The following is a 100619-nucleotide window of genomic DNA, read 5'->3' on the forward strand; positions in this document are numbered from 1 at the left end:
CCAGGCCGACGACCGTGGCCACGGCGCCCGGGAACAGCGAGCGCCAGCGGATCTGGGCGCCGAGCAGGAACCACTGTCCCCACCAGAAGAACAGCACGCCGCTCATCGTGGACAGGGCGATCCGCTGGCCGCCGTGCAGGCCGTTCTTGGTCGCCACCTCCTGGTAGAGGTAGGCGGTGAGCACCACGAGCCAGGTCGCCTGCCGCCAGACCCGGTGCCAGGGGCCGGAGGCCAGGCCCCAGATCCGCTCGTAGGCGTTCTGCACGCTGCCGCCGAAGGACACACCGAAGACGGCCAGCAGGACACCGCCCCAGACGCTGGTGGTGCCGATGACGTTGCGCGGCGGGCTGATGACGTCGGTGATCACATGGGCGGAGCGGCCGGACAGGCCCATGCCGTCGGTGAGCCACGAGGCGAAGCCGCCCCGCACCAGGGGATCGGCGGCGGCGACCACGATCAGCAGCGGTGCCAGCGTCACCAGGGCCAGGGTGGCGAACCCCATGGCCCGGTGCATCAGTTCCAGCTCACGGCCGTGTTCGAACAGGGCCCCGGCCCTGAGCCACTCCCAAGCACGGTGCAGGCCGCGCCGCAACCGCCTCACGGCTCCTCCCGTGCTCGCCGCCCACTCGCTCTCCAGTGCCGATTCATCCACCCCGGCGCGCTCCGGGCAACTCACGCCGGTGCCGTGTCGCGGGCCCGTCCCGGCGGTGACACGGTGGCGGTGTGAGCGGTTTGCGGGCGGTGCCCACCGGAGAATCGGAACCCGTGCGTACTCCTGCCGAGGTGCCCTCCCCGGAAGAGGCCATGCCGAGCGTGCGGCGGCGCCCGCTGATCCTGAGCGCGGGCATGGGGGCCGGTCACGACACCGTGGCCGCCGAACTGGCGCGCCGGGCCGCGGCGTACGGCCACGAGCCGCATGTGGCGGACGTGCTGCGGCTGCTGCCGTACGGCCTGGGCGGCGGGCTGCGCCGCTCGTACCAGGCGTCGGTACGGCACTTTCCCTGGGTGTACGCCGGTGTGTACGGCGCGTTCCTGCGCGGCGGCGGGGGGCCGCGCCCGAGCGGGGTGCCGCTGGCCCGGCTCGCCGCCGAACGTCTGACGGACCTGGTGCGGCGGCTGGACGCCGACGTGGTGGTGTCCGTCTTCCACCTGGCGGCACAGCTCACCGGTCATCTCCGGGCCCGGGGCGCGCTGCGGGTGCCGAGCGCCGTCTTCCTCGTCGACTTCGCCGTGCACCGGCAGTGGCTGCATCCCGGCAACGACCGGTACCTGTGCCTCACGGACGGGGCGGCGGCCGAGGTGCGCCGGGCGCTGGGCAGGCCCGCCGTGACGACCGGTCCGGCGGTCGCGCCGCAGTTCCACGCGTCGGCGCCCGGTGCGGCCGGGTGGCATGAGCGGTTCGCCGGGCGGGCGCCGGGCCGGCCGCCGGTGCTGCTGTCCGCCGGCGCCTGGGGCGCGGCGTCCCGGGCACAGGCCACCGCCCGGCTGCTGACGGGGGCCGGCTATCTGCCGGTGGTGCTGTGCGGGCGCAACGCGCGGCTGCGGGCGCGGGTGGCCAGGGTGCCGGGGGTGCTCGCCCTGGACTGGGTGGACGACATGCCCGGGCTGCTGTGTGCCGCGTACGCCCTGCTGGACAACGCGGCCGGTCAGACCGCCGTCCAGGCCCTGGCCGCCGGGCTGCCCGTGATCGGTTACCGGCCGCTGCCCGGCCACGGGGTCGACGGGGTCCGCCGCATGGCCGAGCTCGGCCTCGCGGAACTGGCCCCGGACGGGCCCACCCTGCTGTCGGCCCTGGACCGGCTCACGGAGGACGGCCGGGAACGCGCGGAACGGGTGACCCGGGGGCACGCGCTGTTCCGGGACGACCCGATGGCGTGGGCCGCCGGGTTGTGACGCGGAGACACACGGCCTCCCGGCACCGTCCGCCGGTGTACCGGGCCGATGGTGGGGGGTGACACGAGGACGCGACCGCTGGCCCGGCCCGCGGCGAACCTGACCGGAGATCGCGCGGTGGTGTCGGGCGTGCCCGGGCCGCCGCCGACGGCGGGTCGGTCACTGCGGTGAAGCGGACGGGCCGTCGGACACCACGCGAGGCCGGCCACCCCGGGGCCGTACTCCTGCGCCGCCCGCGCCGGGACGTCCACGGGCGGCCCGCCGTTCCGGCCGGGTGCCGGGCGTCCGCGCCGCGGGCGCCGCCCGGCCGTCCCGGGAAGGCCGGCGGACCGGATGCGGAGGCGGGCTGTCACCGGCGCGTCGGCCGGACCACGGGTGGACACGCCGAGCAGGGACGCCGGGGCCGGTGGCGGCCGGGCGCCCGGGATCGCGGTGGCGGACCGGATCACTCCGTCACGGGCACGCACTCGGCGAGCAGGTCGACGATGTCGCGCCAGGCTCGCCGCGCGTGCTGCGGGTGGTAGCCGACGCCGGGGCGCACGGTGTGGTCGACCGTTGGGTGGTGGAAGGCGTGCACGGCTCCGCCGTAGACCACGAGGCGCCAGTCGACGCCCGCGGCCTGCATCTCGGCGGTGAACGCGTCCCGTTGCGCGGGCGGCATGATCGGGTCTTCCGACCCGACCCCGGCCCACACCGGGCAGCGAATGCGCGCCGCCTCGCCCGGTCGGCCCGTGGTCAGTGCGTTGACCGTCCCGATCGCGCGCAGGTCGACGCCGTCGCGCCCGAGTTCCAACCCGATGGCGCCCCCGGTGCCGTAGCCGACGGCGGCGATCCGGTCGGGGTCGGTCCGCGGTTCGGCACGCAACACGTCAAGCGCCGCGTGGCCGATGCCCCGCATCCGGTCCGGGTCGGCGAGCAGCGGCATGCAACGGGCCAGCATCTCCTCGGGGTCGCCCAGATACCGCCCGCCGTGGAGGTCGAAGGCCAGCGCCACGTATCCCAGCTCGGCGAGCGCCTCGGCCCGGCGGCGCTCGACGTCACTGAGCCCTGGGCCCTCAGGTCCGACCAGCACCGCGGGCCGGCGGCCGACGCCGGCCGGGAGCGCGAGGTGCCCGCTCATCGTCAGGCCGTCGGCCGGGTACTCCACCGTGCGCGTGGTGACCATCGTCATGGGACGGGACCGTAGTGACCGTCGAGCCCGGTCGGACCGGTGTTTCACCAGGGGCAGAACAGCGCCGGCCCATCGTGATCATTTACTTGGTCCGGAAAAGGTCGGTGGTCGCGGAGCGGGCCGACCGCCAGTCCCGCCTCCCGGCAGCCCTCCACGAGGGCCGGCAGGGCGCCGAGCGCCGAGCGCCAGCAGCCGGGGGCCGCGAGCCGGTCGGAGTCGTGCAGCAGGACGGTGCCGCCACCCCGCAGGTCCGCCGCGACCAGGGTCCGCACGGACTCGGGGGTGGCGTCGGCCGTCCAGTCCCTGCCCCAGGCCGACCACAGCACCGGTCGCAGCCCGGCCCGCCGGGCGGCCAGCCAGCGTCCGGACGTGAGGATCCCGTACGGCGGCCGGTACCACTGGGGCCGGTGCCCACAGATGTCGTGCACCGCGCGGACGGTGCGGGCCACCTGCTCGGCGTCCCGGACGGGGGCGGGGCGCCATGGGCGGTCGTGCGTCCAGCCGTGCACCGCGAGTTCGTGTCCGCGCCGGGCGGTCTCCCGGGCCAGCGCGGGATGGCGCACCACGTTCTCGCCGAGCACGAAGAACGTCGCCCGCACACCGACTTCGTCCAGCGTGTCGAGGAAGTACGGCGTGGCCTCCGGGTCCGGGCCGTCGTCGAAGGTCAGCGCGACGTGCCGGCCGCGGCCGGTGCCGGACAGCCCGGGGAACAGCAGCAGCCGTACGCCGGGGAGCCAGGTGGCCGCCGGTCCGATGTGGGCGGCCGCGACCCCGACCGGCAGCAGCAGGGCCGCCCTGCGCCAGGTACGGCCGGAGGTCAGGGGCATCGCTGCACCGCCTTCCTGGTGGGTGGGCGCCTGCTCACGGTGGTGTGGCGTCCTGCCGGTGCGCACGGTGCGGGCGACGTCTCTTGCGGTCCCCGTGGCCTTCGCGGTCCCCGTGGTCCCGCACGTGCGTGTCCCATTCCTGTCCGTCGTCCGAGGCGCGGGCGAGTCCGATGCTGCCCGCCCCGATCAGTCCGATGCCGAGCACTTCGGGGATCACACGCAGCCCGAGCTGGATCACCTCGTCGAACAGCACCCAGCCGAGGATGACGCTGGTCACCGCGTCGCCGAGGGTGAGGGCGGGCTGGGAGGCCGTCAGGGACCCGGCGCCCAGCGCGCTCTGCAGCAGCAGGAAGGCGACCAGTCCGGCGGCGCCGGTGGCGTACAGCGCCCAGTGGCCGAACATCGCGCCCGGCCCTCGGCCGAGCTGTCCCACGGCCTCCTTCAGCAGGGCCGCGGTGGTCGCGAAGGACACGGCCGAGGCGAGGCCGAACAGCGCGGCCCGGGAGGCACCCGTCGTCGGACGGGCGGCCACCGCGAGCAGCACCACGGCACCGAGCGCGCCGCTGCCGCCCACCAGCCAGGACCCGGGCGATGCCGTGGGCCGGCCGGCGGACGGCGAGGCCGCCACGAGGAAGAGGGCCAGTCCCACGGCGAGGGCGGCGAAGGCCAGCCAGGTCCGGCGGTCGGGCGCACGCCGGAAGACGACACTGCCCACGACCAGCGTGAACAGCAGCTCGGCCGCGAGCAGGGGCTGGACGAGGGACAGGCTGCCCGTGGCCAGCGCCCCGCCCTGCAGCACGCTGGACAGCGCCAGCAGCCCGGTGCCCGCCAGCCAGTTCGGACGTCGCAGCAGATGGGTCAGCCGCCGCAGCGCGGCCCCCGCTCCGCCGCCCTGGTCGGGCTCCTGCACGGCGGCCCGGCGCTGCAGCACCGAGGCGGACGCGTTGGAGAGCGCCGCGAGCAGGGCGAGCAGCACGGTGACGGCGGTCATGGCGGTTCATCCGAAGCGGGCGGCGAGCCGCCGGTAGAGCCCGGGCGCCGCGCCGCGTACCCGGGCGGGGAAGCGCAGCCAGCCGGGGACGTACACCTCGTCCGTGCCGTGCAGGACGGCGTTCCAGACGGCGTCGGCCACCCGTTCGGGTGACACCGGCCGCGGCCACGCCCGGGTGTAGGGGGCGCCCCGCCGCTCGAAGAACGGCGTGTCGACGGCGCCGGGGATCACATGGGTGACCCCCACCCCGGTGCGGCGCAGCTCGTAGCGCAGGGCGTCGGCGAAGGCGGCCAGGGCGGCCTTGGCGGCGGAGTACACGGCCTCGCCGCGCACGCCGAAGCTGCCGGCGACGGACCCGATGAGCACGATGCGCCCCGAGCCGGCCGCGACCATGTGGGGCAGCAGAGCGCGTACGAGGTGCAACGTGGCCAGCAGGTCGACGCCGACGATCTCGTCGATGCGGGCGTGCGGCATCCCGGTGAAGTCGCCGGCCCAGCCCACACCGGCGCTGGCCACCAGCAGGTCGAGGCGGCCCGCGTGGTCCAGGACGAGCTCGGTGAGCAGACGGCCGGCGCCCGGCCGGGTGAGGTCCGCGGGCAGGGCCAGCGCGCCGGCCTGCGCGGCCACCTGCTCCAGACGGGTGGCGTCGCGTCCGTTCAGCACCAGCCGCCAGCCTCCCTCGGCGGCCAGCCGGCGGGCGACGACTGCGCCGATGCCCGAGGAGGCGCCGGTCACCAGGGCGGTACGGGCCCGGCCGGCCGGAGTCCCGGATCCGAGGGCGGAACCCTCCTGAACGGCGGAGGTCGCGACCGGCCCGGTGCGGTTCGACGGTCCTGCGGGGGGCGGGGGATGGGACATGGTGACGACCTCACTGCGACGTGTGTGCACGGGCTCGCGTACTCCGGGGCCGAACCCTCGCGGTGTATCCAGGGCGCCACACACTGAAACTCCGCGCACGGCGGGACCCCGCCGAACGCCCGCGGCAAGCGACCGGAGCGCGGCCGAAATCGCCGGGCGACGAGCCCGGGGCGGGGACGGATCCGGGGAGTGCCGGGGCGCGGGCCCGGCTTGGTGGTGCCATGCCGGGGCCAGGGCGGGAGCAGGGCACGCACACCGAGGTACCGATCGCCGATGCGGGCTCGGTCGGTCCGGCGGTGGCCCCTCGACCTGCGCAGACGGGTGTGGAGTGCCGGTCGGCGGACCGGCTCCGGGTCCGGCCGCCGTACGCGGGGCCCTCGGCATCCAGCAGGCCGAGGGCCTTCGGCCTCCGGGAGCGGCTGTGGTGGCGCGCGGCGCTCGACGCGGGCCTGCCCCCGCACCGACGGTTGATCCAGGTGAGACACGGAGCAGTCACGGGTCGGGCACCTGTCCGGGCTCCCTGTCGTGGGGCCCGGCCCGCCTCGCGTTGCGGAACCGGCCCGGCCCGCCTCGCGTTCCGGAACCGGCCGCGGGCGAGCGGGCACCGGACTGCGGCGGGCCGCACGATCCGATCGCGGCCTTCTCCGTCCGCCGGTACGACGGGCCGCGCGACCACGACCGCGCCTGCCGCTGCACGCCGACGTCGCGGACGGGAGACGTGGCTGCGCGGACCGCGCCGCGGAGGCGGCACGGCGGGCCCGTGGGCGGCCGCGGCTGAGCCGGACGGGGACGACCCCGGTGTCCCGCCAGGACCGGTGCTCAGGGACCCGGCGGGCTGGTTCCGCGCCGGGCACGCGTGCGGGGGAAGCACCGCGTTCCTCGTGCGTCCGGACGGCATCCGGGCGTGCGGGTGACCCCGGCGGGCCCGGCGCGCTGTCCGCGGCCCTGGCCCCGGGGTCCGCGAGCTGAGCGGTGCGGCCGCCGTCGCTGGGCGGGGATGCGCGGTGGTGCGCTCCGGCGCCGGTCAGTCCAGGCCGGGCACGGGCGCGCCGGAGGGCACACCGGCGCCGAGGTAGCCGTCGTAGAACGCCTTCCAGGACGCGCTCGGCCCGGCGTGCGGGCCCTCGAAACGCCCGCCGTGGGCCTTGGCGTCGAGCGCGGCGAGGCACACCTCCCAGCCGGCGCCGTTGCGGGCGGCGGTGTCGGCGGCGCCGAGGACGTCGGTCAGCGTGAACCGGGTGCGTTGTGCGCCGACGGCCTCCAGGTCGAAGTGGAGTTCGTCGCCGCCCCAGGCGAAGGACAGGTGCCGGGGCGGGTCGACGGCGAGTACCCGGCCGGCGGACTCGGGCATGTTGGGGTCGCCGGTGAAGCGGATGGTGCCGCCGGGACGCAGCTCCATCTCGGCGCGGGAGGGGAACCACTGGGCGAGTTCGCCGGGGTCGGTGACGAACCGCCAGACGCGGTCCACGGGGTGGTCGTAGGTGCGGCTGAACCGGACGGCGGGGCGGCCGTCGTCCAGGGTCAGGTAGGTGCCGGTGAGGTCGACGGGCATGGTGGTTCAGTCCTTCGGGGGCGGGGGGTGCGGGGGGTCGTCCGGCGCTTCGTCCAGGCGCCGGCCCAGGGCGTCCAGGCTGCGGTTCCACAGCCTGCGGTAGGGCTCCAGCCAGGCGTCGAGCGCGGCGATCGGCGCCGGGTCGAGGGCGTAGACGCGGCGCTGCGCGTCCTGGCTGACCCGGACCAGGCCCGCCTCGCGGAGCACCTTCAGGTGCTTGGACGTGCTGGGCTGGCTCAGTCCGCAGGCTTCGACGATCTCCCCGACGGACCGGGGGCGGTCCCGCAGGAGCGCGACGATGGCCCGCCGGTGCGGGTCGGCGAGGGCGGACCAGAGCGCTGCGTCGGACATACAGCGAATATGCCGTGACAGTTATATACCTGTCAAGGAATACACGCCCGCGGGGAACCCGAAGCAAGCGAAACGTTGCCGTTTCGCTGGAGGTGTTCTAGGCTCGACGTGTACGAAACAGTTTCGTTTATCGACTGTTTGCGAACGACTTCCCCTGGAGTGGTTCTCCATGTCCCAGAAGACCCTGGCCGAGGGCTCCCGAGCCGAGGCCGGCGCGATCGAGCACGGCGCGGCCTCGCCGAGGCGGTGGTGGATCCTCGCGGTCATCGCCGTCGCCCAGCTGATGGTCGTCCTCGACGCCACGATCGTGAACATCGCGCTGCCGTCCGCCCAGACCGACCTCGGCTTCTCCGACGGGAACCGGCAGTGGATCGTGACGGCGTACGCCCTCGCCTTCGCCTCCCTGCTGCTGCTCGGCGGGCGCATAGCCGACCTCTTCGGCCGCAAGCCCGCCTTCCTCGTCGGCGTCGTCGGCTTCGCCGCGGCCTCCGCGCTCGGCGGTGCCGCGAACGGCTTCACCATGCTGGTCGCCGCCCGCGCCCTGCAGGGTGCCTTCGGCGCACTGCTCGCCCCCGCCGCGCTGTCGCTGCTCAACACCACCTTCACCGACGCCCGGGAACGGGCCCGCGCCTTCAGCGTGTACGGCGCGATCGCCGGCGCCGGCGGTGCCGTGGGCCTGCTGCTCGGCGGTGTGCTGACCGACGCCCTCGACTGGCGCTGGACCCTGTACGTGAACGTGGCCATCGCGGTCGTCGCCTTCGCCGGCGGCTGGATCCTGCTGGGCAACCACCGCGACGCGGCGAACGCCAGGCTGGACGTGCCGGGCACGGTGCTCGTGGCCGCCGGCCTGTTCTCCCTGGTCTACGGCTTCTCCAATGCCGAGACCCACGACTGGGGTTCGCCGCTGACCTGGGGCTTCCTGAGCGCGGGTGGAGTGCTGCTGGCGGCCTTCGCCTGGTGGCAGACCCGGGCCGCGCACCCGCTGCTGCCGCTGCGCATCCTGCTCGACCGGGACCGGGCGGCCTCCTTCCTCGCGGTGCTGATCACCGGCGCGGGCATGTTCGGCGTGTTCCTCTTCCTGACCTACTACCTCCAGCTCAACCTCGGCTTCAGCCCCACGAAGACCGGCGTCGCGTTCCTGCCGATGGTCGGCGCCCTGATGGTGACCGCGCAGGTGGGCACCACGCTCCTGCTGCCCCGGCTCGGCCCGAAGACGGTCATCCCGCTGGGCTTCGCGGTCGCCACGGCAGGCATGGCCTGGCTGACCGGCATCGGCCTCGGCTCGCACTACCTCAGCGCGGTGCTGCCCCAGCTGATCGTGATCGGCGTGGGTCTCGGCCTGGTCATGCCGCCGGCCATGCAGCTGGCCACCGGCGGGGTCGCCGCCGAGGACGCGGGCGTGGCCTCGGCGACCGTCAACGCCATGCAGCAGGTGGGCGGTTCGATCGGCACAGCCCTGCTGAACACCCTGGCCGCGAGCGCCGCCACCGACTACCTGTCCGGCCGGGACGCCACCAGCAAGCTGGTGCGCGCGCAGGCGACGATCGAGAGCTACACGACCGCCTTCTGGTGGTCCGCGGGCTTCTTCGCCGCCGGCGCGCTGCTGACCTTCCTGTTCTACCGGCGGGGGGTGCCGCGGCAGGACGCGAGCGCCACGCCGGTCGTCCACATGTGACCGCCCGACCCGCCCGGACCCGAGGGGCCGCCGCCAGCAGGGAGACGGCGGCCCCTCGCCCTGCCATGGTGGGGCGTGCGGGCGGTCATGCGGTCCCGTCGCGGCCGTCGCCGCACTCACCGGCCGGGGCCTTGCGCCGCACGGCCGGTGCTGTTCGGTCGTGCCGCCGGTGCCTGCGTGCTGACCTGGACCTCCGGCTCCCGGTACGAGGAGCCGGGAGGCCGCGCCGGTTCGGCTCCGGCCACGGGCACCACCGGCGGGCGGTACCGGACAGGTGGCCCGGGCGGACCCCAGGCGGGACGCTTGAGACGGCACGGGCGGGTAACCCGTGACGGATCAAGAAGTCGGCGACGACGGGAGGAGACGTCATGCCCGGTGGCAACGAGCACGAGGACCGGCCCGAGTCGGCCCTGGAAGAGGTGCTCCGGGAGGTCGAGGAGGCCGAGAAACGCGACGAGGCCAAGGCCCCGGGCGGCAAGGCCGGGGACGCCGTCACACCGAACACCGGAGCGCAGGAGCAGGCGGACGGGGACTGAGCCGGGCCGCCGCGGCCGGCCGCCGGCCCTGCGGGCCCCGAGCCTCCGCGCCTGCGCCCATGTGAGGGTGCCCGGGTGTCTTGCGGAGGCGGGGGGTACCCGAGCCCCATGAACAGCCAGCCACGAGGACCCCGGCTGCCCCTGCCCCGAGGCCCGCTGTCCGCCGCGGTCGCCGCGTACCTGCGCGGCACGGGGCCCCTCCCCCGCCCCGCCGAGGCCGAGGCGGCGGATCCCTACGGCGACGACGCACCACTCGCCCTGTACCTGTGCTACGAGCTGCATTACCGGGGCTTCGCCGGCGTCGGCCCGCGGCATGAGTGGGACCCCGGGTTGCTGCGGGTCCGCGCCGCACTGGAGCGGCGTTTCCTGTCCGCGCTGCGTGCGGATGCGCCGGGCCACGACAGCCTCGACGACGCGCTCGCCGCGCTCCTGGTCGAACCGGCCGAGGGCAAGGGCGTCACCCATTTCCTGTACACGGAGGGCGAGTTGTGGCACCTGCGCGAATACGCCGCCCAGCGCTCCCTGTACCACCTGAAGGAGGCCGACCCGCACGCCTGGGTGCTGCCGCGGCTGTGGGGCCGGGCCAAGGCGGCGATGGCGGCGGTCGAGTTCGACGAGTTCGGCGGCGGCCGGGCCGACCGGGTGCACGCGCGTCTGTTCGCCGCGCTGATGGCGGACCTGGGCCTGGACACCGCCTACGGCCACTATGTGGACGCGGCCCGCGCGGAGATGCTGGCCGTCGTCAACCTGATGTCCCTGTTCGGCCTGCACCGCGAGCTGCGCGCCGCGCTGGTGGGCCACTTCGCCGAGGTGGAGATCACCTCCTCACCGGGTTCCCGCCGGCTCGCCGAGGCCATGCGCCGCACCGGCGCCGGAGCCGCCGCGGAGTTCTTCTACGACGAGCATGTGGAGGCGGACGCGGTCCACGAACAGGTCGTACGCCACGACGTGATCGGCGGACTGCTCGCCGAGGAGCCGGAACTCGCGGCGGACGTGACCTTCGGGATCGACGCCACCGAGTACCTGGAGGACCGTCTGGCCCGTCGGCTGCTCGCCGACTGGCGAGCCGGGCGCTCCTCACTGCGCACGCCCCTTGAGCCAGACATGACCCGTACGCCGTGAATATCGGGGTACTCGTGCGAGGTGATCGCTGTGGTGCTCCCGGGCGTGTACGCCCCGCAGGACGACACGGAGTTGCCGGCGGAGGCCCTCCGCGAGGAGGCGCCGACGGCCGGTGCGTATGTGCTCGACCTCGGCACCGGCAGCGGGGCACTCGCTCTGGCCCGGAGCCGCATGTACGACCTGATTCCGGGCCTGGGACGCGGGCCGGGACGGGCGGCTGCTGGACCGCATCCGCCGGGACGCACCCGCGCTGCTGCGCGCCGGAGGGGTGCTGCTGACCGTGCACTCCGCGCTCAGCGATCCCGGCCGGGCGCTGGAACTGAAGGCCGCGGTGGTACGGCGCCGGTGGGTCGCCCTCGGGCCCGTGCTGCGCTCCCGGGAGGACTGGCTGCGCCGGCGCGGCCTGCTCGCGCCGGACGAGGAGAGGGAGGAGCTGGTGGTCATCCGTGCCGAACGAATCCGCTGACCGGGCCCGCCGGATCACCATGCGGCGCGGGGGGCCGCTGCTGGTCGAGGGGCCGGTGGAGATCGAGCTGGAGGACGGCACCACGGTCTCCTCGGACCGTTTCCGTGTCGCTCTGTGTACTTGCCGGCGCAGTCGCCGTTACCCCTGGTGCGACACGAGTCACCGGCACAAGGGCAAGGACACCGACTGAAACCGCCTGTTTTTCGCCGCTCCCCGGGAAAGGCCCCCCACGGGCCCGCCCGGGGAGCGGCTGTGTGCCCGGAAACCGGCGGGCGGCCCCACTCCGCCCGTCGGTTCCGGTACGAGATCGCAGGTTCCCCGCTCCAGGGGCCGCACTCCCCAGTTGCGGACCTGATCCGGTGTGTGCGGGGACACGTGCGATCCCGGCCCCTAGAAGGCGAAGACGCCGCCGCCGACGGAGTCCCGCATACAGGTGTTGCCGAAGGTGTGCTCGTACGAGACGCGCTTGCCCTGCCAGACGCCCTGGACGGTGACGACGACCGGGTCGTACAGCTTGGTGCACCACACGTCGCCGGTCTTGAGGGCACCGAAGTCGCCGCCGGCGCCGCGCAGCTCCGCGCAGGCCTGGGACGCGGCCGGGTGGGTGCCGGACGCCGTGGGGGCGCATGTCAGGGTGACGGCGCGCTCCGGAGTGGCCGTGGCCGCGTCGCTGCCGTGGCCCGTGGTGAGGACCAGCGCCGAGGGGGCGTAGAGCGACGACGGGGCGGCGCCCGGTGCAGCGACGGCGGCCCCGGTCAGGGGTCCGCAGACGGCGGCGGCCGTCAGGCCGATGGCCGCTGCCCAGCGCGCGGTGTTCCGCATTGTGTGCATCCTTCCGCTCGAACAGACGAGGTGCCGGCCCAGGCCCGGTCGGGCACCGGGGCGGCGAGCGCCACTCTGCCGAGTCCGGCCACGAAACACACATCGAACGCATGGGTTTCGGTAACCTTTCGTGTTGAAGCAGTGGCGTGAAGTCACGGAATCCGCACACCGTGACCCAGGCACGGAGCGGGTTCCGCGCCGCACGGCCTTCCGAATGGCTGAAAATCAGCGCGTCGTTAATCGTCCTGAAACATTCCGGCTCTGCCCTCGGCGAACCCCTTCGTGACCCCTTGTGTTCATGAAATGATCGACGTAATGCTGATTACATGATTACGACAGAGCAGAGAGAGAAGCTGCGGGGGTGGTTCGCCGGCCGGTTGCCCGACGATCTGTTCGAGGAACTGGTGGAGGTGACCGCCGACCGCGAGGAGATCACCGTGATCGGGCGCGTTCCCGAACCGCGGCTCGCCGAGGGCGTCTCGGCCACGGAGCGGGAGGCCGCCCTGCGGGCCCGGATCCAGGAGTTCCGGGAGCGCACCCGCGAGGACCGGATGGAGGTGGCCCGGGAGGCCGAGCAGCTGTTCCGCCGGAAGGTCTCCTGGGGGGTGGTGTGCGGCGCGGAGCGCGCCCTGTTCACGCATGTGGCCGCGCCGGTGATGACCCGGCTGCGCCAGCCGGAACGGCAGGTCCTGGACACCCTCATCGCGGGGGGTGTCGCACGCAGCCGCAGCGAGGCCCTCGCCTGGTGCGTGCGCCTGGTCCAGCGCCACACCGACGACTGGCTGACCGAGCTGCGCGAGTCACTGGAACACGTCCAGCGGGTCCGGGCCCAGGGACCGGACGTCGAGGAGGTGGCCGATTCCTCCACCGAGGACGGCGAAGAAGGATGATTCATCCTCTGGCAGGGGTCTTCGCCGGCGCCGTACCGTCGGCAGACCCCTCCGGACGGCCCCTGCCCGCGCCGCACACCCCCGCGGCACCGACGGCCGTTCGTCACCGTCGCGCCACCAAGCGCTCCATCGCCGTGTCCCCGCTGGAGCCCCCGTGACCCCTCAGTCCCCCGACTCGCCCACCGCGCCGCCGCCGTCCCTCACCGAGGTCGAGCCCTACGGCGTCGAGCGCATCCCCGACGCCGACCGCACCGCGACCCCGCTCGACCTGTTCCGGGTCGCCTTCGGCGGCGCCAACACCTTCTCCACCTGCGTCCTCGGCGCGTTCCCGATCCTGTTCGGACTCTCCTTCTGGCAGGGGCTCGCGGCCACCGTCCTCGGTGTCGTCGCGGGAGCGCTGATCCTGTGCCCGATGGCCGTGTTCGGTCCGGTCAACGGCACCAACAACGCGGTCGCGTCCTCCGCGCACCTGGGTGTGCACGGCCGGGTGGTCGGCTCGTTCCTGTCCCTGCTGACGGCCGTCGCGTTCTTCTCCATCTCGGTGTGGAGCTCGGGCGACGCCCTGGTCGGCGGCGCGCACCGGCTGTTCGGACTGGAGCGCGGCACAGCGTCGTACGTCGTCGCGTACGCCCTGTTCGCCGGGCTGGTCCTCGCCGTGTGCGTCTACGGCTTCCGGTTCATGCTGTTCGTCAACAAGATCGCCGTCACCTCGGCGACCGTGCTCTTCCTGCTCGGCGCGATCGCCTTCGCCGGTGACTTCGACCCGTCGTACGCCGGTGTGTTCACGGCCTCGGCCAGCGCCTCGACCCAGTCCCTCTTCTGGCCGTCGTTCATAGGTGCGGCCCTGATCGTGCTCTCCAACCCGGTGTCGTTCGGCGCGTTCCTCGGCGACTGGTCGCGCTACATCCCGGCGGACACACCCCGCCGCAAGGTGGTCGGCGCCGCGTTCCTCTCCCAGATCGCGACGCTGCTGCCGTTCGTCTTCGGTCTGGCGACCGCCAGCATCATCGCGACGAAGGCGCCGAAGTACGTCGACCCGGCCGCGCCCGACTTCGTGGGCGGGCTGCTGGCGATCTCGCCGAGCTGGTTCTTCCTGCCGGTCTGTCTGCTCGCCCTGATCGGGGGCATGTCGACGGGCACCACCTCGCTGTACGGCACCGGCCTGGACTTCTCGTCGGTGTTCCCGAAGCTGTCCCGCGTCCAGGCGACGCTGCTGGTCGGCGTGCTGTCCATCGCGTTCATCTTCGTCGGCCGGTTCGGCCTGGACCTCGTGCAGTCGATCTCGACGTTCGCCACGATGATCATCACCTGCACCACGCCGTGGATGGTCGTGATGATGCTCGGCTTCCACACCCGGCGCGGCTGGTACGACCCCGACGCGCTGCAGGTCTTCAACCGCCGTCAGCGCGGCGGCCGTTACTGGTTCACGCACGGCTGGAACTGGCGCGGCATGACGGCCTGGTGGGTGGCCGCGGTGGTCGGCGTGCTGTTCACGAACATCCCGGGCCAGTTCGTCGGTCCGCTGGGGAACGTGGCGAACGGCGTCGACATCAGTCTGCCCCTGTCGCTCGCGGTGGCCGCCGTACTGTTCCTGACGCTGTTGCGGGTGTTCCCCGAGCCCCGGGCGGTGTACGGACCCGAGGGCGCCCGGCTGGCCCGTACGGCCGAGACGGCGGTGCCGCCGATCACCGGTCCCGGCGCCCCGGCGGAGGACGCCTCCCCCGCGCTCGCGGCCGAGGGCGGCCGATGAGCGACTGGCTCGACCTGTCGGTTCCCGTGGTCACCGGGATGCCCGTGTATCCCGGTGATCCGGAGGTGACGGTCTCGCACGCGCTGCGGGCCCCGGCCGACGGCGTCAACGTCCTGGCCCTGCACCTGGGTTCGCAGTCCGGCACGCACGTCGACGCGCCCTACCACGTGGACGACGCCTGGCCCCGCCTGGACGAGCTGCCGCTGAGCCGGTTCGCGGGACCCGCGGTCGTGGCCGACGTGCGGGGGCTGCCCGCCCGCTCACCCCTCACCGAGGGCCTGCTGTCCCCCGCGCTCGACGCCCTCACGGCGGCACCCGGCGCACTGCTGCTGCTCGCCACGGGCTGGTCGGCGCACTGGGGCACCGACGCGTACCTCGACCACCCGTGGCTGACTCCGGGAGCCGCGGAGGCCGTGGTGGCGGCCGGCGCGCGCACCGTGGCCGTGGACGCGCTCAGCGTGGACCCCACGCCCCGGCCCGGCGATCCCCCCGCGGACCACGGCCTGCCGGCCCATCGGGTGCTGTGCGGCGCGGGCGGGGTGATCGCCGAGAACCTCACCGGCCTCGACCGCCTGGTGGGCGCGGAGACGGTCGAGGTGTTCCTCTTCCCGCTGAGACTCCCCGGGGCGGACGGCGCTCCGGTCCGGGCGGTGGCCCGGGTCGGCTGAACGCCCCGCGGGCCGCCCCTGGCCGACCGGCCCGGCGCCCATGCGCCGGGCCGGTCCGGAATGGTCAACTCCGCACACATTGCCGGGAGTTGACCCAGGCATCCGGTACGTTGACGCCCATGACCGATTTCATACTGGTGCCGGGTGCCTGGCTGGGGGCGTGGGCGTGGGACGAGGTGGCCGCCGACCTGCGCGCCGCCGGCCACGCGGCGCAGGCCCTCACCCTGTCCGGGCTGGCCGAGAAGAAGCAGTTGCCCGCGGGGCAGCAGATCCACGTCCAGGACATCGTCGAGGAGGTCGAGCGGCGAGAGCTGCGGGACGTCGTCCTGGTCGGGCACAGCTACTCGGGCGTGCCGGTCGGGCAGGCGGCCGAGCGGATCGGCGACCGGCTGCGCCGAGTGGTGTTCGTCGACTCCAACCTGCCGGAGGACGGGGTGTCGTTCCTCGACGGCTTCCCCAGCGATCACATCCGTGCCGCTCTCGACGAACGGGAGGGAGTGTGGCCGCTCCTTCCGGCGGCGGCCTACGCGCACCAGGACCTCACGGACGAGCAGATCGCCCGTCTCATCGCCGAGGGCACGCCGCACCCCGCCGCCACGCTGACCGAACCCGCCGTGCTGGGGCGTCCGCTGGCCGAGCTGCCGGCGACCTACGTCAAGTGCGGCCTGGACGGCCGTGACCCGCTGCCGGCGGTGACGGAGGCGCTGCGGGGCGGACGCTGGGAGCTGGTCGAGCTGAAGACCGGTCACTGGCCGATGTTCTCCACGCCCCGGGAGCTCGCCCGCATCCTGGACGCGGCGGCCGCCCGCCGCTGAGCCGCCCTCGCCGGTGGCGGGCGGGCCGCCACCGGCGGTGCCTCAGGTGTTCCTCACCGGCTGGCGCGCGGGCCGGGCCGACGGACCGCCCGTGCCGGCGACCGAGAGGGAGCCGGGGGTCGCCGAGGGCGTGTCGGTCAGCCAGCGCTGGCCGGCGGAGCGGTCCCGGACCTTGACGACGAGGTCGGCGCCCGCGTTCTGGGCGGAGGTCGCGAGGGCGAGGGTCCGGTCCCAGTGGGGCACCAACTCGCCCTGCGCGGTGAGGTCGTAGCGCACGTCGTCGCCGCGTTGCGAGCCGGCGTCGGCGCAGCTGCCGAGGATCACCACACCGGCGTCGGCGTGCGAGTCCAGGCACAGCCCCGCGTCGGCCGCGCTGCGCAGCAGTCCGTCGGCGTCGTGGACCCACTGCTGGCCGGGTGCCGACGAGCAGACGGCGAGGACCGTGCTCGCCCCGGCCTTCGGCGTGCCGTCGATGTCCAGGCACAGGCCGGCGGCGGCGTTGCGCAGCCGGGTGGGGCGGCCGGCGGCGGGCAGTTCCGCGGTGCCCGGTGCGGCGGCGGAGGAGGGCGGGGTGTGGCCGGCGGCGCTGCCGGGGACGGCGCTGGTGGAGGCCACCGGATCGGTGCCGTCGGCGCCGTCCGGCCACACGCTGATCGCGAGGACGGTCGCCAGCAGCCCGGCCGAGGCGACACCGACCCCGGTGAGCAGCGCCTTGGAGGACCAGGCGGGGCCGGCGACCCGGGCGAGCGTCCCGGGCTCGCCGCCGCGGCGCCGGCCGCGCGAGCCCGGGGTCTTGTCCGGGGCCGCACCGTCGCCGCGCCGCCGGGCGCCGGGCAGGGCGGCGCGGGCGAGCAGGCCGGGTCCGCCGCCACCGCGCCGGCGTCCGCCGGATCGCCGGGAACCACCGCGGCCGCGGGCGGGACCGGGACGGCGGCCGGGACGGGAGTCGAGGTAGCGGCGGGCGCCCCAGCCGAGCACGGCCTCGGCGAGCAGCACGCCCGGGGCGGCGTCCGCGTGGCCCAGCTGCTCGGCGGCGTGCCGGCAGTAGGAGCAGGCGGACAGGTGCTCCTGGACGTCGGGCAGCAGGGCACCGGCACCGCCCCGGCGGATCGGCGCGTCCAGCAGGCGGTTGTAGTAGCGGCAATCCTTGCCGGGCGCGAGTTCCCGGTGGGCGCGCACCAGGCCCTCGCGGAATTTGTCCCGTGCCTGCTCCAGTGCGGCCGCCGCGCTCTCGACGTCCACGCCCAGCAGTCCGGCGGGAACGGTTATCGGCTCGGCCTCGACCTCGGTGTGCCACAACAGCGTCTGCTCAAGCCGGGGAAGGGCGTGAAAGGAGCGGTCGGAGAGGGCACGGTTTTCCGGTATCAGGGTCTTCGCGGCGCGCATCCCGCGGCCCCCGGCGGGTTTCCCGAGGCCGGGCAGTGCGACGGTGATCCGGTCGGTGCCGGACCAGTTGACGACCGTGTCCCGGACCGCCACCAGCAGCCGGGGCCGCAGCGCCTCGGCGGGTTCGCCGAGCGCGAGCCGGCCGAGGACCTGGTGGAAGGCGGTGGCGGTGACCATGTGGGCGAGCGGCCCGGACAGCGCCAGGCAGACCACGGCGTAGTCGTGGGCCGGCTGCCAGTGCCGGGCCATCAGCAGGGCGGCGGACCGTGAGCCCTCCGCGTCGGAGCCGGCCCGCAGCGGACCGGCAAGCAATTCGTCGGACTCCCCGGGGTCGCCGCCGGGCGGCGGAAAAGGAGGGCGAGGGGGGTGGGGGGTGGGCACTGAGCGGGTTCCTTTGGTGCGTGCTGCGTTGGTGCTTATCTCTGCGGCGTGCGAGAAGAGGCAATTGGCCGGATTTCTACCGGTGATGTTCCGCAAGTGCCGGAAGAACCCCGGACTTTACCCCCCGCACGGGCGTTTCAACCCTTGCACAACTTCCACACGAACAACAGGGCGCCCGCACAACCGCGGCAGTTTTGAAAGAAAGTCAGAATGCCGCCGGCTCGCCGCTCGCGCGCATCGCCTTTCGTCAGGTCACGCGCCCCGTGTGAAGCGTGCACACGCACCGGGCGGTCCGCGCACGCTTCCGGGGTGTGCGGCCCGGTAGTGCACTGGGGTCGGCCCCGAGAGACCGGCCGCCGGCCCCGTTCCTCCCGCCCTCGGCCGGCGGCCCCTCTCATCCTGCTCCGGCCGGCGGCCCCGGCGGCTTCCCCCGCCGGCCGGGGCGGGCTGGGCGCTCAGATCTGCCAGGACCGCAGCCGGTCCGCCGCGCCGTAGACATCGGACTTGCCGGACATCAGATCGCGGGCGAGATCGACGAGGGCGCCGTAGGGCGGGTCGATGCCGACGCCGCTGACGAACATGTAGGACACGGCGGTCGCGCAGGCGAAGCGGGCGTTGGCCGCGGGCAGGGGCTTGAGCACGGCGAGGGTGTGCAGCAGGGCGGCGGCCCGCCAGGCGGGGTCGGAGTCCACGCCGAGCCGCGGGGGATCCACGCGGTGCCGGGCGACGGCGGCGACCAGCGCGGAGAAGTCGTCGACCGCGGGCTGGTCGGGCAGGACCTCCTCGTGGCGCTGGAGCAGCCAGGGGACGTCGATATGGATGACGGAAGGCATGCGTCAGGCGGCCTCGTCCTTCACGGCGGGTTCATCGTCGGGGAAGGCCGCCGCGAACTCCTCGGCATGGGCGGCGAAGAACTGCCGGAAAGCCGCGGCGCCCTCCTGCAGGGCCCGGTGCCGGGCTATGTCGGCGGCCGCGGCCTCGCGCACGAGGGCCTTCATCGACGTACCGCGCTCCTTGGCGATCTGCCGCAGGTCCTCGAGTTCCCGTTCGCTGAACTCCACGTTGAGAGCAGGCATGCCCCTCACCGTACCGCGCGGGTACTTGCGCGTAAATATCGGCAGGTCAAGTGCACTTTCCCGCGGTACCCGAGGGATGCGAAAGCCATGTCCGGTTCCCGCCGGTCACCGGGCGCCCGGCGCAGCAGACTCGGCAGCACCGAAAGAAAGCACAGCGGGACACGAGGAGCACTGCGATGACCGCACGCACCATCAGCACCGTCCATCCGAGCCCGCTGGGCGACCTGCTGCTGACCGGCTCGGTGGCGTCGTCCGGCCTGACGCTCACCTCGCTCGGCATGCCCGCACAGCGCGGCGCGCCCGCCGTCCGCGCGAAGGCCCGCGAGGACGGGCCGTTCGCCGAGGCGCACCGGCAGCTGGACGCCTACTTCGCGGGGCGTCGCACCCGGTTCGAGCTGCCGCTCACCACCGGCGGCACCCCGTTCCAGCGGGCGGTGTGGCAGGCCCTGGACGACATCCCCTGCGGCACGACGGCCTCGTACGGCGAGCTGGGCGCCCGGCTGGGCGTGCCGCGCGCCGGACTCCGCGCGGTGGGCCGGGCGCTGGGCGCCAACCCCCTGCTGCTCGTCCGCCCCTGCCACCGGGTGATCGGTGCGGACGGTGCGCTGCGCGGGTACGCGGGCGGAGTCGAGCGCAAGCGGTGGCTGCTCACGCACGAGGGCGCGCTGCAGCGGGTCCTGGTGTGAGGGAGCCGGGCCCGTGACCGCAGCACTAGACGTCGAGCCGGCTGATGCGGATCGCCCCCTTCGCCTCGCCCGGGTGGGCGCTGGTGAGTGTCAGCCGCAGGCGGGAGCCCCGCACCGGGTCGAAGGTGATCACGGTCGGGGTGTCGGAGGCGGTGGCCCAGTCCACCTTGGCGCCCGTCACCGGCACATGGGTACGGCCGTCCCAGACCGCGACCTCCGCCGTGGCGGGCAGCGCGTGGGTGGCGTCCACGGTGAACGAGGCCTCCACCCGGTCGAGGGTCCGGCCGCGTCCGAAGTCGACCGACACCCAGTCCCCGGCGCGGGCCCCGTCGAACGCGGGCAGCAGCGCGGTGGCCGGCTTGACGAAGGCGTTGGACCAGCCGGTGGCCGGGTCGCCGTCCAGCATCGCGGCGGGCAGCGTGTCCCGGCGCCCCGAGTAACTGGCGTCCGCACAGGGGTGGTCGGCGGGCGCGGGATGGTCGGGCCCGAAGACGGGCGCGGGGGTGGCGGCGGTCTCGCGCGCCGGGGTGGTGTGCACGCCGACCGTGCCCGTGCGCAGGCCGTCGGCCCGCGCGGTGACCTTCAGCGGGCCCGGCTCCGTACCGGACCGGACGATGGCGAGGGCCTTGCCGTGGAAGGCGGTGCGGGTGCTCGCCTGGTAGCGCTCGGCACTCTCCTCGCGGCCGTTGTCGACCCCGGCCAAGGAGCCTCCGCCGACGTCGAAGGTGATGAGGTGCCCGGCGCCGGGCACCACCACCCCCTGCGCGTCGACGACCTCGGCGGTGACGAAGAGCAGCGAACGGCCGTCGGCGGCGAGGGAGGTGCGGTCTGCGGTGAGCCGCAGGGCGTGCGCCGGGCCGGCCGTGCGCAGCACGTCGGTGGCGACCACCTTGCCGTCCCGCCGGGCCACGGCCTTCAGCTCCCCCGGCTGGAACGGCACCTTCCAGGTCAGGTGCAGCTTGCCCGCGCTGCCGTTGGGACTGGTGTAACTGCCCGGGTAGGGACCGTCGGTGACGGTCCTGTCGTCGCCGGTGGCCTCGGTGGTCTCCAGGTAGGCGCGCCCGTCGGTGGTCTTCTTGACGTCGAACTCCCGGACGCCGAGGGACTTCCCGTTGAGGAACAGCTCCACGGACGGCACGTTGGCGTACGCCCAGACCTCGACCGTGGCCCCCTCCCCGAGGTTCTCGTGGTTCCAGCTCATCGGCAGCAGATGGACCATCGGCTCGGCCGTCCACTGGCTCTTGAACAGGTGGTACATGTCCTTCGGGAACCCGGCCGTGTCGACGGCGCCGAAGAAGGACGCCTTGACCGGGAAGACGTCGTACGGGGTGGGTTCGCCGATGTAGTCGATGCCGGACCACAGGAACTGTCCCGCGAACCACTTCCGGTCCCGGTCCTTCTTGTGCCCGTACTCGCCGCTCATGGTCCAGGAGGCGAGGTTGTTGTCGTAGGAGGAGACCTCCCGCCTGCCCGGCGTGTGGTTCTCGCCCGTGTTGAGGTGTTCCGGTTCCTGGTACGTGCCCCGGGTGGAGGTCTCCGAGGAGGACTCGGACTCGAAGAGGAACAGGTGCGGGTACTTCGCGTGCAGGGCGTCGACGGACCCGGCCGTGTTGTAGTTCAGGCCGAGACCGTCGAGCTTGGCGAGCATGCGGTCGGCCGGGGAGCCGGTGGCGGGCACACCGTGGTACTTGTCCGAGCCGATGACCACGGGGCGGGTGCCGTCGGCGGCCTTGACGGCACCGATGATCCGGTCGGCCATGGCGAGCCCGGCGGTGGAGGTGGAGTCGGGTATCTCGTTGCCTATGGACCACAGGACGACGGCCGGTGAGTTCCGCGCGGCCAGCACCATCTCGGTGGCGTCCTTCTCGCACCACTCGTCGAAGAACCGGCCGTAGTCGTACGTCGTCTTGCCGGTCCGCCAGCAGTCGAAGGCCTCCACCATCATCACGATGCCGAGTTCCTCGCACACCTGGATCATCTGCGGAGAGGGCGGGTTGTGGGAGGTGCGGAAGGCGTTGACGCCCATCGACTTCATGATCCGCATCTGTCTGCGGACCGCGTCGATGTTGATCGCGGCGCCGAGCGCGCCCTGGTCGTGGTGGAGGTCGACGCCCTTGATCTTGGTGGGGGTGCCGTTGAGGGAGAAGCCCTCGTCGGGGTCGAAGCGGTAGTCGCGGATGCCGAAGCCGGTCCGGTGGGTGTCCGTGGTGCGGCCCGCGACACGCAGCTCGGTGTGCAGGGTGTAGCGGTGCTGCGGGGTGGCGAAGTCCCACAACAGGGGGTTGTCGACGGTCAGTTCCTGGGTCTCCGTGGCCCGGTCGGAGACGGCGGCCGTGCTGGACGTGCGGGCGACCGTGCGGCCGTCGGGCCCGGTGATCCTGGACAGGACCTGGACGTCCGTGCCGGTGCCGGACTCGTTCAGCACGGTCGTCGCGACCCGGACGACGGCACCGGCGGCCGAGACCTCGGGGGTCGTGACGTAGGTGCCCCAGCGCGCCACGTGCACCGGTTCGGTGAGCACGAGCCGGGCCTCGCGGTAGATGCCGCTGCCGGAGTACCAGCGGCTGCTGGGCAGCTGGTTCTGCACCTTCACCGCGAGCACGTTGGGCGTGCTTCCATCGGTGTGCACGAGGCCGGTGAGGTCTAGGGCGAAGCCGGTGTAGCCGTAGGGGTGGCGGCCGGCTTCCGTGCCGTTGCAGTAGACGTAGGAGTCCATGTAGACGCCGTCGAACTCCACCGAGATCCGCTTGCCCGCGCAGGCCGGCGGCAGGGTGAAGGCGAGCCGGTACCAGCCGAGGCCGCCCGGGAAGAAGCCGGTGCCGCTGGTGGTGCCGTGGTCGGTGGTGGGGGTCTGCTCGATGCTCCAGTCGTGCGGGACCGCGACCTCGCGCCAGGTCGAGTCGTCGAAGCCGGGATCGGCGGCCTGTGCGTGGGCGCCGGTGGGGTCGGTGACGCCGCCCGGGTCGACCAGGGCGAAGCGCCAGCCGTCCCGCAGCGGCACGGTGTGGCGCCCGCCTGCCCCGGCGGATGCCTCGGCGGCGTCGGCGGACGGTGCCGCCGGGATGCTCGGCAGCGCTCCGGCCGCGGATGTCGCGGTGGCGGCGACCAGAACCGATCGGCGCGTGACCGTCATGGCGGCTTCCCCCTCATCGGGACCCAGAAGTACTCACAACTGATCGGGAACAAACAGATTCTGACGGTCTGGCACACGCGATCGTCAAGGGTCCGGGAGCCCGTGACCGCCCTCGGCCGCAGATCGGCCGGATCTTCCCTGCGACCGCGTTCGACCGACCGGCCGGGCGGCCGCAGGTTGTGGTCCACGGGAGCCCCCGAAGCACTACGCTGGAACACGAGAGGTGCCACCTGTTCACTGTGAGTGTGCGCTTGGGAGCGGCGACGATGAGCCGGGTCTATCCGTTCGACGACGCGGCGACGGCCCGGGCTGTCATCGACGACGACGGAACGCTGGTCGAGTGGAACGAGGGCGCCCGACGCCTGCTCGGCCACCCGGCGGACGCCGTCCTGGGCCGCCCCGCGGCCCGCCTGCTCGCGGGGCAGGACCGCCTGGCCCTGCCCCGAGGCACCCGCTGGCAGGGGACGGTCGGATTGCGCCACCGGGACGGCCGTACCGTCGCGGTCTGGTTGCTCGCCCACCGCCGGCCGCCGCACGACGGCCACGGCGGCGACTGGCTCGTCGTCACCCCGCTGGCCGGCGCGGAACCCCCCGCCGAGGACGACCCGCTCGCCGCGGCGAGCCTGATCCAGTCACCGTGCGCGGTCGCCGTGTACGACACGCAGCTGCGGCTGCGCCGGATGAACGAGTCGATGGCCGAGGTCGTCGGCCTGCCGCGGGAACGCCTGCGCGGGCTGCGGCTCACGGAGATCGGCGGCCGGCCGCAGAGCGACGACCTGGAGCAGGGCATGCTCCAGGTGCTGACCACGGGCCGGCCGCTGGACGTGCAGACCTTCATGCGCGCCGGCGGCGAGGACCGCGCCCACGCCTGGCTCGCCCGGATGGCACCGGTCAGGGACGCCCAGGGCCGGGTGCGCGGGGTGTGCCTGGCCGCGCACGACATCACCGACAGCCACCGCGCCCGGCAGCGCCTGCAGCTGGTGAACGAGGCGAGCGTGCGCGTCGGCAGCACGCTGGACGTCACCCGCACCGCTCAGGAGCTCGCGGACGTGTGCGTGCCCGCGCTCGCCGACTTCGTCACCATCGACCTGCTGGACCCGCAGGACTACGGCGGCGAGCCCCCGGCCCGGCTCTCCGCGCCGGTCACCCTGCGCCGGGCCGCCCACCGGTCGGTCCTCGACGGCGTGCCGGAGGCGGTGCGGGAAGCCGGGCAGACCGAGGAGTACCCGGCCGGCTCCCCCCAGGCGGACTCGCTGACCGCGGGCCACACGATCACCGTCTCGGGCACCGTCGAAGACCTGCTGCCCTGGCTGACGTGGAACAGCGCGCGGGGCGAGCGGGTGCGCAGATTCGGCATGCACTCCTCGATGTCGGTGCCCATCCAGGCCCGCGGGCTCACCCTCGGCGTCGCGGTCCTCGCACGTCACCGGCGTCCGGACCCGTTCACCGCGGACGACCGGCTGCTCGCCGAGGAGATCACCACCCGGGCCGCCGTCTGCATCGACAACGCCCGCCGCTACTCCCGGGAACGCGAGACCGCGCTCGCGCTCCAGCGCAGCCTGCTGCCCCGCACCCTGCCGCGCACGGCCGCGCTGGAGGCATCCTCCCGCTATCTGCCGGCCGCGCGGGCCGGCGTGGGCGGGGACTGGTTCGATGTGATCCCGCTGTCCGGGATGCGGGTCGCGATGGTCGTCGGGGACGTCGTCGGACACGGCGTCGAGGCCTCGGCCACCATGGGCCGGCTGCGGACCGCCGTGCGCACCCTCGCCGACATCGACCTGGCCCCGGACGAGTTGCTCACCCATCTGGACGACCTGGTGATCCGGCTGTCCGAGGAGACCGGCGGCGACGGCAGCCCCGGCGAGGTCGGCGCGACCTGCCTGTACGCGGTCTACGACCCGGTGTCCCGGCGCTGCACCCTGGCGCGCGCCGGGCACCCGCCGCCCGTGCTGCTGCGGCCGGGCGGCCGGCCGCGCCTGCTGGACCTGCCCGCCGGTCCCCCGCTGGGCCTGGGCGGGCTGCCCTTCGAGTCCGCCGAGGTCGCCCTGCCCGAGGGCACCGTCCTCGCGCTGTACACCGACGGGCTCGTGACGTCCCGGGAACGGGACGGGGACGCCGGCCGTGAGCTGCTGTACGAGGCGCTCGCGGGGCACACGGACTCCCTCGACACGACCTGCGACCGCGTGCTGCACGCCCTGCTGCCGCCGGGCGGCGCCCCCGACGACGTGGCGCTGCTGCTCGCCCGCACCCAGGGCCTGCCCGCCGCACAGGTGGCGACCTGGGACACCCCGGCCGACCCGGCGCTGGTCGCGCCGATCCGCAAGCAGGTCGTGGAGCAGCTGGACGCCTGGGCGCTGAGCGAGGCGGCGTTCACGGCGGAACTGGTGGTCAGCGAGCTGGTCACCAACGCCATCCGGTACGGCTCCCATCCCATCCGGCTGCGGCTCATCCACGACGCGACCACGCTGATCGTCGAGGTCTCCGACACCAGCCACACCGCCCCGCACCTGCGCCGGGCCAAGACCTTCGACGAGGGCGGCCGGGGCCTGCTGCTGGTGGCCCAGCTCACCCAGCGCTGGGGCAGCCGGCACACCCCGGAGGGCAAGACCATCTGGGCGGAACTGTCCCTTTTCGAGGAGGACCGGTAGGTCCGCGTCCGCGGACGGCCTCAGCCGCCCGCCAGCCAGGGCCGTACCTGTTTGCGGGCCTCGTGCAGGCGGGACTTGAGGGTGCCGAGCGGGATGCCGACGCGCTCGGCGACCTCGGCGTAGTCCAGCTGGCAGATGTCCCGGTACACCAGCGGCGCGACCAGGTGCGGATGCGTCCGCTCCAGCCGGTCCAGCGCCTCCAGCAGGTCCACCCGGGACCCGGCGATGACGCTGGTGGTCCGCGGGTCGACGGCGTACGAGGGCTCGATCGCGGCCGGCTGCTCGGCGGCCCGCCGCTTCAGCTCCCGGTACTTCTGGCGGCAGCAGTTGGCGACCACCGTGTACAGCCAGGTGCTGAAGCGGCTGCGGCCCTCGAAGCGGGAGATGTACCGGGCCACCTGGAGCAGCACGTCCTGCGCGGCCTCCTCGGCGTCCTCCCGGCAGGGCAGGAAGCGCCCGCAGCGGCGCAGGACCTCCGGCCGGATCTCGGTGAGCAGCCGGTCCAGGGCCGCACTGTCGCCGGCGGCGGCCCGCCGGGCGAGGTCTTCCACAGGCACCTGGTCCAGCACGGACGGGCCCTCCTCCAAGTCGATCTCAGGCCAGGCATGATAGTCGTATGCACTCCCTGGAGCGGATCGGCCGCTACCGCCTCGAACGGCCGCTGGGCACCGGCGCCTTCGCCACGGTGTGGCTCGCCCACGACGACGAGCTCGAGGCTCCGGTCGCGGTGAAGGTCCTCGCCGAGAACTGGGCCCACCGGCTCGACATCAGGGACCGCTTCCTGTCCGAGGCGCGGCTGCTGCGCCGGGCCGGCTCCAGCCGCGTGGTCCAGGTCTACGACATCGGTGAACTCCCCGACGGCCGGCCGTACTTCGTGATGGAGTACGCCGACGGCGGCACCCTCGCCGGCCTGCTGACGGGCGGCCCGCTCCCGGTGGGCCACGCGCTCGCGCTGACGGCGGAGGCCGCCCGGGCCGCCGCCGCGCTGCACGAGGCGGGCATCGTGCACCGCGACATCAAGCCGACCAACGTGCTGCTGCACACCGCCCCGGACGGCACCCGGCGGGTGCTGCTGGCCGACCTGGGACTCGCCAAGAGCCTCGCACAGGCCTCCGTGCTCACGCTGGCCGCGGGCTCGGCGGGCTACCAGCCGCCGGAGCAGGCCGAGCCCGGCGAGGGCATAGACGAGCGTGCCGACGTCTACAGCCTGGGCGCGGTCGGCTACGAGCTGGTCACCGGGAGCGTCCCGGGGCCGCCGGGGCGGGTCGTCCCGCCCGGGCGGCTGCGGCCGGACCTCGGCGAGGACGTGGCGCGGGCGCTGCTGCGCGCCCTGGAGCCGGACCGGGCGCGGCGCTGGCCGAGCGCGCAGGCGTTCGCGCACGAGCTGGACCGGCTGGCGACGGCCGCGCCGGCGCTCCGGGCCGCCCGGCGGCTGGACGGTGTCCGCGGCCGGCTGAACACGGTGACGCTGTCCGTCGCCGCGGTGCTCACCGCGGCGGCGGCCGCGGCCGCGGTGACCGTGCTGATCCACCGCGGCGGCTCCTCGGACGCGGTGCGGGTCACGGACGCGACCGGGCGGGTGGTCGCCGAGGTCCCGGCGGGCTGGAGCCGCGAGCTGCGCGACTCCGGCTGGAACCCGGGCGCGCTGGGGCTCGGCACGGGGCATGAACCGGGGCTGGTGGTCGCCGACGACCTGAACCGGTGGTCCGATCTGGGGGAGTCGGTGAACGGCGTGTTCGTCGGGATGAGCGAGCACGGCGACGTGACCGCGAAGGTGAAGGCCCTCGCCCACGCCGGCTGCCGGTACTCGGGCAGCCGCACCTTCGCCGACGGGGACTGGCGCGGCCTGGTGCGGGCCTGGAGCGGCTGCCCGGACGGCGGCTCGGTCACGGAATCCGCGCTGCACCCGGCGGACGGCGCCGCCCAGCCCCAGGTGTACGTGCAGGTGCGCGAGCGGGGCGACAGGGACGCGACCGACGCGGTACTCCGTTCGCTGAGTGTGACCTGACGCGCGGCTGGCGGCGGTCGCGGCGGGGAAGAGATCCCTGCGTGCCGAACTTTTCCGGCGTTCGGCGCATCGGAGTGTGCGGGACGGCGCACTCGGCGCCGTCAGGCACGCGATCCCTCGCGTGCCGTGACCATCCAGGAGTGTTGAGCGACATGGTGTACACCTCCCGGTCCGCGCGGCACGGGGCCCTGCTCGTGGGCACGGTCGCCGTGCTGGGCCTCCTGACCGCCTGCGGCAACGGCCAGGACGTCCACGGCAACCCACCGATCACGGCCTCCGGTACGGCCGCCCCGGCGACCGGCGACTCCAAGAGCCAGGCGTCCCCGCCGTCCGCCCCGGCCGCCACGCCCTCCGACTCCGCCTCCGCCTCCGCCCCGAGGACGACCTCCTCGGCGGGCGGCGGCGCTACGACGGCCACGGCCGCGGCGAGCACCCGCTGCCACACCTCCGAGCTGCGCGCCGCGGTGGGCCGCGACGACCCGGGCGCCGGCCAGGAGAACTTCCCGGTCGTCCTCACCAACAGGTCCGGCCGGACCTGCACCCTGCACGGCTATCCGGGCGCCGCGTTCGTGAACGCCTCCGGCACCCAGATCGGCCCGGACCCCAGGCGCGAGCCGGGCTCCCCCACCACGATCACCCTCCGGCCCGGGCAGAGCGCCTGGGCCGGGCTGACCTTCTCCAACCCCGGTGTCAGCGGCGCCAGGACGGCCACCCCGGTCGCGCTGCTGATCACGCCGCCGGACGAGCGTGACGCGCTGAAGGCCGCGTGGACGGGCGGGGCGGTGCCCGTCTCCGGCTCCTCCTCGTCGGTCTTCCTGTCGGTGCTGAGCCCCGGCACCGCTCCCTGACCCGCACCGACACCCCGGGACGAACCCCGCTGCCCGCCCCCGGCAGCGGGGTTCGTCATGAGCGCGCCACAACTGTCACAGGACGGCAACAGGCCCCGCAGGCCGCGATCTTTCCGCAGAGCCCCGTCATCGAACCCCTCGACCCACACCGGCGAGCAGGCCCCCTGGGCCATGACGAGGAAATCGGGGAGAAGATGAGCGGGATCTCACGCAGGCAGGTGCTGACGGCGGGCGCGGCGGCGGGCGCCCTGGGCACGCTGGCCGCGTGCTCCTCCGGGACCGGCCTCTCGGTCGACGGCCCCGACCCGGCGGACGGCAAGGGCACCGCCCAGGCCCGGCCGGCGAAGCCGATCGGCGACGGCTCCACCGCCGACACCGGCGCCCAGCCGCACCAGCCGAAGCCCGAGCGGCTGAAGCCGGGCCAGAAGCCGCCGCAGTTCGTGGTGTTCTCCTGGGACGGCGCGGGCGAGCTGAGCAACAACCTGTTCTCCCGGTTCCGCAAGGTGGCCACCGACCACGGCGCCAAGATGACGTTCTTCCTCAGCGGCATCTACACGCTACCCGAGTCCAAGAAGCACCTGTACCGTCCGCCGCAGCACCCGGTCGGCGCCTCCGCCATCGGCTACCTCGCCGACCGGCACATCCACGCCACCCTCCAGCAGGTCCGCGCGGCCTGGCTGGACGGCCACGAGATCGGCACCCACTTCAACGGGCACTTCTGCGGCACGAGCGGCGTGCGCAACTGGTCCCCGGCCGAGTGGCGCAGCGAGATAGACCAGGCGGTCGACTTCGTGACCAGGTGGAAGACCAACACCGGCTTCACCGACCTGGAGCCGCTGCCCTTCGACTACCGCAAGGAACTGGCGGGCGGCCGCACCCCGTGCCTGGAGGGCCAGTCCAACCTGCTGCCCACGGCCGCGGCCCTCGGCTGGAAGTACGACGCCAGCTCCCCCGGCGGACTCCAGATCTGGCCGGGCAAGGTGCAGGGCGGGAAGATCTGGGACTTCCCGCTGCAGTCCATACCCTTCCCCGGGCACAACTTCCAGGTGCTGTCGATGGACTACAACATGATGTTCAACCAGTCCGGCGGCAACCCGAACGGCGACCGCGCCCAGTACGACGCCTGGCGCGCCCAGGCCCGCGACGCCTATGTCGCCGGCTTCCAGCGGGCGTACACGACGAACCGCGCCCCCTTCTTCATCGGCAACCACTTCGAGCGCTGGAACGGCGGCATCTACATGGACGCCGTCGAGGAGGCGATCGGGAAGATGGCCGCCTACGGCGACGACGTGCGCTTCGTGTCCTTCAAGCAGCTCGTGGCGTGGCTGGAGGCGCAGGACCCGGCGGTGCTGCGCAAGCTGCGCACCCTGGTGCCCGGGCAGGCTCCGGCGGGCGGCTGGGCGGAGTTCCTGGGTCCGGCGGGCAGCACGTCCTCGTAGCTCGTCCGGCATCGTCTGTTTTCATGGGCGGGCACCTCTTGATCGCCTCCGGAAGGACCCGCCCTGAACGCCCCGCTCGCCGAAGCGCTGTCCGCCGTGCTGCTCGTCGCCGTGCTCGCCTGGGCCGTCGTACGGCCCTTCGGGTGGCCGGAGGCGGTCATGGCCGTACCCGCCGCCGGCATCGCGATCGCCACCGGCGCGATCTCGCTGGACCACGCGCGGGCCGAGGCGGAGCGCCTCGGCCCGGTGGTCGGGTTCCTCGCGGCGGTGCTGGTGCTCGCCCACTTCTGTGATGTGGAGGGCCTGTTCCAGGCGTGCGGGGCGTGGATGGGCCGGTGGGCGCGGGGCCGCCCGGTGCGGCTGCTGGCGGCGGTCTTCGCGCTGGCGTCCGCCATCACCGCCGTGCTCAGCCTGGACGCCACGATCGTGCTGCTGACACCGGTGGTGTTCGCCACGGCCACGCGGACCGGCGTACGGCCGAAACCGCATGTGTACGCCTGCACGCATCTGTCGAACACGGCGTCGCTGCTGCTGCCGGTGTCCAATCTGACGAACCTGCTGGCGTTCGCGGCGAGCGGGCTGAGCTTCACCCGGTTCGCGGCGCTGATGGCCCTGCCGTGGCTGGTGGCGATCGGCGCCGAATACCTGGTGTTCCGCCGGTTCTTCGCCCGTGACCTCGCGGCGGCGGCACCAGCGGGCCGGGACACCGGCGAGGCGCCGCGTCCGCCGCTGTTCGCGCTGGTGACCGTCGCCTGCACGCTGGCGGGGTTCGTGGTGGCGTCGGCGTTCGGCGTGGAGCCGGCCTGGGTGGCGGCGGCGGGCGCGCTGGTGCTCGCGGGACGGGCGCTGGTACGGCGGAAGGCGACCCCGTCGGCCGTCGTACGGGCGGCGGCTCCGGCCTTTCTGGCGTTCGTCCTGGCCCTGGGCATCGTGGTGCGGGCGGTCGTCGACAACGGGCTCGCGGACGTGCTCGGGCATGTCCTGCCGGGCGGCACCGGACTGCCCGCGCTGCTCGGGATCGCCGCGCTGGCCGCCGTCCTGGCGAACCTCATCAACAACCTGCCCGCGGTGCTGGTGCTGCTGCCGCTGGCCGCGCCGGCCGGGCCGGGCGCGGTGCTGGCGGTGCTGCTCGGCGTGAACATCGGCCCCAATCTGACGTACGCCGGGTCGCTGGCGACGCTGCTGTGGCGGCGGATCGTGCACCAGCACGAGCACGAGGTGGACCTCGGGGAGTTCACCCGGCTGGGCCTGCTCGCCGTGCCGTGCTGCCTCGCCGTCGCGGTGGTGGCACTGTGGGGATCGCTGCAGGTTCTCTGAGGTTCGGGCACGCCGAGGGAGGCCGACCGGATGCGTGTGATCGCCTGGCTCGTCGAGGGCACCTGGCCCGCCTGTGTGGACGCCGTGCGCGGCCATGCGCCGGATTCCGCCGAGGTGGTGCTGCTGCACATCAGCGGGCCCGAGGTGCCGGGGCTGGCGCACGGCGCCTTCGCCGGGCTCCTCGGGCGCGGGCATCCGGAGCGGGACCCGGGTGATCTCGTCGAGACGCTCGGCGGGAGTTCGGCGGCCGAGCTGCTGGACGCGGCGGCGGAGCGGCTGGGCCGGCCCTGTGCGCGCGAGGAGCGGGCGGGCCGGGTCGAACGGGAGGTGGTGGCCGCCGCCGAGGGCGCCGATCTGCTGGTGCTGGCCCGGGACGGGGACCGGTCCCGGCTGGGGCCGAGGAGCCTCGGCCCGGCCGTCCGGTTCGCCGTCGACCACGCGCCCTGCCCGGTGCTGCTGGTGTGGCCGGAACCGGCCCCAGGACTGGGCACGATCCCGCCGCCACCGCACCACCACCCCTGAGTCAGCGGTGGTGGTGCCCGCCGGGGTAGCCCCCGTGGCCCCCGCCGCAGTAGTACGGGTACGGGTAGGCGGAGCAGGGATCGACCGTGGCGGACGGCGTGGGCGACGAGGCGGAACCGGTCGCCGTGGGGGTCGGGCTCGGGGGCGACGGGGTGGCCCGGGAGGCCGTGGGCGTGGGCGTCGCCGGGGGAACGGACCGGTGCGAGGTGGCGGCGGGCGACGGGCTGCTCTCACTGTCCCAGTTGACGTTCTGCATCTGCAGATCCGGCTTGGCGGTGTCGACGGCCCAGCGCTGCGCGGTGCCGGCGGCACGGGTCTTGAGGACCAGGGCGCCGGAGCCGTCGGTGGCGGCGGGGGTGAGGGCCAGGTCCTGGTTCCAGCGGGGGATCAGGGCGCCCTGGAGGGTGAAGTCGTAGCGGATGTTCCGGCCGGCGGCGGCGGTGGCCGAGCAGGGGGCGAGGCGGACCGAGTAGCCGAGGTGGGAGTCCAGACACAGATCGGGAGCCGCGGAGCTGCGCAGCCGTCCGTCGGTCTCGTACGTCCACTGCTGGCTCGCTGTCCCGGAGCAGGTGGCGAGCTCGGCCTCGGCGCCCTTGACGGGCCTCTTCCCCACGACGCCGACACACAGGCCGGAGGCGAGGTTGCGCAGCCGCCCGTGCAGGGCGCCCTGGCCGGACGCGTGGGCCCCGGCCCAGGACACGCCGGGACGGGGGGCGTCCTTGCCCGGCGCCTTGGAGGCGGTGCCCTCGCCTGCGGGTGCCGGGCCGTCGCCGGAGCCGAGCACCGACCACAGCACCAGGGGCAGCACGACCAGCCCGCTCACGGTGCCGACGGCCACGGCCAGATGGCGACGCCGGGCACGGCGCACCCGGGCGGCTCGCTGCGCCGAACGCCCGGAGACGACACCCTCCCCGGCGCCGGCCGACGCTGCGCCGCGAGGTCGCACGTCATCAGTGCCAAGGCCGCCCACCGGCTCACCGGCCCCATCCGCCGCCCCGGCGGAGCCACGCCGCCGCCGGGACCCGGAAGAGACCTCCCGCCGCGGGGACTCCCCCGGACCACCCCGGCGCGAGGGCTCGGCGAAACCGTCCCAGCCCCCGCCCGGCGACTCGGCGGCACCGGGTCCGCCCGTCTCCTCGGTCAAGCCACGCCGCCGCGAGGGACCGGCGGAGCCACCCCGGCCCACGGACTCCGCCGTACCGCCACGGCGCATGAACTCGGCAACGGCCTCCCAGCCCCTGGCCCCTGCGGAAGCGAAGGACGCGGGAGAGGCGTCCCGGCGCGGGGACTCCCCCGGACCACCCTCGCGCGCGGGCTCCGCGAAACCGTCCCAGCCCCCGGCCCCTTCGGAAGCACGCCCCCGTGCGGACCCCGGAGACACGTCCCGACGCCGGGACTCCCCCGAACCACCCCCACGCGCGGGCTCCGCGAAACCGTCCCAGCCCCCGGCCCCGGCCGGACCGGCCCCGGCCGGCGACTCGGCGGAGCCGGTGCCCCCGGGCGGGGTGGCGGGCCAGAAGGCCTCTCCCGGTGGGGGTGCGACCGTCGACGGCGGTGGGGCCGGTTCGGTCGGGGTCTCGGGGCGGTCGGCCCGGGACTCCAGGTAGGCGTCGGCGCCCCAGCCGAGGACCGCCTCGGCGAGGGCGAGCCCGAGTCCGGAGTTGAACGCGGCGAGTTGGTCGGCGGTCCGGCGGCAGTGGCCGCACCGGCCCATGTGTTCGCGCAGATCCGGGTCGACGTCGACGCCGCCGCGCCGGAACGTCACGTCGAGCATGCGCAGATACCGCTGGCAGTCGTCCTCGGCAGCGAGTTCACGGTGGACCTGGAGACACTCCTCGCGCAGCCGTTCCCGGGCCCGGCGCAGTTCGACGCGGGCGTCCTCCTCGTCCAGGCCGAGCAGGGCCGCGGGGACGGTGAGCGGTTCGGACTCGACCTCCGTGTGCCACAGCACGGCCCGGGAGATCTGGGGTACCCGCTGGAACGCGCGGGACAGCTGCCGCCGGCCGGGCGGTGGCAGCAGCCGGGCGGCGGCACTCTCACCCGCGGGGCCGGACCGCAGTGCCGGGTGGAGGAGTTCCTGACGGCCGTCGGCGTCCCACTCGGCGGCGATCCGGCGGACGGCGATCAGCACATGGGGCCGCCAGGCGGCGGTCGGGCCCACCTGCCGGAGCGACTCCCCGAACAGCCGGGTGAAGGCGGCGGTGGTGAGCATGCCGGCGGCCCGCGTCCCGTCCGTGCACAACCGGGCGTAGGCGAACGCCGCTTCCCAGTGCCGGTCGAGGAGTTCACCGACGGGGTGGAGCGCGGGCGTCCCTCCCGTCCACTTCTTCAGCTCGGCGCTCAGTTGCTCGTCCGACAGGCCGGCCTCATTCACGACTGCATTCCTCCCAGACGTGATACGGAAATTAGTCCATACCAATCGGTATGGGAAGGCGGTGGGGCTGCTCGAACGTGCACCTGAGGCGGCTCTTTTGAAGCGTGGGGGGTGTACGGGGAGCGACCTGGCGCTTACCGCGGAATTGCGATGTACCTGCGCGCCGACGGTGCACACCTTTACACAGTCGCACAGGCACGAACAAGAGATCTTTCGACTATCGACAATAATTCGAGAAGGCCGTTCCTTATTGACGCGCGGTCAAATGAATCCCGTCCCTTTTCCCGCCTTTACCGCCGTTCGCCCCCGGTAGGCGCCGTGAGGGGGGCTGGTCCGTGCGGCACGGAGTTCACGCCGCACGGACCGCACTGAGTCCTTCGCGGCGCCTTTCAGTGCCCGCTGATCGCCCTGGGGGTGTAGGGCTGTTCCAGCTCCTCGGTCTCCTTCTCGGTCAGCTCCAGCTCCACGGCCCCCACCGCGTCCTCGATGTGGTGGGGCTTGGCGGCGCCGACGATCGGGGCGGCCACCGTGTCCTGGTGCAGCAGCCAGGCGAGGGCCACCCGGGCGCGGGGCACGCCCCGGTCGTCCGCGATGCGGGTGACCGCCTCCACGATCGAGCGGTCGCTCTCCAGGTACAGGCGGCTGCCGAAGTTGTCGTTCGCGCTGCGCTCGGTGACCGTGCCCCAGTCGCGGGTGAGCCGGCCGCGGGCGAGCGGGCTCCACGGCAGCACGCCGACGCCCTGGTCCGCGCAGAGCGGCAGCATCTCCCGCTCCTCCTCGCGGTAGAGCAGGTTGTAGTGGTTCTGCATGGACACGAACTTCGTCCAGCCGTGCCGCTCGGCGGTGTACTGCAGCTTGGCGAACTCCCAGGCGTACATCGAACTGGCCCCGATGTAGCGGACCTTGCCCGCCCTGACCAGGTCGTGCAGCGCCTCCATCGTCTCCTCGACGGGGGTGGCGTGGTCGTAGCGGTGGATCTGGTAGAGGTCGACGTAGTCGGTGCCGAGCCGGCGCAGGCTGTGGTCGATCTCGGCCATGATGGCCTTGCGGGACAGCCCGGCCCCGTTGGGGCCCGGCCGCGTGCGGCCGTTCACCTTGGTGGCCAGCACGATCTCGTCGCGCTGGGCGAAGTCGCGCAGGGCCTTGCCGACGATCTCCTCGCTGGTGCCGTCCGAGTAGATGTTGGCGGTGTCGAAGAAGTTGATGCCCGCCTCCAGCGCCTGCCGGATGAGCGGGCGGGAAGCCTCCTCGTCGAGGGTCCACTCGTGGACACCGCGGTCGGGCAGGCCGTAGGTCATGCAGCCCAGACAGATCCGCGACACGTCCAGGCCCGTCGAACCGAGCTTCACGTACTGCATCGTTGCTGCTCCTGCCTTCGGGTCGATGGTCACCGACGAGCGTACGGCGTGGCCCGGCACCGGCTTGACGACCGAAGCGTGCGGACGATTGGATCATGGCCGGTACCGCGCCGCCCGGCGTGGGCAGGACGGAGCGGACGTGGCCCCCACGGGTGCTGTGCGCGCCGCGGGCGCCTCGGCCGTGGCCCTGACCGTCACCCTGTCGGTGCTGGCCGGCTGCGGTTCCGGCGCTTTGGACGGCACCGGCGGTTCCGGTGACAGGGACGCGCCTTCCCCGCGTGCCGTGGTGCGGCTGCCCCCGCGGGGTGCGGGGTTCGACTACCAGATCGGCGGCGCCTATCCCCCGCCGAAGGGCGTGCGGATCGTCAGCCGGGACCGCTCCGACTCCCCCGCGCCCGGGCTGTACAACATCTGCTACGTCAACGCCTTCCAGGCCCAGCCCGACGAGCGCTCCTCCTGGCCGGCCGACCTGCTGCTGCGCGACCGGCGCGGCAGGGCCGTCATCGACGAGGACTGGAACGAGGTCCTGCTCGACCTCCGCACCCCGGCCAAGCGGGAACGGGTGGCGCGGCGCGTGGACCGGTGGATCGACGGCTGCGCGAAGAAGGGCTACGACGCCGTCGAGCCGGACAACTACGACAGCTACACCCGCTCCCGCCACCTGCTCACCGCGGCCGACGCGACCGCCTTCATGACCCTGCTGTCCCGGCACGCGCACTCCCGGCGCCTGGCCGTCGCACAGAAGAACACCGCCGAGCTGGCCGGCGTACGCGGGCGCGCCGGGCTGGACTTCGCGGTGGCGGAGGAGTGCGGGCAGTACGACGAGTGCGGGGTGTACGCGAAGGCTTTCGACGAGCGGGTCGTGGACATCGAGTACACCGACTCCGGTCTGCGCGCGGCACTCGCCCGCTGGGGTGGCCGGCTGAGCATCGTGCGACGGGACCGGGACGTGTCCACGCCGGGGAGCAAGGGGTACGTCCGGCGCTCGGCCGGGGGCAGCGTGCGCCGGCCGTGAGTGCCCGGTGCCTGCTGCGGGCCGCCGCGTTGGTACCCCCAGGTGACCGTCCGGCGTGGGAGCCGGGGATCGTCGTACCGTCGGCTCATCCTCGGCCCAGACGACCGGCATCCGGCCGGTCTCGGCCGCCGGGAGGAAACGCGGTGCCGACTCGTCCCACCACCCTGAGAACCCTGGCCGGAGCGGCCCTGCTGCCCCTGGCTCTCGTCACCCCGGCCTGGGGGCGGCCCGCCCCCGCACCGGCACCGGCGCCCGAGAGTCCGGCCACGCTGTGCGCCGCCGCCGGCACTCTGCGCGGCGCGCACGGTGAGCAGGCGCAGATCAGCCTGTGCGCGGACACCGGCTCCCCGCGCCTGACCATCTCGGCCCCGGCCAGCTGCCGGCGCGCCGGGGTCCGGGTGCGCTACGCCTGCCGCAGCGAGGGCACCTGGACGGTCCGCCACGCCGGCAAGACGCTCGACACCGGCACGCTGCCCGGCTCGCGCCTCTACCCCGGTCCCGGCACCTACGACATCACCGCCACCGTACGGGTGCGGTCGACGCCCTCCGGTGTCGACCTCAAGGGCACGGTGCAGACCACGCTCTCGCTGACCACGCCCAAGGCGAAGGCCACGCACTCCGTCACCGCCGACCGGGCCACGCTGCGCCGCAACGCCACGACGACGCTGACCTTCACCGTCCGCCGGGACAGCGACCAGGGCGACGGCAACGCCCGGCTGGGGCTGATCGGCGAGGAGGGCACCGGTGTGCGGATCGCCACGGCCGACCGGCGCTGTGTCAACCCGCTGGTCGGCCGGTACCCGGCGCAGACCCGGCTGGCGCACTCCCTGGACTGCTCGCTGACCGAACTGCAGCCCGGCCACCCGGAGAAGGTGACGGTCCGCGTCACCGTCGGGGCGAAGTGTTCCACGGTGGTGTCGAAGCTCGGCTACTGGCTGCCGCAGGGCCAGGCCCTGGAGACCGGAGGCATGCTGGCGGGACCGCTGCTGACCTGCCGTTAGCGGGGCGGGAGCAGGTCCAGGGCCCGCTCCCAGGCGAAGTCCGCCCGGCCGCCGTCCGGCCGGGGCGCGCCGTCGTACGCGTCGCCGAAGCGGACGCCCATCCCGCGCAGCCGCCGCAGGCTGTCCCGGTAGGCGGGGTGGGCGGCCAGCGCGTCGGCGACGCAGGGCAGGACGGCGATCGGTACGCCCAGGCCGGCGGCTTCGCTCAGAGTGCCGAGCGCCAGCGTGTCGGCGATGCCGGCCGCCCACTTGTTGACGGTGTTGAAGGTGGCGGGTGCCACCACCACGGCGTCCGGCGGCGGGAAGGGGCGGGGGTCGGCCGGTGAGCGCCAGGCGGATCTGACCGGGCGGCCCGTCTGCGCCTGCACGGCCCCGCTGTCGAAGAAGCCGCCCATCGCGACCGGGGTGGCGATGACACCGATCTCCCAGCCACGTTCCTGGGCGCAGGTGATCAGCTTGCTGACGCCGGCGGCGACGCCGGCCGCGCACACGACGACGTAGAGGAAGGGCTTCTCGGCCTGTTCGGTCATCCGGGCACCCTACTGAAGCGGGAAGGACACGCCTCGCTCGGCGTCGGGGCGGGGTCCGTGGATGCGGCGCCGGTCCTCCTCGATGCGTACGTCGTTGATGCTCGCCTCCCGCCGGGTCATCAGGCCGTGCTCGTCGAACTCCCACAGTTCGTTGCCGTAGGAGCGCCACCACTGGCCGTCGGCGTCGTGGGACTCGTACTGGAAGCGGACGGCGATGCGGTTGCCGTCGAAGGCCCACAGGTCCTTGCGCAGCGCGTAGTCGAGCTCGCGCCGCCACTTGGCGGTGAGGAACGCGACGATCTCGGCGCGGCCGGTGACGAAGGTGTCGCGGTTGCGCCAGACGGAGTCCTCGGAGTAGGCGAGCGCCACCTTGTGCGGATCGCGGGTGTTCCAGGCGTCCTCGGCGGCCTGGACCTTCTGCGCGGCGGTCTCGCGGGTGAACGGCGGCAGGGGCGGGCGGTCGGCCATGGTCTCCTCCTGGGCTCGGACGACATCGGAGAACGAGCGTTCTCCGGACGGCTACTACCGTAGGAGAACGCTCGTTCTTTCGTCAAGGAACGCAGCGGCCCGCCGAGGAACCCAACGTCGCCGAGGAGTGATGGTGTCGCCGATGGACAGCGCGGTCGCCCGGGAGAAGGCGCTGGACGCCGCCGAGGAACTGTTCTACGCCCGCGGTGTCCAGTCCGTGGGCATGGACGAGCTGCGCGGCGCGTCGGGCGTCTCCCTCAAGCGCCTCTACCAGCTCTTCCCCGCCAAGGAGCAGCTCGTCGCGGCCTACCTGGCGCGGCGGGACGAGCGCTGGCGCGGGCGGCTCGCCGCGCACGTGGGCCGGCAGCGGGAGCCGCGGGAGCGGATCCCGGCCGTGTTCGACTGGCTGGAGGGGTGGTTCGGCGAGGCGGGCTTCCGGGGGTGCGCCTGGATCAACGCCCACGGCGAACTGGGCGCCACGTCGGACCTGGTGGCCGAGCAGGTACGCGCCCACAAGGAGGCGTTCCGGAGCTACCTCACCTCCCTCGTGGACGACGCCGGGCTGCCCGCCGCACTGGCCGGGCCGCTGTTCCTGCTGGCCGAGGGAGCCATGGTGACGGCGGGCATCACCGGGAGCACCGAACCGGCGGCCGAGGCCCGCGAGGCGGCGCGGGCGCTGGTGACGGCCGCCGGCCGGGGCGGACTCAGCCGGCCGTCTCCGACACCGTGATGGCACCCACCGGGCAGGCGCGGGCCGCCTCGCGGACCATCGGGTCGCCCGCGCCGTCCTCGCGTCCGGGCATCAGGGTGCTGTAGCCGTCGTCGTCCTGGCTGAAGACGCCCGGTGCGGTCAGCGCGCACTGGCCGGCTCCGATACAGACGTCCTTGTCGATGTCGATGCGCATGAGCAGAGCCTCTTACCAGGTCACGGGGAGTTCCAGCATCCCCTGGATCGTGTCGCCGGGTTTGAAGCGGACGTCCTCGGCCGGGACGGCCAGCCGCAGCCCGGGCAGCCGGGTCAGCAGGCTGCCCAGGGCGATCTCCAGCTCCGCCCGCGCCAGGTTCTGGCCCAGGCACTGGTGGATCCCGAAACCGAACGCCACGTGGTGGCGGGCGGGGCGATGGAAGTCCAGGGTGTCGGGGTCCTCGTACTGGGACGGGTCGCGGTTGATCACCGAGGTCGAGAAGAGCACACCGTCGCCGGCCCGGATGGTGGTACCGGCGACCTCGATGTCCTCCAGCGCCACCCGGAACAGCCCGTCCGCGATGGACAGCATCCGCATCAGCTCCTCCACCGCGGCGGGCAGCAGCGCCGGGTCGGCGCGCAGCTCGGCCAGCCGCGCGGGATGCCGCAGCAGGGTGTAGGTGCCGAGGGAGATCATGTTGGCGGTCGTCTCGTGGCCCGCGACCAGCAGGATGACGGCCAGCGAGACGAGTTCGTCGCGGCTGAGGGCGCCCTCGCGCAGCCGGCCGTGGACGGTGTCGTCGAGGACGCCGTCGCCGGGTTCGGACTGCTTCGCCTTGTCGTCGATCAGTCGTCCCAGGTAGGTCTCCAGGCGGGCGCGGGCGTCCAGGGAGTCGGCCGCCGCGGGGCCGCGCAGCAGCCGGCGGGACTGCTCCTCGAAGAACTCGTGGTCGGCGTACGGCACTCCGAGCAGGCGGCAGATCACCATCGAGGGCACGGGCAGCGCGAAGGCGGAGACCAGCTCGGCGGGCGGCCCCTGGGCGATCATCACGTCCAGCAGCCCGTCCACGGTCCGCTGGATCCAGGGCCGCAGCTCTGCCGCGCGTTTGAGGGTGAACGACGGGATCATCATCCGGCGCTGCCGCTGGTGTTCGGGATCGTCCACCCCGAGCAGGGCCACCCGGCGGTCGCGGACGCCCGCGAAACGCTCGGTGGGGACGGGGAAGTCGGGATGGCGGCGGTCGCTGGACAGGCGGGGGTCGGCGAGCAGGGCGCGGGCGGTGGCGTGCGCGGTGACGGCCCACACCTCGCGGCCGTCGAACAGGGTGACGCGGGACAGGTCGTGCCCGTCGCGCAGCGGTGCGTATCCGGTGGGCGGGTGGTAGGGGCAGGTGCGGTCCTGCGGGAAGGCGACGGGGTCGGCCGGGGTCGCCGGGCCGGTGGTGTCCGTCAGTTCCGTCATGGAAAGACCTCGCAGACGAAGAAGTGCGTCGTGCCGATCTTCATTAGATGCCTCAGGCACCTATGGGTCGACGGCAAGTTCGGCCACTTCGGTGATGTTCGTGATCCGGCCGAAGAACAGCGGTGGGAGGGGCGGAATCCGGCCGGGCCGGGTGGAGTGCGGACCTCACCCCCTCGGCCCAATCGGTCCGCGGTGCGGATGAATCGTGGGGTCGCCGGTGTTGAATGCCGGTGGCAGACAGCTGTTGGACCGACGAAGGGGACGGATCCCATGCCTCTTGAGGGCGAGTACGAGCCCAGCCCGACGCAGTGGGTGCGCGAGCAGGTCGAGCTGTACGAGAGCTCGGGCGGGACGAAGGGCACGACGCTCATGGACACCGGGCTGCCGGTCGTCGTGCTGACCTCCCGGGGTGCGAAGAGCGGAAAGATCCGCAAGACGCCGCTGATGCGGGTGGAGCACGCGGGGACGTACGCGGTGGTCGCCTCGCAGGGCGGCGCGCCCAAGCACCCGGTCTGGTACTTCAACATCACGTCCGATCCGCGTGTGGAACTGCAGGACGGGCCGGTCAAGCGGGACATGAGGGCCCGTGAGGTCACCGGCGAGGAGAAGGCCCGGTGGTGGGAGCGGGCCGTCGCCGCGTACCCGCCCTACGCCGACTACCAGCAGAAGACCTCGCGCGAGATCCCCGTCTTCGTGCTGGAGCCCGCCGAGGAGAGCTGACCGCGGCGCGCCGGCGGATGCGGATTCGCGCCGGGCACCGGCCGGTTTCGGAAAAATCCGTGCCGCGCAGGTGTGAACACGCCCCGGGGCGGGCACTCGTGCGTCAGGCCCCGCCGCGTTCCCCCGTCGCGGCGGGGCTCTCCGCTGCCTCGTCCGCCGGCCGGTCGGTCACGTCCAGGAAGATCTGGTCCGCCTCCGGGAACGTCGTGGCCAGGGACCGCTTGATGCGTACGGCGACCTCCTCGACCCGCTCGCTGTCCAGGCCCGGCACCAGGTCGATGCGCGCGGCCACCAGAGTGGAGTCCAGGCCCATCTTCATCGTCAACAGCGCCTCCACGCTGTCGATCTCCGGCTGCGCGCGCAGCAGCGCGCGGATACGGCCGCTCAGCTCCGGGTCGGCGGCCTCGCCGATGAGCTGGTCGCGGGCGTCGCGGCCCAGCCGGTAGGCGACGTACACCAGCAGGACACCGATCGCCAGCGAGGCGGACGCCTCCCAGGCGACCTGCCCGGTGACCATGTGCAGGGCCATCCCGGCGATGGCGAGCGTCACGCCCAGCACCGCCGTGCCGTCCTCGGCGACCACGGTGCGCAGCGCCGGATCGCTGAGCGCGCGGAGCCCGCCGCCCTGCCGGCGCACCTGGTGCAGGGCCCGGAGCAGCGAGACGCCCTCGGCGACGAGGGCCACACCGAGCACGATCAGGCCCGCCACATAGCCGCTGAACGTCTCCTCGGTGCCCTGGCTCAGCGCCTCGGCGCCCTGGAAGAAGGAGAAGCAGCCGCCCATGACGAAGATGCCGACGGCGGCGAGGAGGGACCAGAAGAAGCGTTCCTTGCCGTAGCCGAAGGGGTGGCGGGTGTCCGCGGGGCGGCGGCTGCGGCGCAGCGCGGCCAGCAGGAACACCTCGTTGAGGCTGTCGGCGACGGAGTGCGCGGCCTCGGACAGCAGCGCGGGCGAGCCCGCGAGGACACCGCCCACGGCCTTGGCGACGGCGATCACCAGGTTGGCGGCGAGCGCCACGAGGACGGTGACCCTGGTGTGCCGGTCGGACGTGGCCTTCGCACCCCGGGCCCCGCGGCTCGGCTCGTCGTTCTGTACGGCGGCGGGCTCGGCGGCCCTGGCGTCGTCCTCGGCCGTCCGCACGGCCCGCTCCCGTTCCGGCGATGTCCCGCTCACCTGACGACGACTGCCCCCGAGCGGGCGGATCACACCGTGCGGGCGGCGGAAAACGGGGAATGCGGATCCGAGAAGCACCCGGCGGCGAGGAGGAGACATGGACGGCGACGGCAACCGGGCCTACGGCCACAAGACGTTCAGCCGGTCCAGGAGCCACTTCACGGACCGGATCACCGCCGACGGCCGGGACGGCTGGCCGGTCCGGGCGGGCCGCTACCGGCTGGTGGTCTCCCGTGCCTGTCCGTGGGCCAGCCGGGCGGTGATCTCACGGCGGCTGCTCGGACTGGAGGACGCGCTGCCGATGGCCGTCGCGGACCCGCTCCAGGACGACCGCAGCTGGCGGTTCACCCTGGACCCGGACGGCCGGGACCCGGTGCTCGGCATCAGGTTCCTGAGCGAGGCCTACGACCGGCGTGAAACCGGGTACCCCGGCGGGGTCAGCGTGCCCGCGGTCGTGGACGTGCCCAGCGGGAAGCTGGTCACCAACGACTACCAGCGGCTCACCCTGGACCTGGCCACCGAGTGGACGGCCCTGCACCGCTCCGGCGCGCCCGACCTCTACCCGGCCGGCCGGCGCGAGGAGATCGACCAGGTGATGGCAGAGGTATACACGGACGTGAACAACGGTGTGTACCGGGCCGGGTTCGCCACCCACCAGAAGGAGTACGAGGAGGCGTGCGCGGGCGTCTTCCGGCGGCTGGAACTGCTCGCCGAGCGGCTGGCGGAACAGCGGTATCTGGTCGGCGACACCCTCACGGAAGCGGACATCCGGCTGTTCACCACGCTGGTCCGGTTCGACGCCGTCTACCACGGCCACTTCAAGTGCAACCGCTGGAAGCTCGCGGAGAACCCGGTGCTGTGGGCGTACGCCCGGGACCTGTTCCAGACCCCGGGGTTCGGGGACACGGTCGACTTCGACCACATCAAGCGGCACTACTACCAGGTGCACACCGGTATCAACCCCACCGGCATCGTGCCCCTGGGACCGGACCTCGCCGGCTGGCTGGGTCCGCACCACCGCGAGAAGCTGGGCGGCCGGCCGTTCGGGGACGGCACACCGCCGGGACCGGTGCCCCCGGGCGAACGGGTGGCCCCCGCGGGACGTGCCGGTTGAGGGCCGGTCCGTCCGACAAGGAAGGAGTCACACATGGCCAGGACAAAGAAGAAAAAGCTTCCCTTCGTCTACCAGCCGATCGGTTTCGTACTGAGCTGGGCGGGTGGGGCGTTGGCCGGAATGGCCTTCCGGCAGGCGTGGAAAGCGATCCGGCACGAGGACGACGCGCCCGACGCCCTGGACCCGGACCGCGGCTGGGGCGAGATCCTGCTGGCCGCGGCGGTCCAGGGGGCGATCTTCGCGGTGGTGCGCAGCGCGGTGGACCGCACGGGGGCGAAGGCCATCGCGCGGTCGACGGGGCAGTGGCCGGCGGCGGAGAAGGGCGGCCGGGACTGAGGTGCCGTCCGGGGCAGCGCCGCGGGGCGCGGGCCGCGCCCGGCTGCGACGGCGTCGGGGCCCGACCGGGGTGGCGCCGCAGGGGCGCCGGGTCCGCGGCCGGCTGCGGGATCGTCGTGGCTGGTCGCGCGGTTCCCCGCGCCCCTTTCGGGGCGCTGGCGCTCAGCCCTGTTTCGGGGCCGCCGTAGGCACCAGACGCAGGGTGAAGGAGTGGCCGGCGGGGTCGGCGTAGCCGCGTTGCTCGTACGGCCCCGCCGGGTCCTTCGTGTCGAGTGGCCGGCCGCCGAGTCCCACCACCCGCCGCTCGGCCTCGTCCAGGTCCTCGACCAGGAAGTCGAGATGGACCTGGAGGGAGTTCTCCGGGCGCGGCCAGCTGGGCGGGGTGGCGTTCACATCGCGGCGGAAGGCCAGCCGGATGCCGTCGGTCCCCCGGATCTCCACCAGGTTGGCCGACGCGTCCGTCTGCTCACCCGCCAGCAACTCCCTGTAGAACTCGGCGAGTTTCTCGGGTTCGGCGCAGTCCAGCACCACGAGGCCCGCTTTCACCACTGCCATGCTTCCTCCCGGGGATGTCCTCTTCCTGCGGATATCCCCGGTCGCCGCGTTCAGTCGGCGAGCAGCCACCTTCCGTCCCGCATCAACTCCCGGCCGCTCAGCTCGTTCTCCTCGCGCCAGGCCTGGACGCGCTGCGGGAGGATCTTGAAGTACAGGTAGCGCGTGGACAGTTGGCGGGGGTCGAAGCCGGTCTTGCCGGCGAACACCTCGGCGTCCTCCTCGGGCAGGTCCTCCGGAGTCACCACCTGGACCGTGCCCTCGATCATGACGACGTCCCGCGTCGGGCCGAGGCCGAGTCGGGCCCGGCCGCCGGCCACGAGGTTGCGTCCGGTGGGGCTCTCGGCCGGAGTGGCGATGAGCAGGGTGGCGCCGTCCCACACGAAGGACAGCGGCACGAGATAGGGGGCGGAGCCGTCGGATCCGGCGGTGGCGACCCAGACGTCGACGTCGTGCTCCAGCCGGTGCAGCGTGTCCTTCTTGCGCTCCGCGGGGGTGCGGGCGGGCGGTGGGGTCATTCGTACTGCCTCCTCACGATATGGATCCCGTCCAGTGTGGCCGTCACTCCCCCGTCCCCGCACGAATGTGATCAAGGCGTGTCCGTGCGGCCGTCAGGAGCAGTTCGAGGGCGGCCGGGTAGGAACTGGAGCGCATGGTGGCGACGAGGCGGGACGCGGTGGCCGCGATGTGCGGGTGGGTGTCGGCGGGCAGCCGGCCGTAGATGCTGCGCCACACGTCCGCCTCGGCCTCGCGCGCGGCCCGGGGCAGGGCGGTGCCCGCGGAGTCCAGGGCGCCGAAGGCGAGGGCCTGGTCGGCGAAGGCGTGGTAGATCCGCACCGCCTCCGAGTCCGGGAACCCCGCCCGGCGCAGCACGCCGAGGATGCTCTCCACGGCCTGGATCTCATGGGCGCGCCCGGTGACGCGGTGGGCGCTGAGCATCGCCGCCCGGGGGTGCGCGAGGGCGCCGGCGTGCATCCGCAGGCCGAGGTCGCGCAGGTCGGCGAGCCAGTCGCCGGTGGGCCGCCAGGTGCGCAGGGTTCGGCCGATCAGCTCGTCGGCGACGGCCAGCATCAGATCGTCGGTATGCCGGAAGTACCGGTACAGGGAGCTGGGGTCGGCGCCGAGGGCACGGCCGAGGCGGCGCACGGAGAGCGCGTCGGCGCCGTGCTCCTCGATCAGCCGCAGGGCGGTCTCCACGATCAGTTCCGGGGAGAGGACGACGCCCTGTCTGGTGGGGCGGCGGCGCTGCCGGGCGGCGGGCGGGACGACACGGTCGGTCATGGGGGCCTCCCTCGGGACGATGCCCCCGCACCTTATGACAACACCGTTGACCTGTGGAGTGCCCGGGCAGTTTCATGTCCGGTCACCGGGGCCGCCCAGGGCCCCGCGGTGCGAGCGGAGAGCCGGCCATGAGCGAGAGCCCCTTCGGAGCGGATCACCCCGCGCGGCCCGAGCTGCGCAGATCCCTGAGCGTGGTGGACGGCGTCGCCGTCGCCGCCTCCAGTACGGCCGCCACGACCAGCATCGGCATCGGGCTCGGTGTGACCGCGGGCGTGGTCGGCCCGCACCTGCCGGCGATCATGCTGCTGGCGTTCCTGCCCGTCCTCGGCATCGCCGGAGCGTACGCGCGGCTGAACCGGGTGGAGCCGAACGCGGGCAACGGCTATGTGTGGGTGGGCCGTTCCCTCAGTCCCTGGCTCGGCTTCCTGGTCGGCTGGGTGAACGTGGTGGCCAGCGTGGCGTTCCTCGCCTACACCACGGCGGTCACCGGTTCGGCGCTGCTGCAGCTGGCCGGGGAGGCAGGCCTGCACCGGGTCGGCTCGCTCGGTCTCGACCCGGACTCCACCGCGCAGACGACGGCGGTGGGCATCGTGGTGCTGGCCGCCGTCACCCTGACCGCCGTGACCGGTGTGCGCACGGCGGCCCGGCTGCAGTCCGGTCTGCTGGTCTTCGAGTACGTCGTCCTGCTCGGGTTCTGCGGCTACGGCATCGTCACCGGACCGCATTCCTTCCGCCTCTCCTGGTTCGACCCGTTCGCGATCCCCTCGCCGACCGCGCTGGCGCAGGGCCTGTTGCTGTCGGTGTTCTGCTACTGGGGATTCGAGGCCGCGTTCACGGTCAACGAGGAGGTGCGGGACCCCGAGGACGCCTCCCGGGCCGGGACCATCACCCTGGTCACGATGCTCGGCCTGTTCCTGCTCGGCTCCCTCGCCTTCCAACGGGTGCTGTCGCCACGGGAGTTGGCCGGTCACGGGGCGCAGGGGCTCGCGTACTACGGGGACCGGCTGGCCGGCCAGCCGCTGGCCGCGCTGCCGCTCGTGGCGCTGATGTTCTCGGCGGTGGCCTCGCTCCAGGCCGGGGTCATCCCGACGGCGCGCGGCATGTTCGCGATGAGCCGGGACCGTACCCTCGGACCGGTGTGGTCCAAGGTCAGTGCCCGGTACGGGACTCCAGCGGCCGGAACGCTGCTGATCGGGGCGCTGGCCGTCGCGGTGGCGGCGGGCGCGCTGGTCATCCCGCGGCTCGCCGACATGATCGACGCGATCGTGAACGCCGTCGGCATCGTCGTCGCCCTGTCCTACGCGCTGACCGCGCTGGCGGCCGCCGCGCGCTTTAGCGCTCTGCTGCGGGCCGACTGGCGCCAGGGCGTGCGGGCGGTGCTGCTGCCCGCGCTCAGCGCGCTGGCCCTGCTGGGCCTCGGCGGCTACCTCGGCTGGTCCTTCTACGCCTCCGCCGACCACCTCGAACCGCACGCGGACAACGGCTGGTTCCTGCTGCTCATGCCGGTCGCGATGATCGTGTCCGGGTTCGCGGTGGCCGCGTATGCCAAGTGGGTGCGCAGGTCACCGTACTTCCGCACCGGCGCGGGCACCGACGCCGACGCGCCCGAGCTGCTCACCACCTCCCACTGACACCTTCCAGGAAAGGCATCATGCACGCTGATCTGCTGTTCACCGGCGGCGCCGTCCTCACCCCCGAGGCGCCCGAGGCCCGTACCGCGACCGCCGTCGCCGTCACCGGGGGCCGTATCACCGCCGTCGGCGGCGAGGAGCTGCGCGAGCTGGCCGGGCCGCGCACCGAGGTGGTCGATCTCGCCGGACGGCTGCTGCTGCCCGGCTTCCAGGACGCGCACGTCCATCCGGTGCCGGCGGGGCTGGAGCTGGCCCAGTGCGACCTGAGCGGCGCCACGACCGCCGAGGACACCGTGGCCGCCGTACGCGCCTACGCCGAGGCGCATCCCGGGCGGGAGTGGATCCTCGGCGGCGGCTGGTCGATGGAGGCGTTCGCGGGCGGGACGCCGACGAAGGAGCTGCTGGACGCGGTCGTGCCGGACCGGCCGGTGTATCTGCCCAACCGGGACCACCACGGCGCCTGGGTCAACAGCCGCGCCCTGAAGCTGGCCGGCATCGACCGCGACACCCCCGACCCGGCCGACGGGCGGATCGAGCGGGACGCCTCCGGAGATCCGAGCGGCACGCTCCAGGAGGGGGCGATGCAGCTGGTGGGCCGGCTCACCCCGCCCGCCACACCGGCCGACCGGCTGGCCGCGCTGCTGCACGCCCAGCGGCATCTGCACGCGCTCGGCATCACCGCCTGGCAGGACGCCCTGGTCGGTGACTTCCTGGGCATGGACGACCCGGCCGAGGCCTACCGCACGGCGGCACGGGACGGCTCGCTCACCGCGCGGGTGGTGGGCGCGCTGTGGTGGGACCGGGAGCGCGGGGCCGAGCAGATCCCCGAACTGGCCGAGAAGCGAGCGGCGTTGAGCCACGGCCGGTTCCGGGCGGGAACGGTGAAGCTGATGCTGGACGGGGTCGCGGAGAACCACACGGCCGCGCTGCTCGACCCCTATCTGGACCGGTGCGGCTGCGCCACCGCCAACCGCGGCAAGAGCTTCATCGACCCCGGCCGCCTGCCCGAGTACGTCACGGAGCTGGACGCCCTCGGCTTCCAGTGCCACTTCCACGCGCTGGGCGACCGGGCCGTGCGGGACGCGCTGGACGCGGTCGAGGCGGCCCGCGCCGCCAACGGGCCGAGCGACACCCGGCCGCACCTCGCGCACCTGCAGGTCGTGCACCCCGACGACGTACCGCGCTTCGCCCGGCTCGGCGCCACCGCGAACATCCAGCCGCTGTGGGCTGCGCACGAGCCGCAGATGGACGAGCTGACCATCCCCTTCCTCGGGCCCGAACGGGCCGCCTGGCAGTACCCGTTCGGCGCGCTGCTGCGCTCGGGCGCGCGCCTCGCGGCGGGCAGCGACTGGCCGGTGAGCAGCCCCGATCCGCTGCAGGGCATCCATGTCGCGGTCAACCGGGTGGAGCCGGGCGGCACCGGGCCGGTGTTCCTGCCCGGGGAACGGCTCGGCCTCGCTGAGGCGCTGACGGCGTACACGGCGGGATCGGCGTACGTGAACCATCTGGACGACTCCGGCCGGGTGGCCGTCGGGGCGCTCGCCGATCTGGTGGTCCTGGACCGCGACCCGTTCGCCGGGCCGCCGGAGGAGATCGCGCAGACCGCGGTGGCGCTCACCTACGTGGGGGGTGAGCGGGTGTACGCGGCCGGGTGAGCGTGCGGGCGGCCGTCCGTCGCCCGCCGCACGCGGCCGGAGCGGTTCAGCGGGCCTGCTGGAAGGTACGGCGGTACGTCTGCGGGGACACGCCGATCGCCGCGTGCAGGTGCTGGCGCAGTGAGGCGCCGGTGGCGAAGCCGACCTCGGCGGCGATCCGGTCCACCGGCAGGTCGCTGGCCTCCAGCAGGTGCCGGGCGCGGGCGACGCGCTGCTGGATCAGCCAGCGGCCGGGGCTGAGGCCGACCTCGTCGCCGAAGCGGCGGGCGAAGGTGCGCAGGCTCATCCGGGCGTGGCCGGCCAGGTCGGACAGGGTGAGCGGCTCGTCCAGGCGCTCCAGGGCCCAGGCCCGGGTCGCGGCCGTGCTCGCCGCGCCGCTGACGGGGACCGGCTGCTCGATGTACTGGGCCTGGCCGCCGTCCCGGAACGGCGGGACGACACAGCGGCGGGCGACCGAGTTGGCCAGCTCGCTGCCGTGGTCGGTGCGCACGATGTGCAGGCAGACGTCGACGCCCGAGGCGGCTCCGGCCGAGGTGAGGATCCGGCCGTCGTCGACGAAGAGGACGTCCGGGTCGAGGTCGACCCGGGGAAAGCGACGGCGGAACAGCTCGGCGACCTGCCAGTGCGTGGTCGCCCGGCGGCCGTCGAGCAGACCGGCCTCGGCGAGGACGAAGGCGGCGGTGCAGATGGATACGATCCGGGCGTCCGGGCGGATGCGGGCCAGGGCCGCGGCGACCTCGTCCGGCAGCTGAGCGGGGATGTACGCGGGCGGCATGGAGGTGACCACCACCGTGTCCGCCGTCTCCAGGAGCTCCGGGCCGTGGGCGACGCCGATCGTGAAGTCGGCGCTGGTGCGCACCGGCCGGCCGTCGACCGTGCAGGTCAGCACCTCGTAGTGGCCGTCGGCGGCACCGAGGATCCGACTGGGGATGCCCAGCTCGAAGGGGTAGACGCCGTCCAGCGCCAGGACGACCACCCGCTCCGGCGGCCGGGTGCGCAGCTCCATGTCATGCATGGCACGATCCTAGCGAAGCTTGGCAATCATGCCATTTCCCGGAGGCGCGAATCCGGGCAGGCTGGGTGACCATGAGCGATGTGAACACGATGCGAGCCATCAGCCAGGATGTCCTCGGCGGTCCCGAGGTCCTGAAGGAAGTACAGGTGGAGCGGCCGAAGCCGGGTCCGAACGAGGTGCTGGTCCGGGTGCGGGCCGCCGGGGTCAACCCCACCGACTGGAAGCACCGGGCGACCGGCGGGTTCCTGGGCGAGCCGCCGTTCGTACTCGGCTGGGACCTCTCCGGAGAGGTGGCCGAGACCGGGATCGGCGTGGCCGCCTTCCAGCCCGGCGACGAGGTCTTCGGCATGCTGCCCTACCCCTTCGGCCACGGCTCGCACGCCGAGTACGCGATCGCCCCGGTCCGCGCCCTGACGCACAAGCCGGCCGCGATCGACCACACCCAGGCCGGCGCGCTGCCGCTGGTGTCCCTGACCGCCTGGCAGGCGCTGACCGAGCACGCGGACGTGCGGCCCGGGCAGCGGGTGCTCATCCACGCGGCGGCGGGCGGGGTCGGCCACGTGGCCGTGCAGATCGCCAAGGCGCGCGGCGCGTATGTGATCGGCACGGCCAGCGCGGCCAAGCACGACTTCCTGCGGGAGATCGGCGTGGACGAGCCGGTCGACTACCGGTCCACCGATGTCACGGAGGCGGTGCGGGACGTGGACGTCGTCCTGGACACGCTCGGCGGGGACACCTCCGTCGACTCGCTGAAGGTGCTGCGGCCGGGCGGTGTCGTGGTGTCGATCCTGCCGGTGGGCTCGCAGGAGTTCCACGACGAGGCCGCGCGGCTCGGGGTGCGGGCGGTGCGCATGCTGGTGGACGCCGACCGGGCCGGGATGCGGGCGGTCGCGGAGCTGGCGGAGTCGGGGAAGCTGAAGGCGACGATCGCCGGGACGTTCCCGCTGGCGGACGCGGCGAAGGCGCACGAAGTGGGCGACACCGGACGGACCACGGGGAAGCTGGTCCTTCTGGTCGACTGACGGGCAGCTCGGCGCGGTCGACGATCGACTAGCGCCAAACTCCAAGACATATGTCAATCGAACATGCTCAAATTCCTTCCATCGAGGGTAACTTGACGATCGGGAGACCGACGTCCGGGCACGGGTGGGAGGTGATGCCGTCGTGCGAGACGAGCCCGCACCGTTCACCCGTCACCTGCGTGTGTACGAACACCGGGAGCACACGGTCCTGGAGCTGCGGGGCGAGATCGACCTCGTCGCGGCGACGGAGATCGGCCCGTCGCTGGACCGGGTCACCGGCCGGCCCGGTGCCCGGGTCGTCGTCGACCTGCGGTCGGTGGAGTTCTTCGACTGTTCGGGGCTGCGGCTGCTGTACCGGGCCCGCTCCCGGGTCCTGGGCGGCGGCGGGCAGCTGCACCTGGTGTGCACGCACCCGCTGACCCTGCGCGTCTTCCGGGTCACCGGGCTGTCCCGGCTGCTGCCCCCGCATCCCACGCTGGACGCGGCCCTGGCCCGGTCCGGGGCCGCGTCCGGCTCGCTGTGAGCGCTACGACTGCTCGAACAGGGCGCTCACGGACTCGCCGTTGTGAATGCGCCGTACCGCCTCGGCGAGGGCCGGGGCGATGGAGAGCACCCGCAGTTTGTCCGTGCGCTCGCCGTCCGCGGGGAGCGGCACGGTGTTGGTGCAGACGATCTCCAGCACGTCCGGCTGCTCGCTCAGCCGCTTCAGCGCGCCGGCCGCGAACAGCCCGTGCGTGCAGGCCACCCGGACCGACCGCACGCCCGACTCGCGTAGTCTGCAGAGGAGTTCCAGCACGGTGCTGCCCTTGGCGATCTCGTCGTCCAGCACGATGACGTCCCGCCCGGTGACATCGCCGATGACCGAGCTGATGCGCACCTGGTCGTCCGCGAACCGCTGTTTGGCGCCGGCCGCCACCCGGGCCCCGACGAGCCGGGCGAAGGCGGCGGCCTCCTTGGCGTTGCCGAGGTCCGGTGAGACCACCGTGGTGCGCGTCAGGTCGTACTTCTGGAAGTGGGCGGCGAGTTCGCGCAGCGCGTTCAGATGGTCGACCGGCACCGAGAAGAAGCCGTGCACCTGCGGGGAGTGCAGGGTCATGGCCAGCACCCGGCCCGCGCCCGCCGCCACGAGCAGATCGGCGACCAGCCGGCCGCCGATGGAGATCCGCGGGGCGTCCTTCTTGTCGGAGCGGGCGTAGGAGTAGTGCGGCATGACGACGGTGATCCGGGCGGCGGAGGCGCCGCGGGCGGCGTCGCACATCAGCAGCAGCTCCACCAGGTGCTCCTGCACCGGCCGGACCAGCGGCTGGATCAGGAACACGTCCCGTTCCCGGCAGTTGGCCTGAAGCTGCACCCCCAGACAGTCGTTGGCGAACCGGCTGACCCGGGTCGGACTGAGCGGCACCCCGAGGTGGGCGCAGACCTCATGGGCCAGGTCGGGGTGGGCGCTGCCGCTGAAGACGGCGATGTCTCGCACGATCCGCTCCTCGCAGAACCGTCACGGGCTGGGCCGTCATGGTACTGGCGCCGTCCTCCGTCCCGGCGCGTACGTCAGGCGTGCGATTGCGTCGACGCACGGGTCTGGGGGGCGTTGTCGGCGGGCATCCGGACAGCAGGAAGGAGGACCGTCGCGATGACGACTTCCGTCAGGCGCCTGCCCGGCTGGGCCCAGGCCCTCGCCGCGCTCGTCCTGGTGCTCGCCGTGCTGTTCGCCGGGATCCGGCTGGCCGTACTGCCCGGCGTCAAGGACCTGTTCGGCACCGAGACGCACGACCGTTCCGGACCCGCGCTCCTCACATCCATCCGGGACATGAGCCGTTACGACGCCACCTCGGGCAACTTCCAGGTGGTGGTCGATCTGGAGAAGGACGCGAAGTTCCTGCCCGACGCGATCCGCGGCACCCGCACCCTGTACGTCGGCGCGGGCACGGTGGACGCGTACGTCGACCTCGGCCAGGTCGGCGAGAAGGACGTGTCGGTCGACGCCGACCGTACGTCCGCCACCCTCCGGCTGCCGCACGCGCGGCTCGGCAGGCCGGCCCTCGACCCCGACCGCTCCTACGCCGTGTCCAAGCAGCGCGGGCTGCTGGACCGGCTCGGCGACCTGTTCTCGGACAACCCGAACAGCGAGCAGGCCGTGCAGAAACTCGCCGTCCGGCACATCGGCGCCGCGGCCAGGGACAGCGGGCTGACCGCCCGGGCCGAGAGCAACACCACCGCCATGCTCCAGGGACTGCTGCGCTCCCTCGGCTTCACGCGGGTGCACATCTCCTACGGCACCCCGGCGCGCTGATCAGCCGCCCAGCACCCCCGGCAGGGCCAGCACCCCCAGCACCGTGGCGCCCATCAGCAGCCAGGCCACGTAGTCGCCGACGTGGCCGGACTGCAGGCGCCTGAGGGGCCTGGCCCAGCCGGGGGCGGCGGTCCAGTGCGGGCGGGTCACGGCGAGCCCGGCGAGGGCCACGGCCAGCGCGGTGGAGGCGAGGCCCAGCAGGACGCCGGGGAGCGTCCAGTGGACCGAGGCGTGGGCGCCGCCCGATCCCGCCTCGTTGACGGAGCGGGCGACCAGGTCGCCGAAGCCGGGACCCACGCCGACGGCGAAGGCGGCGGCGAGCAGCAGGGCGGGCACCGTCGTCATGGTGTCCGGGATCCGGCTCAGCAGGCCGGCCGTCTCGGGTTCCTCACCGGATCCGCTGGTCTCGACGTCGGAGTCGGCGTCCTGCGGGCACGGCCCGAGGCCGAGGAACACACGGGCGGTGACCCGCAGCACGGCACCGGCGGTGATCGCGGAGGCGGCCACGTACACCACGGTGAGCGGGCCGCCGACCGCCTCCTCGGTGACCGCCTTGCCGAGCGCGATGCCGAACGGGGGCAGGCCGGCGAGGCCGAGGGCGCCCACGGCGAACAGCACCGCGGTGGTCCGCAGTTCGCGGGCCCGGCCGTGCAGGGTGTGCTCGTCGACGCTGCCGTACCGGTCGAGCAGGACGCCGGCGCAGGCGAACAGCGCGGCCTTCACCCCCGCGTGCCCGATGATGTACAGGGCGACCCCGTCGTCGCCCTCCGGGGTCAGGACGCCGATCCCCACCAGGAACAGACCGGTGTGGGCGACGGTGGAGTAGGCCAGGAGCCGTTTGATGTGCCGCTGGTACCAGCACATGACGGCTGCCGTCGCGGCCGTGAGGGTGCCGAGGGTCACCAGGGCCCGGGTCAGGTCGGCGGCGGGGATGCCGCCGGGCCCGGCGAAGACGGTGCCGTACACCCGCCAGACGCCGTAGACGCCGAGTTCGACCATCACCCCGGACAGCAGCATGCAGACCGGGGTGGGGGCGACGGCGTGCGCGTCCGGGAGCCAGAAGTGGAAGGGCACCGCTGCCGCCTTCACCAGCAGTCCGGTCAGGACCAGCACGAAGGAGGCGAGGACCAGCGCGTCCGGTCCGCCGTGCCCGGCCGCGGTGTCGAGGCCGCGGCCGATCTTCGCCATGGACAGCTCGCCGGTACGGGCGTACAGCAGGCCGATGCCCAGCAGCATGGCGTAGGCGCCCAGGGAGTTGACGACGCCGAAGGTCAGGGCGCCCTGTACGGCCTTCGGGTCGTCGATGCGGTAGCCGGTGAGCGCGTATGCGGTGACGCTCATCAGCTCGAAGAACACGAACGCGTTGAACAGGTCGCCGGCGATGGCGAACCCGCACATCGCGCCCTGGAAGGCGAGCATCAGCGCGGTGAAGGCGCCGCGGTGGCCGCGCGGGGGCTCTTCGAAGTAGCGCCAGGAGTAGGCGAGGGCCGCCAGCGTCAGCAGGGAGACCAGCGCGGCCATGCCGAGCGCCGGGCCGTCGCCGACCACGACGATGCCGACGCTCTCGCCACCGACGGGCAGCCAGCCGCCGACCCACTCGACCATCGGGGGCGAGGAGTTCAGCAGCAGGACGAGCGCGAGGGCGGCCGTGGCACCGCAGACCACGAAGCCGGTGATCTCGGCGGCGACCCTCGGCAGACGGCGTCCGACGGCCACCAGCAGGGCGGCGCCGAGCAGCGGGACCGCGACGAGCAGGGGAAGCAGGTGGTGCATCAGCCGCGCAGCTCCCGCAGTTCGTCGGGGTCGACCGTGCCGTGCCGTTTGGCGATCTGCAGGACGAGGGCGAGCAGCAGCGCGGTGACGGTGGCGCCGACGACGATGTCGGTGAGGGTGAGCGCCTGCACCACCGGGTCGACCACCGGCCGGGAGCCGGGCCGCAGGTCGGAGAAGACCGGTGCGGTGGCGCCGTCCTGGTAGCCGACGGCCAGCAGGAGCACATAGGTGGAGGACTGGCACACCGCGAGGCAGCCGATGGCGTGGATGAGGTTGCGGCTGGTGGCGAGGCCGTAGCAGCCGGTCAGGAAGATGTAGGCGGCGACCAGGTAGGGAAAGACGTGCATCATGGTGTTCTCAACTCCCCTGCTCCTCCTCGATCTCGACGGCCTGGTCGAGGAAGTTCGCGAGCAGGACGACGACCGCGCTCGCCACCTCCATGCCGATGGCCGCGTTCAGCAGGGGGACGGTGCCGCCGGACGACAGCGTGTTGAAGGTGCCGTACGGCAGCAGTGTGTTGGCGAGGAACGAGGTGCCCGCCAGGACTCCGGCGGCGCCCAGCACGAGGTACGAGGAGACGGCGAGCGCGTCGCAGGTCTCGAAGACGGCGAGCGGGCGGACGCGTTCCAGCGCGCGGTAGTCGGCGCCGAGGTAGAGCAGGTGCAGGGCGGTCGCGGCGACGACGCCGCCCTGGAAGCCGCCGCCGGGGCTGAGCTGGCCGTGGGCGACGACGTAGAGGCCGGTGACCAGGGCGACGGGCAGCACGATCAGGGCGTAGCGGCGGACCGGCCGGGCCACCTCGGCGGGTTGTGGCCGGGCCCGGTGCTCGTCGCGGGCCTGGCGCAGCAGCACCACGCAGCCGAGGACGGCGGCGAACAGGATGCTCATCTCGCCGAGGGTGTCGTAGGCGCGCTGGTCGAAGTTGACCGAGGCGATGGTGTTGGCGGTGTGCCGGGTGAGGGAGGCGTGCACGGCCCGGGCGCCGTAGGGGTGGCTCCGGCCGCCGAAGCCGGGCAGGCCGAGGCAGGCGGCGACGAGCAGGGCGGCGAGGCCGGTGCCGCCGACGGCCAGCACGACGAGCCGCAGCCGGTTCACCGGGCACCGCCCTTCGCGGCAGCCTCGTGCGTACGGCCGCGGCGCCTGACCTTGCGCACGCTCAGCATGATCAGCAGCGGGGTCAGGGCGGCCCCGACGGCCAGCTGGGACAGGCCGACGTCCGGGGCCTGGAGCACGGTGAACAGCACGGCCAGCACGGACCCGAGCACGGACAGCACCAGTGCCTGGCGGGCGGGGTCGCGCTGGGCCACGGCCGCGGTGGCGGACGCGGCCGTCAGCAGCAGGGCTACGACGATCACGGCATCGCTCACGCCGCACCTCCCGGGAACGTCTCAGCCACCCCGCACCCCCCGGAACCCGCCCGCCAGCGCCCGGGAGGCGATCACGTTGCCGGCGATCAGCAGGGCGCCGACGACCAGGAGCTTCACCAGCGCCCGGCCGGGGCCGGTGGCGGCGCAGACGGCGGCCACGACCACCGCGCTCAGGCCGGCGGCGGTCCAGGTCAGCCCCCAGGCGCTCGGCCGCCCGCCTTCCAGGTCGTCGCTGAGGAGCCGGGCGAAGACGAGTGTCCCGACCGGGCCGAGCAGAGCGAGCAGCAGGGCGAGGTCGACGTAGGCCGGGCGGCCGTAGCCCTGGGAGAGCAGCAGCAGGGCCGGGCACAGGGCCGAGGTGGTCATGTTCTGGGCGACGACGCGGCGGGCCGGCGGGCCGGTGGTGACGCCCCACAGGGCGGCCGCCCCTCCCCCGCCCAGGCAGACGGTCGCCGCGAGGATCCAGCCGTTCACCGCCAGGTCACCGCCCGCCGGCCGGCCCGGGCCAGCAGCGCCCCGACGGCCGCGGCGCCTGCCCCGACGATCCGTTCCAGGGTGTCGACCGATGTGATGAGCACCAGCCACAGCAGTGCCAGCGCGCCCCACCAGGCCAGGAGTTCGGCGAGGGCGAGGAGGGCCGTGCGCGGGGCCGTACGCGGGGTCATCGGCCACCTCCTCGGTCCGCTCCGTACGCGTGTGCGGCGATATGTCCGAGATGCCGCTCGGGGCATCCAAGCACCGCCGGGCCCGCGGCGGGGCGGCGGCACGCGGGTCCGCAGCCGGAGTGCCCCGGGAGCGTGAACGGAAACGCCGCCGTGCGCCAGGAGCGGTCCGGGCGGTGGCATTCCGGACCGATTGCCGGGTAACCGCCCTACGACCCAGGGAAGTTGAGGACCGGAGGACCACATGGCCCGTACCGTCCGGCATCTGCCCGCCGTACTGCGCCTGCATGGAAAACGGCAGCCGGACCCCCGGCCGCCGAAAGACCGCACGAGCCGTATCACCTCCCGGCTGCCCGCCACCCTGCGCCCGGCCCGGGAGCAGGAGCGGGACGGTCGAGACCGTCCGCCGGTCACGCGGCACGCGCTCGCCCTGCCCCTGCGGCTGCTGGCGATGCTGGTCGCCTTCGTGTGCATGGTGGCGTTCGCCGTCGCCCTGGCCCGGATCACGCTGGAACCGTCGCCGGCCTCGGTGCATCTGACGCACAGCAACCTGCACCCCGGCCGCTCCCTGCGGGCCTATGTGGAGCAGGCGCGGACGGCGGACGCGATGCGGCAGATCGGCGGGAACGTGCTCCTCGGCGTTCCGTTCGGGGTGCTGGTACCGGTCCTCGCGCCGCGGGCCCGAGGGGTGCTCCCGGTGCTGGCGCTCACGGCGCTCGTGATGCTGATGGTGGAGCTGACGCAGGGTGCGCTGATCACCGGGCGGGCCTTCGACATCGACGACGTCCTGCTCAACACGGCCGGGGCGCTGCTCGGCTGGCTGCTGCTGGGACGGCGGCTCGGGCGGGCGGTGCACCGGCGCGTGCGCCACCCGGAGAACTGACGGGCAGTCAGCGAAAGGTCCGTACCAGAGTATTGACGCCCGCTTATCTCACTCCTTAAATCAAGAGGCATCTCATCGCCCCCCACGCCGAACGGAGAGCCATGGCCCCCTCACGCCTGCTCCGCAGATGCCTTCTCGCCGCCCTGTCCGCCGCGCTGGTCGGCTCCGCCGCCGTCGGCCCGGCGCGGGCCCGGACCACCGCCCCGGCGGCGGCCACCGTGACCGCCTTCTCCGACACCTTCGACGGGCCCGCGGGCGCCGCGGCCGACTCCTCGAAGTGGACGCCGGAGACCGGTGACAACGTCAACAACCACGAGCGGCAGTACTACACGTCCGGGACGAGGAACGCGGCCCTGGACGGCCAGGGCCATCTGGTGATCACGGCCCGCAAGGAGAACCCGGCCGGCTACCAGTGCTGGTACGGCAGCTGCCAGTACACCTCCGCCCGGCTGAACACGGCCGGGAAGTTCACCGCCCGGTACGGCCATGTCGAGGCACGGATGAAGATCCCGCGCGGCCAGGGCATGTGGCCCGCGTTCTGGATGCTCGGCACGCCCGTGAACTGGCCCGACTCGGGCGAGATCGACGTGATGGAGAACGTCGGCTTCGAACCCTCGACCGTGCACGGCACCCTCCACGGCCCCGGCTACTCCGGCTCCGGCGGCCTCGGCGCCGCCTACACGCTGCCGAACGGACAGGCCTTCGCCGACGCCTTCCACACCTTCGCCGTGGACTGGGCGCCCGGCTCGGTCACCTGGTCCGTGGACGGGAACGTCTACGAACGGCGCACGCCCGCCGACCTGGGCGGGAAGACATGGGTCTTCGACGACAAGCCGTTCTTCCTGATCCTGAACCTGGCCGTCGGCGGCTACTGGCCCGGCGACCCCGACGCCGGCACCGCGTTCCCGCAGCAGCTGGTGGTGGACTCGGTGTCGGTGACGACGAGCGACAGCGCGGCCGGGGCCCCGATACGCGGCCTGGCCGGCAAGTGCGTGGACGTGGCCGGCGCGAACCCCGCGAACGGCACACCGGTCCAGCTCTACGGCTGCAACGGCACCGCCGCACAGACGTGGACGGTCGGCGCGGACGGCACAGTCCGGGCGCTCGGCAAGTGCCTGGACGTCACCGGCAACGGCACGGCGGACGGCACGGCCGTCCAGCTGTGGGACTGCACCGGCGGCCCCAACCAGAAGTGGACCGTCACCGGGGCGCACGACATCGTCAACCCGCAGGCGAACAAGTGCCTCGACGTCACCGGGAACAACGCGGCCGACGGGACCCGGCTGCAGATCTGGAGCTGCACGGGCGGCGCCAACCAGAAGTGGACGGTCGGCTGAGCCGGCGGCTCAGCGGCGCGGTGTCCAGGTGTACTTGTCACCGCCCACGAAGCGGACCACATCGGGGTCGTCCAGGTCGTGGATGGTGATGCCGTAGGACGCGGCCGCCTCCAGCACGTCGGTGACGGTCCTGGCCTCACCGACCACCTGACCGTCGATCTCCATGATCCGGAACGGCGGCTCGCCCGGCCTGCCCGGGCACACACCGAGAACCAGAACCCGCGGATGGGAGATGTGGGGAGCTGCTTGTTCGGTCATGCCATCGAGGGTAGAACGCAACGCGCGCCGACGGGTCATCCACCGGAGCCGTCCCGGTGCCGCCCTTGACCGGGTGGCTGAACGTGATCTCGTCGCGGCGGGGGGTGACGTGCTCACGGAGCATGGTCGCCGGACCGCAGGTCCCGCTGTTCCGGGTGTGCCGGTCGCCGTGGTCCGCGGCCGCACCCGCTCAGGGACGCCGCCAGTCGTCGCCGGTCAGGTGCGATCCGGCCTGCGGGCCCATCCGGAGCATTCCGCCGTCGACGCTCCAGGAGGCCCCGGTGACGTACGAGGCGTCCGGGCTCGCCAGGAAGGCGATCACCGCGGCGACCTCCCGGGCGTCGCCGGGCCGCCCGAGCGGCACGCCCGGCCGGCGCTCGGCGTGCACGTCGATGTCCTCCTGGCCGGTCATCGGCGTGGCGATCTCACCCGGTGCCACCGCGTTCACGGTGATGCCGTACTCGGCCAGCTCCAGCGCCATCACCTGCGTGAGCAGACCGAGTCCGCCCTTGGCCGCGCAGTACGGGGCCGCACCGACGCGGGGCTGGTGTTCGTGCACGGAGGTGACGTTGACGATCCGGCCGCCGTCGCCCTGCCGGATCATCCGCCGGGCCGCCCGCTGCCCGCACAGGAACGGGCCGACGAGGTCGACGTCCAGGACGTGGCGCACGTCCGCCAGGGTCAGGTCCAGGTAGGGCGTCATGGTGCCGGTGCCGGCGTTGTTGACGAGGACGTCGATACGGCCGAGCGCGCCGCAGAGCTCGTCGATCGTGTCGGCGGCCTCGGGCAGGCGGGTGAGGTCCAGCCGGGCCACGGCCGCGCGCCGGCCGGTGCGGCGCACTTCCTCCGCCGTCCCTTCGGCGCCCTTCTCGTCGGTGTGCCAGGTGATCCCGACGTCCAGGCCGGCTTCGGCCAGGCGTACGGCGGTGGCCCGGCCGATTCCGCTGTCTGCGCCGGTGACGATCGCTGCGCCTGGCATGGCCGACCTCCTCAGCCGCGGTGGGCATCGCAGTACCCCGGGGCGGGGTGGGCAAACGGGCTTCGTCCGCGGGTTCGAGGAGCGTCGCGGGCCGCGGGTGCGTCGCGGCCCGTCGCGCAGTTCCGCGTGCCCCGTCGGGGCGTCTCGTGCCACCTTGGTTGCATGGATCCCGTCGCCGCTCTCGACCGGATCGCCTTTCTGCTGGAGCGGGCCATGGCGCCCACGTACCGGGTGAAGGCCTTCCGTCACGCCTCCCGGGCTCTGGCTGCGCTGCCCGAGGGTGAGATCGCCGAGCGGGCGGGTGCCGGGACGCTGGAGGCGCTCAAGGGGGTGGGCCCCAAGACCGCGCAGGTGGTGCGGGAGGCGCTGGCCGGGGAGGTGCCCGGGTATCTGCGCAAGCTGGAGGAGGAGGCCGGTGCGGCGCCCGCGTCCGGACCCGGGGCGGGGCTGCGGGCGCTGATCCGGGGCGACTGTCACACCCACTCGGACTGGTCCGACGGGGGCAGCCCGATCGACGAGATGGGGCGGGCCGCGGCCGCGCTGGGCCATGAGTGGACGGTCCTCACCGACCACTCCCCCCGGTTGACCGTGGCGCGCGGCCTGTCGCCGCAGCGGTTGCGCGAGCAGCTGGAGGTGGTGGCGGAACTGAACGCGCGGTGGGCGCCGTTCCGGCTGCTGACCGGCATCGAGTGCGACATCCTCGACGACGGCTCGCTGGACCAGGAGCCGGAGCTGCTGCGGCGGCTGGACGTGGTCGTGGTGTCCGTGCACTCCAAGCTGCGGATGGACGCCCGCTCGATGACCCGCCGGATGGTGGCCGCCGTGCGCAGTCCGCACGCCGACGTGCTCGGGCACTGCACCGGGCGGCTGGTGACCGGACGGGGGCGGCCGGAGTCGGAGTTCGACGCGGACGCGGTGTTCGCCGCCTGCGCCGAGTCCGGTACGGCCGTGGAGATCAACAGCCGCCCCGAACGGCTGGACCCGCCCCGCCGGCTGCTGCGCCGGGCCGTGGCCGCGGGGGTGCTGTTCGCCGTGGACACCGACGCGCACGCGCCCGGCCAGCTGGACTGGCAGATCCTCGGCTGCGCCCGGGCGGAGGAGTGCGGGGTGCCGCCCGAGCGGGTGGTGACCACCTGGTCCGCCGAGGAGCTGCTGGCCTGGACCCGGGAGGGGCGGGTGCCGGAGCGGATGACGGGTTCCTGACCCGGCCCGGCGTGGTACCCGGCTGCGAGCGGGCGCCAGGAAAGGAGCCGGGATGCAGCGAGCCGCCGTCTTCGATGTCGACGGGACCCTCGTCGACACCAACCACCTGCACGTCGTCACCTGGTGGGAGGCCTTCCGCCAGGCCGGTCACGACGTGCCCATGCACGCGGTGCACCGGGCCGTCGGCCTCGGCTCCGCGGACCTGATCGCCCACCTGCTGGGCGACGACCGCGACACGGACCGGGACGCGGAGCTCAGCGCCGCGCACAAGGCCCTGTACGGCCAGTACATGGACCGGCTGCCCGCGCTGCCGGGGGCCGGGGAACTGCTGCGCCGGCTGCACCACGGCGGCTGGACGGTCGTCCTCGCCACCTCGGCGAGCGGCGCCGAGCTGGGCGCGCTGCGCCGCGCGATCGACGCCGACGACGCCATCACGGACACCGCCGGCTCGGAGGACGTGCGGGAGGGCAAGCCCTCCCCAGAGCCCGTGCAACTCGCCCTGGAGCTGGCCGGGGCCCCGGCCTCGCAGGCGGTGTTCGTCGGGGACACCGTGTGGGACATGCGGGCCGGCAGCAAGGCCGGGGTGCGCTGCCTGGGCGTGTTGTGCGGCGGGATCCCCCGCGCCGACCTGGAGGAGGCCGGGGCCGAGGCGGTCTACGCCGACCCCGCCGACCTGCTCGGACGACTCGAAGGGAGTCCGCTGGCCTGAGCATCACCGAGGGTGGGGCGGGTCACAGGGCACACCGGAACACCCCGAGGTGGTTGCCCGTTGAACCAATCGCGGGTACGGATGGGACGGTGTCCCCGGGCCTCACCCTCTGCCCACAGGGACGATCGTTCGGCTGAAGCCCTGTGGGGCCATTCGCCGAGAGGCGACCGCCGTCCGTGCCCACCACCGGACCGCCCCGGCCGTGATTCCCCCGTCACGGCCGGGGCTCTTTCGTGCTCAGTGGCCGGCCGCGGCGGCACCGACCGTGTCCGCGGCCCGTACGGCCCCGGCGTCGAGGAACTCCCGCAGGTCGGCGGTGAGCCGGGCGGCGTGCGTGGCGAACAGGCCGTGCCCGCCGTTCTCGTACACCTTCAGGACGCCGTCGGGCACCAGCCGGGCCACGCGCTCGCCGGTGAGCGCGAGCGGCGCGGAGGTGTCATGGGTGCCGTGCACCACCAGCACCGGGAGTTCCATGGCGGGCAGCTCGTCGGTCAGGTCGAGCGCGGCCACCACGGCCCGGACGCCGTTCGCGGCACGCGGGGTGGCGCTCAGACAGCGGTCGACCAGATAGCGGACGTACGGCGGGGACATCTGGTTGCCGGGCAGGTGGGCGGCGAAGAAGTCGTCGGCCAGAGCGGTGAAGTACGCGGCCCGGTCCCGCCGGAACACCTCGTCGTCGGCCCGCACGGCCTCCGGGTCCACGCCGTCCGGGGTGCCCGGCGAGCGGACGACGCCGGGGCTGACTCCCGCGACGAGGGCGACACGGGCCACGCGGGCGAGACCGTGCCGGGTCACACAGCGGACCACCTCGCCCGTGCCGACCGAGTGGCCGATCAGAGTGACTTCGCGCAGGTCGAGGTGGTCGAGCAGACCGTTCAGGTCGTCGGCGAGGGTGTCGAGGTCGTAGCCGGACCAGGCGTCGTCGGAACGGCCGTGGCCGCGCCGGTCCAGCGCGACGCAACGGTGACCGGCCTCCGCGAGGGGCAGCATCTGGTACTCCCACATCTCGTGGCCCACGTACGCGCTGGCGACGAAGACGGCGACGGGCCCGGTCGCGGGACCGTGGTCGACGTAGTGCAGACGGGTACCGTCGACGGGGCTCTCGAAGTACGGCATGGGGTGCCTCCTCGGGCGGTGGACCAGGTGCGACACGGCTCGGTCGCTGACGTCCTCGATACTCCCCGCGGTGCGCGCACGGGTCGATTACCTGTGGCGTCATGCCGGGGTGTGCACGCGCCCGGCCCCGGGTACCCGGCCGTCCGCCGAAGCGTCGGCCGAGAGGAGCCGAAGGTGAGCAGCGCAGCGGGCAGCAGGGTCGTCGTGACGGGCGCCACCGGCAACGTCGGCACGAGTGTGGTGCGGCTGCTCTCGGAGGATCCGGGGGTCAAGTCGGTGCGCGGACTGGCCCGGCGCACCCCCGGGTGGTCGCCGCCCAGGACCGAGTGGGCCGCGGTCGACATCGGCTCCGCGCAGGCCAACCTCGCGGAGCGGTTCGAGGGCGCGGACGCGGTGGTCCATCTGGCCTGGGCCTTCCAGCCGACGCACGATCCGGCGGCCACCTGGCGCACCAATGTGCTGGGCGGGATCCGGGTGTTCGAGGCGGTCGCCGCGGCGCGCGTGCCGGTGCTGGTGCACGCCTCCTCCGTGGGCGCGTACTCGCCCGGTCCGAAGGACCACGCGGTGGACGAGTCCTGGCCGACGCACGGCTGGCCCGACGCCGCGTACTGCCGGGAGAAGGCCTATCTGGAGCGCACACTGGACGTGTTCGAGCGCGACCACCCCGAGGTGCGGGTGGTACGGATGCGCCCGGCGTTCCTGTTCAAGTGGCAGTCGGCGAGCGAACAGCGGCGGATCTTCGGCGGGCGCTTCCTGCCGGGTCCGCTGGCCCGGCCGGAGCTGCTGCCGTTCCTGCCGGACGTCCCGGGGCTCAGGGTGCAGGCGCTGCACACGGACGACGCCGCGGAGGCCTACCGGCTCGCGGTGGCCTCGGACAGCGCGCGGGGCGCCTTCAACCTCGCGGCGGACCCACCGCTCGACGCCGGTGTGCTCGGCGAGCTGCTGGGCAGCCGCCCGGTACGGCTGCCCCGCGCGGCGGCCCGGTCGGCGCTCGCCGCGGCCTGGGGGCTGCACCTGCTGCCGGCCTCGCCCCATCTGTTCGACGCGGTGCTCCGGCTGCCGCTGATGGACTGCGGCCGGGCACACACCGAGCTGGGCTGGCAGCCGCGGCGCTCGGCGACCGAGGTGCTGCGGGAGTTCCTCGACGGCCTGCAGAAGGGCGCGGGGATGGACACCGAGCCGATGCGCGGGCACAAGGTCGGCTGAGCGGGGAGAGGGGAGCACATCATGACGGCACCACGGGAACCCGAGCCGGGCCGCGACAACGGTCCGGTCCCGAGGGACATGCCCGACCAGCAGGCGGGCGCCGGCGCGGACCCGTGGGAGGTCACGCCGGACGAGCAGCCGGAGGACGACGCGGTCCCGGCGGCCGACGCGCCGGACGCGGACGAACCGACGGCCTGAGACAGCGGTGGCCGGATCGTGCCGCTGCGCCCGGATGCCCGCGCCCACGGCGGCTCGACGGCCGACGACGCGGCAGCTCCCGGGGACGCGGGCACGACCCGTCACGGACGGCCGACGACGCGGCACCTCGGCTCAGCGCGGCGCCCGCTGCCGAAGTGCCGCTCGCCACGCGGGTACGTGGTCCTGCGTGACCCGTTCGGGGCGGCGCCCCCCGCCGGCGAAGAACTCGGCCAGCGGCAGGATCGCCGCGCCGACGGTGACCGCGTCGGAGCCGAGCCGGCCGAGGTCGATGGTGACCCTGTCGGCCGGATGGCGCAGCGCGTACGTCGCCGCGTGGCGCCGTACGGCGGGCAGGAAGCGGCTGCCGAGCTGCAGCCCGGCCCAGCCGCCGATGAGGATCCGCTCGGGCTGGAAGAGGTTGATCAGGTCCGACAGACCGGCGCCGAGGTACTCGGCGGTCTCCTCCAGGACGGCCAGCGCGACCGGGTCGGGCTCGGTGCCCGGGGGCGGGTAGGCGGCGGCGAGCATCGCGGTGAGCGCCGTCTCCTCGTCGGTGTCCTCGGGCGGCCGTCCGCCCTCCTCCCGCCAGCGGGCGAGCAGCGACTCGGCGCCCGCGTAGGCCTCCAGACAGCCGGGCGCGCCGCAGCGGCAGCGGCGTCCGCGCACCCGTACCGTCAGATGGCCCCATTCGACGGCCCGCCCGTGCTCCACCTCGGGGGTGACCACACAGGCGCCGACGCCGGAGCCGAAGAGCACGACCACGGCGTTGCGGGCGCCGCGTCCGGCCCCGAACCACATCTCGGCCTGGCCCAGGGTCTTGGCGCCGTTGTCGATGAAGTACGGGATCTCGTCGGGCAGCCGGGACGCCGAGCGGAGCAGCCGTTCCAGCGGGACCGCGTCCCAGCCGATGGTCTGGCCGTGCACGACGGCGCCCCGGTCCGGGGTGTGCTCGACGATGCCGGGAACGCCGACGCCGACGCCGAGCAGCCGCTCGGGCACGGCCTGTCGGGCGCCGAGGACCTCGGCGATGCCGTCGCGGATATGGCCGGTGATCACCTCGACGTCGTAGCACCCCTGGGGGGTCAGCCGGCGTTCGGTGCGGGCGAGTTCGGTCAGGGCCAGGTCGAACAGCTCGACGCGGACGCGGGTTTCGCCGACGTCGACGCCGATCATCTGTCCGCTGTCCGGGGCGACGCGCAGCAGGGTGCGGGGCCGGCCGCCGTCGGAGTCGACGCTGCCGGCCTCCTCGACCAGGCCGTCCGCGATCAGGTCGGCGACCACGTTGCTGACCGAGCCGCTGCTCAGTGCGGTGGCCGGGCCCAGCTCGAACCGGCTGAGGGGACCGTCGAAGTACAGCTTCTGCAGCACGGCCGTGCGGTTGCCCCGCCTGAGGTCGCGTACCGTGCGCCCGTTGCGCCCCGCCATGCGGCTCCCTTCACGAACCGTGTCCGACCTGCAACATACCCCTTCGGGCGGATGGAAGGCGACATTCCTCCAGGGCTTAGTTCATGATTTGAGCTAAGCGGCCGCCCCCGGCTCAGCCTGCCGCGTAGACGTCCTCCACATAACGCCCGTCCGCCACCAGCGAGTCGAGCCACCGCTCGGCCGCCGCCTCGTCGCCGCCGGGCGTGCGCTCCCGGTACAGCGTGCGGAACGCCTCCCGGACGCCCGGCGCCATCCGGGCACCGTCACCGCAGACGTACACCCGCGCACCCGAGCCCAGCAGCTGCCAGACCTCGTCTGCCTCGGCGGCGATGCGGTGCTGCACGAAGGCGGCGCCGTTCACCGGGGCGGCACTGAAGGCCGCACGCAGCGAGACCGCTCCGGCCGCCTCCGCGTCCCGCAGTTCCGCCGCGTGCAGGAAGTCGGCGTCGGGGGCGTCGCAGCCGAAGTACAGCAGCGCCGGCGGGAGTTCGGTGCCGGCGGTGCGGGCCGCGGCGCGGTCGGCGACGGCGCCGCGGAACGGGGCCAGTCCGGTTCCGGCGGCGACCATCACCACCGGTGCCGAGCCGTCGACGCGGAAGGCCTCGCGGCACGGCTGGACGCGGGCATACACCGTGTCGCCGGGCCGCAGGGCGGCGAGGTGGCCTGAGCCGGTGCCCCGGTAGCGGCCCCTGCCGGAGCGGGCGGGTGCGTCGAGCACGGAGACCATGAGGTCCACGTGGCCCGCGTCGACGGCCGGCGAGGAGGAGACCGAGTAGGTGCGGGGCCGCAGCGGGGTGAGCAGGTCCAGCAGCTGCGGCCAGCCCAGGGCGCCGCGCAGGGCGGGGTGGTCCTCGGCGAGCTCCACCAGGGTGCGTGGATCGTCGCCGGTCAGGGCGGCGAGCGCGGCCCGCTCGGGCGGGCAGGGGTTGGCCTCGGCGAGCAGGGCCAGCTGCCGCGCGGTGGGCCGTTCCTGCACCTCGACGTGGTGGGTGAGGAGTTCCCGTACGGTCAGCGGGCGGTCCACGGCGAGGCCGTCGCGGCGCGGCCGGGTGGCCCGGATGTCCAGGACCGCGTCGGGGTCGAGGCCGAACGCGGCGACGGCGCGGTCCACCAGGGCGGGGGCGTTGGCCGGCAGGACGGTCAGGTGGTCGGCGGTGCGGTAGGTGGTGCCGTCGGGCAGCGCGACGCGCAGGAACCGCTTGGTGCGCGGGTGGTCCGGCGCGGTGAGGTCGTACGCCTCGGTCACGGTCATCGGGACCAGCTCGTGCCGCTCGGCGAGGGCGTCCAGCGGGCCGCCGGCGAGCGTGCGGACCTCGTAGGCGTGGGCGGGCTCGTCGGCCGGGGCGCCCTGCGTGGTGTCGGGGTCGCCGAACTCCGTCAGGAGTGCCGTGCGCAGCCGGGCCGTGAACTCCCGGACGGTGCCGGACAGATCGCCGGAGGCGTCGGCGGCGGCCCGGGCGGTCAGGCGGGTGGCGCCGAGTTCGGCGAGGCGGGCGTCGACGCGGGTGGGGACCTGCTGGTAGGTGGCGGCCCAGTTGCGGTCGCCGACGCCGAGGACGGCGTAGGTCACGCCGGTCAGGTCGGGGTTGCCGTCGAGCCATGCGGTGAAGGCGCCGGCGTCGTCGGTGGGGCGGCCGTTGTAGGAGGCGGCGGTGATGACGACGGGCCGGCCGGTGGGCAGTCCGTCCGCGTACGCGTCCAGCGCGGCGACCTCGGTGGCGCAGCCGACGGCGGCGGCCTCGTCGGCGAGCTGGGCGGCGAAGGCGCGGCAGGTGCCGTAGTTGCTGCCGTGCAGGAAGAGGACGCCGGTACCGGGGCGAACCCGGGCGGGGAGCGGGTCCGGGGCGGGCGTCCGGCCGGTCTGCGCGGGGAGGGCGCCGGGGAGCGGGGCGTGGACCCGGTCGGCGGGGGTGCGCGGGGTGAGCGCGAGGGTGAAGCCCTCGGGCTTCAGGGTGAGGGTCTCCTTCACGGAGAGCCGGTAGTGGGCGTGGTCGTGCAGGCGGTAGCGGTGCACCAGCATGGCGAGCAGCATGGTCGCCTCGTGGAGCGCGAACTGCCGTCCGATGCAGGCGCGTTCGCCGGTGCCGAAGGGCTTGAAGGCGTGCACCGGGCGGGCGGCCTCGGCCTCCGCGGTGAACCGCTCGGGGTCGAACAGCTCCGGGTTGTCGCCCCACACGGGCTGCCGGTGCAGCATCGGGGTGAGCACGGTGACGGCCTGGCCGGCGGCGAGCGGGATCCGGCCGCCGAGGAGGGTGTCCTCGCGGGCGTGGCGGCTGAAGGCGGCGGCCGTGGGCCACAGCCGGAGCGCCTCGTTGAGGACCTGGCGGGTGTAGGTGAGCCGGCCGATGTCGTCGTACGACGGCTCGGGGTCGGCGGTGTCGCCCCAGAGCGCGTCGGCCTCGCGCTGCACCAGCCGGAGTACGGCGGGGTGCCTGGCGAGGTGGTACAGGGCGAAGGACATCGCGCCGGAGGTCGTCTCGTGGCCGGCGATCAGGAAGGTGATGACCTGGTTGCGGATGTTGGCGGCGTCCAGGGGGGTGCCGTCGGCGGGGTGCGGCGCGCTGAGCATCAGCCCGAGCAGGTCCTCGGCGCCGCTCTGGTCGGTGCCGGTGCGGGAGGCGATGACGTCGTCCACGACCCGGGCGAGATAGCCGGCGTCCGCGCGGAACGCCGCGTCGGCCGCGGAGTGGTCCTCGCCGGGGGTGCGGGCCAGCTGGGTCATGCTCCACTCCAGGCAGCGGACCATCGACTCCACGAAGGGGTGCGGCTCCTCGCGCTCGAAGGAGCCGAAGTCGTAGCCGAACCCGGCCAGCCCGATGGTGTCGAGCGTCATACGGGTCATGTCGTCGGGCACGTCGACGGGCCGCCCGGCGCGCGCCGCCCGGTCCCAGGACTCGATGAGCCGGCGGGCCACCTTGAGCATGACGGGGTGGTAGGTGCGCATGGAGCCGAGTGCGAAGGCGGGCATCAGGATGTCGTGCGCCTTGGCCCAGTTGGGCTCGTCGTTGTACGCGGTGAACAGGCCGTCGGCGGCGAAGGAGCGGACGTTCTCCAGCGCGGGGCCGATGTGCTTGGCGAACCGCTCCTCGTCGGCGAGGTCCGCGACCAGTCCGGCGTCGGCGACGAACAGCGCGTCCCGGCCGTGCAGCCGGCGAACGAGCACCGGGCCGTGGGTGCGCATCAGGCCCATGATCTGCTGCAGGGGGGTACGGCCGGGACCGGTGGCGGTGATGTCGACGACGGGGACGCCGGGCAGGGTGGCGGCCGGGTCGGGGTGCACTGCGGTGGGGGGCATGGCGCGACAACTGCCTTTCGCGGTAACGGAGTACTCGCGGTAACCGAGTACTGCGTCCCAGGGTGCTCGACCGGTGGGACGTACTCGTGCCACCGCACTACACGATCGCGCAGTCAAAAATCGGTCACGGGGCTTGCGCGGGCCCGGGCCGGGCGTCGGGCGACGCGGGCTCGCGGTCCGTGGGGTTTGCCGCTGACCTGCCTCTTCGTCTTGGATGAGGGGGCTGGGTCGGCAACTTCGGGAGGCAGGTGTGGATGCGGGGCAGGCCGACGGAGTCGTGTGGCGCAACCGGGCTCTGATGCTCTTCGACCGGGTGTCGGTGCCGGTCGCGGTGTGCGATGTCCACGGCCGGGTGGTGCTGGCCAACCCGTCGATGGCGGCGGAGTGCGGGACGGCGCCGGGACGGCTGCGCGGCCGGGGCGTGCTGGAGCTGTTCCGCCCGCAGGAGGCCACCCAGGTGGAGCGGATCGCGCAGGCACTGCGGCTGCGGCACCGCTCGCGCTACCAGGTGTCGGTGCGCTGGCGGGCGCCCGGTGGGGCCGAGCGGTTCGGGGAGCTGACGGCGGACCCGGTCAGCGACACCGTGGACGAGACACCGGCCCTGCTGGTGATGCTGCGGGTGCGGGGCGAGTGCGGGCCGGCCGAGCCCGAGCCGGCGCGGGTCACTTCGGTGGAGGGCCGGGTGCTGGCCCTGCTGGCGGGCGGCGCCACCACGACGGGCGCCGCCCGCGAACTGGGCCTCAGCAAGGACGGCGTCACCTACCACCTGCGCCGTCTGTCGGCCCGCTGGAACGCCTCCAACCGCACCGAACTGGTGGCGCGGGCCTACGCCTTGGGCGTCCTGGCGCCCGGGGTGTGGCCGCCGGAGCCGAGACCGGCGGACGCGGGGTGAGGCACGCCGGCCCCGGAGCGGGCCGGCCCGGAGCGGCACCGGAAATCCACTGGCCCACCTCCCCCTCGCCTACTTACGCTAGCCATGAACCTAGGGATATTAGGTTATGGCCGCGCATCCGAAAGGACCCCCTGCATGAGACCGCTCACCGAGCAGGACATCCGCAACTCCTTCGTCAACTGCTCCAAGGGTGAGGCCCAGCGGCTGACGGTGCCCCGGGACCTTCACCAACACCCCTGGGACGACCTGGACTTCCTCGGCTGGCGGGAACCGGGGGCGCCCGACCGCAGTTACCTGGTGACCGAACGGGACGACCGGCTCGTCGGCGTCGCCCTGCGCCTGACGACCTCACGGCGCGGGTTCCTGCACCGCAGCATGTGCTCGGTGTGTCTCACCACGCACCCCGGTGGCGGAGTCTCGCTCATGGCGGCGCGGAAAGCGGGCGCGGCGGGCCGCGAGGGCAACTCGGTCGGCCTGTACATGTGCACCGACCTCGCGTGCTCCCTGTACGTGCGGGGCAGGAAGCTGCCGGAGTCCGGCGCCCGGTTCGAGGAGAGCCTGACGGCGGAGGAGCAGATCGCCCGCGCGACGGGCAACCTGTCCGCCTTCATCGACAAGCTGTACGTCTGACCGCCCGGCAGGCCACACGCGGAGCGCCGCTGTTCACTCCGCGCTCAGCACGATCTTGCCCCGGTTGTCCCGGCTCTCCAGCCGCTCGTGCGCGACCCGTGCCCGCTCCAGCGGCACGACGGTCTCGACCGGCACCCGGTACTCGCCCGCGGCCACCCGCTCGGCGAGTTCGCGCAGGTCGGAGCGCGGGTCGTAGCCGTGGATCTGCAGGTTGGTGAGCTGGAAGCCGAGGATCGCGATGTTCTTCGGGTAGTAGTCACGGGTGTCGAGGGTGCTCGGCTGCAGGGCCACGTTGGCGAGTGAGACGACCCGGCCGCCGTGCGCGGTCTCGCGCAGGCTCCGGCGCAGGGCCGGGCCGCCCACGGTGTCGAGGACGACGCCGGCACCGTGCCCGCCGGTGAGCCGCAGCACCTCCTCGACCTCGTCATCGTCGGCGTACCGGGAGGTGTCGACGACGACGTCGGCCCCGAACTCCCCGGCCCAGGCGGCCTTCTCCGCCGATCCGGCCAGCGCGATGACCCGGGCGCCGGCCCGGGCCGCGATCTGGACGGCCGCCGTGCCGACCCCGCTCGCCGCGGCCTTGACCACGACCGTCTCACCCTCGGTGACCCGGGCCAGGCGGCGCAGGCAGTACCAGGCGGAGAGCCAGGCGACGGGCAGGGCCGCCGCCGTCGTCAGGTCCAGGCCCTCGGGCAGCGCGGTCACCTGCGCGGCGGACACCGCGGCCGACTCCGCGTAGAAGCCGGGCGCGTCGATGCCGTCGAGGGCCATCACCCGCTGCCCCACCCGGAATCCGGTCACCCCCTCCCCCAGCGCGGCCACGGTGCCGGCCGCCTCCGCGCCGGGGATGAGCGGGGGCCGCCCCGCCCGGTGGTAGGAACCGGCGCGCAGCAGCGCGTCCGCGCGGTTCACGCCCGCCGCCGCGATCCGCAGCAGCACCTGGCCGGGTCCGGGCACCGGGTCCGGCACCTCCACCGGCACCAGCACCTCGGGCCCGCCGAACTCCTCGATCCGCACCGCACGCATGACACACCGTCCTGTTCCACGACGCCGGCACCGCCGTACGAAGACCGGCACCCCTCTTGGACACCGGTTGAAGTGGTGTCACCATGCGACACCGGTCCAACCGGTGTCAAGACACCGCATGAAACGGTGTCGCGAGGTAGGCTCGCCCCATGACCACACCGACGGACCCCGCCCTCGCCTTCCCCTTCCTCGGCGGCCGTCCCTGCCTCGATTTCGTCGCCACGCTCGGCAAGCGGCACGCCACGCCCGTGGAGCGGATCCCCGACCCCGCGGCCCTGGCCCGCTGGATCACCGAGGCCGGGCTGGCGGCCGGGGAGGGTCCGGTCGCGGTCGCCGTACGGGACCTCGCCGAGGCACGCACCCTGCGCGAGGCGGTGTACCGCGTGCTGCGGGCGGCGATGACCGGGCGGGACGCGGACCCGGCGGACGTCGCGCTGGTCAACGAGGTCGCGGCCGGTCCCGACCTCGCCCCCCAGCTGGGCCCGCGACGCTGGACGGCCCGCCATCCGGCGCGTGCCGCGCTGGCGACCGTGGCCCGGGACGCCGTCCTGCTGGTGGGCGGCCCGCTGCTGGAGCGCGTCAAGGAGTGCGGGAACCCGGACTGCTCGCTGCTGTTCCTCGACGACTCCCAGGCCCGGCGGCGCCGCTGGTGCTCCATGGAGCGGTGCGGCAACCTCGCGAAGGTCGCCGGCTACCGGTCACGCAACCGGGCGGCCTCGACGCGGTGAAGGTGGATCAGCACGTCGTGGCTGCGGGCCGGCGCGATGTCCCAGGGGCCGTCGGGATAGGCGGTGCCGATGCTGCGGGTCGGCCGGGCCCGGTCCAGCCAGTCACGGGCGGGTGAGCGGAGCGTGCGCAGGTCCACCAGGTAGTCGCGAAGACGCACGCGGTCCAGGGTGGCCTCGTTGGTGCCCGGCCCCGCCGGTCCGAGCGTGAAGCGGTGGATGGCGTCGTCCGTGCCGGTGGCGTTGAACGAGCCCCGGTCGAAGGTCAGGCCCACGCTCACATAGCCGGCCCCGAGGCGGTCCCGCAGGAAGGCACCCTGCATCTTCGGGTACTGGGCGGGCTGCTGCGACACGTACCCGACATGGGCGTCGTGCGCGGACAGCAGCACCTTGCCGCCGGTCCGCCGCCGCCACTCGGCCACGTTCGCGGCCATGGTCGCGTCGCGGTAGCGCATGCTCGCGGCCAGCTGCGCGGGGGCGTCGAAGTCGTAGGCGTACTGGCGGGCGACCTGGTCCACCGCCGTGGCGTTGCGCACGGCGTCGTCGTACGCCGCCCGGTCGCCCCCCGGCCCCAGCCGCTTCAGCAACGTCAGCGCGCGGCCCGCCCGGCCGGCCATCTCCGCGCGTTCGGGATACGGCGTGTGCAGGTAGTGCTCGATGTACGGTCCGGTGGCCACGGCCGGCCGCAGCCCGCGGTACAGCCCGGCGAGCCGGGCGGAGGCCTCGGGGTGGGTGCGGGCCACATAGCCGGTGACCGTGTCGTAGACCTCGGGTCCGGCCCAGCCGATGTCGTCGCCCAGGAAGCGGACGGGGTCGCCTGGGTGGCGCACGTCGTAGGCCCGCATCCACTCCAGGAGCCGCAGGTAGTCGGTGTTGTCCCACCACAGGTAGTCCCGCTGGAACTCCTCGCGCATGATCCGGCGGGGGTCGCCCTTGCCGTGCACCACGTAGTCGTCCAGGCGCCGCCCCGTGCTCCAGGGAGCCTCCAGGGCGAAGGTCCGGAAGCCCTTCTTCTCGACCAGATGGCGGAACACCCGGTCCTTGAGGGCGAAGAACTCGTGCGAACTGTGCGTGGCCTCGCCGAGCCCGACCACTCCGGCGCCGCCGATCATCCGGTCCAGGGGGCGCAGGTCGCCGTCGGGGCCCCCGGGTTCGACGGTCCGCAACGGGTGGGCGGCTCGGTCGAGGGCGGCGACGACCGGGCCGTCGGTGCGCGCCGGGACGCTCGTGCGGGCCGCCGCGGGGGCGGGCTGCGCGGCGGCCGCCGGTAAGGCCGTGGCACCGGTGGCGCAGAGGCCGGTGAGCAGGGCGAGGACGGCGGTGATCCGATGTCGTGTCATGCCTCAAGGCTGGTGGCCCGGCACGGGGCGGAACCATACGGTTGTCCACCGCTGCACCGCTGCGGACAACCCCCTGCCGACGCGGGGGACGGCCGGTGGCCACGGTCTGCCCACGAAGGCCCGAGGCCCGCCCGGTCAGGGCCCGGGAGGCGCCCCTCCACGTCGGCGCGGAGGGCCGCCCCGTGGCCCGCGCGGGTCAGTGCGCCGCGGGCGCCCATTCCGGGTCCCGGCCGAGGAAGGCGAGCAGGGCCGCCGCCTCGTCCAGGGGTCCCTCGGACACCAGGGCGGGTGCGAACACGCCGTACGTGCGCAGACGCGGCACCAGATGACCGGCGGCCGGCCGCAGCCCCGCGGCCAGTTCCGGTGCGAGCGGCCGGTCCTGACCGGTGGCGACGGCGATGTCCCAGGCGTGCACGGCGGCGTCGAGCGCGCCCGCGCCGGCGGCCAGCGGCAGGGACAGCGGGCCCAGCGGGGTCGGCACGCGCTCGGAGTCGGCGGGCAGCTGCGCGTAGCCGTCGGCCACCGCGTCGAGGACCTTGTCCAGCTCGGCCACCGGATCGCCGTGGAGGGCGTCGTCCGGCTGGAACGGGTCCTCGCCTGGCCGGTCGGCGACCAGTGTGAGCGCGTAGGCGTGCTGGTCGATCCGCGCGTGGTTGAGGACCTGCCGCACGGTCCACCCGGAGCACGGCGTCGGCCTCCCCCAGGCCTCCTCCGGCACCGCGGCGACCACTTCGCGCAGGTAGGCGTGCGCCTGCTCCAGCACCTTGACGCCCTCGGCCTGCCCGACGCCCTTGCTCTGCCCCATGTCCGAACCCTTCCGTGACCTCGCGGCGACCTCTCCACCGCTGAGACCACCGTAGAAGCACTTGCGGACAGGAACGGTCCTCGATCAGGCACGTTCGACCCGGCGGAGGAACGGGAACAGGCCAAGGGATGCACGACGTACGGAAGTGGACCGCGGGACCGCTGCGCCTGCTGGAGCGCCGCCGGCAGCCGGTGGTCGTCCAGACCCTGCGGTCGGCGGCGGCGGCGACGATCGCCTACGTCGTCGCGCTGCGGCTCAGCCCCGAGCCGGCCCCGCTGACCGCGCCCCTGACCGCGCTGCTGGTCGTCCAGGTGACCTTCTACGCCACCCTCACCAACGGCATCCGCCGGGTGAACTCGGTGGTGGCCGGGGTGCTGGTGGCGATCGCGTTCAGTGTGCTGGTGGGGCTCACCTGGTGGAGCCTCGCCCTGCTGATCGTGGCCTCGCTGGCCGTCGGGCACCTGGTGCGGGTCGACGAGTACGTGGCCGAGGTGGCGATCAGCGCCATGCTGGTCCTCGGCGTGACCACCGTCGGGTTCACCGCGTGGGCCCGGATCGTGGAGACGCTGATCGGCGCGGTCGTCGGGACGGCCTGCAACCTGCTGCTGCCACCCCCGGTGTGGGTGGACGAGGCGGGCCGCTCGATGGAGGACCTGGCGCGCCGGGTACGGCAGCTGATGCTGCGGATGGGCGAGGAGGCCGCGGGCCGGATCCCCTGGGAGCGGGCGGCCGAACGGCTGCACGAGGCCCGCCGGCTGGACCAGCACATCGCTCATGTGGACGCCTCGCTGCGGCAGGCCGAGGACAGCCTGCGGCTCAATCCGCGCGTCAAGGAGGGGCTGCTGCACCGGGTGGTGATGCGCACCGGCCTGGACACCCTGGAGATCTGCACGGTGGTCCTGCGGGTGCTGGCCCGTTCCTTCACGGACCTGGCGAAGGCCCGCGGGGCCGACGACCTGTTCCCGCCCCGGGTGGGGGCGACCGTGGAGCAGCTTCTGTCGGAGATCGCGGACGCGGTGGTCAGCTTCGCGGTCCTGGTCACCACCCATCTCAGCGAGAACGCCGAGTCGGCGGAGTCCCGTCTGTCGGCCGAGCTGCACACGGCGGCCGGCACCCGGGACCGGCTGGCCGAGCTGCTGCGGGAGGAGGTCGCCAGGGACTGGGCGAACTGGCAGCTGCTCGGGGCGGTGCTGACGGAGACGACCCGGATCATCGACGAGCTGAACACCGAGCACCGCACCCGCCGTCTGCTGGAGGAACTGGACCGGGTCTCCCGTGAGCAGCGGGCGAAGCTGCCCCGGATGACCCGGCTGCGTGAGCGGCTCGGGGTGCAGGAGGAGCTGTGGCGGAACCGTACGGGGTTCGGCGAGCGTTCCTTTTGAGGAAGACACCGGCCCGAGCCGGTGCGGACGCTGCCGGGCGGGCCGGCGCGAGGCGAGGGGGACGGGATGGCCGGTTCCGGGGTGCGGATCGACGGGAACACGCTGCGGTTGCCGGGCGGGGTGGCGGTGCGGTTCGTCCGCACACTGCGGCTGCCGGAGAAGGGCACGCATCCGCTGCCGCCGGGCCTGGGCGAGTTCCCCGTCCGGCGGGTCGAGGACCACGCCGGCACCGTGCCGGCCGAATGGCGGGCGCGCGGCGGGGTGATGCTCCCGGTGTATCTGCGCGAGGCGATGTGGCTGAGCTTCTCCGGCACCAGGGAGCCGGCGGCGCTCCAGGTCGGCGTCGGCAAGGTGTGCGCGGTGTCCGGCGGGCCCTGGAGCGACCGTCTCGCCCGCGATCCGCAGAACTACGTGGTACTGCCCCGCCAGCCCTGGCTGGACGGCATCAACTCCGGCAAGGGGACCGTCCGCCAGTTCGTCGCCGTGCCGCTGGGTCTGGGTGCGACGGTGGAGGGGCAGGTCACCGGCGAGGAGGTGTGGGGCGGGGTGCAGCTCCAGTCGTTCCCGCTGAAGGAGCCGGTGCTCGCCGAGTGGCGGCGCCTTGAGCGGGAGCGGGAGGAGGCGCGCCGCAGGACGCTGTCGGCCGGGCCGGCGGGCGGCTTCGGCGCGGCGATGCCGATGATGGCGTCCGCCCCGGGCGGCGCCATGATGCCGGCCGCTCCGGGCGCGGCCCCGCCGCCCGCCGGTGCGGCCCCCCGGCGCGCCGCGGCCATGGGCCTGGGCGTCGGCGGCTCGATGCGCCAGGAGGTGTACCGCGACGACCGGCCGCTGACGGACTGGTCCGAGGAGGCCGCCGGACGGGTGTTCGTGCACCTGGTCACGCCGCCGGAATGGCGCCGCATCACCGGAGAGGCACCCCCGCCGTCGCCGGTGGACCGGGCGGCGTACACACGCGCGGGCCTGCCCTGGTACGACTACTACGACGCCGACGCCGAGGATCTGGCCCCCGCGGACACCCTGGAGGCGGTCAAGCCGGTCGGCGACTGGCTGGGCGACGACCTGGACCCCTGGCAGCCGCCGGCCGCGGACCAGGTGACCCCGCTGAAGGACGCGCAGGGCAAGCCGGTCGTCGACGGGGACTGGTAGACCGGCCAGCCGTTGCATGGTATGCAACGGCTGTTGCCCGTCTTGCCCTTGACGGTGGGTTCAGGCCAAGGTTGCTGTCACGACCGGGGCAACCGACGACCTGAGGTGCGGCATGGACAGGGAGGCACCGGCGGCGCGAAGGGGAACTCCCCTGACCGGGCCGCGGTCCGGGGGCGGCTGGAGCCGGCGCCGGTTCGTCGGGGCCGTGGCGGGCGCGGCGGCCGTGGTCGCGGTGCCGTCCCCGGCGGCCCCGCCGGCCGGCCCGCCGGCCGTGGCGGACGAGCCCGGGGCCGACCCTCCTGCCCGGAAGGTGTCCGGGCCGCGTCCGCTGTACGTGGGCAGCTACACCTCCGTCGACGGCGGCGGCACCGGCATCGGGCTGGCCGCCTACGACCCGGCGAGCGGCCGGATCACCGGTTCCGGCACGCTCAACGGCGTCCCCGACCCGTCGTATCTCGCCGTCCACCCGGACGGCCGCACCCTGTACGCGGTGGACGAGCGCGAGGACGGCGCCGTGACGGCGGTACGCCTCGCGGACCGACGGGTGCTCGGTGCCCGCGGCACGGGCGGCGCGGGTCCCTGCCATCTGTCGGTGCATCCCTCGGGGCGCTGGCTGCTGAGCGCCGCCTACGGGTCGGGGAGTGTCGCCGTGCATCCGATCGACGCCTCAGGGGCCCTCGGCGAGCGCACCCACCTGGTCACGCACACCGCTCCGCCACCCGGTCCCGGGCAGCAGGGACCGCACGCGCACCAGTTCCTCACCAGCCCGGACGGCGGCCATGTCCTCGCGGTCGACCTCGGCACGGACACCGTCTACAGCTACCGCCTCGACCAGGCGACGGGCACCCTGACGGAGGTGGCGCAGGCGCACACGCGGCCCGGGGCGGGGCCGCGTCATCTGACCTTCCATCCGGGCGGCCGGTCGGCGTATCTGGCCAACGAGGTGGACGACACGGTCGCCGTCTGCGGCTACGACCCCGCGTCGGGCCGGCTGACGATCGGCGAGCCGCAGCCGACCGGCTCGGACGGGGGCACCAACTATCCGGCGCAGTTCGTGGTGACGGCGGACGGCCGGTTCGCGTTCCTGGCCAACCGGGGCCACAACAGCCTCGCGCGGTACGCGATCGAGGCCGACGGCGCCCGGCTGCGGCTGCTCGGCACGGTGCCGGTGGGCGGGGACTTCCCGCGGCAGATCGCCCTCTCGCCGGACGGCGGGCTGCTGTTCGCGGCGAACCAGCGCTCGGGTACGGTCACCGTCTTCCACGTGGACCGGGACAGCGGCGGGCTCCGGTCGGCCGGCGAGCCGTTCGCCTCACCCGTCGCCGTCTGCGCGCTGCCGCTGTAGCGCGCGGGGGCAGGCCGCGGCACCGGCCTGCGCCAGCAGGGCGTGCATCCGCTCGGTGAGCTGGGCGACGTCGTCGGCGGGCGTGTGGAAGGGCAGCCGTACGTCGCCGTGGGCGCGGGTGCGCTCGATGCGCAGGGTCAGGCCGTGCCGGTCGACGGCGAGGGGCAGCACGCGGGTCGCGGCGTGCAGGCTCTCCGGGCGCACGAGGCGGGTCAGCCGCTCGACGGCGTCCGGGTGGGCGTCGGCGAGGTGGGTGAGGAGCCGGGCCTCGGCCTCGGCGAGCGGGTCGGGCCGGGCGGCGGAGAACTCGTCGAGGCCGACGACCACGGCCCCGGAGGACTGCCGCAACACCACCCGCGTGGGCCTCAGCACCAGGGCGCCGCGGTCCGGGGCCAACCAGCCGGCGAGGTAGAGCCGGGCCCGGATCCGGCCCCGGACCGGTACGGGCGCCACGTCGGCGAACTCCAGCACGGCGGAGGGTTCCTGGCGCGGGGCGCACAGGGCCGCCGCGAACAGGGCGCTGTCGTCGGGCACCGTCAGCCGTACCGCGCCGTCGCCGGTCACGGTGTGCGCGCCGACGTGCTCCTCGCGGGCACCGTCCGCGGTCACCGCGCACGACCAGGCGGCGGCCAGCACCGACCGCGCCCGTTCCGCCGCGCCGGGTGCGGCCGTCCAGTCCTGCGTGTCACCCATCCCGAGACCTCCTTAGGTAAGCCTTGCCTAACCTATCGGAGATCGGGGCGCACGCCAACCACACCCCCACCGGCGTGCGGGATCAGGCGATGACGCCCAACAGCGCCCGGGCGCACAGGTCGCGCACCTGCTCCAGGGTCAACTCGCCGTCGCGCAGCCACTCCAGGCACACGGCCGTGGTGAAGGCGAGCCAGCCGCGCACGGCCAGGCGCACCCGCGGAGCCTCCCCGAAGGCGGGTCCGAACTCGGGGTCGGCGGCGAGGGCGGCGAGGATCTGCCGCTCCTGGGCGGCCAGGGCCCGCCGGTAGACCCGGCGTACGGCCTGGTCGCCGGCCGCGTCGGCGCGGTGGAAGGCGCGGAAGCCGTGCGCGTGGGCCTGGACGTAGGCGAGGTAGGCGTCGAGGCCCACGGTGAGCTGCTCGCGCACCGGCACGCCGGGCACACCCGCCGTCATGCGCAGCATCCGCTCGCTCTCGCGCTCCACGACCGCCGCGAAGAAGTCCCGCTTGGTCGGGAAGTAGTGGTAGAGCAGCCCCCGGGAGACCCCGGCGATCTCGGCGACCTGCTCGATCCACACGTCGTCGTAGGGGCTCTCCGAGAAGAGCTTCGCGCCGACCGACAGCAGCTGCTCACGGCGCTCCTCGGTGCTGAGGCGGCGCCGGACGCGCTCCCCCTGGTTCGCGGGCATGGCGTCACTTTACTTGACGTGAGTTCAACAAGCGGCCCACACTGAACGCGTTGTTGAACCCACGTACAACACGCGCGTTCAGGGATCAACGTCCGCTGGATCAAAGGAGATCGGCGTCATGGCGGGGACAGCGGGGACGAAACAGACGGCGGCGAGGGAACCGGGCCGGGCGAAGGGCTTCCGGAGCGCCGAACAGGGCTGGCCCGAGCTGCACCGCATCCCGCATCCGCCGCGCCGGGTGCCGCTGCTCGGCGATGTGCTCGGGGCCGACCGGCGCAGGCCGTTGCAGGACTCCATGCGCTTCGCGCGCGAGCTGGGGCCGGTGTTCCGGCGGCGTGCCTTCGGCAAGGAGTTCGTGTTCGTGTGGGGCGCGTCGCTGGTCGCGGACCTGGCCGACGAGTCCCGGTTCGCCAAGCACGTCGGGCTGGGCGTGGCCAATCTGCGGCCGGTCGCCGGGGACGGCCTGTTCACCGCCTACAACCACGAGCCCAACTGGCAGCTGGCGCACGACGTCCTGGCGCCCGGGTTCAGCCGGGAGGCCATGGAGGGGTACCACGGCATGATGCTGGCGGCCGCACAGCGGCTGACCGATCACTGGGACCGTGAGGCGGCGGCCGGGCGCGGGGTGGACGTGCCCGGCGACATGACGAAACTGACCCTGGAGACCATCGCACGCACCGGCTTCGGGCATGACTTCGGCTCCTTCGAGCGGGACCGGCCGCACCCCTTCGTGACCGCGATGGTCGGCACCCTCACCTACGCCCAGCGCCTGAACAGCGTGCCCGCGCCGCTGGCCCCGCTGCTGCTGCGCGCCGCCGCCCGGCGCAACGCCGCCGACATGGCGTACCTCGACCGCACGGTCGACGGCCTCGTCGCGGCCCGCCGCCGCTCCGGACGCGGGGAAGGCGACCTGCTGGACCGGATGCTCGAGACGGCGCATCCGGAGACCGGCGAGAAGCTGTCGGCGGAGAACGTCCGCAAGCAGGTGATCACGTTCCTGGTCGCGGGCCACGAGACCACCTCGGGCGCGCTCTCCTTCGCCCTGTACTACCTCGCCCGGCATCCCGAGGTCGCCGCCCGCGCCCGCGCCGAGGTGGACCGGGTCTGGGGCGACACCGAACGGCCCGCCTACGACCAGATCGCCAGGCTGCGCCATGTGCGCCGGGTGCTGGACGAGTCGCTGCGGCTGTGGCCGACCGCGCCCGCCTTCGCCCGCGAGGCCCGCCAGGACACGGTTCTCGCCGGCGAGCATCCGATGCTCAAGGGCGCCTGGGCGCTCGTCCTCACCCCGATGCTGCACCGCGACCCGCAGGTGTGGGGCGAGGACGCCGAACGCTTCGACCCCGACCGCTTCGAGGCGGCGGCCGTACGGGCCCGTCCCCCGCACACCTTCAAGCCCTTCGGCACCGGCGCACGGGCCTGCATCGGCCGCCAGTTCGCCCTGCACGAGGCGACCCTGGTCCTGGGCCTGCTGCTGCGCCGCTACGACCTGTCGGCCGACCCCGCCTACCGGCTGAGCGTGACGGAACGGCTGACGGTGATGCCGGACGGCCTGCGGCTGCGCCTGGAGCGGCGCCCGGCGCCGACGCGGGCCCCGGCGCCCATCTCGGCGCTGCATGAGGCACCCAGTACGCCGCAGGCCTGTCCCGCGCACGGTGTGGACGCGCCCGCAGGCACGGGGGAACTCGCGGGGCGGGCGACGGAAACCGGCGAAGCCGCGCCGGTCACCGTCCCGGCCGACGGTTGTCCGGTGCGCCGGCCTGCGCGCTGATCCCGGCAGCCGCGCCGGGCCGCTGTCGACGCCTCCTGCGGCTCAGGCGCCCGCCGTCCAGTGCGCCGGGCGCGTCACCGACGCCGGCAGTCGGGTGCCGGCGCTGCCGCGGGCGGCGTTGAGCTGGGGCTGGGTCAGGAAGAACGCGCCGGTGAGGTCCGCGTCGGTCAGGTCGGCGTCGCGCAGGTCGGCACCGATCATGTCCGCGTCGCGCAGATCGGCACCGGTGAGGTCGGCGGCGATCAGGTAGGCGCCGCGCAGGCTCGCCCCGCGCAGATCGGCGCCCCGCAGCCGGGCGCCGATCAGGTCCGCGCCCCGGCGGTCCTTCGCCTTGCCCCTGCCCTTCTTGCCGCTCCGGGCGTCGGCGGCCCCGGAGCGCGCCAGCTCGCTGGTGCGCAGGAGCAGCAGGTTGACCTCATGGCGGTGCGCGGGCACGTCCAGCGCGGCCAGTTCCTCGGGGGTCAGCAGGGTCAGCCGCTCGGTCTCCTCCAGCGCCCGCCGCAGTTCGGGACGGACCGGGCGGGCGGCGGGCAGCCCGAGCGCCTCAGTCAGGTACCACAGCAGTTCGTGCAGCTGCCGTACGACCGGGAACACGTCGAGCATCCGGCGGGCGTGCTCCTTCGACCCCGTACGCCAGTCCTGGCCGCCGAAGGTGACCTGCGAGACCTTCTGGCCCGCGCCGAAGCAGTCGTAGACCGTGCAGCCGGTGAACCCCTTCGTCCGCAGGTCGGCGTGGATGCCGCAGCGGTGGTCGCCCTGCAGGTTCGGGCACGGCTTCCCGGCGGGCTTGTTCAGCGCGAAGTCGGCGGACGCGGCGAAGGGCAGGGCTACGCAGCACAGCCCGAAGCAGCGCGCGCAGTCCCCACGCAGCTCCGAGAGGTCCGCTGTCTGATCTGGCATACGGGACAGCCTACTGGGTCGCCTCGTCCCGGAACCGGCAGGATCGTGCAGGTCAGCGGTATGCCAGCGGTTCGATCGCCTTCACCACCCGGGCCGCGCCGTCCTCCCCGGCCAGGTGCGCCGCGGCGGTCGCGGCGGCCCGGCTGTACGACTGCTGACGCACCACCCGTTCGAGCGCCTCGGCGAGCCGGCCGGCGCTCAGGCCGGCGAACGGGACCGGCTCGCAGGCGGCGCCGATCGCGGCGAGGCGCGCCGCCCAGAACGGCTGATCCGCCATGACCGGCACGGGAACGGACGGGATCCCGGCGCGCAGCGCGGCGGCCGCGGTGCCCGCTCCCGCGTGGTGGACGACGGCGGCGAGCCGTGGCATGAGCAGGGCGTGCGGCGTCTCGCCGATGGTCAGCACGTCGTCGCCGTCGGCGGCGAGCCCGGCGGCGCCCGACTGCAGGATGCCGCGCAGCCCCGCGCGCCGCAGGGCTTGGACGGCGATCTCGCTCAGTCGTTCGCCCTGACCGTTCGCCATGGACCCGAAGCCGACCAGGACCGGCCGGGGCCCGGCCCGCAGGAAGTCCTCCACGGCACCGGGCAGGTGCTCACCGGGACCGACGTGGGGCCAGAAGGGGCCGGCGACCTCCAGTCCGGGCCGCCAGTCGGCGGGCCGTGCCACGAGGGCCGTGCTGAAGCCGTGCAGCACGGGCCAGTTCTCCCGCTCCCGGCGCCGGCGCATCGCCACCGCGGACAGCGGCGACAGCCCGAGGTCGCGCCGCAGCTCGGTGACCGCCGGCGCGAAGACACGGTCGGCCATGCGCAGGGCGAACCGGCCGGCCGCCCGGTTACCGGCCCGGCCCAGCGACCGCATGGTCGTGATGACCGGCGGGAAGTCGCCGGTGGGTGCCGCGGGCTGGAGGTAGACGCCGAGGCTCGGGGTTCCGGTGGCCTCGGTGAGATGCCAGCCGAGCGGGGCCGTCGTGGCCGACAGCAGCAGCAGATCCGTGCCCTCGGCGACCGCGTCGGCGAACCCCCGGCCGAGTTCCGTGACGAACGCGGCGGCAGTGCGCATCAGTTCCCGTCCGCTGCCGCCCCGGCCGTGCCCCCGCGGGTCGGCCGGCAGCCGCCGGAAGCCGAGTCCGGCGCCCTGTGCGAGCGGGGCGAAGGCGTCGGTGGTGGCCAGCGTGACCTCGTGCCCGGCGGCGGCCAGCGCCGCGCCGAGACCGGTGTAGGGCGCGACGTCGCCGCGTGATCCGGCCGTGGCGATCAGGATTCTCATGGGTGCTCCTCGGAATCGGTGCGGGAGCCGTCGTGGCGGGCGGCGTTGGCGTGGATCGCCTTGCCGGTGTAGGCGGCGAGGCCGGGCCGGCCGTGGGACGGCGGGACGAGGAGGGCGAAGGCGCGCGGGTCGGCGATGAGGTCGTCCGCGATGCGCCGGTGCATGTCCGGCGGGCACGGGGCGAACCAGCGGGAGAGATGGCGGCGGTGCTCCTCGGCGAGGTCCATCGCCCGCTCCTCGTCGGCGGGTTCGCCCGCGTCGAAGGCGGCGATCAGCTCGCCCCGCCAGGCGGCGGCCTCGCTCATGAGCTGCCGCCAGTCCTCCTTGGTGTGGGCCCCGGCCCGTGCCATCGCCTCGCGGTACGCCGCCGAGTTCTGCCACTTCTGCCGTGCGTGGGTGGCGTAGCTGAGGTCGAAGGAGATCTCGCCGAAGACCTCGAAGCGCTCCTCGGGGGTGAGCGCCACCCCCGTGCGCTGCACCTCGATGGCCTGTTCGGCCACCTCGGCCAGGCGCTCCAGCCGATCGATCTCCGTGCGCAACTGCCGCTGCCGCGCGCGCAGCTGGTGCAGGGCGTTGGCCTGCGGGTCGCGCAGGATGAGGGCGATCTCGTCGAGCGGGAAGCCCAGTTCGCGGTAGAAGAGGATCTGCTGGAGCCGGGCCAGGTCGGCGTCGCCGTAGGAGCGGTAGCCGGCGCGGCTGCGTTCGCCGGGTGAGAGCAGGCCATGCTTGTCGTAGTGGTGCAGCGTCCGCACGGTCACCCCCGCGAACGCCGCCACCTCCCCCACCGAGTAGCCCATGTGTCCGCCCTTTCGTCCGCCCACAGCCTCAAGCCTGACGTAAGGGGAGGGTCAACCCGGCGCGGCCCCGCGCGGTTTCGCGGGGCGTTGCCTCAGACGTCGTCGCGCGCCAGTGCCAGCAGGCGGTCCAGGACCCGCGGTGCGCCCACGCGGAGACCGTCGTGTTCGAACTCGTCGGTGACCCAGGTGCGCAGGCCCCGGACCGCGCGGGCGGTCTGCAGGGAGTGGGTGGCGTCGACGTACATGTCGTCGTGGAAGACCGCTGCGGCGACCGGGACGTCGTTGACGGCGAGGCGGGCGGGGTCGTAGAGGGGCTGCCAGTCGGTGCGGGCGGCGAGCAGGCCGGCCGTCTCGCGCAGCGGGCGCAGCGCCGGGTCGGTCTCGAACATCCACGGGTGGACGGTCTCGCCGGTGAAGAGGACCGGTGTGTCTCCGGCGAGCGCCTTGGCCGCGTCGAACTGCGGGAACTCGGCGCGGATCCGCTCAGCGGCCCAGGCCGTCGGGCGGGCGTCCTGGCCGTAGATCGACTCGTGGACGAGCGCGTAGAGGGGGTGCGCGGCGTGCGACAGCAGGGACTGGGCCTGCTCCTGGAAGGCGTCCGACAGCTCGTGGCCGCCCGGTGTGCGCACGAAGGCGTCCTCCAGGAGGTGGTGCAGCCGGTGGCTGCCGTCGCTCATGCCGAGCATCAGCCCGAGGGACTGGAAGGCCTCGACGGTGAACCGGTAGCCGTTCGGGAGGACCACGTCGCGGCTGAGGAGGTGGTCGGCGATCCGGCGGGCGCGTTCCACGTCCTGCGGGTAGCGGGCGTAGTGCGCGGTGACCTTGCGCTCGGTGCGCGGGTAGGCGGCGCGGTAGACGTCGTCGGCGTGGGCGTGCAGTGAGGGCAGGCCGCCGGTGATGACGGCGGTGGCGAGGCCCTCGGGGGCGTGGGAGAGGTACGACACCGTGCAGAAGCCGCCGAAGCTCTGGCCCAGCACGGTCCACGGGGCGCCGCCGGTGACCTCGGGGCGGATGGTCTCGCAGTCCCGGACGATGGAGTCGGCGCGGAACCGGGTGAGGTAGTCGGCCTGCGCGGCGGGGCCGCCGCGCAGCGGGAGCGTCTGCCGGTTGGCGGGCGTGGAGCTGCCGGTGCCGCGCTGGTCGAGCAGCAGGACGCGGTAGTCCTGCAAGGCCCGGTCGAGCCACGCCTGACGTCCGACGAAACGATTCGCCCCGAAGCCTGGGCCGCCCTGGAGGTACAGCAGCCAGGGCAGTTCCTGTCCTGCCTTGTCGCTCGCCACGGCCTCGCGGGCGTACAGCTCGATCCTCTCCCCTCCCGGGTCGGCGTGGTCGAGGGGCACGGTGAAGCGGCGGTCGGTGAGGATGACGCCGGGCTGGCGGTAGCTGAGGCTCAACGGGTCTCTCCGGACGGGTGGGACGGACGCATCCCAGTTCAGCACATGACCGGCCGCGCGCCGACCCCTGGGATCATGGATTGTTACTGAACTTCCGGTCAGCGCCGGCCGGGATACGGCTCAGCGTGCGACGAGGCTGGAACGGCGCACCAGGCCCTGGGCAACGTCCTGGTCGAGGCCCGGACCCATGGGCCGGCCGGCGACCTGGCCGCGATGCGCCGGCTGCTCACCCGGACCCAGCCGCTGACCCGGTACGCGCCCCGCGGCGACGGCGCCCGCTGGCGGGAGGCCGAGGCGCGGCTCGCCACGCGGTGAGGCCGTCTCCCCCCGGAGGTGTCCGCCCACTACCCTGCACTCGTCCGATGACCGACCCGAAGGAGCCGCGATGCGTGTCGCCCTGTTCCTGACCTGTGTCAACGACACGCTCTATCCGGACACCGGCCGTGCCGTGGTGAAGCTGCTGACCAGGCTGGGTGTCGAGGTCGACTTCCCGATGGGCCAGAGCTGCTGCGGACAGGCGCACTACAACACCGGATACCGGCACGAGGCCGAGCCGCTGGCCCGGCACTTCTCCGATGTCTTCCGGGAGTACGAGGCGATCGTGACCCCGTCCGGCTCCTGCGGGGCGATGGTGCGGGAGCTGTATCCGCGGATGGGCGAGCGGGCCAGGGCCGAGGGGCGCGGGGACTCGCTGGCACGGACCCTGGCACCGGTGGTGCACAAGACGTACGAGCTGACGGAGTTCCTGGTGGATGTGCTGGGCGTGACGGATGTGGGCGCCTCCTACCCGCACACGGTCACCTACCACCCGACCTGCCACGGACTGCGCGGCCTGGGCCTCGCGGACCGGCCGCGCCGGCTCCTGCAGGCCGTCAAGGGGCTGGAGCTGGTCGAGTTGCCGGGTGCCGAGGAGTGCTGCGGGTTCGGTGGCACGTTCGCGCTGAAGAACGCCGAGGTGTCGGCGGCGATGGGCGCGGACAAGGTGCGCGCCGCCGAGTCGACGGGTGCTCAGGTGCTGTGCGCGGCCGACAACTCCTGTCTGATGCACATCGGCGGCACGATGAGCCGGCTGCGGACGGACATGCGGCCGGTGCACATCGCGGAGATCCTGGCGAGCACGGAGGAGGAACCGGCGGCATGAGCGGAACGTTCGTCGGCATGCCGGCCTTTCCCGAGGCGGCGCGCGCAGCGGTCCACGACGCCACCCTGCGGGGCAACCTGCGGCACGCCACGCACACCATTCGTGCCAAACGGGCCCGCGCGGTGGCCGAGTTGGACGACTGGGCGGCGCTGCGCGAGGCGGGCCGCCGGATCAAGGACCACACCCTGCGCCATCTCGACCGGTATCTGGAGCAGTTGGAGGAGTCGGTCACCGCGGCGGGCGGCACGGTCCACTGGGCCGCCGACGCCGAGGAGGCGAACCGGATCGTCGCGGACCTGGTGAAGGCGACCGGCGAGTCGGAGGTCGTCAAGGTCAAGTCGATGGCCACGCAGGAGATCGGGCTCAACGAGGCCCTTCTCACAGAGGGCGTCCACGCCTACGAGACCGATCTCGCCGAACTGATCGTGCAGTTGGGCAGGGACCGGCCCTCGCACATCCTGGTGCCGGCCATCCACCGCAACCGGGGGGAGATCCGGGACATCTTCCGCTCCGAGATGGGCGCGTGGGGCCGCCCGGCTCCCGAGGACCTGACCGACACGCCCGCCGAGCTCGCCGAGGCGGCCCGGCTGCACCTGCGCGAGAAGTTCCTGCGGGCCAGGGTCGGCATCTCCGGCGCCAACTTCATGGTCGCCGAGACCGGCACCCTGGTGGTCGTCGAGTCCGAGGGCAACGGCCGGATGTGTCTGACCCTCCCCGAGACGCTGATCTCGGTCGTCGGCATCGAGAAGATCGTGCCCACCTGGCGGGACCTTGAGGTCTTCCTGCAGACCCTGCCGCGCTCCTCCACCGCCGAGCGCATGAACCCGTACACGAGCATGTGGACCGGCACGACGGACGAGGACGGGCCCCGGGCCTTCCACCTGGTCCTGCTCGACAACGGCCGCACCGACGCCCTCGCCGACCAGGTGGGGCGCCAGGCCCTGCGCTGCATCCGCTGCTCGGCCTGCCTGAACGTCTGCCCCGTCTACGAGCGGGCCGGCGGGCACGCCTACGGCTCGGTCTACCCGGGCCCGATCGGCGCGATCCTCAGCCCCCAGCTGCGGGGCACGGCGAGCGAGATCGACGCCTCGCTGCCGTACGCGTCGAGTCTGTGCGGCGCCTGCTACGAGGTGTGCCCGGTCGCCATCGACATCCCCGAGGTGCTGGTGCATCTGCGGGAGCGGGTCGTCGAGGGCGGCCCGGCGGTGCGGCAGGGCAACAAGGTGGTGCTGAAGCCCGCCCGGGGGCACGCGGCCGAGCGGGCGGCCATGCGCGCGGCACGCTGGGCGTTCACCCACCCCGGCGCCTTGCGCGCCGGTCAGCGGCTCGCCTCCCGCACCCGCCGGCTGCACCCCCGTACGCTGCCCGGCCCGGGCCGGGCATGGAGCGGCACCCGGGATCTGCCGGCCGTGCCGGCGGAGCCGTTCCGGGACTGGTGGCAGCGCACCCGCGCTGGAAAGGACGGCGCCGAGTGAGCAGCAGGGACAGGATCCTGGGACGGGTGCGGCGGGCGCTCGCCGATGTGACACCGGACGAGCGGCCGTACGGGGAAGCGGTCCCCCGGGACTACCTGCGCGTGCACGGGGAGCGGACGCCGGAGCAGACGGTGGAGCTGCTGGCCGCGAACCTGGCGGACTACCGGGCGGTCGTGCACCGCGCCGACGCGGAGGGACTGCCGCTGCTCATCATGCGGCTGCTGGCCGAGCGCGGCGCGCAGCAGGTGCTGGTGCCGCCCGGGCTGCCGACGCAGTGGACGGCCGCCGCGGACGCGGTGCGGATCCACGACCGGGCGGAGCACACACCGCAGCGACTGGACCGGGTGGACAGCGTGGTGACGGGGTGCGCGGTGGCGATCGCCGAGACCGGCACCATCGTCCTGGACGGCTCCCCCGACCAGGGCCGGCGCCGCATCTCGCTCGTCCCGGACCATCACATCTGTGTGGTGCGCGTGCCCGGCCAGGTCGTCTCCTCGGTCCCGCAGGCCCTCGAACGCCTCGACCCGGCACGCCCGTTGACCTGGATCTCCGGCCCGTCGGCCACCAGCGACATCGAGCTGGACCGGGTGGAGGGGGTGCACGGTCCGCGCACGCTGGAAGTGATCCTGCTGAGCTGACCGGGCGCCCGCCACGCCGCCATCCCTTCGGCCGTCCGGAGCTGGATCGATTCAGAGCGGCGCTGTGTATGTTTCCACGGGCACGCCAGGGCTGACCTGATTCGTTTCACTCCACCCGGAGGGCGTGCCGCGGACGGCACCGTTAGCGTGAGGGAATGATCCGGTTCGAGCACGTCACCAAGCGGTATCCGGACGGTACGACGGCCGTGGACGACCTCTCCTTCGAGGTGGCCGAGGGGGAGCTGGTCACGCTCGTCGGCCCGTCGGGCTGCGGCAAGACGACGACCATGATGATGGTGAACCGGCTGATCGAGCCGACCTGCGGCCGGATCCTGGTCGACGGCGAGGACATCGCCGGCGTCGATCCGGTGCGGCTGCGCCGCCGTATCGGGTACGTCATCCAGCAGGTGGGCCTCTTCCCGCACCGCACCGTCCTGGACAACACCGCGACCGTGCCCGCCCTGCTCGGCTGGAAGCGCGCCAGGGCACGGGCGCGGGCCGCCGAACTGCTCGATCTGGTGGGGCTCGACCCACAGACGTACGGACCCCGCTACCCGGAACAGCTGTCCGGCGGGCAGCGGCAGCGGGTCGGCGTGGCGCGGGCGCTCGCGGCGGATCCGCCGGTGCTGCTGATGGACGAGCCGTTCGGCGCGGTCGATCCGGTGGTGCGCGAGCAGCTGCAGGACGAGTTCCTGCGCATGCAGGCCGCCGTGCGCAAGACGGTGCTGCTGGTCACGCACGACATCGAGGAGGCCGTCCGGCTCGGGGACCGCATCGCCGTCTACGGACAGGGCCGGATCGAGCAGTTCGACACGCCGGGCGCGGTGCTCGGGGCGCCCGCGACCGCGTACGTGGCCGGTTTCGTGGGCGCGGACCGGGGGCTGAAGCGGCTGTCGGTCACCCCGATCGAGCCGGACGACCTGGAGCAGCCGCCCGTGGCCCGCCTGGACGAGCCCGCCGGACGGGCCGTCGAGCGGCTGCGGGCCGAGGGCGCGCGGTGGGCGGTCGTGCTCGACACACACGGGGATCTGCACGGCTGGGCCGGCATCGAGGAACTGTCGGCGGGCGGCCGGGTCGGGGACCTGGCCCACCGGATGACCGCCTGGGTGCCGGTGGGCGCACCGCTGAAGCAGGCGTTCGGGGTGATGCTCCAGTACGACGCCGGATGGGTCGCGGTACTGGACGGCGCCCGCTTCCTCGGTGTGCTCACCCCGGCGAAGCTGCACGAGGCGCTGCGCCGTTCGGTGGACGCGGACGCGCGGGGTGTGACGCGGGGACAGGTACCGTTCGACTCGGTGGCGGACGCCTGACGCCGCCCGGCCCGGGGTTCCGTTCTCCGCTACGTCAGCAGGCCCTTGTCCTTCAGGTAGGTGCGGGCCACGTCGGCGGGCAGCCGCCGCCAGCTGTCGACCTGCTGGTTCATCCCGGCCAGGTCGCGCGTGGTGAGGACGTCGTTGAGCCTGCCGAGCGCCTTGGCCACGCGGTCGCTGCCGGCCCGGGAGCGGTTGACGACCGGGACCAGGTAGTCGGCGTTCTGCAGGTGCCTGTCGTCGGCGAGCAGGACCAGGCCGAAGGAGTCGAGCGTGGCGTCCGTGGTGGTGGTCAGCACCATCTGGTCCCGGCCGTCCTGCACGGCCCGCTTCGCCTGGGTGGTGCCGACGCCCTTGGGGTCGACGCCGGTGATGTCGATGCCGTACACCTTCCTCAGTCCCGGTTCGCAGTACGGCCGTTGCACGCACTCGTCCCCTGCGGCGAGCCGTACCTCCAGCTTGGCGGCGCCCAGGTCGCTGAGGGTCGTGAGGCCGTGCGCGCGGGCGTAGGCGGCGCTGACCGCGAAGGCGTTCTGGTCGACCGCCCGGCCGGGCGGAAGGACGGTGAGCCCGCGGGGCGTGGCGAGCGTGCGCAGGGCCTTCATGGTGGTGGCGAGGTCGGGTGAGCCGACCGGTTTCGCGTCGGCGCCGTGGGTCTTGGCGTTCAGCCAGTCGGCGAAGGTGGCCGCGTACTCGGGCACGACGTCGATCTGGCCGGACTCCAGCGCCGGTTCGTACAGCTCCCGGTTGGCGACCGTGAGGATGGAGGTCTTGTAGCCGGCCTGGTTCAGCAGCTGGGCGTACATCTGGGCGAGCAGATCGCTCTCCGTGAAGCCGGCCGAGCCGATGGTCAGGTGGTGACTGTCACCGGGCGGCGCGGTGACCTGCCCGCGGTCCTCCAGGGAGGGGCCCGTGGCGCAGGCGGTGGCCGTGAGGAGGGCGACCACCGCGAAGATCCGTCTCACCGGCGCCCCCGGTCCGACAGAGGCTCTCCGCACCGGCCACCCCGGGCCGGCGGGAACTCTCCGCATCGGCCGGCCCGGAGCAGCAGCCGCTCTGCTCGTCGGCCGCCCCGCGCCGGCGGGAGCTCCTCTCATCGGCCGGCCCTCGTCCAGGTCGGTGCCAGCCTCTCGGCGAGTTCGAAGACGCCCTCGACGACGAGTGCGAACGCGGCGACGAGCAGGGCGCCCGCGACGACCTGGGGTGTGCTGGCGAGGTTGAAGCCGGCGGTGATGATCCGGCCGAGGCCGCCGCCGCCCGCGAGCGCGGCGATGGTGGCGGTGGCGACGAGCTGGACGGCGGCGATCCGCACCCCGTTCAGGACCATCGGCAGCGCGAGGGGCAGCTCCACGCGCAGCAGCATCTGCCGTCCGGTCATCCCCATGCCCCGGGCCGCCCCCACGACGCCGCGGTCGACCTCGCGCATCCCGACGTAGGCGTTGGTGAGCAGCGGTGGGACGGCGAACAGCACCAGGGCCACCACCGTGGGCCCCTCGCCCCATCTGCCGACCGGCGTCAGGAGCAGCAGGACCAGGACGGCGAAGGTGGGCACGGCCCGGCCGACGTTGGAGATGTTGACGGCGAGCGCGCCGCCCCTGCCGAGGTGGCCGAGGACCAGGGCGACGGGCAGCGCGACCAGACAGCTGAGGACCAGGCAGACCACGGTGAGCACCAGGTGCTGGAACAGCCGGTGCCGGACGCCGTCGTCGCCCGACCAGTGCGCGGGGTCGGCGAGCCAGTGCCAGGTGGCCGTGAGCGTGTTCATGCGCGGTCTGCCTTCGCCCCGGCGGCTCTCACATGGGCGCGCCCTCGCCGGGGAGCCGCTCGGGCACGGCCCGCCCTGGTCCAGGGCGCGATCAGCCACTGCACCCCCAGCAGGAGCAGGTCGGCGGCGACGGCGATCAGTACGCACAGCACGGACGCGGTGAGGACCTGGGCCTTGAAGTAGGTGTTCATGCCCGCGTAGATGAGGTTGCCGAGGCCGCCGAAACCGACGATCGCGCCGACCGTGACCAGGGACACCGCCGAGACGGTGGCGATACGCAGGCCGGCCATGGCGGCGGGCACGGCGAGGGGCAGCTCCACGGTGAGCAGCAGGCGGATCGGGCCGTAGCCGAGGCCGCGCGCGGCCTGCCGGGTCTCCTCGGGGACCGCGCGCAGGCCCGCGAGGATGTTCCGGACGAGCAGGGTCAGCGAGTACAGCACGAGCCCGGCGACGACGAGGGTGGCCGAGAGGCCGTACAGGGGCAGGAGCAGGGAGAACATGGCGAGGGACGGGATGGTGTAGAGGATCGTCGTCACGGCGAGGACGGGACCGGCCGCCCAGCCCCAGCGACGGGCCAGCACCGCGAGGGGCAGGGCGATGACCAGGCCGACGAGGACCGACAGGGCGGTCAGCTGAAGGTGCTGGACGACCGCGTCGAGGAGGATCTGGCGGCGGGTGCTCAGATAGGCGCCGCAGATCCATTCGTTGCGCGCGAGGCAGTCGTCCGGGGGCGCGGTCACGGTTTCATTGGACCGGGTGGGCGAGGCGGGCGGCGCGTTGGGCTGCCCCGTACGGGTGCGCTGCGCCTACGGCCCCGGGCCCTCCTTGGCGGTGCCCTCCCCCGGGGCGCTAGTCCATCCCCGCCGCGTCCAGCAGTGCCGTCACCGTCGTCGTGGCCAGGCCGTCGCGCAGGTCCTCCACCTTCGCCCCGGCCCGGGCGCTGGCCCCGTCGAAGACCAGCAGGAGCTGGCGGGCGAGCAGGTCGGGATCGCGGGCGCCGCCGCGCTCGGCCTCGGCGCGGAAGGTCGCCGCCAGCCGGTCCTTGACCGTGCGGGCCACCACACTCGCCGGGTGCTCCGGATTCTTCAGCTCCACCAGGACGGCCAGATAGGGACAGCCGTGGTAGCCGGCGTCCCGGGAGGACCGCTCCAAGCGTGCGAAGACGTACAGGATGCGCTCGCGCGGGGTGGCGGCCTCCGGATCGGGGTGCGCGAGCTGGGCGTCGTACCAGGGGCCTCGCCGTTCCAGGCTCGCGGCCAGCATCGCGTCCTTGCTGTCGAAGAGCTGGTACATGGACCGCTTCGAGACGCCCGCCTCCCGGCACAGCGCCTCGATGCCGACGGAGACGCCGTCGCGGTACGACAGCCGGGCGGCCGCGTCGAGCAGCCGGTCACGCGGGGACAGCTTGTCCGTGGAGGCCATGCGGCGAGGTTAACCGGACGGCGGACGAAAGGAAACCGATCGGTGTGTACCGCGCGGCGTCCAGGGCGGTCTCCGCCGGATCCACGTGACAGATCGACTGAACAAGCGCTTAGATAGGAGCCTGGACACCCTTTCCGACACCGCCGGAGGCCCCGTTGTTCACGTCCGTCGACGACGTCTCCGCCCGCCTCGCCGAGACCGGTTACCTCGCCTCACCCGCCGTCGCCACGACCGTGTTCCTCGCCGACCGGCTGGGCAAGCCGCTGCTGGTGGAGGGCCCCGCCGGGGTCGGCAAGACCGAGCTGGCCAAGGCCGTCGCCCAGGTGGCCGGCGCACGGCTCGTCCGGCTCCAGTGCTACGAGGGCGTGGACGAGTCCCGGGCGCTGTACGAGTGGAACCACGCCAAGCAGCTGCTGCGCATCAGCGCCGGCCGCGACGAGAGCTGGGACGAGACCCGCACCGACATCTTCAGCGAGGAGTTCCTGCTCCCCCGCCCGCTGCTCACCGCCATCCGGGGCGAGGAGCCGACGGTCCTGCTGATCGACGAGACCGACAAGGCCGACGTCGAGATGGAGGGGCTGCTCCTGGAGGTGCTCAGCGACTTCCAGATCACGGTCCCGGAGCTGGGCACGGTCACCGCGACCCGCCGCCCGTTCGTCGTGCTCACCTCCAACGCCGGCCGGGAGCTGTCCGAGGCGCTGCGCCGCCGCTGCCTGTTCCTGCACATCGGCTTCCCCGAGGAGGAGCTGGAGCGGCGGATCGTAGGGCTGAAGGTGCCGGGCCTCGGCGCTGCGCTGACCGAGTCGGTGGTGCGGGTCGTGGGGGCGCTGCGGGCCATGGACCTGCGCAAGGCGCCGTCCGTCGCCGAGACCGTCGACTGGGCGCGCACCCTGCTGGCCCTGGGCGCCGACACGCTGGACGAGACGGTCGTACGGGACAGCCTCGGGGTGATCCTCAAGCATCAGGACGACATCCAGAAGGCGGCGGCGAAACTCGACCTGGACGCGCTGTGACCGCGCTCGCCGAGCGGATCACCGGGCTGGTCGGGGCGCTGCGCGCGCACGGGGTGCGGATCGGCACGGGCGAGACCGTGGACGCGGCCCGTGCGCTGGAGGCGCTGGGGCTCGCGGACCGGGAGCGGCTGCGCGAGGGGCTGGCCGCCACGCTGCTGCACGGACCGGGGCAGCGGGCGGTGTTCGACCCCGTCTTCGACCTGTACTTCCCGCGCGGGGTCGGCGGCCCGGACGGCGCCGCCACGGACCGCGAGGCACTGCGCGACCGCCTGGCCCAGGCCCTCGCGGCCGACGACCGGGCGCTGATGGCCCGGTTGGCGGCGGAGGCCGTCGACGGCCTCGGCGGATACGGCAGTTCACCCGGCTCGGACGGCTGGTCGGCGTACCAGACCCTGGACCGGCTGCGCCCGCAGACCCTTCTGGCCCGGGTGCGGGCCGATGTCCGGGGCCGCGAGGGGAGCGGCGGCGGCTTCGCGGACCGGCTGCTGGACGACGAGATCCGGCGCCGGATCGAGGCCTTCCGGCGGATGGTAGGGGCGGACGCGCGGCGCCGTGTCGCCGAGCGGCGCGGGCCGGACGAGATCGCCCGGCGCGGTGTCGTCCCGACCGCGGACCGGGTGGACTTCCTGTTCGCGAATCGGGACCAACTGGCCGAACTGCGCAGGGCGGTTCAGCCGCTCGCGCGCAAGCTCGCCACCCGGCTGGCCGCGCGCCGCCGCCGTGCCGCGCGCGGTACCGTCGACCTGCGCCGCACCCTGCGTTCCTCGCTGTCCACGGGCGGGGTGCCGATGCGGCCGGTGCTGCGCCGGCGCCGCCCGGTCCGCCCCGAACTGGTGCTGCTGTGCGATGTGTCCGGCTCGGTGTCCGGCTTCTCGGACTTCACGATGCTGCTGGTGCAGGCGCTGCACGACCAGTTCAGCAAGGTCCGGGTGTTCGCCTTCGTCAACCGGCTGGACGAGGTGACCGGGCTGCTCGACCACGGCCGCGCCGACCCCGGCGGGCTCGGCGCCCGGATCCGCGCCGAGGCCACGCTCACCGGCTGGCACGGCAGCAGCGACTACGGCGTGGCGCTGGGCGAGTTCGCCGAGCGGTACGGCGAGGCGGTGGGCCCGCGCACGACCGTGTTCGTCCTCGGCGACGCCCGGACGAACATGGGCGACCCGAACCTGGCCGCCGTGCGCGATCTCGCCCGGCGGGCCCGCCGCCTGTACTGGCTGAACCCCGAGCCGCGCGCCCAGTGGGGTACCGGCGACTCGGCCGCGCCCGCCTACGCCGAGCTGGCCGAGATGCACGAGTGCCGTACGGCCCGTCAGCTCGGCGCGCTGATCGCCCGGCTGCTGCCGGTGTGATCGACTGGCCCGAACGACCGCGATCCGCACCCGGTCGGCACTGATGGGCACCTGATCGGCACCTGCCCGGCGCCTGATCCGCATCGAAGGACGTACGCCATGAGCCACTCCCCCGTACCGCTCGGTACCTTTCCCACCCCCCTCGAACCGGCGCCACGGCTGGCCGCCGCGCTCGGGCTGGGAGCGGAGGACCTGTGGATCAAGCGGGACGACCTGACCGGCCTGGGCGGCGGCGGAAACAAGATCCGCAAGCTGGAGTGGACGGTGGGCGCGGCTCTCGCCGAGGGCGCGGACACGCTCGTGACCACGGGGGCGCCGCAGAGCAACCACGCCCGGCTGACCGCCGCGGCGGCCGCCCGGCTGGGGCTGACCGCGGTCCTCGTGCTGCGCGGCACGCCGGGCGCCTCGCACTCCGGGAACCTCGCGCTGGACGGGCTGTTCGGGGCACGGCTCGCCTGGGCGGGCCAGGTGGACCAGGCGGGACTGGACGCGGCGGCGGCCGAGGTGTGCGCGCGGCTGCGGGCCGGCGGGGCCCGGCCCGCGCTGATCCCGTTCGGCGGGTCGGGTGTGCGGGGCGCGCGGGGCTATGTGCGCTGTGGCGAGGAGCTGGACGAGCAGCTGCCGGAGCTGCGGACGGTGGTGGTCGCGCTCGGCTCGGGCGGCACCATGGCCGGACTGGTCGCGGCCCTGGGCGCCGGTTCGGTGCTCGGCGTCGACGTGGGCGCCCTGGCCGACCCGGCGGCTGCCGTGGTGGCCTTCGCGGCGCCGCTCACCACGGAGAAGGTCACGGCCGGGGGGCTGCGGGTGCGCCGGGACCAGGTGGGAGCCGGGTACGCGACGCTGACCGGCCCGGCGGGCGAGGCGCTTCGGCTCGCGGCGCGTACCGAGGGCCTGGTCCTCGACCCGGTCTACACGGGCCGGGCCCTCGCCGGACTCCACGCGGCCGTCCGCGACGGTGCCGTCCGGCCGGGTGAGAAGACGGTGTTCTTGCACACCGGCGGCCTCCCCGGCCTGTTCGGCCACCCGGAGGCGGTCGCCTTCGCACAGGAGGGGGCGGGGGACTTCGAGGGGTGAGGGCGGCCTTCGAGGGGGCGCTGCGGGTCGAGGCGAGGCGGTGACGGGCGGCGGCGCTTCCCCGGGCGACGCAGGGGTACGCCACCGGGTACGGACACGGAGACCGGGCCGCACCGCGGGCGGCCCGGTCCCGGGGCGGGCGCGCTGCCCGTCCTGTCAGCCCTTCGCGTACTCGTTTGCCATGGTCCCGGCGAAGTCGAAGACCACCACCTGTTCGTCGCCCACCACCCAGGCGTCGTGCCCGGGCGGGCACACGAAGACGTCGCCGGGGCCGACCTCGGACTCGCCGCCGTCGTCCATGCGCAGGTGCATCCGCCCCCGCAGCACATAGCCGTTGTGGTGGACCATGCAGCTCTCGGTGCCCGCGATCGGCGCCACGGACTCCGACCAGCGCCACCCCGGTTCGAACGTGCCCACCGCGAAGTCGAGCCCGGTCAGGTGCAGCGCTTCGAGGTGGCCACGGGGGAAGTCACGCCGTTCGTCCGGCTTCTCGACCGTCTTCACTTCCAGCATGACGGTGTCCTCCCTTCCAGCCGCTGACCGCGGCCGGGGCCGGCCACCGTCCCCCGGCGGCCTCCGACGGCACCGGCGCTGCGGCGGCGGCCTTGACCCACGCCACCATCGTCGGCCCCACACGGGTACGCCGCCATTCGGGCCGGACAACGATGTCTGCCGAGGAGCGGGCGCGACGGCGCCCGCCGCCGAGGGGGGCCCTCCCCCGGGCGGGACACGCCCTCACGCCGGGGCGGTGACAGGGGCCGTGCGCTCGGCGCGGCGGACGGCGAACAGGGCGGCGGCGTAGGCGAGGTCGAGCAGGAAGCAGCCGACGTACAGATAGCGCATGAGGGCGGTTTCATGGCGGGGCACCGCGTCGGGGTCGGTGAGCAGCGCCAGGGAGGCGCAGGCCGTGCCGACGAGCTTGGTCACCGCGATGCCCGGGGACTGGCCGCGCGTGCCCCGGCGGCCAGCGAGCATCGCGAGGAACATCCCGGACATCGCCAGGTTGCTGCCGAACGCCGTGATGGCGCCACCGCCCGCGTCGAACTGCTCCGAGGCGTAGTTCATGCCCGGATAGGCGAAAGCGAGCAGCGTGACGAGCGCGGGGAGGTACAACCGGCGGGGAAGACAGGGGAATTCGGACCGGCCGAAGCGTACGAGCGTGTAGCCGACGGCCAGGTCGAAGCAGAACCACACGACGTTGACGACGTGCATGAGCCCGGCCGGGGGCCGCACGAACGCGAACATGAACTCCCAGCTGATGTTGGTGGCGAAGGCGACGACGGGCATCCCGAACGTGCGCTCCCGCAGCCCTGTCCTGATCAGCAGCACATACGCCGCCGTCCAGAACACCCCCGTGCCGAACAGGAACGCCGTGTGCATGGGACCCCCCGCCAGTCGGCCACCCGGTGTGCGGCGATGACCACTCTGGCACGGTGACCGCCGCGAACACAGCGGAGATCGCGCCGGACGGCACCGGCGAGCCGTCCGCGGCCGGCGCCCGACGCGTGGAAGCGGGGCGGCACTTGCTTGCGGGTGCCGACCGTAGGCTGGCGTGCCAGGTGTCCCATCCGACCACCCGAAGGTGACCATGTTCGCGACCTCCCTCGGCACCGACGGCGCCGAACTGTGCCCCCTCCAGCCCTGGCACGCCGGGGAGTTCCTCGCCCATGTGGACCGGGGCCGGGAGTTCATCGGGCGGTTCAACGGACTGCCGGACGTGGTGACGGATCTGGCGGCCGCCCGGTCGTTCCTGACGGCGTACGCCGACAAGGAGACGGCCGACGCGGGGCTCATCCGGGGGATCCGGCTCGACGGAACCCTGGTCGGCGCGGTGATCCTGCGCCGGATGGACGTCCCGCAGGGAACGGCGGAGGCGGGCTGCTGGCTGGAACCGGCCGCGGTGGGCCGGGGGCTGGTGACCCGCTCGGCGCGGCTGCTCATCGACTGGGCGATCCGGGAGCGGGGCATCCACCGAGTGGAGTGGTGGGTGTCGGCGGGGAACGCCCCCAGCATCGCGGTCGCCCGGCGTCTCGGCATGCGCAGGGAGGCCGTGCTGCGGGAGAGTTACCGGTACCGGGGCGAGTGGCACGACGAGGAGATCTGGTCGGTGCTGGCGCCGGAGTGGAGAGGCGGGTCCGGGACGCGGACCGATGAGGGGACGGGCGAGGCCGCGGCACGGACCGACGCGGGGACAGACGAAACCGCCGCGTGGACCGACGCAGGGACGGGCGAGCGGGTGCCCCGCGCCGGGGCGTGAGATCGGCCCGAGCACGGCCTGGTCACCGGCCCACGGGAAATTCCCGGTCGTCGCCTGCAACCTCGGCCGGGGTCGGACGTCTGTCCGGGTGGAGGCCTCCACTTCGACCCGATGTCCGATCCCGAACGACCGAAGGAATCCATGTCCGCACACCGTGCATCCCGCCCCGGCCGTGCCCGCACCCTGCGTTCCGCCTTGGGGGTCTCCGCCGTGGGCGCGGCACTGGCCGTCGCCGGCACCCTGACCGCCCAGGCGGCCCAGGGCGGCAGCCATGCCGCGGCCCACACCGCCACCGCCACACCGGAACCGGCGAAGGGCCACGCGACCCCGTCCCCCGTCCCCTCCCCGGTCCGCACCGCAACCCCCTCCCCCGTACCGTCACCGGTCCACACGGCCACCCCCCCCCCCCTACCCTCCCCGGTGGGCACCGCGGCCCCCTCCCCCCTACC

General features: G+C 73.9%; 99 protein-coding genes and 3 pseudogenes (1 of these 102 only partly in view). 51 read left to right on the forward strand and 51 right to left on the reverse strand.

All coding sequences use genetic code 11. The features are described from left to right. On the reverse strand, positions 1 to 601 hold the 5' portion of the coding sequence (locus IO33_RS0134130; protein ID WP_031172291.1) for a hypothetical protein. 218 nt of this gene lie to the left of the window's left edge; only the first 601 of its 819 coding nucleotides appear in the window; it begins with the start codon at positions 599 to 601; the stop codon falls past the left edge of the window. A gap of 203 nt (positions 602 to 804) precedes the next feature. On the opposite strand from IO33_RS0134130, the gene IO33_RS0134135 reads away from it, so the two are divergent. Then, positions 805 to 1893, forward strand: a complete 1089-nt coding sequence (locus tag IO33_RS0134135; RefSeq protein WP_245235948.1) for an MGDG synthase family glycosyltransferase — start codon at positions 805 to 807, stop codon at positions 1891 to 1893. A 445-nt stretch (positions 1894 to 2338) separates the two neighbouring features. On the opposite strand, the gene IO33_RS0134140 is transcribed toward IO33_RS0134135, so the two are convergent. The 6 genes from IO33_RS0134140 to IO33_RS0134165 form a co-directional block, all read right to left on the reverse strand. Continuing rightward, positions 2339 to 3064, reverse strand: a complete 726-nt coding sequence (locus IO33_RS0134140; protein WP_031172293.1) for a dienelactone hydrolase family protein — start codon at positions 3062 to 3064, stop codon at positions 2339 to 2341. A 44-nt stretch (positions 3065 to 3108) separates the two neighbouring features. Next, positions 3109 to 3891, reverse strand: coding sequence for a polysaccharide deacetylase family protein (locus tag IO33_RS0134145; protein WP_051927125.1), 783 nt, complete (start codon positions 3889 to 3891; stop codon positions 3109 to 3111). Between the two features lie 34 nt (positions 3892 to 3925). Further along, entirely contained in the window at positions 3926 to 4882 is a 957-nt protein-coding gene (locus IO33_RS0134150) for a DMT family transporter (protein WP_167349491.1), read from the reverse strand. Positions 4883 to 4888: 6 nt separating this feature from the next. After that, entirely contained in the window at positions 4889 to 5740 is an 852-nt protein-coding gene (locus tag IO33_RS0134155) for an SDR family NAD(P)-dependent oxidoreductase (RefSeq protein ID WP_031172296.1), read from the reverse strand. 1024 nt (positions 5741 to 6764) lie between these two features. After that, entirely contained in the window at positions 6765 to 7292 is a 528-nt protein-coding gene (locus IO33_RS0134160) for an SRPBCC family protein (RefSeq protein WP_031172297.1), read from the reverse strand. A gap of 6 nt (positions 7293 to 7298) precedes the next feature. Continuing rightward, positions 7299 to 7643, reverse strand: a complete 345-nt coding sequence (locus IO33_RS0134165; protein ID WP_031172298.1) for an ArsR/SmtB family transcription factor — start codon at positions 7641 to 7643, stop codon at positions 7299 to 7301. Between the two features lie 169 nt (positions 7644 to 7812). Between IO33_RS0134165 and IO33_RS0134170 the strand changes: the two genes are divergently transcribed. The 5 genes and pseudogenes from IO33_RS0134170 to IO33_RS0134190 all read left to right on the forward strand — a co-directional run bounded on the left by IO33_RS0134170 (position 7813) and on the right by IO33_RS0134190 (position 11632). Then, positions 7813 to 9318, forward strand: a complete 1506-nt coding sequence (locus IO33_RS0134170) for an MFS transporter (protein WP_031172299.1) — start codon at positions 7813 to 7815, stop codon at positions 9316 to 9318. 368 nt (positions 9319 to 9686) lie between these two features. Then, entirely contained in the window at positions 9687 to 9854 is a 168-nt protein-coding gene (locus IO33_RS51405; RefSeq protein ID WP_167349492.1) for a hypothetical protein, read from the forward strand. Between the two features lie 108 nt (positions 9855 to 9962). Next, a complete protein-coding gene (locus tag IO33_RS0134180; RefSeq protein WP_031172302.1) occupies positions 9963 to 10976 on the forward strand; it encodes an iron-containing redox enzyme family protein in 1014 nt (337 codons plus the stop codon). After that, positions 10977 to 11442, forward strand: a pseudogene (locus IO33_RS44700) (class I SAM-dependent methyltransferase). Next, positions 11423 to 11632, forward strand: a complete 210-nt coding sequence (locus tag IO33_RS0134190; protein WP_031172304.1) for a CDGSH iron-sulfur domain-containing protein — start codon at positions 11423 to 11425, stop codon at positions 11630 to 11632. Before IO33_RS44700 ends, IO33_RS0134190 begins: the two are co-directional and overlap by 20 nt. A gap of 200 nt (positions 11633 to 11832) precedes the next feature. On the opposite strand, the gene IO33_RS0134195 is transcribed toward IO33_RS0134190, so the two are convergent. Next, entirely contained in the window at positions 11833 to 12264 is a 432-nt protein-coding gene (locus IO33_RS0134195) for a subtilase-type protease inhibitor (RefSeq protein ID WP_031172306.1), read from the reverse strand. A 326-nt stretch (positions 12265 to 12590) separates the two neighbouring features. Here IO33_RS0134195 and IO33_RS0134200 point away from each other — a divergent pair, with 326 nt between their 5' ends. The 4 genes from IO33_RS0134200 to IO33_RS0134215 all read left to right on the forward strand — a co-directional run bounded on the left by IO33_RS0134200 (position 12591) and on the right by IO33_RS0134215 (position 16387). Next, positions 12591 to 13154, forward strand: coding sequence for a hypothetical protein (locus IO33_RS0134200; protein ID WP_031172309.1), 564 nt, complete (start codon positions 12591 to 12593; stop codon positions 13152 to 13154). A gap of 154 nt (positions 13155 to 13308) precedes the next feature. Continuing rightward, positions 13309 to 14904: a purine-cytosine permease family protein gene (locus IO33_RS0134205; RefSeq protein ID WP_031172311.1), complete on the forward strand. Its 1596-nt coding sequence runs from the start codon at positions 13309 to 13311 to the stop codon at positions 14902 to 14904. Continuing rightward, a complete protein-coding gene (locus IO33_RS0134210; RefSeq protein WP_031172312.1) occupies positions 14901 to 15572 on the forward strand; it encodes a cyclase family protein in 672 nt (223 codons plus the stop codon). Before IO33_RS0134205 ends, IO33_RS0134210 begins: the two co-directional genes overlap by 4 nt. Before the next feature lie 119 nt (positions 15573 to 15691). Further along, a complete protein-coding gene (locus IO33_RS0134215; protein WP_031172313.1) occupies positions 15692 to 16387 on the forward strand; it encodes an alpha/beta fold hydrolase in 696 nt (231 codons plus the stop codon). Between the two features lie 42 nt (positions 16388 to 16429). On the opposite strand, the gene IO33_RS0134220 is transcribed toward IO33_RS0134215, so the two are convergent. The 3 genes from IO33_RS0134220 to IO33_RS0134230 form a co-directional block, all read right to left on the reverse strand. Continuing rightward, the gene (locus IO33_RS0134220) at positions 16430 to 18154 is read right to left on the reverse strand and encodes an RICIN domain-containing protein (RefSeq protein WP_031172317.1); all 1725 of its coding nucleotides are present in this window, start codon (positions 18152 to 18154) and stop codon (positions 16430 to 16432) included. A gap of 455 nt (positions 18155 to 18609) precedes the next feature. After that, positions 18610 to 18987, reverse strand: coding sequence for a hypothetical protein (locus IO33_RS0134225; protein WP_031172319.1), 378 nt, complete (start codon positions 18985 to 18987; stop codon positions 18610 to 18612). Positions 18988 to 18990: 3 nt separating this feature from the next. Next, complete coding sequence (locus IO33_RS0134230) at positions 18991 to 19230, reverse strand: hypothetical protein (RefSeq protein WP_031172321.1); 240 nt, start codon at positions 19228 to 19230, stop codon at positions 18991 to 18993. Between the two features lie 176 nt (positions 19231 to 19406). On the opposite strand from IO33_RS0134230, the gene IO33_RS0134235 reads away from it, so the two are divergent. Continuing rightward, on the forward strand, positions 19407 to 19916 hold the full coding sequence (locus tag IO33_RS0134235) for a methylated-DNA--[protein]-cysteine S-methyltransferase (protein ID WP_031172323.1): 510 nt from the start codon (positions 19407 to 19409) through the stop codon (positions 19914 to 19916). Between the two features lie 25 nt (positions 19917 to 19941). Here the strand turns inward: IO33_RS0134235 and IO33_RS0134240 are convergent, their stop codons facing one another. Further along, entirely contained in the window at positions 19942 to 23049 is a 3108-nt protein-coding gene (locus IO33_RS0134240) for a glycoside hydrolase family 2 TIM barrel-domain containing protein (protein WP_031172325.1), read from the reverse strand. 266 nt (positions 23050 to 23315) lie between these two features. Here IO33_RS0134240 and IO33_RS0134245 point away from each other — a divergent pair, with 266 nt between their 5' ends. After that, positions 23316 to 25697: a SpoIIE family protein phosphatase gene (locus tag IO33_RS0134245; RefSeq protein WP_031172327.1), complete on the forward strand. Its 2382-nt coding sequence runs from the start codon at positions 23316 to 23318 to the stop codon at positions 25695 to 25697. 20 nt (positions 25698 to 25717) lie between these two features. Here IO33_RS0134245 and IO33_RS0134250 read toward each other — a convergent pair whose 3' ends face one another. Further along, positions 25718 to 26266 (reverse strand): RNA polymerase sigma factor, encoded by a 549-nt coding sequence (locus IO33_RS0134250; RefSeq protein WP_031172330.1) that lies wholly within the window; start codon positions 26264 to 26266, stop codon positions 25718 to 25720. A 47-nt stretch (positions 26267 to 26313) separates the two neighbouring features. Between IO33_RS0134250 and IO33_RS0134255 the strand changes: the two genes are divergently transcribed. The 5 genes from IO33_RS0134255 to IO33_RS0134275 all read left to right on the forward strand — a co-directional run bounded on the left by IO33_RS0134255 (position 26314) and on the right by IO33_RS0134275 (position 31831). Beyond that, positions 26314 to 27705 carry a serine/threonine-protein kinase gene (locus IO33_RS0134255; protein ID WP_031172332.1) on the forward strand — a complete coding sequence of 464 codons (1392 nt, stop codon included), beginning with the start codon at positions 26314 to 26316 and terminating at the stop codon, positions 27703 to 27705. 152 nt (positions 27706 to 27857) lie between these two features. After that, entirely contained in the window at positions 27858 to 28553 is a 696-nt protein-coding gene (locus tag IO33_RS0134260) for a DUF4232 domain-containing protein (protein ID WP_031172334.1), read from the forward strand. A gap of 194 nt (positions 28554 to 28747) precedes the next feature. After that, entirely contained in the window at positions 28748 to 29992 is a 1245-nt protein-coding gene (locus IO33_RS0134265; RefSeq protein WP_209438960.1) for a polysaccharide deacetylase family protein, read from the forward strand. Positions 29993 to 30055: 63 nt separating this feature from the next. Then, entirely contained in the window at positions 30056 to 31309 is a 1254-nt protein-coding gene (locus IO33_RS0134270) for an SLC13 family permease (protein WP_051927126.1), read from the forward strand. A 30-nt stretch (positions 31310 to 31339) separates the two neighbouring features. After that, on the forward strand, positions 31340 to 31831 hold the full coding sequence (locus tag IO33_RS0134275; RefSeq protein ID WP_031172339.1) for a universal stress protein: 492 nt from the start codon (positions 31340 to 31342) through the stop codon (positions 31829 to 31831). Position 31832: 1 nt separating this feature from the next. Here IO33_RS0134275 and IO33_RS48145 read toward each other — a convergent pair whose 3' ends face one another. Together IO33_RS48145 and IO33_RS0134290 are read right to left on the reverse strand one after the other, a co-directional pair. Further along, positions 31833 to 34205: an RICIN domain-containing protein gene (locus IO33_RS48145; protein WP_078964007.1), complete on the reverse strand. Its 2373-nt coding sequence runs from the start codon at positions 34203 to 34205 to the stop codon at positions 31833 to 31835. 389 nt (positions 34206 to 34594) lie between these two features. Continuing rightward, the gene (locus IO33_RS0134290) at positions 34595 to 35563 is read right to left on the reverse strand and encodes an aldo/keto reductase (protein ID WP_031172342.1); all 969 of its coding nucleotides are present in this window, start codon (positions 35561 to 35563) and stop codon (positions 34595 to 34597) included. A 139-nt stretch (positions 35564 to 35702) separates the two neighbouring features. Here IO33_RS0134290 and IO33_RS0134295 point away from each other — a divergent pair, with 139 nt between their 5' ends. Both IO33_RS0134295 and IO33_RS0134300 read left to right on the forward strand, forming a co-directional pair. After that, positions 35703 to 36578, forward strand: a complete 876-nt coding sequence (locus IO33_RS0134295; RefSeq protein WP_031172344.1) for an endo alpha-1,4 polygalactosaminidase — start codon at positions 35703 to 35705, stop codon at positions 36576 to 36578. A gap of 143 nt (positions 36579 to 36721) precedes the next feature. Beyond that, positions 36722 to 37579, forward strand: coding sequence for a hypothetical protein (locus IO33_RS0134300; protein WP_051927127.1), 858 nt, complete (start codon positions 36722 to 36724; stop codon positions 37577 to 37579). Here the strand turns inward: IO33_RS0134300 and IO33_RS0134305 are convergent. Both IO33_RS0134305 and IO33_RS0134310 read right to left on the reverse strand, forming a co-directional pair. Beyond that, entirely contained in the window at positions 37576 to 38109 is a 534-nt protein-coding gene (locus IO33_RS0134305) for a flavoprotein (protein WP_031172349.1), read from the reverse strand. The genes IO33_RS0134300 and IO33_RS0134305 overlap by 4 nt on opposite strands. A gap of 9 nt (positions 38110 to 38118) precedes the next feature. Further along, positions 38119 to 38577 carry a nuclear transport factor 2 family protein gene (locus IO33_RS0134310; protein ID WP_031172350.1) on the reverse strand — a complete coding sequence of 153 codons (459 nt, stop codon included), beginning with the start codon at positions 38575 to 38577 and terminating at the stop codon, positions 38119 to 38121. Positions 38578 to 38719: 142 nt separating this feature from the next. On the opposite strand from IO33_RS0134310, the gene IO33_RS0134315 reads away from it, so the two are divergent. After that, the gene (locus IO33_RS0134315) at positions 38720 to 39307 is read left to right on the forward strand and encodes a TetR/AcrR family transcriptional regulator (protein ID WP_031172352.1); all 588 of its coding nucleotides are present in this window, start codon (positions 38720 to 38722) and stop codon (positions 39305 to 39307) included. On the opposite strand, the gene IO33_RS0134320 is transcribed toward IO33_RS0134315, so the two are convergent. Further along, complete coding sequence (locus IO33_RS0134320) at positions 39282 to 39482, reverse strand: ferredoxin (RefSeq protein WP_031172354.1); 201 nt, start codon at positions 39480 to 39482, stop codon at positions 39282 to 39284. The two genes, IO33_RS0134315 and IO33_RS0134320, sit on opposite strands and share 26 nt — an antisense overlap. Positions 39483 to 39494: 12 nt before the next feature. Beyond that, entirely contained in the window at positions 39495 to 40724 is a 1230-nt protein-coding gene (locus IO33_RS0134325; RefSeq protein WP_031172356.1) for a cytochrome P450, read from the reverse strand. A gap of 270 nt (positions 40725 to 40994) precedes the next feature. Here IO33_RS0134325 and IO33_RS0134330 point away from each other — a divergent pair, with 270 nt between their 5' ends. Next, the gene (locus IO33_RS0134330; RefSeq protein WP_031172358.1) at positions 40995 to 41444 is read left to right on the forward strand and encodes a nitroreductase family deazaflavin-dependent oxidoreductase; all 450 of its coding nucleotides are present in this window, start codon (positions 40995 to 40997) and stop codon (positions 41442 to 41444) included. Positions 41445 to 41547: 103 nt separating this feature from the next. Here the strand turns inward: IO33_RS0134330 and IO33_RS0134335 are convergent, their stop codons facing one another. Further along, complete coding sequence (locus IO33_RS0134335; RefSeq protein WP_245235950.1) at positions 41548 to 42462, reverse strand: cation diffusion facilitator family transporter; 915 nt, start codon at positions 42460 to 42462, stop codon at positions 41548 to 41550. A 253-nt stretch (positions 42463 to 42715) separates the two neighbouring features. Between IO33_RS0134335 and IO33_RS0134340 the strand changes: the two genes are divergently transcribed. Then, positions 42716 to 43732 (forward strand): glutathione S-transferase family protein, encoded by a 1017-nt coding sequence (locus IO33_RS0134340; RefSeq protein ID WP_031172362.1) that lies wholly within the window; start codon positions 42716 to 42718, stop codon positions 43730 to 43732. Between the two features lie 33 nt (positions 43733 to 43765). Next, a complete protein-coding gene (locus IO33_RS0134345) occupies positions 43766 to 44068 on the forward strand; it encodes a DUF4235 domain-containing protein (protein WP_031172364.1) in 303 nt (100 codons plus the stop codon). A gap of 162 nt (positions 44069 to 44230) precedes the next feature. Here IO33_RS0134345 and IO33_RS0134350 read toward each other — a convergent pair whose 3' ends face one another. The 3 genes from IO33_RS0134350 to IO33_RS0134360 are packed head-to-tail and all read right to left on the reverse strand — an operon-like array spanning position 44231 to position 45901. After that, positions 44231 to 44623 carry a VOC family protein gene (locus IO33_RS0134350; protein ID WP_031172366.1) on the reverse strand — a complete coding sequence of 131 codons (393 nt, stop codon included), beginning with the start codon at positions 44621 to 44623 and terminating at the stop codon, positions 44231 to 44233. Between the two features lie 50 nt (positions 44624 to 44673). Then, on the reverse strand, positions 44674 to 45138 hold the full coding sequence (locus IO33_RS0134355) for a pyridoxamine 5'-phosphate oxidase family protein (protein ID WP_031172368.1): 465 nt from the start codon (positions 45136 to 45138) through the stop codon (positions 44674 to 44676). Positions 45139 to 45181: 43 nt separating this feature from the next. After that, complete coding sequence (locus tag IO33_RS0134360; RefSeq protein ID WP_031172370.1) at positions 45182 to 45901, reverse strand: TetR/AcrR family transcriptional regulator; 720 nt, start codon at positions 45899 to 45901, stop codon at positions 45182 to 45184. A 128-nt stretch (positions 45902 to 46029) separates the two neighbouring features. Between IO33_RS0134360 and IO33_RS0134365 the strand changes: the two genes are divergently transcribed. Further along, positions 46030 to 47532, forward strand: a complete 1503-nt coding sequence (locus tag IO33_RS0134365) for an APC family permease (RefSeq protein WP_031172372.1) — start codon at positions 46030 to 46032, stop codon at positions 47530 to 47532. Between the two features lie 20 nt (positions 47533 to 47552). Then, positions 47553 to 49187: an amidohydrolase gene (locus IO33_RS0134370; protein WP_031172374.1), complete on the forward strand. Its 1635-nt coding sequence runs from the start codon at positions 47553 to 47555 to the stop codon at positions 49185 to 49187. A 46-nt stretch (positions 49188 to 49233) separates the two neighbouring features. On the opposite strand, the gene IO33_RS0134375 is transcribed toward IO33_RS0134370, so the two are convergent. Continuing rightward, entirely contained in the window at positions 49234 to 50202 is a 969-nt protein-coding gene (locus tag IO33_RS0134375) for a GlxA family transcriptional regulator (protein WP_209438961.1), read from the reverse strand. A 71-nt stretch (positions 50203 to 50273) separates the two neighbouring features. On the opposite strand from IO33_RS0134375, the gene IO33_RS0134380 reads away from it, so the two are divergent. Beyond that, entirely contained in the window at positions 50274 to 51224 is a 951-nt protein-coding gene (locus IO33_RS0134380; RefSeq protein ID WP_031172379.1) for an NADP-dependent oxidoreductase, read from the forward strand. Positions 51225 to 51366: 142 nt separating this feature from the next. Beyond that, on the forward strand, positions 51367 to 51747 hold the full coding sequence (locus IO33_RS0134385; protein ID WP_031172382.1) for an anti-sigma factor antagonist: 381 nt from the start codon (positions 51367 to 51369) through the stop codon (positions 51745 to 51747). Positions 51748 to 51750: 3 nt separating this feature from the next. On the opposite strand, the gene IO33_RS0134390 is transcribed toward IO33_RS0134385, so the two are convergent. Next, positions 51751 to 52698 (reverse strand): ribose-phosphate diphosphokinase, encoded by a 948-nt coding sequence (locus IO33_RS0134390; RefSeq protein WP_031172384.1) that lies wholly within the window; start codon positions 52696 to 52698, stop codon positions 51751 to 51753. A gap of 156 nt (positions 52699 to 52854) precedes the next feature. Between IO33_RS0134390 and IO33_RS0134395 the strand changes: the two genes are divergently transcribed. Continuing rightward, entirely contained in the window at positions 52855 to 53514 is a 660-nt protein-coding gene (locus tag IO33_RS0134395) for a DUF4230 domain-containing protein (RefSeq protein WP_031172386.1), read from the forward strand. Here the strand turns inward: IO33_RS0134395 and IO33_RS0134400 are convergent, their stop codons facing one another. From IO33_RS0134400 to IO33_RS0134425, 6 genes are read right to left on the reverse strand one after another with little or no spacing between them, the layout of a single operon-like run. Next, entirely contained in the window at positions 53515 to 55287 is a 1773-nt protein-coding gene (locus tag IO33_RS0134400) for a complex I subunit 5 family protein (RefSeq protein WP_031172388.1), read from the reverse strand. Continuing rightward, complete coding sequence (locus IO33_RS0134405; protein WP_031172390.1) at positions 55287 to 55637, reverse strand: sodium:proton antiporter; 351 nt, start codon at positions 55635 to 55637, stop codon at positions 55287 to 55289. Before IO33_RS0134405 ends, IO33_RS0134400 begins: the two co-directional genes overlap by 1 nt. A gap of 7 nt (positions 55638 to 55644) precedes the next feature. Continuing rightward, positions 55645 to 56382, reverse strand: coding sequence for an MnhB domain-containing protein (locus IO33_RS0134410; protein WP_031172393.1), 738 nt, complete (start codon positions 56380 to 56382; stop codon positions 55645 to 55647). Further along, positions 56379 to 56654 (reverse strand): Na(+)/H(+) antiporter subunit B, encoded by a 276-nt coding sequence (locus IO33_RS0134415; protein ID WP_031172394.1) that lies wholly within the window; start codon positions 56652 to 56654, stop codon positions 56379 to 56381. Before IO33_RS0134415 ends, IO33_RS0134410 begins: the two co-directional genes overlap by 4 nt. 21 nt (positions 56655 to 56675) lie before the next feature. Then, positions 56676 to 57128 carry an MrpF/PhaF family protein gene (locus IO33_RS0134420; RefSeq protein ID WP_031172396.1) on the reverse strand — a complete coding sequence of 151 codons (453 nt, stop codon included), beginning with the start codon at positions 57126 to 57128 and terminating at the stop codon, positions 56676 to 56678. Beyond that, positions 57125 to 57319, reverse strand: coding sequence for a hypothetical protein (locus IO33_RS0134425; protein WP_031172398.1), 195 nt, complete (start codon positions 57317 to 57319; stop codon positions 57125 to 57127). Before IO33_RS0134425 ends, IO33_RS0134420 begins: the two co-directional genes overlap by 4 nt. A 241-nt stretch (positions 57320 to 57560) precedes the next feature. Here IO33_RS0134425 and IO33_RS0134430 point away from each other — a divergent pair, with 241 nt between their 5' ends. Beyond that, positions 57561 to 58199 (forward strand): VanZ family protein, encoded by a 639-nt coding sequence (locus IO33_RS0134430; RefSeq protein WP_031172400.1) that lies wholly within the window; start codon positions 57561 to 57563, stop codon positions 58197 to 58199. Between the two features lie 101 nt (positions 58200 to 58300). Further along, positions 58301 to 59536, forward strand: a complete 1236-nt coding sequence (locus IO33_RS0134435) for a lectin (RefSeq protein WP_031172402.1) — start codon at positions 58301 to 58303, stop codon at positions 59534 to 59536. A gap of 9 nt (positions 59537 to 59545) precedes the next feature. On the opposite strand, the gene IO33_RS0134440 is transcribed toward IO33_RS0134435, so the two are convergent. Further along, complete coding sequence (locus IO33_RS0134440) at positions 59546 to 59794, reverse strand: hypothetical protein (RefSeq protein WP_031172404.1); 249 nt, start codon at positions 59792 to 59794, stop codon at positions 59546 to 59548. Between the two features lie 190 nt (positions 59795 to 59984). Next, positions 59985 to 60773, reverse strand: coding sequence for an SDR family oxidoreductase (locus tag IO33_RS0134445; protein ID WP_051927128.1), 789 nt, complete (start codon positions 60771 to 60773; stop codon positions 59985 to 59987). A 162-nt stretch (positions 60774 to 60935) separates the two neighbouring features. Between IO33_RS0134445 and IO33_RS0134450 the strand changes: the two genes are divergently transcribed. Further along, entirely contained in the window at positions 60936 to 61976 is a 1041-nt protein-coding gene (locus IO33_RS0134450) for a PHP domain-containing protein (protein WP_031172409.1), read from the forward strand. 52 nt (positions 61977 to 62028) lie between these two features. Beyond that, positions 62029 to 62685: an HAD family hydrolase gene (locus IO33_RS0134455; RefSeq protein WP_031172410.1), complete on the forward strand. Its 657-nt coding sequence runs from the start codon at positions 62029 to 62031 to the stop codon at positions 62683 to 62685. Positions 62686 to 62922: 237 nt separating this feature from the next. Here IO33_RS0134455 and IO33_RS0134460 read toward each other — a convergent pair whose 3' ends face one another. Further along, positions 62923 to 63801, reverse strand: a complete 879-nt coding sequence (locus tag IO33_RS0134460; RefSeq protein WP_051927129.1) for an alpha/beta fold hydrolase — start codon at positions 63799 to 63801, stop codon at positions 62923 to 62925. Between the two features lie 174 nt (positions 63802 to 63975). Between IO33_RS0134460 and IO33_RS0134465 the strand changes: the two genes are divergently transcribed. Both IO33_RS0134465 and IO33_RS50675 read left to right on the forward strand, forming a co-directional pair. Beyond that, positions 63976 to 65007 (forward strand): SDR family oxidoreductase, encoded by a 1032-nt coding sequence (locus IO33_RS0134465; protein WP_031172414.1) that lies wholly within the window; start codon positions 63976 to 63978, stop codon positions 65005 to 65007. A gap of 21 nt (positions 65008 to 65028) precedes the next feature. Further along, the gene (locus IO33_RS50675) at positions 65029 to 65205 is read left to right on the forward strand and encodes a hypothetical protein (protein ID WP_157857954.1); all 177 of its coding nucleotides are present in this window, start codon (positions 65029 to 65031) and stop codon (positions 65203 to 65205) included. Between the two features lie 132 nt (positions 65206 to 65337). Here the strand turns inward: IO33_RS50675 and IO33_RS0134475 are convergent, their stop codons facing one another. Further along, positions 65338 to 66630, reverse strand: coding sequence for an ROK family protein (locus IO33_RS0134475; protein WP_031172415.1), 1293 nt, complete (start codon positions 66628 to 66630; stop codon positions 65338 to 65340). Positions 66631 to 66742: 112 nt separating this feature from the next. Further along, a complete protein-coding gene (locus tag IO33_RS0134480) occupies positions 66743 to 69925 on the reverse strand; it encodes a bifunctional cytochrome P450/NADPH--P450 reductase (protein ID WP_031172416.1) in 3183 nt (1060 codons plus the stop codon). Between the two features lie 214 nt (positions 69926 to 70139). Between IO33_RS0134480 and IO33_RS0134485 the strand changes: the two genes are divergently transcribed. Together IO33_RS0134485 and IO33_RS0134490 are read left to right on the forward strand one after the other, a co-directional pair. After that, entirely contained in the window at positions 70140 to 70817 is a 678-nt protein-coding gene (locus IO33_RS0134485; RefSeq protein WP_425347989.1) for a PAS domain-containing protein, read from the forward strand. A 135-nt stretch (positions 70818 to 70952) separates the two neighbouring features. Beyond that, positions 70953 to 71447 carry an FBP domain-containing protein gene (locus tag IO33_RS0134490; RefSeq protein ID WP_031172419.1) on the forward strand — a complete coding sequence of 165 codons (495 nt, stop codon included), beginning with the start codon at positions 70953 to 70955 and terminating at the stop codon, positions 71445 to 71447. 33 nt (positions 71448 to 71480) lie between these two features. Here IO33_RS0134490 and IO33_RS0134495 read toward each other — a convergent pair whose 3' ends face one another. Then, positions 71481 to 72473, reverse strand: a complete 993-nt coding sequence (locus tag IO33_RS0134495; RefSeq protein ID WP_031172422.1) for a quinone oxidoreductase family protein — start codon at positions 72471 to 72473, stop codon at positions 71481 to 71483. Positions 72474 to 72622: 149 nt separating this feature from the next. Between IO33_RS0134495 and IO33_RS0134500 the strand changes: the two genes are divergently transcribed. Further along, the gene (locus IO33_RS0134500; RefSeq protein WP_031172424.1) at positions 72623 to 73201 is read left to right on the forward strand and encodes a CGNR zinc finger domain-containing protein; all 579 of its coding nucleotides are present in this window, start codon (positions 72623 to 72625) and stop codon (positions 73199 to 73201) included. Here the strand turns inward: IO33_RS0134500 and IO33_RS0134505 are convergent. Both IO33_RS0134505 and IO33_RS0134510 read right to left on the reverse strand, forming a co-directional pair. Continuing rightward, positions 73165 to 74538, reverse strand: coding sequence for an erythromycin esterase family protein (locus tag IO33_RS0134505; protein ID WP_031172425.1), 1374 nt, complete (start codon positions 74536 to 74538; stop codon positions 73165 to 73167). The two genes, IO33_RS0134500 and IO33_RS0134505, sit on opposite strands and share 37 nt — an antisense overlap. 196 nt (positions 74539 to 74734) lie before the next feature. Further along, positions 74735 to 75343 (reverse strand): TIGR03086 family metal-binding protein, encoded by a 609-nt coding sequence (locus tag IO33_RS0134510; protein WP_037686687.1) that lies wholly within the window; start codon positions 75341 to 75343, stop codon positions 74735 to 74737. 128 nt (positions 75344 to 75471) lie between these two features. On the opposite strand from IO33_RS0134510, the gene IO33_RS0134515 reads away from it, so the two are divergent. The 3 genes from IO33_RS0134515 to IO33_RS0134525 all read left to right on the forward strand — a co-directional run bounded on the left by IO33_RS0134515 (position 75472) and on the right by IO33_RS0134525 (position 79216). Beyond that, complete coding sequence (locus tag IO33_RS0134515) at positions 75472 to 76725, forward strand: aromatic acid exporter family protein (protein ID WP_031172429.1); 1254 nt, start codon at positions 75472 to 75474, stop codon at positions 76723 to 76725. Positions 76726 to 76791: 66 nt separating this feature from the next. After that, on the forward strand, positions 76792 to 77871 hold the full coding sequence (locus IO33_RS0134520; RefSeq protein WP_031172431.1) for a hypothetical protein: 1080 nt from the start codon (positions 76792 to 76794) through the stop codon (positions 77869 to 77871). Between the two features lie 112 nt (positions 77872 to 77983). After that, positions 77984 to 79216: a lactonase family protein gene (locus IO33_RS0134525; protein ID WP_209438962.1), complete on the forward strand. Its 1233-nt coding sequence runs from the start codon at positions 77984 to 77986 to the stop codon at positions 79214 to 79216. Here the strand turns inward: IO33_RS0134525 and IO33_RS0134530 are convergent. Together IO33_RS0134530 and IO33_RS0134535 are read right to left on the reverse strand one after the other, a co-directional pair. Beyond that, the gene (locus IO33_RS0134530) at positions 79184 to 79909 is read right to left on the reverse strand and encodes a DUF2470 domain-containing protein (RefSeq protein ID WP_031172435.1); all 726 of its coding nucleotides are present in this window, start codon (positions 79907 to 79909) and stop codon (positions 79184 to 79186) included. The two genes, IO33_RS0134525 and IO33_RS0134530, sit on opposite strands and share 33 nt — an antisense overlap. An 82-nt stretch (positions 79910 to 79991) precedes the next feature. Next, entirely contained in the window at positions 79992 to 80597 is a 606-nt protein-coding gene (locus IO33_RS0134535; RefSeq protein ID WP_031172437.1) for a TetR/AcrR family transcriptional regulator, read from the reverse strand. 118 nt (positions 80598 to 80715) lie between these two features. On the opposite strand from IO33_RS0134535, the gene IO33_RS0134540 reads away from it, so the two are divergent. Further along, positions 80716 to 82368 (forward strand): cytochrome P450, encoded by a 1653-nt coding sequence (locus IO33_RS0134540; RefSeq protein ID WP_078964009.1) that lies wholly within the window; start codon positions 80716 to 80718, stop codon positions 82366 to 82368. Between the two features lie 42 nt (positions 82369 to 82410). On the opposite strand, the gene IO33_RS0134545 is transcribed toward IO33_RS0134540, so the two are convergent. The 4 genes from IO33_RS0134545 to IO33_RS0134560 form a co-directional block, all read right to left on the reverse strand. Continuing rightward, complete coding sequence (locus IO33_RS0134545; protein ID WP_031172441.1) at positions 82411 to 83268, reverse strand: pentapeptide repeat-containing protein; 858 nt, start codon at positions 83266 to 83268, stop codon at positions 82411 to 82413. Between the two features lie 52 nt (positions 83269 to 83320). Then, complete coding sequence (locus IO33_RS0134550) at positions 83321 to 84535, reverse strand: nucleotide disphospho-sugar-binding domain-containing protein (protein ID WP_031172443.1); 1215 nt, start codon at positions 84533 to 84535, stop codon at positions 83321 to 83323. Then, on the reverse strand, positions 84532 to 85332 hold the full coding sequence (locus IO33_RS0134555) for a MerR family transcriptional regulator (protein WP_031172445.1): 801 nt from the start codon (positions 85330 to 85332) through the stop codon (positions 84532 to 84534). Before IO33_RS0134555 ends, IO33_RS0134550 begins: the two co-directional genes overlap by 4 nt. A gap of 92 nt (positions 85333 to 85424) precedes the next feature. Beyond that, positions 85425 to 86726: an alpha/beta fold hydrolase gene (locus IO33_RS0134560; protein ID WP_031172447.1), complete on the reverse strand. Its 1302-nt coding sequence runs from the start codon at positions 86724 to 86726 to the stop codon at positions 85425 to 85427. A 141-nt stretch (positions 86727 to 86867) separates the two neighbouring features. Between IO33_RS0134560 and IO33_RS49720 the strand changes: the two are divergent. The 5 genes and pseudogenes from IO33_RS49720 to IO33_RS0134585 all read left to right on the forward strand — a co-directional run. Beyond that, positions 86868 to 87041 (forward strand): annotated as a pseudogene (locus IO33_RS49720) (rhamnulokinase); the annotation flags it as partial. A gap of 70 nt (positions 87042 to 87111) precedes the next feature. Beyond that, complete coding sequence (locus tag IO33_RS0134570; RefSeq protein WP_031172449.1) at positions 87112 to 87867, forward strand: (Fe-S)-binding protein; 756 nt, start codon at positions 87112 to 87114, stop codon at positions 87865 to 87867. Beyond that, positions 87864 to 89342, forward strand: coding sequence for a LutB/LldF family L-lactate oxidation iron-sulfur protein (locus tag IO33_RS0134575; protein WP_031172451.1), 1479 nt, complete (start codon positions 87864 to 87866; stop codon positions 89340 to 89342). The genes IO33_RS0134570 and IO33_RS0134575 overlap by 4 nt, the downstream gene beginning before the upstream one ends. Continuing rightward, positions 89339 to 89980, forward strand: coding sequence for a LutC/YkgG family protein (locus IO33_RS0134580; RefSeq protein WP_031172453.1), 642 nt, complete (start codon positions 89339 to 89341; stop codon positions 89978 to 89980). The genes IO33_RS0134575 and IO33_RS0134580 overlap by 4 nt, the downstream gene beginning before the upstream one ends. Positions 89981 to 90135: 155 nt before the next feature. Further along, positions 90136 to 91290 carry a betaine/proline/choline family ABC transporter ATP-binding protein gene (locus tag IO33_RS0134585; RefSeq protein WP_031172456.1) on the forward strand — a complete coding sequence of 385 codons (1155 nt, stop codon included), beginning with the start codon at positions 90136 to 90138 and terminating at the stop codon, positions 91288 to 91290. Positions 91291 to 91319: 29 nt separating this feature from the next. On the opposite strand, the gene IO33_RS0134590 is transcribed toward IO33_RS0134585, so the two are convergent. From IO33_RS0134590 to IO33_RS0134605, 4 genes are all read right to left on the reverse strand, one after another. Continuing rightward, positions 91320 to 92246 (reverse strand): ABC transporter substrate-binding protein, encoded by a 927-nt coding sequence (locus IO33_RS0134590; protein ID WP_037686724.1) that lies wholly within the window; start codon positions 92244 to 92246, stop codon positions 91320 to 91322. A 137-nt stretch (positions 92247 to 92383) separates the two neighbouring features. Beyond that, complete coding sequence (locus tag IO33_RS0134595) at positions 92384 to 93055, reverse strand: ABC transporter permease (protein ID WP_031172458.1); 672 nt, start codon at positions 93053 to 93055, stop codon at positions 92384 to 92386. Continuing rightward, complete coding sequence (locus IO33_RS0134600; protein ID WP_078964010.1) at positions 93052 to 93795, reverse strand: ABC transporter permease; 744 nt, start codon at positions 93793 to 93795, stop codon at positions 93052 to 93054. The genes IO33_RS0134595 and IO33_RS0134600 overlap by 4 nt, the downstream gene beginning before the upstream one ends. Before the next feature lie 109 nt (positions 93796 to 93904). Beyond that, positions 93905 to 94477: a TetR/AcrR family transcriptional regulator gene (locus IO33_RS0134605; protein ID WP_031172461.1), complete on the reverse strand. Its 573-nt coding sequence runs from the start codon at positions 94475 to 94477 to the stop codon at positions 93905 to 93907. A gap of 155 nt (positions 94478 to 94632) precedes the next feature. Here IO33_RS0134605 and IO33_RS0134610 point away from each other — a divergent pair, with 155 nt between their 5' ends. The 3 genes from IO33_RS0134610 (at position 94633) to IO33_RS0134620 (ending at position 97913) form a co-directional block, all read left to right on the forward strand. Continuing rightward, positions 94633 to 95490: an AAA family ATPase gene (locus IO33_RS0134610; RefSeq protein WP_031172463.1), complete on the forward strand. Its 858-nt coding sequence runs from the start codon at positions 94633 to 94635 to the stop codon at positions 95488 to 95490. Beyond that, positions 95487 to 96839 (forward strand): VWA domain-containing protein, encoded by a 1353-nt coding sequence (locus tag IO33_RS0134615; RefSeq protein WP_031172465.1) that lies wholly within the window; start codon positions 95487 to 95489, stop codon positions 96837 to 96839. The genes IO33_RS0134610 and IO33_RS0134615 overlap by 4 nt, the downstream gene beginning before the upstream one ends. Before the next feature lie 99 nt (positions 96840 to 96938). Further along, a complete protein-coding gene (locus IO33_RS0134620; protein ID WP_031172467.1) occupies positions 96939 to 97913 on the forward strand; it encodes a pyridoxal-phosphate dependent enzyme in 975 nt (324 codons plus the stop codon). Positions 97914 to 98069: 156 nt separating this feature from the next. On the opposite strand, the gene IO33_RS0134625 is transcribed toward IO33_RS0134620, so the two are convergent. Both IO33_RS0134625 and IO33_RS0134630 read right to left on the reverse strand, forming a co-directional pair. Further along, positions 98070 to 98426: a cupin domain-containing protein gene (locus tag IO33_RS0134625; RefSeq protein WP_031172470.1), complete on the reverse strand. Its 357-nt coding sequence runs from the start codon at positions 98424 to 98426 to the stop codon at positions 98070 to 98072. Between the two features lie 222 nt (positions 98427 to 98648). Then, on the reverse strand, positions 98649 to 99293 hold the full coding sequence (locus IO33_RS0134630; protein ID WP_031172471.1) for a transmembrane-type terpene cyclase: 645 nt from the start codon (positions 99291 to 99293) through the stop codon (positions 98649 to 98651). Between the two features lie 208 nt (positions 99294 to 99501). Between IO33_RS0134630 and IO33_RS0134635 the strand changes: the two genes are divergently transcribed. After that, positions 99502 to 100170 carry a GNAT family N-acetyltransferase gene (locus IO33_RS0134635; RefSeq protein WP_245235947.1) on the forward strand — a complete coding sequence of 223 codons (669 nt, stop codon included), beginning with the start codon at positions 99502 to 99504 and terminating at the stop codon, positions 100168 to 100170. A gap of 141 nt (positions 100171 to 100311) precedes the next feature. After that, a pseudogene (locus IO33_RS51410) lies at positions 100312 to 100619 on the forward strand (hypothetical protein); the annotation flags it as partial.

It is taken from the genome of Streptomyces durhamensis, from assembly GCF_000725475.1.
In the GTDB taxonomy this organism is placed as follows: Bacteria; Actinomycetota; Actinomycetes; order Streptomycetales; family Streptomycetaceae; genus Streptomyces; species Streptomyces filipinensis.

Coding starts and splice junctions, on each gene's coding strand:
- IO33_RS0134350 (WP_031172366.1), bottom strand. CDS start 44,623: ATGGCAGTGGTGAAAGCGGGCCTCGTGGTGCTGGACTGCGCCGAACCC.
- IO33_RS0134505 (WP_031172425.1), bottom strand. CDS start 74,538: ATGACACGACATCGGATCACCGCCGTCCTCGCCCTGCTCACCGGCCTC.
- IO33_RS0134405 (WP_031172390.1), bottom strand. CDS start 55,637: ATGATGCACGTCTTTCCCTACCTGGTCGCCGCCTACATCTTCCTGACC.
- IO33_RS0134395 (WP_031172386.1), top strand. CDS start 52,855: ATGACGACTTCCGTCAGGCGCCTGCCCGGCTGGGCCCAGGCCCTCGCC.
- IO33_RS0134510 (WP_037686687.1), bottom strand. CDS start 75,343: ATGGGGCAGAGCAAGGGCGTCGGGCAGGCCGAGGGCGTCAAGGTGCTG.
- IO33_RS0134445 (WP_051927128.1), bottom strand. CDS start 60,773: ATGCCAGGCGCAGCGATCGTCACCGGCGCAGACAGCGGAATCGGCCGG.
- IO33_RS0134290 (WP_031172342.1), bottom strand. CDS start 35,563: ATGCAGTACGTGAAGCTCGGTTCGACGGGCCTGGACGTGTCGCGGATC.
- IO33_RS0134585 (WP_031172456.1), top strand. CDS start 90,136: ATGATCCGGTTCGAGCACGTCACCAAGCGGTATCCGGACGGTACGACG.
- IO33_RS0134480 (WP_031172416.1), bottom strand. CDS start 69,925: ATGCCCCCCACCGCAGTGCACCCCGACCCGGCCGCCACCCTGCCCGGC.
- IO33_RS0134545 (WP_031172441.1), bottom strand. CDS start 83,268: ATGCCAGATCAGACAGCGGACCTCTCGGAGCTGCGTGGGGACTGCGCG.
- IO33_RS0134235 (WP_031172323.1), top strand. CDS start 19,407: ATGACCGCACGCACCATCAGCACCGTCCATCCGAGCCCGCTGGGCGAC.
- IO33_RS0134555 (WP_031172445.1), bottom strand. CDS start 85,332: ATGGGCTACTCGGTGGGGGAGGTGGCGGCGTTCGCGGGGGTGACCGTG.
- IO33_RS0134500 (WP_031172424.1), top strand. CDS start 72,623: ATGACCACACCGACGGACCCCGCCCTCGCCTTCCCCTTCCTCGGCGGC.
- IO33_RS0134265 (WP_209438960.1), top strand. CDS start 28,748: ATGAGCGGGATCTCACGCAGGCAGGTGCTGACGGCGGGCGCGGCGGCG.
- IO33_RS0134620 (WP_031172467.1), top strand. CDS start 96,939: ATGAGCCACTCCCCCGTACCGCTCGGTACCTTTCCCACCCCCCTCGAA.
- IO33_RS0134215 (WP_031172313.1), top strand. CDS start 15,692: ATGACCGATTTCATACTGGTGCCGGGTGCCTGGCTGGGGGCGTGGGCG.
- IO33_RS0134375 (WP_209438961.1), bottom strand. CDS start 50,202: ATGCATGACATGGAGCTGCGCACCCGGCCGCCGGAGCGGGTGGTCGTC.
- IO33_RS0134135 (WP_245235948.1), top strand. CDS start 805: ATGCCGAGCGTGCGGCGGCGCCCGCTGATCCTGAGCGCGGGCATGGGG.
- IO33_RS0134225 (WP_031172319.1), bottom strand. CDS start 18,987: ATGCCTTCCGTCATCCATATCGACGTCCCCTGGCTGCTCCAGCGCCAC.
- IO33_RS0134355 (WP_031172368.1), bottom strand. CDS start 45,138: ATGACCCCACCGCCCGCCCGCACCCCCGCGGAGCGCAAGAAGGACACG.
- IO33_RS0134455 (WP_031172410.1), top strand. CDS start 62,029: ATGCAGCGAGCCGCCGTCTTCGATGTCGACGGGACCCTCGTCGACACC.
- IO33_RS0134260 (WP_031172334.1), top strand. CDS start 27,858: ATGGTGTACACCTCCCGGTCCGCGCGGCACGGGGCCCTGCTCGTGGGC.
- IO33_RS0134245 (WP_031172327.1), top strand. CDS start 23,316: ATGAGCCGGGTCTATCCGTTCGACGACGCGGCGACGGCCCGGGCTGTC.
- IO33_RS0134605 (WP_031172461.1), bottom strand. CDS start 94,477: ATGGCCTCCACGGACAAGCTGTCCCCGCGTGACCGGCTGCTCGACGCG.
- IO33_RS0134625 (WP_031172470.1), bottom strand. CDS start 98,426: ATGCTGGAAGTGAAGACGGTCGAGAAGCCGGACGAACGGCGTGACTTC.
- IO33_RS0134340 (WP_031172362.1), top strand. CDS start 42,716: ATGGACGGCGACGGCAACCGGGCCTACGGCCACAAGACGTTCAGCCGG.
- IO33_RS0134440 (WP_031172404.1), bottom strand. CDS start 59,794: ATGACCGAACAAGCAGCTCCCCACATCTCCCATCCGCGGGTTCTGGTT.
- IO33_RS0134310 (WP_031172350.1), bottom strand. CDS start 38,577: ATGGCCGACCGCCCGCCCCTGCCGCCGTTCACCCGCGAGACCGCCGCG.
- IO33_RS0134575 (WP_031172451.1), top strand. CDS start 87,864: ATGAGCGGAACGTTCGTCGGCATGCCGGCCTTTCCCGAGGCGGCGCGC.
- IO33_RS0134360 (WP_031172370.1), bottom strand. CDS start 45,901: ATGACCGACCGTGTCGTCCCGCCCGCCGCCCGGCAGCGCCGCCGCCCC.
- IO33_RS0134435 (WP_031172402.1), top strand. CDS start 58,301: ATGGCCCCCTCACGCCTGCTCCGCAGATGCCTTCTCGCCGCCCTGTCC.
- IO33_RS0134315 (WP_031172352.1), top strand. CDS start 38,720: ATGGACAGCGCGGTCGCCCGGGAGAAGGCGCTGGACGCCGCCGAGGAA.
- IO33_RS0134490 (WP_031172419.1), top strand. CDS start 70,953: ATGAGACCGCTCACCGAGCAGGACATCCGCAACTCCTTCGTCAACTGC.
- IO33_RS0134530 (WP_031172435.1), bottom strand. CDS start 79,909: ATGGGTGACACGCAGGACTGGACGGCCGCACCCGGCGCGGCGGAACGG.
- IO33_RS0134450 (WP_031172409.1), top strand. CDS start 60,936: ATGGATCCCGTCGCCGCTCTCGACCGGATCGCCTTTCTGCTGGAGCGG.
- IO33_RS0134170 (WP_031172299.1), top strand. CDS start 7,813: ATGTCCCAGAAGACCCTGGCCGAGGGCTCCCGAGCCGAGGCCGGCGCG.
- IO33_RS0134155 (WP_031172296.1), bottom strand. CDS start 5,740: ATGTCCCATCCCCCGCCCCCCGCAGGACCGTCGAACCGCACCGGGCCG.
- IO33_RS0134240 (WP_031172325.1), bottom strand. CDS start 23,049: ATGACGGTCACGCGCCGATCGGTTCTGGTCGCCGCCACCGCGACATCC.
- IO33_RS0134365 (WP_031172372.1), top strand. CDS start 46,030: ATGAGCGAGAGCCCCTTCGGAGCGGATCACCCCGCGCGGCCCGAGCTG.
- IO33_RS0134145 (WP_051927125.1), bottom strand. CDS start 3,891: ATGCCCCTGACCTCCGGCCGTACCTGGCGCAGGGCGGCCCTGCTGCTG.
- IO33_RS51405 (WP_167349492.1), top strand. CDS start 9,687: ATGCCCGGTGGCAACGAGCACGAGGACCGGCCCGAGTCGGCCCTGGAA.
- IO33_RS0134430 (WP_031172400.1), top strand. CDS start 57,561: ATGGCCCGTACCGTCCGGCATCTGCCCGCCGTACTGCGCCTGCATGGA.
- IO33_RS50675 (WP_157857954.1), top strand. CDS start 65,029: ATGACGGCACCACGGGAACCCGAGCCGGGCCGCGACAACGGTCCGGTC.
- IO33_RS0134195 (WP_031172306.1), bottom strand. CDS start 12,264: ATGCGGAACACCGCGCGCTGGGCAGCGGCCATCGGCCTGACGGCCGCC.
- IO33_RS0134200 (WP_031172309.1), top strand. CDS start 12,591: ATGATTACGACAGAGCAGAGAGAGAAGCTGCGGGGGTGGTTCGCCGGC.
- IO33_RS0134570 (WP_031172449.1), top strand. CDS start 87,112: ATGCGTGTCGCCCTGTTCCTGACCTGTGTCAACGACACGCTCTATCCG.
- IO33_RS0134305 (WP_031172349.1), bottom strand. CDS start 38,109: ATGACCGAACAGGCCGAGAAGCCCTTCCTCTACGTCGTCGTGTGCGCG.
- IO33_RS0134255 (WP_031172332.1), top strand. CDS start 26,314: ATGCACTCCCTGGAGCGGATCGGCCGCTACCGCCTCGAACGGCCGCTG.
- IO33_RS0134425 (WP_031172398.1), bottom strand. CDS start 57,319: ATGACCCCGCGTACGGCCCCGCGCACGGCCCTCCTCGCCCTCGCCGAA.
- IO33_RS0134275 (WP_031172339.1), top strand. CDS start 31,340: ATGCGTGTGATCGCCTGGCTCGTCGAGGGCACCTGGCCCGCCTGTGTG.
- IO33_RS0134485 (WP_425347989.1), top strand. CDS start 70,140: ATGAGGGGGCTGGGTCGGCAACTTCGGGAGGCAGGTGTGGATGCGGGG.
- IO33_RS0134515 (WP_031172429.1), top strand. CDS start 75,472: ATGCACGACGTACGGAAGTGGACCGCGGGACCGCTGCGCCTGCTGGAG.
- IO33_RS0134345 (WP_031172364.1), top strand. CDS start 43,766: ATGGCCAGGACAAAGAAGAAAAAGCTTCCCTTCGTCTACCAGCCGATC.
- IO33_RS0134495 (WP_031172422.1), bottom strand. CDS start 72,473: ATGCGTGCGGTGCGGATCGAGGAGTTCGGCGGGCCCGAGGTGCTGGTG.
- IO33_RS0134595 (WP_031172458.1), bottom strand. CDS start 93,055: ATGAACACGCTCACGGCCACCTGGCACTGGCTCGCCGACCCCGCGCAC.
- IO33_RS0134525 (WP_209438962.1), top strand. CDS start 77,984: ATGGACAGGGAGGCACCGGCGGCGCGAAGGGGAACTCCCCTGACCGGG.
- IO33_RS0134460 (WP_051927129.1), bottom strand. CDS start 63,801: ATGCCGTACTTCGAGAGCCCCGTCGACGGTACCCGTCTGCACTACGTC.
- IO33_RS0134165 (WP_031172298.1), bottom strand. CDS start 7,643: ATGTCCGACGCAGCGCTCTGGTCCGCCCTCGCCGACCCGCACCGGCGG.
- IO33_RS0134535 (WP_031172437.1), bottom strand. CDS start 80,597: ATGCCCGCGAACCAGGGGGAGCGCGTCCGGCGCCGCCTCAGCACCGAG.
- IO33_RS0134230 (WP_031172321.1), bottom strand. CDS start 19,230: ATGCCTGCTCTCAACGTGGAGTTCAGCGAACGGGAACTCGAGGACCTG.
- IO33_RS0134380 (WP_031172379.1), top strand. CDS start 50,274: ATGAGCGATGTGAACACGATGCGAGCCATCAGCCAGGATGTCCTCGGC.
- IO33_RS0134630 (WP_031172471.1), bottom strand. CDS start 99,293: ATGCACACGGCGTTCCTGTTCGGCACGGGGGTGTTCTGGACGGCGGCG.
- IO33_RS0134330 (WP_031172358.1), top strand. CDS start 40,995: ATGCCTCTTGAGGGCGAGTACGAGCCCAGCCCGACGCAGTGGGTGCGC.
- IO33_RS0134475 (WP_031172415.1), bottom strand. CDS start 66,630: ATGGCGGGGCGCAACGGGCGCACGGTACGCGACCTCAGGCGGGGCAAC.
- IO33_RS0134635 (WP_245235947.1), top strand. CDS start 99,502: ATGTTCGCGACCTCCCTCGGCACCGACGGCGCCGAACTGTGCCCCCTC.
- IO33_RS0134540 (WP_078964009.1), top strand. CDS start 80,716: ATGGCGGGGACAGCGGGGACGAAACAGACGGCGGCGAGGGAACCGGGC.
- IO33_RS0134325 (WP_031172356.1), bottom strand. CDS start 40,724: ATGACGGAACTGACGGACACCACCGGCCCGGCGACCCCGGCCGACCCC.
- IO33_RS0134370 (WP_031172374.1), top strand. CDS start 47,553: ATGCACGCTGATCTGCTGTTCACCGGCGGCGCCGTCCTCACCCCCGAG.
- IO33_RS0134520 (WP_031172431.1), top strand. CDS start 76,792: ATGGCCGGTTCCGGGGTGCGGATCGACGGGAACACGCTGCGGTTGCCG.
- IO33_RS0134550 (WP_031172443.1), bottom strand. CDS start 84,535: ATGAGAATCCTGATCGCCACGGCCGGATCACGCGGCGACGTCGCGCCC.
- IO33_RS0134140 (WP_031172293.1), bottom strand. CDS start 3,064: ATGACGATGGTCACCACGCGCACGGTGGAGTACCCGGCCGACGGCCTG.
- IO33_RS0134320 (WP_031172354.1), bottom strand. CDS start 39,482: ATGCGCATCGACATCGACAAGGACGTCTGTATCGGAGCCGGCCAGTGC.
- IO33_RS0134160 (WP_031172297.1), bottom strand. CDS start 7,292: ATGCCCGTCGACCTCACCGGCACCTACCTGACCCTGGACGACGGCCGC.
- IO33_RS0134210 (WP_031172312.1), top strand. CDS start 14,901: ATGAGCGACTGGCTCGACCTGTCGGTTCCCGTGGTCACCGGGATGCCC.
- IO33_RS0134150 (WP_167349491.1), bottom strand. CDS start 4,882: ATGACCGCCGTCACCGTGCTGCTCGCCCTGCTCGCGGCGCTCTCCAAC.
- IO33_RS0134180 (WP_031172302.1), top strand. CDS start 9,963: ATGAACAGCCAGCCACGAGGACCCCGGCTGCCCCTGCCCCGAGGCCCG.
- IO33_RS0134400 (WP_031172388.1), bottom strand. CDS start 55,287: ATGCACCACCTGCTTCCCCTGCTCGTCGCGGTCCCGCTGCTCGGCGCC.